The sequence below is a fragment of the Sphingomonas sp. Xoc002 genome, assembly GCF_050408055.1.
Lineage (GTDB): Bacteria > Pseudomonadota > Alphaproteobacteria > Sphingomonadales > Sphingomonadaceae > Sphingomonas > Sphingomonas yabuuchiae.
On sequence record NZ_CP191175.1, the window covers coordinates 150,001 to 265,343 of the forward strand.

Annotated in this window: 94 protein-coding genes, 3 tRNA genes, 2 rRNA genes, 2 riboswitches and 1 other annotated feature (2 of these 102 only partly in view); of the genes, 54 read left to right on the top strand and 45 right to left on the bottom strand. The window is 67.3% G+C overall.

What is annotated here, in order from left to right:
• From ACQR50_RS00750 to ACQR50_RS00760, 3 genes are all read left to right on the top strand, one after another.
• Positions 1–1,377 (top strand): 23S ribosomal RNA (locus ACQR50_RS00750) (it extends 1,446 nt beyond the left edge of the window).
• Between the two features lie 168 nt (positions 1,378–1,545).
• Positions 1,546–1,660, top strand: a 5S ribosomal RNA gene (rrf, locus tag ACQR50_RS00755).
• A 119-nt stretch (positions 1,661–1,779) separates the two neighbouring features.
• A tRNA-Met gene (locus ACQR50_RS00760) sits at positions 1,780–1,856 on the top strand.
• A gap of 191 nt (positions 1,857–2,047) precedes the next feature.
• Here ACQR50_RS00760 and ACQR50_RS00765 read toward each other — a convergent pair.
• Entirely contained in the window at positions 2,048–2,632 is a 585-nt protein-coding gene (locus ACQR50_RS00765) for a DUF4142 domain-containing protein (RefSeq protein WP_428969430.1), read from the bottom strand.
• Positions 2,633–2,784: 152 nt separating this feature from the next.
• Between ACQR50_RS00765 and ACQR50_RS00770 the strand changes: the two genes are divergently transcribed.
• Positions 2,785–3,204, top strand: a complete 420-nt coding sequence (locus tag ACQR50_RS00770) for a DUF3597 family protein (protein WP_428969431.1) — start codon at positions 2,785–2,787, stop codon at positions 3,202–3,204.
• Positions 3,205–3,249: 45 nt separating this feature from the next.
• Here the strand turns inward: ACQR50_RS00770 and ACQR50_RS00775 are convergent, their stop codons facing one another.
• Positions 3,250–4,434 (bottom strand): alpha/beta hydrolase-fold protein, encoded by a 1,185-nt coding sequence (locus tag ACQR50_RS00775; protein WP_428969432.1) that lies wholly within the window; start codon positions 4,432–4,434, stop codon positions 3,250–3,252.
• A 323-nt stretch (positions 4,435–4,757) separates the two neighbouring features.
• Here ACQR50_RS00775 and ACQR50_RS00780 point away from each other — a divergent pair, with 323 nt between their 5' ends.
• The 6 genes from ACQR50_RS00780 (at position 4,758) to ACQR50_RS00805 (ending at position 8,279) form a co-directional block, all read left to right on the top strand.
• Positions 4,758–5,078 carry a hypothetical protein gene (locus ACQR50_RS00780; protein ID WP_042487616.1) on the top strand — a complete coding sequence of 107 codons (321 nt, stop codon included), beginning with the start codon at positions 4,758–4,760 and terminating at the stop codon, positions 5,076–5,078.
• Between the two features lie 31 nt (positions 5,079–5,109).
• Complete coding sequence (locus ACQR50_RS00785) at positions 5,110–5,487, top strand: CsbD family protein (protein WP_428969433.1); 378 nt, start codon at positions 5,110–5,112, stop codon at positions 5,485–5,487.
• Positions 5,488–5,520: 33 nt separating this feature from the next.
• The gene (locus ACQR50_RS00790; RefSeq protein ID WP_428969434.1) at positions 5,521–7,008 is read left to right on the top strand and encodes a PAS domain S-box protein; all 1,488 of its coding nucleotides are present in this window, start codon (positions 5,521–5,523) and stop codon (positions 7,006–7,008) included.
• Positions 7,005–7,187: a hypothetical protein gene (locus ACQR50_RS00795; protein WP_219018332.1), complete on the top strand. Its 183-nt coding sequence runs from the start codon at positions 7,005–7,007 to the stop codon at positions 7,185–7,187. The genes ACQR50_RS00790 and ACQR50_RS00795 overlap by 4 nt, the downstream gene beginning before the upstream one ends.
• Before the next feature lie 2 nt (positions 7,188–7,189).
• Positions 7,190–8,071, top strand: coding sequence for a hypothetical protein (locus ACQR50_RS00800; RefSeq protein WP_428969435.1), 882 nt, complete (start codon positions 7,190–7,192; stop codon positions 8,069–8,071).
• A 61-nt stretch (positions 8,072–8,132) separates the two neighbouring features.
• Positions 8,133–8,279, top strand: a complete 147-nt coding sequence (locus ACQR50_RS00805) for an entericidin A/B family lipoprotein (RefSeq protein WP_076714508.1) — start codon at positions 8,133–8,135, stop codon at positions 8,277–8,279.
• 117 nt (positions 8,280–8,396) lie between these two features.
• Here the strand turns inward: ACQR50_RS00805 and ACQR50_RS00810 are convergent, their stop codons facing one another.
• Positions 8,397–8,714 (bottom strand): hypothetical protein, encoded by a 318-nt coding sequence (locus tag ACQR50_RS00810; RefSeq protein ID WP_428969436.1) that lies wholly within the window; start codon positions 8,712–8,714, stop codon positions 8,397–8,399.
• Between the two features lie 88 nt (positions 8,715–8,802).
• Positions 8,803–9,023: riboswitch (cobalamin riboswitch) on the top strand.
• A gap of 214 nt (positions 9,024–9,237) precedes the next feature.
• Between ACQR50_RS00810 and ACQR50_RS00815 the strand changes: the two genes are divergently transcribed.
• The 5 genes from ACQR50_RS00815 to ACQR50_RS00835 all read left to right on the top strand — a co-directional run bounded on the left by ACQR50_RS00815 (position 9,238) and on the right by ACQR50_RS00835 (position 14,981).
• A complete protein-coding gene (locus ACQR50_RS00815) occupies positions 9,238–11,367 on the top strand; it encodes a TonB-dependent receptor (RefSeq protein WP_428969437.1) in 2,130 nt (709 codons plus the stop codon).
• Entirely contained in the window at positions 11,354–12,781 is a 1,428-nt protein-coding gene (locus ACQR50_RS00820; RefSeq protein WP_428969438.1) for a PepSY domain-containing protein, read from the top strand. Before ACQR50_RS00815 ends, ACQR50_RS00820 begins: the two co-directional genes overlap by 14 nt.
• A gap of 83 nt (positions 12,782–12,864) precedes the next feature.
• Complete coding sequence (locus ACQR50_RS00825) at positions 12,865–13,536, top strand: glutathione S-transferase family protein (RefSeq protein ID WP_007405605.1); 672 nt, start codon at positions 12,865–12,867, stop codon at positions 13,534–13,536.
• On the top strand, positions 13,523–13,882 hold the full coding sequence (locus ACQR50_RS00830; protein ID WP_056432448.1) for a tRNA-binding protein: 360 nt from the start codon (positions 13,523–13,525) through the stop codon (positions 13,880–13,882). The genes ACQR50_RS00825 and ACQR50_RS00830 overlap by 14 nt, the downstream gene beginning before the upstream one ends.
• Positions 13,883–14,048: 166 nt before the next feature.
• A complete protein-coding gene (locus ACQR50_RS00835; protein WP_428969439.1) occupies positions 14,049–14,981 on the top strand; it encodes an alpha/beta hydrolase in 933 nt (310 codons plus the stop codon).
• A gap of 124 nt (positions 14,982–15,105) precedes the next feature.
• On the opposite strand, the gene pepN is transcribed toward ACQR50_RS00835, so the two are convergent.
• Positions 15,106–17,709 (bottom strand): aminopeptidase N, encoded by a 2,604-nt coding sequence (gene pepN, locus ACQR50_RS00840; protein ID WP_428970608.1) that lies wholly within the window; start codon positions 17,707–17,709, stop codon positions 15,106–15,108.
• A 138-nt stretch (positions 17,710–17,847) separates the two neighbouring features.
• Here pepN and ACQR50_RS00845 point away from each other — a divergent pair, with 138 nt between their 5' ends.
• Entirely contained in the window at positions 17,848–19,554 is a 1,707-nt protein-coding gene (locus ACQR50_RS00845) for a M28 family metallopeptidase (RefSeq protein WP_428969440.1), read from the top strand.
• 151 nt (positions 19,555–19,705) lie between these two features.
• A complete protein-coding gene (locus ACQR50_RS00850) occupies positions 19,706–20,521 on the top strand; it encodes an NAD(P)-dependent oxidoreductase (protein WP_428970609.1) in 816 nt (271 codons plus the stop codon).
• Here the strand turns inward: ACQR50_RS00850 and ACQR50_RS00855 are convergent.
• The 6 genes from ACQR50_RS00855 to ACQR50_RS00880 all read right to left on the bottom strand — a co-directional run bounded on the left by ACQR50_RS00855 (position 20,431) and on the right by ACQR50_RS00880 (position 28,059).
• The gene (locus ACQR50_RS00855; RefSeq protein WP_428969441.1) at positions 20,431–21,351 is read right to left on the bottom strand and encodes a DMT family transporter; all 921 of its coding nucleotides are present in this window, start codon (positions 21,349–21,351) and stop codon (positions 20,431–20,433) included. The two genes, ACQR50_RS00850 and ACQR50_RS00855, sit on opposite strands and share 91 nt — an antisense overlap.
• Positions 21,348–22,364: a threonine aldolase family protein gene (locus ACQR50_RS00860; protein ID WP_428969442.1), complete on the bottom strand. Its 1,017-nt coding sequence runs from the start codon at positions 22,362–22,364 to the stop codon at positions 21,348–21,350. Before ACQR50_RS00860 ends, ACQR50_RS00855 begins: the two co-directional genes overlap by 4 nt.
• A 59-nt stretch (positions 22,365–22,423) precedes the next feature.
• Complete coding sequence (locus ACQR50_RS00865; RefSeq protein ID WP_428969443.1) at positions 22,424–23,905, bottom strand: SulP family inorganic anion transporter; 1,482 nt, start codon at positions 23,903–23,905, stop codon at positions 22,424–22,426.
• Positions 23,906–23,974: 69 nt separating this feature from the next.
• Positions 23,975–24,030: a sequence feature (sul1 is cis-regulatory element that is thought to sense ions involved in sulfur or methionine metabolism; They are found in Alphaproteobacteria), on the bottom strand.
• Between the two features lie 383 nt (positions 24,031–24,413).
• Positions 24,414–26,519: a transglycosylase domain-containing protein gene (locus tag ACQR50_RS00870; protein ID WP_428970610.1), complete on the bottom strand. Its 2,106-nt coding sequence runs from the start codon at positions 26,517–26,519 to the stop codon at positions 24,414–24,416.
• 73 nt (positions 26,520–26,592) lie between these two features.
• A complete protein-coding gene (locus tag ACQR50_RS00875; protein ID WP_428969444.1) occupies positions 26,593–27,885 on the bottom strand; it encodes a dicarboxylate/amino acid:cation symporter in 1,293 nt (430 codons plus the stop codon).
• A 99-nt stretch (positions 27,886–27,984) separates the two neighbouring features.
• Positions 27,985–28,059, bottom strand: a tRNA-Thr gene (locus ACQR50_RS00880).
• Between the two features lie 85 nt (positions 28,060–28,144).
• Between ACQR50_RS00880 and ACQR50_RS00885 the strand changes: the two genes are divergently transcribed.
• Complete coding sequence (locus ACQR50_RS00885) at positions 28,145–28,276, top strand: hypothetical protein (protein ID WP_257787193.1); 132 nt, start codon at positions 28,145–28,147, stop codon at positions 28,274–28,276.
• Positions 28,277–28,280: 4 nt separating this feature from the next.
• Here ACQR50_RS00885 and ACQR50_RS00890 read toward each other — a convergent pair whose 3' ends face one another.
• Positions 28,281–28,736, bottom strand: coding sequence for a DUF3429 domain-containing protein (locus tag ACQR50_RS00890; protein WP_428969445.1), 456 nt, complete (start codon positions 28,734–28,736; stop codon positions 28,281–28,283).
• 203 nt (positions 28,737–28,939) lie between these two features.
• Positions 28,940–31,033, bottom strand: a complete 2,094-nt coding sequence (locus ACQR50_RS00895; protein ID WP_428969446.1) for a TonB-dependent receptor — start codon at positions 31,031–31,033, stop codon at positions 28,940–28,942.
• 152 nt (positions 31,034–31,185) lie between these two features.
• On the opposite strand from ACQR50_RS00895, the gene ACQR50_RS00900 reads away from it, so the two are divergent.
• The 7 genes from ACQR50_RS00900 to cobA all read left to right on the top strand — a co-directional run bounded on the left by ACQR50_RS00900 (position 31,186) and on the right by cobA (position 40,928).
• Entirely contained in the window at positions 31,186–31,767 is a 582-nt protein-coding gene (locus tag ACQR50_RS00900) for an ANTAR domain-containing response regulator (RefSeq protein WP_428969447.1), read from the top strand.
• Positions 31,764–32,960, top strand: coding sequence for an ABC transporter substrate-binding protein (locus ACQR50_RS00905; RefSeq protein ID WP_428969448.1), 1,197 nt, complete (start codon positions 31,764–31,766; stop codon positions 32,958–32,960). The genes ACQR50_RS00900 and ACQR50_RS00905 overlap by 4 nt, the downstream gene beginning before the upstream one ends.
• Positions 32,961–33,342: 382 nt before the next feature.
• Positions 33,343–34,590 (top strand): nitrate/nitrite transporter, encoded by a 1,248-nt coding sequence (locus tag ACQR50_RS00910; RefSeq protein ID WP_428969449.1) that lies wholly within the window; start codon positions 33,343–33,345, stop codon positions 34,588–34,590.
• A gap of 28 nt (positions 34,591–34,618) precedes the next feature.
• Positions 34,619–37,099 (top strand): nitrite reductase large subunit NirB, encoded by a 2,481-nt coding sequence (nirB, locus tag ACQR50_RS00915; RefSeq protein WP_428969450.1) that lies wholly within the window; start codon positions 34,619–34,621, stop codon positions 37,097–37,099.
• The gene (gene nirD, locus ACQR50_RS00920; protein WP_172839614.1) at positions 37,096–37,434 is read left to right on the top strand and encodes a nitrite reductase small subunit NirD; all 339 of its coding nucleotides are present in this window, start codon (positions 37,096–37,098) and stop codon (positions 37,432–37,434) included. The genes nirB and nirD overlap by 4 nt, the downstream gene beginning before the upstream one ends.
• Before the next feature lie 121 nt (positions 37,435–37,555).
• Complete coding sequence (locus ACQR50_RS00925) at positions 37,556–40,147, top strand: molybdopterin-dependent oxidoreductase (protein ID WP_428969451.1); 2,592 nt, start codon at positions 37,556–37,558, stop codon at positions 40,145–40,147.
• Entirely contained in the window at positions 40,137–40,928 is a 792-nt protein-coding gene (gene cobA, locus ACQR50_RS00930; RefSeq protein ID WP_428969452.1) for a uroporphyrinogen-III C-methyltransferase, read from the top strand. The genes ACQR50_RS00925 and cobA overlap by 11 nt, the downstream gene beginning before the upstream one ends.
• A gap of 166 nt (positions 40,929–41,094) precedes the next feature.
• Here the strand turns inward: cobA and ACQR50_RS00935 are convergent.
• A tRNA-Leu gene (locus ACQR50_RS00935) sits at positions 41,095–41,181 on the bottom strand.
• Between the two features lie 104 nt (positions 41,182–41,285).
• Between ACQR50_RS00935 and ACQR50_RS00940 the strand changes: the two genes are divergently transcribed.
• From ACQR50_RS00940 to ACQR50_RS00970, 7 genes are all read left to right on the top strand, one after another.
• Complete coding sequence (locus ACQR50_RS00940; RefSeq protein WP_428969453.1) at positions 41,286–42,218, top strand: complex I NDUFA9 subunit family protein; 933 nt, start codon at positions 41,286–41,288, stop codon at positions 42,216–42,218.
• Between the two features lie 51 nt (positions 42,219–42,269).
• A complete protein-coding gene (locus tag ACQR50_RS00945) occupies positions 42,270–43,115 on the top strand; it encodes an undecaprenyl-diphosphate phosphatase (protein WP_428969454.1) in 846 nt (281 codons plus the stop codon).
• A 165-nt stretch (positions 43,116–43,280) separates the two neighbouring features.
• Positions 43,281–44,732, top strand: a complete 1,452-nt coding sequence (locus ACQR50_RS00950; RefSeq protein ID WP_428969455.1) for an NAD(P)-dependent oxidoreductase — start codon at positions 43,281–43,283, stop codon at positions 44,730–44,732.
• 47 nt (positions 44,733–44,779) lie between these two features.
• Entirely contained in the window at positions 44,780–49,294 is a 4,515-nt protein-coding gene (gltB, locus tag ACQR50_RS00955) for a glutamate synthase large subunit (protein WP_428970611.1), read from the top strand.
• Between the two features lie 335 nt (positions 49,295–49,629).
• Positions 49,630–50,709 carry an AI-2E family transporter gene (locus ACQR50_RS00960; protein WP_428969456.1) on the top strand — a complete coding sequence of 360 codons (1,080 nt, stop codon included), beginning with the start codon at positions 49,630–49,632 and terminating at the stop codon, positions 50,707–50,709.
• Between the two features lie 153 nt (positions 50,710–50,862).
• Entirely contained in the window at positions 50,863–51,375 is a 513-nt protein-coding gene (locus tag ACQR50_RS00965; protein WP_428969457.1) for an OmpA family protein, read from the top strand.
• Positions 51,376–51,428: 53 nt separating this feature from the next.
• The gene (locus ACQR50_RS00970; protein ID WP_428969458.1) at positions 51,429–51,773 is read left to right on the top strand and encodes a hypothetical protein; all 345 of its coding nucleotides are present in this window, start codon (positions 51,429–51,431) and stop codon (positions 51,771–51,773) included.
• Between the two features lie 191 nt (positions 51,774–51,964).
• Here ACQR50_RS00970 and ACQR50_RS00975 read toward each other — a convergent pair whose 3' ends face one another.
• Positions 51,965–53,020, bottom strand: a complete 1,056-nt coding sequence (locus tag ACQR50_RS00975) for a threonine aldolase family protein (protein WP_428969459.1) — start codon at positions 53,018–53,020, stop codon at positions 51,965–51,967.
• A gap of 44 nt (positions 53,021–53,064) precedes the next feature.
• Positions 53,065–53,174: riboswitch (SAM-I-IV-variant riboswitch) on the bottom strand.
• Between the two features lie 112 nt (positions 53,175–53,286).
• Here ACQR50_RS00975 and ACQR50_RS00980 point away from each other — a divergent pair.
• The gene (locus ACQR50_RS00980; RefSeq protein WP_056432374.1) at positions 53,287–54,354 is read left to right on the top strand and encodes a LacI family DNA-binding transcriptional regulator; all 1,068 of its coding nucleotides are present in this window, start codon (positions 53,287–53,289) and stop codon (positions 54,352–54,354) included.
• A gap of 161 nt (positions 54,355–54,515) precedes the next feature.
• Complete coding sequence (locus tag ACQR50_RS00985) at positions 54,516–55,937, top strand: sugar porter family MFS transporter (protein WP_056432371.1); 1,422 nt, start codon at positions 54,516–54,518, stop codon at positions 55,935–55,937.
• A gap of 123 nt (positions 55,938–56,060) precedes the next feature.
• On the opposite strand, the gene ACQR50_RS00990 is transcribed toward ACQR50_RS00985, so the two are convergent.
• Both ACQR50_RS00990 and ACQR50_RS00995 read right to left on the bottom strand, forming a co-directional pair.
• Positions 56,061–57,305, bottom strand: a complete 1,245-nt coding sequence (locus tag ACQR50_RS00990) for an ROK family transcriptional regulator (protein WP_428969460.1) — start codon at positions 57,303–57,305, stop codon at positions 56,061–56,063.
• Positions 57,306–57,468: 163 nt separating this feature from the next.
• A complete protein-coding gene (locus ACQR50_RS00995) occupies positions 57,469–58,671 on the bottom strand; it encodes a PQQ-dependent sugar dehydrogenase (RefSeq protein ID WP_428970612.1) in 1,203 nt (400 codons plus the stop codon).
• Between the two features lie 178 nt (positions 58,672–58,849).
• On the opposite strand from ACQR50_RS00995, the gene rimP reads away from it, so the two are divergent.
• The 6 genes from rimP (at position 58,850) to rbfA (ending at position 65,482) form a co-directional block, all read left to right on the top strand.
• The gene (rimP, locus tag ACQR50_RS01000; protein WP_428969461.1) at positions 58,850–59,428 is read left to right on the top strand and encodes a ribosome maturation protein RimP; all 579 of its coding nucleotides are present in this window, start codon (positions 58,850–58,852) and stop codon (positions 59,426–59,428) included.
• Positions 59,428–61,050, top strand: a complete 1,623-nt coding sequence (gene nusA / locus ACQR50_RS01005; RefSeq protein WP_428969462.1) for a transcription termination factor NusA — start codon at positions 59,428–59,430, stop codon at positions 61,048–61,050. The genes rimP and nusA overlap by 1 nt, the downstream gene beginning before the upstream one ends.
• Positions 61,050–61,286 (top strand): tautomerase family protein, encoded by a 237-nt coding sequence (locus ACQR50_RS01010; protein WP_056432362.1) that lies wholly within the window; start codon positions 61,050–61,052, stop codon positions 61,284–61,286. The genes nusA and ACQR50_RS01010 overlap by 1 nt, the downstream gene beginning before the upstream one ends.
• A complete protein-coding gene (locus tag ACQR50_RS01015) occupies positions 61,267–62,070 on the top strand; it encodes a DUF448 domain-containing protein (RefSeq protein WP_428969463.1) in 804 nt (267 codons plus the stop codon). Before ACQR50_RS01010 ends, ACQR50_RS01015 begins: the two co-directional genes overlap by 20 nt.
• Entirely contained in the window at positions 62,067–64,970 is a 2,904-nt protein-coding gene (gene infB, locus ACQR50_RS01020) for a translation initiation factor IF-2 (protein ID WP_428969464.1), read from the top strand. The genes ACQR50_RS01015 and infB overlap by 4 nt, the downstream gene beginning before the upstream one ends.
• 104 nt (positions 64,971–65,074) lie before the next feature.
• A complete protein-coding gene (rbfA, locus tag ACQR50_RS01025; RefSeq protein WP_428969465.1) occupies positions 65,075–65,482 on the top strand; it encodes a 30S ribosome-binding factor RbfA in 408 nt (135 codons plus the stop codon).
• A gap of 396 nt (positions 65,483–65,878) precedes the next feature.
• On the opposite strand, the gene ACQR50_RS01030 is transcribed toward rbfA, so the two are convergent.
• Positions 65,879–66,463 (bottom strand): YceI family protein, encoded by a 585-nt coding sequence (locus ACQR50_RS01030; protein ID WP_428969466.1) that lies wholly within the window; start codon positions 66,461–66,463, stop codon positions 65,879–65,881.
• Positions 66,464–66,514: 51 nt separating this feature from the next.
• Here ACQR50_RS01030 and ACQR50_RS01035 point away from each other — a divergent pair, with 51 nt between their 5' ends.
• The 5 genes from ACQR50_RS01035 (at position 66,515) to ACQR50_RS01055 (ending at position 72,435) form a co-directional block, all read left to right on the top strand.
• On the top strand, positions 66,515–67,123 hold the full coding sequence (locus tag ACQR50_RS01035) for a thymidine kinase (RefSeq protein WP_428969467.1): 609 nt from the start codon (positions 66,515–66,517) through the stop codon (positions 67,121–67,123).
• A 27-nt stretch (positions 67,124–67,150) separates the two neighbouring features.
• Entirely contained in the window at positions 67,151–68,170 is a 1,020-nt protein-coding gene (truB, locus tag ACQR50_RS01040) for a tRNA pseudouridine(55) synthase TruB (protein WP_428969468.1), read from the top strand.
• Positions 68,171–68,182: 12 nt separating this feature from the next.
• Complete coding sequence (gene rpsO / locus ACQR50_RS01045) at positions 68,183–68,452, top strand: 30S ribosomal protein S15 (protein ID WP_007406197.1); 270 nt, start codon at positions 68,183–68,185, stop codon at positions 68,450–68,452.
• A gap of 247 nt (positions 68,453–68,699) precedes the next feature.
• A complete protein-coding gene (pnp, locus tag ACQR50_RS01050; protein WP_076714573.1) occupies positions 68,700–71,039 on the top strand; it encodes a polyribonucleotide nucleotidyltransferase in 2,340 nt (779 codons plus the stop codon).
• A gap of 247 nt (positions 71,040–71,286) precedes the next feature.
• Positions 71,287–72,435, top strand: a complete 1,149-nt coding sequence (locus ACQR50_RS01055) for an AAA family ATPase (RefSeq protein WP_428969469.1) — start codon at positions 71,287–71,289, stop codon at positions 72,433–72,435.
• A gap of 3 nt (positions 72,436–72,438) precedes the next feature.
• On the opposite strand, the gene ACQR50_RS01060 is transcribed toward ACQR50_RS01055, so the two are convergent.
• From ACQR50_RS01060 to ACQR50_RS01075, 4 genes are all read right to left on the bottom strand, one after another.
• Positions 72,439–73,431, bottom strand: coding sequence for a glycosyltransferase family 2 protein (locus ACQR50_RS01060; RefSeq protein WP_428969470.1), 993 nt, complete (start codon positions 73,429–73,431; stop codon positions 72,439–72,441).
• Between the two features lie 316 nt (positions 73,432–73,747).
• Positions 73,748–75,163 carry a M48 family metalloprotease gene (locus tag ACQR50_RS01065; RefSeq protein ID WP_428969471.1) on the bottom strand — a complete coding sequence of 472 codons (1,416 nt, stop codon included), beginning with the start codon at positions 75,161–75,163 and terminating at the stop codon, positions 73,748–73,750.
• A gap of 412 nt (positions 75,164–75,575) precedes the next feature.
• A complete protein-coding gene (locus tag ACQR50_RS01070) occupies positions 75,576–77,675 on the bottom strand; it encodes a RelA/SpoT family protein (protein WP_428969472.1) in 2,100 nt (699 codons plus the stop codon).
• Between the two features lie 216 nt (positions 77,676–77,891).
• Positions 77,892–80,303: a ligase-associated DNA damage response DEXH box helicase gene (locus ACQR50_RS01075; RefSeq protein WP_428969473.1), complete on the bottom strand. Its 2,412-nt coding sequence runs from the start codon at positions 80,301–80,303 to the stop codon at positions 77,892–77,894.
• Between the two features lie 19 nt (positions 80,304–80,322).
• On the opposite strand from ACQR50_RS01075, the gene ACQR50_RS01080 reads away from it, so the two are divergent.
• Positions 80,323–81,321: a ligase-associated DNA damage response exonuclease gene (locus ACQR50_RS01080; protein WP_428969474.1), complete on the top strand. Its 999-nt coding sequence runs from the start codon at positions 80,323–80,325 to the stop codon at positions 81,319–81,321.
• 18 nt (positions 81,322–81,339) lie between these two features.
• Here the strand turns inward: ACQR50_RS01080 and mdoH are convergent, their stop codons facing one another.
• Complete coding sequence (gene mdoH / locus ACQR50_RS01085) at positions 81,340–83,139, bottom strand: glucans biosynthesis glucosyltransferase MdoH (protein WP_428969475.1); 1,800 nt, start codon at positions 83,137–83,139, stop codon at positions 81,340–81,342.
• Complete coding sequence (locus ACQR50_RS01090) at positions 83,136–84,671, bottom strand: glucan biosynthesis protein (protein WP_428969476.1); 1,536 nt, start codon at positions 84,669–84,671, stop codon at positions 83,136–83,138. Before ACQR50_RS01090 ends, mdoH begins: the two co-directional genes overlap by 4 nt.
• A 208-nt stretch (positions 84,672–84,879) precedes the next feature.
• Between ACQR50_RS01090 and ACQR50_RS01095 the strand changes: the two genes are divergently transcribed.
• Positions 84,880–87,867 (top strand): TonB-dependent receptor domain-containing protein, encoded by a 2,988-nt coding sequence (locus ACQR50_RS01095; protein WP_428969477.1) that lies wholly within the window; start codon positions 84,880–84,882, stop codon positions 87,865–87,867.
• Positions 87,868–87,971: 104 nt separating this feature from the next.
• Here the strand turns inward: ACQR50_RS01095 and ACQR50_RS01100 are convergent, their stop codons facing one another.
• The gene (locus ACQR50_RS01100) at positions 87,972–88,577 is read right to left on the bottom strand and encodes a TlpA family protein disulfide reductase (protein ID WP_428969478.1); all 606 of its coding nucleotides are present in this window, start codon (positions 88,575–88,577) and stop codon (positions 87,972–87,974) included.
• Between the two features lie 16 nt (positions 88,578–88,593).
• Between ACQR50_RS01100 and argH the strand changes: the two genes are divergently transcribed.
• The 5 genes from argH (at position 88,594) to ACQR50_RS01125 (ending at position 93,322) form a co-directional block, all read left to right on the top strand.
• The gene (argH, locus tag ACQR50_RS01105) at positions 88,594–89,961 is read left to right on the top strand and encodes an argininosuccinate lyase (RefSeq protein ID WP_428970613.1); all 1,368 of its coding nucleotides are present in this window, start codon (positions 88,594–88,596) and stop codon (positions 89,959–89,961) included.
• Positions 89,958–90,194, top strand: a complete 237-nt coding sequence (locus tag ACQR50_RS01110; protein WP_428969479.1) for a hypothetical protein — start codon at positions 89,958–89,960, stop codon at positions 90,192–90,194. Before argH ends, ACQR50_RS01110 begins: the two co-directional genes overlap by 4 nt.
• A complete protein-coding gene (gene lysA, locus ACQR50_RS01115; RefSeq protein WP_428969480.1) occupies positions 90,194–91,456 on the top strand; it encodes a diaminopimelate decarboxylase in 1,263 nt (420 codons plus the stop codon). Before ACQR50_RS01110 ends, lysA begins: the two co-directional genes overlap by 1 nt.
• A 142-nt stretch (positions 91,457–91,598) precedes the next feature.
• Positions 91,599–92,372: a precorrin-2 dehydrogenase/sirohydrochlorin ferrochelatase family protein gene (locus tag ACQR50_RS01120; RefSeq protein WP_428969481.1), complete on the top strand. Its 774-nt coding sequence runs from the start codon at positions 91,599–91,601 to the stop codon at positions 92,370–92,372.
• On the top strand, positions 92,369–93,322 hold the full coding sequence (locus tag ACQR50_RS01125) for a zinc transporter ZntB (RefSeq protein ID WP_428969482.1): 954 nt from the start codon (positions 92,369–92,371) through the stop codon (positions 93,320–93,322). Before ACQR50_RS01120 ends, ACQR50_RS01125 begins: the two co-directional genes overlap by 4 nt.
• Positions 93,323–93,453: 131 nt before the next feature.
• On the opposite strand, the gene fliS is transcribed toward ACQR50_RS01125, so the two are convergent.
• The 18 genes from fliS to ACQR50_RS01215 form a co-directional block, all read right to left on the bottom strand.
• Positions 93,454–93,873: a flagellar export chaperone FliS gene (gene fliS, locus ACQR50_RS01130; RefSeq protein WP_056432310.1), complete on the bottom strand. Its 420-nt coding sequence runs from the start codon at positions 93,871–93,873 to the stop codon at positions 93,454–93,456.
• A gap of 1 nt (position 93,874) precedes the next feature.
• The gene (gene fliD, locus ACQR50_RS01135; RefSeq protein ID WP_428969483.1) at positions 93,875–95,353 is read right to left on the bottom strand and encodes a flagellar filament capping protein FliD; all 1,479 of its coding nucleotides are present in this window, start codon (positions 95,351–95,353) and stop codon (positions 93,875–93,877) included.
• Between the two features lie 91 nt (positions 95,354–95,444).
• Positions 95,445–96,572 (bottom strand): EscU/YscU/HrcU family type III secretion system export apparatus switch protein, encoded by a 1,128-nt coding sequence (locus ACQR50_RS01140; protein ID WP_056432304.1) that lies wholly within the window; start codon positions 96,570–96,572, stop codon positions 95,445–95,447.
• A complete protein-coding gene (gene fliR, locus ACQR50_RS01145) occupies positions 96,572–97,345 on the bottom strand; it encodes a flagellar biosynthetic protein FliR (RefSeq protein WP_428969484.1) in 774 nt (257 codons plus the stop codon). Before fliR ends, ACQR50_RS01140 begins: the two co-directional genes overlap by 1 nt.
• Before the next feature lie 2 nt (positions 97,346–97,347).
• A complete protein-coding gene (fliQ, locus tag ACQR50_RS01150) occupies positions 97,348–97,617 on the bottom strand; it encodes a flagellar biosynthesis protein FliQ (protein WP_428969485.1) in 270 nt (89 codons plus the stop codon).
• A gap of 344 nt (positions 97,618–97,961) precedes the next feature.
• Positions 97,962–98,867, bottom strand: a complete 906-nt coding sequence (fliP, locus tag ACQR50_RS01155) for a flagellar type III secretion system pore protein FliP (protein ID WP_428969486.1) — start codon at positions 98,865–98,867, stop codon at positions 97,962–97,964.
• Positions 98,864–99,220, bottom strand: coding sequence for a FliO/MopB family protein (locus ACQR50_RS01160; RefSeq protein WP_428969487.1), 357 nt, complete (start codon positions 99,218–99,220; stop codon positions 98,864–98,866). Before ACQR50_RS01160 ends, fliP begins: the two co-directional genes overlap by 4 nt.
• Positions 99,221–99,227: 7 nt before the next feature.
• A complete protein-coding gene (gene fliN, locus ACQR50_RS01165) occupies positions 99,228–99,518 on the bottom strand; it encodes a flagellar motor switch protein FliN (RefSeq protein ID WP_042487397.1) in 291 nt (96 codons plus the stop codon).
• Complete coding sequence (locus ACQR50_RS01170) at positions 99,515–100,492, bottom strand: flagellar motor switch protein FliM (RefSeq protein WP_428969488.1); 978 nt, start codon at positions 100,490–100,492, stop codon at positions 99,515–99,517. The genes fliN and ACQR50_RS01170 overlap by 4 nt, the downstream gene beginning before the upstream one ends.
• A gap of 3 nt (positions 100,493–100,495) precedes the next feature.
• The gene (locus ACQR50_RS01175; protein WP_428969489.1) at positions 100,496–101,194 is read right to left on the bottom strand and encodes a flagellar basal body-associated FliL family protein; all 699 of its coding nucleotides are present in this window, start codon (positions 101,192–101,194) and stop codon (positions 100,496–100,498) included.
• Positions 101,195–101,204: 10 nt separating this feature from the next.
• Positions 101,205–102,914: a flagellar hook-length control protein FliK gene (locus ACQR50_RS01180; protein WP_428969490.1), complete on the bottom strand. Its 1,710-nt coding sequence runs from the start codon at positions 102,912–102,914 to the stop codon at positions 101,205–101,207.
• Between the two features lie 10 nt (positions 102,915–102,924).
• Positions 102,925–103,362, bottom strand: coding sequence for a hypothetical protein (locus ACQR50_RS01185; protein ID WP_236696926.1), 438 nt, complete (start codon positions 103,360–103,362; stop codon positions 102,925–102,927).
• Between the two features lie 23 nt (positions 103,363–103,385).
• On the bottom strand, positions 103,386–104,723 hold the full coding sequence (locus ACQR50_RS01190) for a FliI/YscN family ATPase (RefSeq protein ID WP_428969491.1): 1,338 nt from the start codon (positions 104,721–104,723) through the stop codon (positions 103,386–103,388).
• Complete coding sequence (locus tag ACQR50_RS01195; protein WP_428969492.1) at positions 104,717–105,514, bottom strand: FliH/SctL family protein; 798 nt, start codon at positions 105,512–105,514, stop codon at positions 104,717–104,719. The genes ACQR50_RS01190 and ACQR50_RS01195 overlap by 7 nt, the downstream gene beginning before the upstream one ends.
• On the bottom strand, positions 105,507–106,520 hold the full coding sequence (fliG, locus tag ACQR50_RS01200) for a flagellar motor switch protein FliG (RefSeq protein WP_428969493.1): 1,014 nt from the start codon (positions 106,518–106,520) through the stop codon (positions 105,507–105,509). The genes ACQR50_RS01195 and fliG overlap by 8 nt, the downstream gene beginning before the upstream one ends.
• The gene (fliF, locus tag ACQR50_RS01205; protein WP_428969494.1) at positions 106,520–108,331 is read right to left on the bottom strand and encodes a flagellar basal-body MS-ring/collar protein FliF; all 1,812 of its coding nucleotides are present in this window, start codon (positions 108,329–108,331) and stop codon (positions 106,520–106,522) included. The genes fliG and fliF overlap by 1 nt, the downstream gene beginning before the upstream one ends.
• 1 nt (position 108,332) lies before the next feature.
• On the bottom strand, positions 108,333–108,707 hold the full coding sequence (fliE, locus tag ACQR50_RS01210) for a flagellar hook-basal body complex protein FliE (protein WP_056432271.1): 375 nt from the start codon (positions 108,705–108,707) through the stop codon (positions 108,333–108,335).
• The gene (locus ACQR50_RS01215) at positions 108,704–109,987 is read right to left on the bottom strand and encodes a sigma-54 interaction domain-containing protein (RefSeq protein WP_428969495.1); all 1,284 of its coding nucleotides are present in this window, start codon (positions 109,985–109,987) and stop codon (positions 108,704–108,706) included. Before ACQR50_RS01215 ends, fliE begins: the two co-directional genes overlap by 4 nt.
• Before the next feature lie 286 nt (positions 109,988–110,273).
• On the opposite strand from ACQR50_RS01215, the gene ACQR50_RS01220 reads away from it, so the two are divergent.
• Both ACQR50_RS01220 and ACQR50_RS01225 read left to right on the top strand, forming a co-directional pair.
• Complete coding sequence (locus ACQR50_RS01220) at positions 110,274–111,167, top strand: flagellin (protein WP_428969496.1); 894 nt, start codon at positions 110,274–110,276, stop codon at positions 111,165–111,167.
• A 213-nt stretch (positions 111,168–111,380) separates the two neighbouring features.
• Entirely contained in the window at positions 111,381–112,226 is an 846-nt protein-coding gene (locus tag ACQR50_RS01225; RefSeq protein WP_428969497.1) for a flagellin, read from the top strand.
• Between the two features lie 134 nt (positions 112,227–112,360).
• Here the strand turns inward: ACQR50_RS01225 and ACQR50_RS01230 are convergent, their stop codons facing one another.
• The 3 genes from ACQR50_RS01230 to flhA form a co-directional block, all read right to left on the bottom strand.
• Positions 112,361–113,587, bottom strand: a complete 1,227-nt coding sequence (locus tag ACQR50_RS01230) for an ABC transporter permease (protein ID WP_428969498.1) — start codon at positions 113,585–113,587, stop codon at positions 112,361–112,363.
• A gap of 186 nt (positions 113,588–113,773) precedes the next feature.
• Positions 113,774–114,592: a sigma-70 family RNA polymerase sigma factor gene (locus ACQR50_RS01235; RefSeq protein WP_428969499.1), complete on the bottom strand. Its 819-nt coding sequence runs from the start codon at positions 114,590–114,592 to the stop codon at positions 113,774–113,776.
• Positions 114,589–115,343: the final stretch of a flagellar biosynthesis protein FlhA gene (gene flhA, locus ACQR50_RS01240; RefSeq protein WP_056432254.1), read on the bottom strand. 1,327 nt of this gene lie beyond the right edge of the window; the window shows 755 of its 2,082 coding nt (coding positions 1,328–2,082); its start codon lies off the right edge, out of view; its stop codon occupies positions 114,589–114,591. Before flhA ends, ACQR50_RS01235 begins: the two co-directional genes overlap by 4 nt.

The following is a 115,343-nucleotide window of genomic DNA, read 5'->3' on the forward strand; positions in this document are numbered from 1 at the left end:
ACCACGTTAATATTCGTGGGCCTGGTGGTGTGTGACGGATGGTGTGTGTTGTCTGACCTTATCGGATTGGTCAGGCTTCGAAACTGTCCCGGGAAATAGCCCCACCGTATAGACCGTACCCGAAACCGACACAGGTGGTCAGGTAGAGTATACCAAGGCGCTTGAGAGAAGTGTCCTGAAGGAACTCGGCAAATTGCCTCCGTACCTTCGGAAGAAGGAGGCCCCATGTAAGCGCAAGCTCTCATGGGGGGCACAGGCCAGGGGGTAGCGACTGTTTAGCAAAAACACAGGGCTCTGCTAAGTCGGCTTCAAGACGACGTATAGGGCCTGACGCCTGCCCGGTGCCTGAAGGTTAAGTGGAGGAGTGCAAGCTCTGAAATGAAGCCCAGGTAAACGGCGGCCGTAACTATAACGGTCCTAAGGTAGCGAAATTCCTTGTCGGGTAAGTTCCGACCTGCACGAATGGCGTAACGACTTCCCCACTGTCTCCAGGACATGCTCAGCGAAATTGAATTCTCCGTGAAGATGCGGAGTACCCGCGGTTAGACGGAAAGACCCCGTGCACCTTTACTGCAGCTTCAGAGTGGCATTGGACAAGAACTGTGTAGCATAGGTGGGAGGCTTTGAAGCATTGGCGCCAGCCGATGTGGAGCCATAGGTGAAATACCACCCTGTTGTTGTTTAATGTCTAACCTCGTACCGTGAAACCGGTACAGGGACCCTCTGTGGCGGGTAGTTTGACTGGGGCGGTCGCCTCCTAAAGAGTAACGGAGGCGCGCGAAGGTTGGCTCAGGCCGGTTGGAAACCGGCTGTTAGAGTGCAATGGCATAAGCCAGCCTGACTGCGAGACTGACAAGTCGAGCAGAGACGAAAGTCGGTCATAGTGATCCGGTGGTCCCTCGTGGAAGGGCCATCGCTCAACGGATAAAAGGTACGCCGGGGATAACAGGCTGATAACCCCCAAGAGCTCATATCGACGGGGTTGTTTGGCACCTCGATGTCGGCTCATCACATCCTGGGGCTGGAGCAGGTCCCAAGGGTTTGGCTGTTCGCCAATTAAAGTGGTACGTGAGCTGGGTTCAGAACGTCGCGAGACAGTTTGGTCCCTATCTGCCGTGGGCGTCGAAATTTGAGAGGAGTTGACCCTAGTACGAGAGGACCGGGTTGAACGTACCTCTGGTGTACCTGTCGTCGTGCCAACGGCGCAGCAGGGTAGCTATGTACGGACGGGATAACCGCTGAAAGCATCTAAGCGGGAAGCCTCCCTCAAGATAAGATTTCTCAGGACGGTCGAAGACCACGACCTTGATAGATCGGATGTGGAAGTGCGGTAACGCATGGAGCTAACCGATACTAATTGTCCTATTCGCGCTTGAGAGCTCCACACCCCCACCATCAGCCCTGGGCTACGATGGCAGGGTGCGGTCATTACCAAGCCAGTGCACGCATCGATTTTATACCCACACCCCCCGAAGCGAGGCCTCCTCTCCTCGGGGACCCCATCAAGTACCACTTGATGGGGATTGTTATTCGCGGACTCTATTGCCTGGTGGCCATAGCGTCGGTGTCCCACCCGATCCCATCCCGAACTCGGCCGTGAAACCCGACTGCGCCAATGGTACTACTGCTCAAGCAGTGGAAGAGTAGGGCGTCGCCAGGCATTACAGTCCGCGAATACTAAAAACCCATTCACATGTTTCCTCGGGCATATCGGCCCGGGGCGCTAAGCCCCACGACACCACGCTATGCACGCGTGCCGCCGTGCGGCTCAGCTGACGTCGCGGGGTGGAGCAGCCCGGTAGCTCGTCAGGCTCATAACCTGAAGGCCGCAGGTTCAAATCCTGCCCCCGCAACCATCACCACACACCACTCGCCGCCCCCACGGGCGGCGTTGTCGTTTGAGGCATACGACGCCCTCAACCCCGGCCGAACATGGCACCACGCATCACGCGGCCCACCTTGCCCCATGCGAAAAGGGGCAGACATGGCCTTCGCCATGCCCGCCCCTCCAGCCGATCCGCAGATCGATAAACGTCGCAACCCTGCCTTACGCCTTCAGACCCTTCGCCATGTTCAGATGCGCCGTCACCGTCGGCACCAGATCGCTCGCAAAGCTCTTCAGCGCAGGGGCGTCGCCCGTCGTCGCATATCCCTTCAGCGCATCCAGCGTCTGCTGATGCCCCGACGTCTGCGCGGCGATATACGCCGCGTCAAAGGCCTTGCCGTTCAGCGACTTCAACTGGTCCAGCGTCGCCTGCTGCTGCGCGTTCAGCGTCGCATCGGGGGTCAGCGCCGGGCTCATCCCGGCGGTCAGCGTCTTCAACTTGGCGGTCGAGCCGGTATGGGCGTCGATCATCTTCTGGGCATAGGACTTCACCGAGGCCGAAGCGCCGTTGGTGAGCGCGAGCCTGGACGTCTCGATCTCGAAGGCGTCGCTGGCCGCGGCCGTGTTCACGAAGCTCTGCGCCGCGCTTGTGGCAGGGGTTTGTGCCGGGGCGGGGGCGGACGCATCCGCCTGGTTGTACGTATCGGCACTGTTCGTCGTGTAGGTCGACGAATTGTCCTGCTTCTGGCCACAGGCCGCCAGCGCAAGCAGGGCGGTGGTCGCAATGAAGGTCGAACGGATGGTCATGGCAAACCCCTGAAAAGACGACAGATGCTGTCTAAGCGTCTGTCGCGCCATGACGTTCCCGCAGGGGCCATCTCGTCGAGGGAGCGGACCCGCAGGGCGCTTGCGTCGTTAGAGCGGGCATCGTCTCATCCGATCAGCGAAGGAACCACCCGATGAGCATTTTCGGCAATATCCTGAACAAGATATTCCACCATGGCAGCAAGGCCGAAGCCGCCCCTGCACCGTCACCCGCACCGGCCCAGGCACAACCCGCACCCGCCGTTGCCCCCGCACCGGCTCCGGCCCCCGTCGCGGCCCCGACCCCGGCACCGCAGAATGTGGATGTCGGTGCGGTCCTGTCGGAAATGGCGTCGATGAAGGGCGGCGGGGGCAATTATCAGAGCTCTATCGTCGATCTGCTGAAGCTGCTCGACCTGGATTCGAGTCTGTCGGCACGCAAGGAACTGGCCAATGAACTGGGCGTGCATGCCGCCGAGGACGGCTCGGCCGAGCAGAATATCGCGCTTCACAAGGCGGTGATGGCCAAGCTCGCCGAAAATGGCGGGATCGTGCCCGACAGCCTGCGGAACTGACGATCCGAAAGGGGCGGCGGTCCGCACGACCGCCGTCCCTCCTCCTCAGTCCCGGAACAGCAGCGGTGCCATCGCCTGAAGACTGCGCCGCCACGTCTGGAATTCGTGGCCCGTGCCCTCCGAGACGTAGAAGACATTCCTGATCCCGGCGGCCGTCAGCGCGACGGCATTGGCGCGGGGATCGCTGCGTGGGCCACCGGGCGGACCGCTGCGCCCTCCCTCCAGTTCGCGACTTCCGAAGCTGACAAAGGTGAGTTTCACCTTGTCCCGATAACCCGGCGTCGCCTTTACATCCTCCGGCGACATGGTGCCGCCGCTGAGCAGGCCGATATAGGCAAAACGGTCGAGGTGCCTGGGCGCGATCAACTTCGTCTCGAAGCCGCCCATCGACAGCCCGGCCATGGCGCGGTGGCGCTGGTCGGACAGGGTGCGGTAATGCCCGTCGACATAGGGGATCAACTCGTCCAGCAGCACGGTTTGAAAGGGGCGGATGTCGAAACTCGCCAGACCGCCGGGCGCGCCGGGGCGGATGGTGTTGGTCATGCCATAGGTCATGACGATCAGGAACGGTCGCGTCTTCCCGGCCGCGATCAGATTATCCATGATGAGGTTGGCATGGCCCTGATTGGACCAGGCGGTCTCATCCTCGCCCCAGCCATGCTGGAGATACAGCACCGGATAGCGATCGCGCGTGTTCCGGTCATAGCCGGGCGGGGTGTAGACGAAAGCGCGTCGCGGCGCGCCGGTGCTGGGCGACGGGAACAGGATCTGTTCGACCCGGCCATGCGGCACATCCTTCAGCGCATAGAAATCCGCGTCATGCGCCGGAATCTCGATGCCGCTTTCCCAACGGGTCGAGCCATAGAAGTTCAGCGTCCCCGGATCGTTGAAGGTGCCGCCATCGACCGTCAGATGATAATAATGAAATCCCTCGTCAAGCGGGCCTTCCGACGTTCCCGTCCAACTGCCGTCGGAGCCTTTGGTCAGGACGGTGCCGCCGCGTCCGCCCAGCCCCAGGCTGACCTTCACCGCCTTGGCATCGGGGGCGGTGATGCGGAAACGGGCATATCCCTGCGAATTGACCTGCGGATAGGACTGGCCAGGCTGGTTGAGCGAAGAGGGGCGGAAATCCTCGATCACCGCCGGTGGGGCGGTCTGGGGCGTGGTCTGAGCAGGGGCCATGGATGCGGCCATCGTCACCGTTAAGGCGGCCGCCAACAGGATCTTCATCGATCATCCTCCCTCGTCATCCGTTGGTTCATTTCGACCATGTCGGAGGGGGGGATGGTGCCGTTTATGGCCCGATCACACAAGGCGGTTTGGCAAAAAACAAAGCGGAGACAATGGCTTGCCTGTGAAATCCTTTGCGGCGCCGCCACGTTCGTCGAATGGGTGATCGCGCCGCGCGCCGGCGTATATGCCCGCCGGCGCCTTTAAACTGGTAGAAGACTACCAACCATTCCCGCAAAAATACCAGGAACGGCTTAACTTATCATAAGTTGTACCCGGCCAGATCGGTCGCATTTCGCCGCCGGTCGCATGGGAGCAACCGGGTGGCCAAAATCCTCGCAAGCATCGGCATCGCGCTCGTCGCGGTGGCGTGCACCCCGCCATCGACGCGGATCGCCACCGGGCTGGAGCGCTATGGCCTGGACAGCCAACGTTCGACCTGTGTCGGCCAGCGGCTGGAGCGCAACCTGTCGCTGGGGCAGCTGCAACAGCTGGGCAATGCCGCCGCGGCTTATCGCCGTGACGATCCAAATCCCGGCCAGCTGACCGCAGGCGATCTGATCCGGGTCGCAGGCGAGATCAAGGACCCGAAGATCGCATTGGAAGTCGGCAAGGCCGCCGCCACCTGCGGCGTGGCTCCCTGACATCCTTTCATTTCATTTTCGGAGACGAACGATGAACAAGCATGAACTGCACGGCAATGCGCGCCATTTCGGTGGCAAGGTGGAAAAGACGATCGGCGATGCGGTCGACAGCCGCGACTGGAAGGTGGCGGGCGTCACCGATCAGGTGGCGGGCAGCGCCGAGCATCTGTTCGGTCGTGCCCAGTCGGTTGCGGGCGATGTGGCGGATGCCACCCCCAGCCTGATCGAGGAAGCGCGCGAGCGGATCGGCGAGGCCACCGATCGGTCGGTCGCGGCCGCGCGTCGCGGCTCGGAAAAGGCCGTGGACGCGGTGCGCGCCAATAACAGCAATAACGGCGTGGTCTGGGCCGTCGTCGCGGCGCTGGGCGGCTATGCGCTCGCCGCGCTGATCCACGGACGCCGGGACTAAGGGCCGGACAGCTTGGCGCCCTCGCTTGCCACCATGCGGGATACCGTCGACCTCCGGCACCTGCGACAGATCGTCGCGGGGCTGGACGAGGGGGTGATCCTGGTCGATCCCGACCAGAGCCTGCTCTGGGCGAACGACGCCGCGCTGGCGATGCACGGGGTCGAACGCCTGGAACAGCTGGGCCGGACGGTGGATGAGTATCGCCGCCGCTTCCGCCTGCGCTACCGGAACAATCACCGGCTGGAGGCCGACGACTATCCGGTCGAGCGGGTCGCGGCGGGCGAGTCCTTCTCCGAGGTGGTGGTCGAAGTCGCGGTCGAGGGCGAAAAGGACCCGCGCTGGGTCCATCAGGTGCGCAGCCTGGTGCTGAACGACCGCGATGACGGCGAGCCGACCTGCGTCGTCCTGATCATCCAGGACGTCACCGCCCGTTATGAGGCGGAGGATCGGTTCGAACAGTCGTTCAACGCCAACCCGGCGCCCGCGATCATCTGTCGTCTGGCCGATCTGCGGTTCGTCAAGGTGAACCAGGGCTTTGTCGAGATGACCGGATTTCCGCGCGACCAGGTGCTGTGCCGGACCGTCTACGACATCGACGTGCTGCGCGGGGCCGAGCGGCTGGAGCTGGCGAAGGAGCGGCTGGCCGAGGGGCGGACCATTCCGCAGATGGAGGCGGAACTGGCGCTGCCGGGCGGCGGGACCAAGCTGGTCATCGTTGCGGGCCAGCCGATCGACATGGGGGACCAGCCCTGCATGTTGTTCACCTTCGCCGATCTGGAGCCGCGCCGAAAGGCCGAGTCGGCGCTGCGCCACAGCGAGGAGCGGTTCACCCGCACCTTCCAGATGGCGCCGGTGCCGATGGCGATCGGTGCGCGCGACGGCCATGTGCTGTGCGAGGTCAATGCCAGTTTCGCCGAGCTGACCGGATATGGCACGACCGAGATCATCGGGCGCTCGCTGGCCGATGTCGGGCTGTGGGCGAACGACGCGGCACAGGCCGAGATCGAGGCCGCGATCGACGACGGTCGCGACCTGCGCGGGGTCGAGGCGCGGATCGTCGCTAAGGACGGCGGGTGCAGCGACTGCCTGGTGTCGACCGAGCTGATCACGCTGGGCGGCGACACCTGCGTCCTCTGGGCGTTCCAGGACATCACCCAGCGCAAGGCGACCGAGCTGGAGCTGGTCGAGGCGATCGACGCGGTGATGAAGGACACCAGCTGGTTCAGTCGGTCGATCATGGACAAGCTGGCCCGGCTGCGCGCGCCGCAGGACGAACTGGGCGGCGCGAGCCTGGACGACCTGACCGCGCGCGAGCGTGAGGTGCTCGGCCTGATCTGTCGCGGGCTGGACGACAAGAGCATCGCGCGGGCGCTGGGCGTGTCGGGCAACACGGTGCGCAACCATGTCGCGCGCATCTACGCCAAGATCGGCGTCAACCGCCGCACCGCCGCCACCGCCTGGGCGCATGCGCGCGGCTTCGACGGCGAGGGTGCGCTTGGCCGACGGGAGGTGCCCGCATGAGCGACAAGAATTTCAGGAATCCGACCGATCGCGTGCGTCATGCCAAAGGGGCGGCACGCGAGACGATCGGGAAGCTGATCGGCGACGACGCCGCCATCAGCCAGGGGCGCAAGGAACAAGAGGCGGCGGCCCGCACCAAAAAGGCCGGTCCCGCCCAAGAACCGAAAGAACAGGAGTGAATATGGCTACGCATGTAACGCCCGGCTATGCGCCGGTGGAAGAGGGCGCGATCGTCCGCGCGACCCGTCGCATTTCGTGGGGCGCGATCTTTGCCGGTGTGGTGATCGCGGTTGCGGTCCAGCTGGTGATGGGCATCCTCGGCACCGGCATCGGCCTGTCGATGGTCGACCCGGTTCAGGGTTCGACGCCGGGCGCGGCGGGCTTCGGCATCGGGGCGGGCCTGTACTGGCTGATCACCACCGTCGTGGCGCTGGGCGCCGGTGGCTATGCCGCGGCGCGCGTGTCGGGCGTGACCGAGAAGTTCGATGCGCTGGTCCACGGTCTGGTCGTGTGGGGCGTCACCCTGCTCCTGACCATGTATCTGCTGACCTCGGCGGTCGGCGGGATCATCGGTGGCGCGTTCCGTACCGTCGGCGCGGTGGCGGGTGCCGCCGGTTCGACCGTGGGCGCGGCTGCTCCGAAGGTCGCGCAGGTCGCGGGCGTCGATCAGAATGACGTGCAGGCCGAAGCCGCCAAATATCTGACCGAAACGCCCGCCGATCCGGCGCAGATGACCCCGGAACAGGCGCAGAAGGAAGTCGCCAAGCAGCTGCCCGCCATGGCGCGCGGCGGTGCGGACGGCGCCCGGGCCGAAGCGCGCGTGGTCGACATCGTCGCCGCCCAGCGCAAGATCGGCCGCGACCAGGCCCAGGCCCAGGTGAATCAGGCCAAGGCCGAATTCGTCCAGACCAAGAACGAAGCCGTCGCCAAGGCCAAGCAGGCCGCCGATGCCGCCGCCGGCGCCGGTGCCAAGACCTCGTTCCTCCTGGTGCTCGCGCTGCTGGTCGGCGCCGGTGCCTCCGCCTTTGGCGCAACGGCGGCCAGCCGCCGTCGTCTGCGCTGAGTACCCGCGGCGGGCCAGCGTATCGGGCCCGCCGCACCCCCCTTTTTTCGAGGAGATCGTCATGACCAAGAAGATCGCTCTGGGTGCTACCCTGTTCGCCGTCCTGACCCTGTCGGCCTGCAACACCGTGAACGGCGCAGGCCGCGACCTGCGTTCGGCCGGTGCGGCCGTGTCCGACGCCTCGGGCCAGGACAAGCCGAAGAAGTAACGGGAAGGGCAGGGGCGATGCGTCCCTGCCCTTATTATATTCCTCCCCTGAAAGGGGCGGTGGCGCGCACAGCGCGTCGGAGGGGTGTCCCGCTATCGAGAGGGCGACACCCCTCCGTCAGGGCTTCGCCCTGCCACCTCCCCTGCCAGGGGAGGATTTCTTCATGGTTTCAGGCGGCACATCCGCCTCGACCAGTTCGACGACCTCGAACCGATACCCGACCCAGCCGCGCTGCCGCACCGCTTCCGCCATGGCGGCATCGTTCGCCACCGCCGCCTTGCGCGACTTGGCATGGCCCCAGAACACTTCGGTCCTGCCCCCGCCCAGATCGGCGACGATCCGCCAATAATGGGTGAAGGGCTGCGATGTCGGGCCTATCGTCTTCACATAGCCATCGGGCATCGTCGCGATCAGATAACGGTTCCTGCGTGCCATGCCGCCGCCATAGCGCAACGACGCCGCGACCTCATCCCGCTTGACGCCCTCCGTCGCCGCCGCGTAGCGATACGAGGCCGGAATGATCCGGCGATATGATCGCGCCGGTTCTCCCGACAAGGGAGATTAAAAGGGAACACGGTGAGGGGGCTTGGCTCCCCAAATCCGCGGCTGTCCCTGCAACTGTAAGCGGTGAGCGGCGATGCACGGATCGGCCATGGGCGATCCAGCCACTGGGGCAACCTGGGAAGGCGCATCCGTCCGCGACGACCCGTGAGCCAGGAGACCTGCCGGCGTCAGGTCGCTCATGCCCGGTCCAGGGGATGGTCGAGGCTAGGTCTGTTCCGACGAGCGACGCCATAAGTGGCGGAGGCGCATGGGTGGCCCTGTGGAATGCGGAAAACGGCGTGCCGCACGCAGGTCACCCGGCTGCCCGAAATCGGGCGGCAAGGCCTCGGCTTGTTCGCGACAAGACGCTATGGGCTTTGAAATGATATATCGTAACAGATTCGGACAGGTTCCTATGGTCCTGTGGGGTGGCGCGGCGCTTCTGCTGGGGGCGACGCAGGCAAGCGCGCAAAAGGCGGAGGAACAGGGGGGCGACGCCACCGTGCTGGTGATCGGCACGCGGGAGAAACAGGCGCTCGACACACCCAATGCCACCGGCAGTCGCCTGGGCCTGACGCCGATGGAGACGCCCGCCAGCATCGCATCGCTCGACGGCGGGACGATCCGCGCCCGCGGCGATGTGTCGATCGTCGAGGCGGAGACGCGCGCGCCCGGCCTGTCGAGCGTCGCCAATCCGGGCAATGGCGGCACGGCCTTGGCCGCGCGCGGCTTTTCGGGGCAGGGATCGGTGCTGCAACTGGTCGACGGCGTGCGGCTGTTCCCGGCGGCGGGGACGATCACCTTCCCGACCGATCCCTGGATGGTCGAGCGGATCGATGTGCTGGGCGGCCCTGCCTCGGTCCTCTACGGGCAGGGCGCGCTGGGCGGCGCGGTCAATGTCGTAATGCGCGCGCCCACCGCGCAGACCCATGGCCAGGCCGAGATCGGTTTTGGCGGGCAGGACAGTTTCCGCGCCGCCGCCGGGCTGGGCGGGCCGCTGACACCGACACTGGGTTACCGCGTGGATGCCAGCTATCGCCGGTCCGACGGCTATGTCGATCGGGGGCAGTCGGACAGCGTCGCGCTGTCGGGGACGTTGCGCTGGTCGCCGTCCGCGACACTGGCGGTGACGGTGCGCGGCGATCATGGCGACCAGCGGCCCATGCCCTATTTCGGCACCCCGCTGATCGACGGGCGGCTCGACCTTCGGGGGCGGGATCGCAACTATAATGTCGGCGACGGGCGGATGCGGTACCGCGACGACCGCGCCTCGATCCGGGTCGACTGGAGTCCCAGCAGCGCGGTCAGCCTGTCCAACATCGCCTATGTCCTGACCAGCGACCGTTTCTGGCGCAATCTGGAGAATTATTGCTGGGTCGGTGCGAGCGGCGCGTGCGCGGACGGATCGACGGGTATTCCGGCCACGATCCGGCGGAGCAGCAATTACGGCATCCGTCACGACCTGACCCAATGGGGCGATCAGGCCAGCGTGACGTGGCGCACGGGACTCGCGCCGGGCATCGCCAACGCGCTGGTCGTCGGGGTGGACGCCAATCTGGTCCGCTTCACCCATGAGAACGACTTCGGCTCGGTCGAGCAGATCGATGCGGTCGATCCCTTCGCCTTCGATCCCGGTCATTTCCTCGATACGCAGGGAATCGCCCCACGCTATCGCACCCGCACCACCGCACTGGCGGTGTTTGCCGAGGATCGGGTAACGCTCGGCCCGAAATGGTCGGTGGTCGGCGGCGTCCGTTACGAGGTGGACAATGTCCGTCGCTGGACCGTCGCCACGCCGGATCGCTTCGTGCTGGAAAAGACGTTCCGCAACGCGACGTGGCGCGCGGGGCTGGTCTATCAACCGGTGCCGACCCTGTCGCTCTATGCGCAATATGCCACGGGCGTCGATCCGCTGGGCACGCTGACCACCGTGTCGACCGGGCAGGTGCAGTATAGCAACGCGCGCGGGAACCAGGTCGAGGCGGGGGCCAAATGGCTGTTCGCGAGCGGACATGGCACCGCCACGCTGACGGCCTATCGCATCGTCAAGACCGGGTTGCTCGCCCAGCGCACGCTGGCGAGCCCCGTCGAGCAGGTCGGGCAACGATCGTCGCAGGGCGTCGAGGCGGCGGTGACGCTCGATCTGCCGCAGGGCTTCGGGATCGATGCAAACGGCACGCTGCTCGATGCGCGGTTCGACGATTTCCGCTCCGGCGGCGTGGATTATAGCGGCCGCACCCCGCCGAACGTGCCCGAGGCGCTGGCCAATCTCTGGCTGCGCTGGGATGCCACGGCCAAGCTACAGGCGCGCGCCGGGCTGCGTTATGTCGGGCGTCGCTTTTCGGACAATGGCGAGGCGTTCCGCATCCCCGGCTATGCGACGGTGGACACGACCTTGTCCTATGCGCTGACGCCGCATCTGGCGGTCGATGTCCGCGCCTATAACCTGTTCGACAAACCCTATGCGGTGACGGCCTATGGCGACCAGCAATGGATATTGGGTCGCCCGCGCGCGCTGGACATCGGCGTCCGTGCGGGGTTCTGACCGGCCCTGGGGGAAGGCGGCATTGCGGCTCGCCTTCCTCACCCATCGCTGGGTCGGGATCGTCACCTGCCTGTTCTTCGCCATATGGTTCGCCAGCGGACTGGTGATGCTTTACGTGCCCTATCCGTCGCTGCGCCCGGCGGAGAACTGGAAGCACGCGCAACCGATCGACTGGGCGCGGGTCGGCCGACCGCCCGTGGCACCCGACGCCCGGCGGATCACGCTGGAGATGCGCGACGCCGCACCGGTCTGGCGGATCGAGAGCCGTGATGGCGACACCCGCATCCTGTCGGCGGACGGCGGAGCGGTCGCTCCCGTCGATGCCGCCCTCGCCGCACGCGTCGCCACGCGGTTTGCAGGGCCGGTCCGCCATGCCGAGCGGATCGCAGACGACCAATGGACGGTGGCGAACGGTTTCGACCGGCATCGCCCCTTGTGGAAGATCGCGCTGGCCGATGCGGCGGGGACCGAACTTTATATCTCCAGCCTGACCGGCCAGCCGGTGCAGCGGACGACACGGGGCCAGCGGTTCTGGAACTGGCTGGGCTCGGTGCCGCACTGGATATACCCGACCCTATTGCGCCGCGACCGCGAGACTTGGCGGCAGGCGGTGATGTGGGTGGCGGGCCCGTGCATCGCGGTGGCGCTGACCGGCCTGTGGGTCGGCATATTGCGGCTGCGCGCCGGGCGGCGGCGCTATCGGGGCGGGCGGGTGACGCCCTATCGCGGCTGGATGCTCTGGCACCATGTCAGCGGGCTGGCGGGGGCTGCGATGCTGACCAGCTGGATCGTCAGCGGCTGGCTGTCGGTCGATCCGGGGCACGCCTTTGCCGGGGGCGAGTCGCCTGCCGCGATGATGCGGGCCTATGCCGGGCAGGCGGGGCAACCGCACGACCTGAACCGGTTGGCCCGGATCGCACCGGATGCCCGCACGGTCGAGTGGAGCGGGGACGCGGGGTTCGCGCGGATCGCGATCGATCGTGCCGCGCCGCATCCGCACTGGCTGGAGCAGGCGACGCTAGCCCCCGCCCAGGCCGCCGATCCGTTACGCGCGGCGATGCTGGTGCCGGGCGGACGGCGGGTGGCGCGCGAGTGGCTGGCGCGACCCGACTTCTATTGGACCGACGCGACGCGGTTGCCGCTCTGGCGGTTGCGGTTCGACGATGCGGCGGCGACCTGGCTTTATGTCGATCCCGACAGCGGAGCGCTTGTCGAGCGGCAGGACCAAGTACGGCGCGCCTATCGCTGGGTCTATACGCTGCTCCACACCTGGGACTGGCCGTGGCTGACCGCGCATCATGGGGTCTGGACCGGCTGGATGTGGCTCTGGTCGCTGGCCGGTTTGGTGCTGTCGATCAGCGGTGTCGTGCTTGGGCAGCGGCGCCTGCGTCGCCCCGCGCGCGGAAAAAGATGAAAGCGTCGCCCTGCGCGCGGGAAAGGGTGAAAAGCACGCCATCGGGGTTGGCGTCGCGCGTTCCGCCCGCTTAAGTGGGCGGCATGTGGCAACTCTACCAATTCCCGCTCTGTCCCTTTTCGCGCAAGGTCCGGCTGTTGCTGGGCGAGAAGGGCGTCGGATACGAGTTGGTGCGCGAGTCGCCATGGCAGCGGCGCGACGAGTTTCTCGACATGAACCCTGCCGGGCAAACCCCGGTGATGGTCGATGAGGAGCGTGGCGTGCTGCTGGTCGACTCGATGGCGATCAGCGAGTTTTTCGAGGAAACGGTCGAAAAGTCGGCGATGATCAACGGCACCGCCGTCGGTCGCGCCGAAATCCGGCGGCTGGTGACGTGGTTCGACACGCATTTCTATCAGGACGTGACCGGCCCGCTGCTTCACGAACGCATGGTCAAGCGCGTCGCGCGCACCGGCAGCCCCGATGCCAAGGGCCTACGCGAGGCGATGAAGGCGGCGGTCGGGCATCTCGATTACACCGATTATCTGCTCGACCATCGCAACTGGCTGGGCGGGGCGACGATGAGTCTCGCCGATCTGGCGGCGGCGGCGCAGATTTCGGTCGCCGACTATCTGGGCGGCATCGACTGGAAGGGGCATGAACAGACCGCGCGCTGGTATCGCGGGCTGAAAAGCCGCCCCTCCTTCCGCCCGTTGCTGTCCGAGCGGATGGAGATGGTCACCCCGCCGTCGCATTACGACAATGTCGACTTCTGACGCCCCCGCCACCCGTATCGGGATCGAGGATTTCCTGGCGGTCGACATCCGTGTCGGCACCGTCATCGCCGCCGAACCTTTCCCCGAAGCGCGCAAGCCCGCGATCAAGCTGACGATCGATTTCGGCGATGTGATCGGCGTGAAGCGCTCCTCGGCGCAGATCACGCGGCATTATACGCCGGAGACCCTGGTCGGTCGGCAGGTGGCGGCGGTGGTCAATTTTCCGCCGCGCCAGATCGGGCCGATGATGTCCGAGGTGCTGACCCTGGGCTTTCCCGATGCGGAGGGGCAGGTGGTGCTGATCGCGCCGGATTTGCCTGTACCCAATGGGGGGCGGTTGTTCTGAGGGTTTCCCTTGGCCTTCGACCTCGCTCAGGGTGAGCGCAGTCGAAACCCACGCCCCCCACTAACCCAAATTGTTAGCCTTAACATTACCCCTTGCGCCCTACGCCGCGAAGCGTACCATCCCCGTCCGACCGTAGGGACATAACCCACGGAGGACAGGAGGGGATATGAAGTCCAAACGCTGGGCCGGCCATGCGCTGGCCGCTTTGCTAACGCTCTCGGTGGCGGCACCTGCCATGGCGCAGGCCGACAAGATGGCACCGATCGCCATACCCGCACAGCCGACCGCCATTCCGCTGAACACCGGGCCGTTGCCGGGTGCGAAGAACAAGGAAAGCTGGCACAGCCAGTATAATAGCGTGTTCGCCCGCAACGTGACCGAGGCGACGCTCACCCCCTTCCTGCCCGATCCCGCCAAGGCGACCGGTGCCGCCGTCATCGTCGCGCCCGGCGGCGGTTTCCGTACCCTGTCGATGCAGAACGAAGGCTGGGACGTGGCCAAGGCGCTGGCCGATCGCGGCATTGCCGCCTTCGTCCTGAAATACCGGCTGAACCAGACGCCCGCCGATATGGGCGAGTTCGAAAAATCGATGGCGGCGATGTTCTCCAGCGTGGCGCGCCCCGCCGCGCGGCCAAACCCGGATGAGGCGTTGAAGGGCCTCGCGCCCCAGATCGCTGATTCCCGCGCCGCCTTCGCGCTGGTCCGCCAGCGGGCGGGCGAGTGGAAGGTCGATCCGACCCGCGTCGGCATGGTCGGCTTTTCGGCGGGTGCGATGCTGACCGTCGCGACCGTCCTCGACGGACAGGCCAAGCCCGCCTTTATCGGCGACATCTATGGCCCGCTTCAGCCGATGACGGTGCCCGCCAACGCGCCGCCGATGTTCGCCGCGATCGCCGCCGACGATCCGCTGTTCGCGGGCAAAGGCTTCGGGCTGATCGACCAGTGGATGGCCGCGAAGAAGCCGGTCGAGTTCCATCTCTACGGCCAGGGCGGCCACGGCTTCGGCATGTATCCGAAGAAGACGACCAGCACCGGCTGGTTCGACGCCTTTTATCGCTGGATCGTGATGGAAGGGTTTTTGACCGCCAAGGCCCAGTAACATTCCTCCCCTGTAAGGGGAGGGGACCATCCGAAGGACGGTGGAGGGGTGTCGCCATATCGAGAGCGGGACACCCCTCCGTCAGGCTGTGCCTGCCACCTCCCCTGCAAGGGGAGGAATAAGGTTAGTCCAGGCTCTTCGACGCCTGCTCGAACAGATCCTTCGACAGGCCCGGCGTCTCGACGATCCGCACCAGCTCGGCACGCATCAGGGCCGAGCGCTTGGCGTCGAACCGGCGCCAGCGGCCGAGCGGCGGCAGCAGCTTGGCGGCGGTCTGCGGGTTGAGCCGGTCGAGCGCGATCAACTGCTCGGACAGGAAGCGATAGCCCGAACCGTCGGCGGCGTTGAACGCGCGCTGGTTCACCCCGAACGCCCCCAGCACCGCCCGCGCGCGATTGGGGTTGGCGAGCGTAAAGTCGGGATGCCGGACCAGCCGCTCGACCACCGCGCCGGTGTCGCTGCGCGACGACAGCGCCTGGGTCTGGAACCATTTGTCGAGCACCAGCCCGTTACCGGCATAGCGCGCATGGAAACGCGCCAGCGCCTCTTCCCGCTCGGGCGCGTCGGAATTGACCAGCGTGGTCAGCGCCGCCTGCCGGTCGGTCATGTTGTCGGCCGCCTCGAACTGCGCGAAGGCCAGCGCGGCGGCGTCTTCCGCACCGCTGGCCGCGATATAGCCGAGCGCGACGTTGCGCAGGCGCCGCCGCCCCTTGGCCTCGGGCGAATAGACGTAAGAACCCTGCGCCAGCTCGGCATAAAGCCGCCGCCAGGTCGGCAGCAGCGCCTGGCCCAGTTGCGTGCGCAGCGCCTCGCGCGCGGCATGGATCGCGTCCGGGTCGACCGTGGCGAGCTGGTCGCCGATGAAATTCTCCGACGGCAACAGCACCGCCTCGGCGAGGAAGGCGGTTTCCAGCCCCTCGGCCTCGAGCGTGCGGGTGACGGCGTCGATCACCGCCTCGCCCTTCATCTCGCCATGGATCGTGCCCGCGACCAGCGTGTCGAGCATCAGCTGCTGCATCGCTTCGTACCGGGCGAAGGGGTCGTCGTCATGCGCCGACAGGAAGGCCAGGTCTTCGGCCGTGCGGTCGCTCTCGACCACGATGGGGGCGGAAAAGCCGCGATTGATCGACAGGACGGGACGTTCGGTGATGGTCTCGAACACGATCGTCTCGGCCACCTGGTCGAGCAGGACCAGCGTCTCGTCGGTCAGCGGGCGGCCGGTCTCCGCGCCGAACAAACGGACCTTGAGCGGCAGCAGCATCGGCTGCTTCATGGTCTGCCCCGGCGTGGCGGGGACGTGCTGAGCCAGGCGCAGCTCGGCGCGGCCCCCGCCGGGTTCGTGGGACAGGCCCGCCGAGACACGCGGCGTGCCCGCCTGGGAATACCAGAGGCGGAATTGCGACAGGTCGACACCGCCCGCTTCCTCCATGCAGGCGACGAAATCCTCGCAGGTGGCGGCCGTGCCGTCGAAGCGATGGAAATACAGGTCGGTGGCGGCGCGGAACTTCACCGGCCCCAACATGGTCGCCATCATGCGGATCAGCTCGGCGCCCTTGTTATAGATGGTCGCCGTATAGAAATTGCTGATCTCGATATAGCTTTCGGGGCGTACCGGATGCGCGAGCGGACCGGAATCCTCGGGGAACTGGCTGGCGCGCAGGCCGCGCACATCCTCGATCCGCTTGACCGCCGCCGATCCCTGGTCGGCGGAGAAACACTGGTCGCGATAGACGGTGAAGCCTTCCTTCAGGGAAAGCTGGAACCAGTCGCGGCAGGTGATCCGGTTGCCCGACCAATTGTGGAAATATTCATGCGCGACGACGGCGGCGATCGCGTCGTAATCGTAATCGGTCGCGGTGTCGGGGTCGGCCAGGATGTAGCGGCTGTTGAAGATGTTCAGCCCCTTATTCTCCATCGCGCCGAAATTGAAATCGTCGACCGCGACGATGTTGAACACGTCGAGATCGTACTCGCGGCCATAGACGCGCTCGTCCCACGCCATCGACAGCTTCAGCGCGTGGAGCGCATGGTCGGTCTTGGCGATGTCGGCGGCGCGGACCCAGATGCCCAGTTGCACCTCGCGCCCGCTCATCGTGGTGAAGGTCGAGGCATTGACCGCCAGGTCGCCCGCCACCAGCGCGAACAGATAGGAGGGCTTGGGGAAGGGGTCGTGCCACTCGGCCCAATGCGTGCCGTCGCCATTCTCGCCCTGGGCAATCGGATCGCCATTGGCCAGCAGCACCGGGTAACGCAGCCGGTCCGCCGTCATCCGCACCCGATAGACGCTCAGCACATCGGGCCGATCGGGGAACCAGGTGATGCGGCGAAACCCTTCCGCCTCGCACTGGGTGCAGAGATTGCCGCCCGAAGCATAGAGACCCATCAACTGGGTGTTGCTTTCGGGCGCGATCGACACCTCGGTCTCGACGACATGGGAATCGCCGGTGAGCGGCACGACCAGCTGCTCGCCCTCGATCCGCCAGTCGTTGACGGCCACGCCATCGACCTTGACCGACAGCGGCGTCTGCCCGGCACCGTCGAGCCGCAGGGGTTCGTCATGCGGGCCGCTGCGCGTGACGGTCAGCGCGGCGTGGACGCGGGTGTCAGCGGGGTCCAACGCGAAGTCCAGCGCGATCTGCGGCACCTCCCAGGCGGGAGCGCTGTAATCCTCGCGCCGGATGGCGGCGGGGGTGATGCTGGGCTGGGCGGCGCTGCGCTGAATGTCCATGACGGAAATATAGCCGCGCGCACCCGCTGCGACCACCGGGCTGGCCATGAAAAACCGGAACGGTGCGTCATGGGCGGGGTTGATCGGCCCGGATGGCGTGATACGCCTGTGCCACACCATTTCCCCGAAAGGTCCTGCATGTCGCGATCGACGGCTCTGCTGCCGCTGTTTCTCCTGTCCACCGCCGCGATCGCGCATGATCACGATCACCTGCATTATCAAGCCGCTAGCACCGCGCCGGTCGAGGCGAAGGCGCAGCGCAGCCCGGCCGAACGCAATGCCGTCATCACCGCCGCCCTGCCCGAGGATCAGGCCGCGATGAAGGCGCATGTGATGTTCCTGGCGTCGGACGCGATGGCCGGACGCGAGGCGGGGACCCGCGACTATGACATCGCCGCGCAATATGTCGCCGCGCAATTCTATGCGGCGGGGCTGCGGCCGGGCGGCGACCAGGGCGGCTATCTGCAGAAGGTGCCGCTGGTCGCGTATAATGTCGCCGACAAGGGCAGCGCCATGTGGACCCCGGCGGGCGGCCAGGCGCAGGAACTGGTCTTCGGCGAGGACTTCGTGCCCTCGCCCGTGCCCAATGCGAAGGAAACCAGCCTGTCGGCGCCGGTCGTCTTTGTCGGTTACGGCATTGATGCCGCGCAATATGGCCTGACCGATTACAAGGGCGTCGACGTCCGCGGCAAGATCGTCGCCTTCGTCCCCGGCACGCCCGAGGGGCTGGGCGGCGAGGAGCGCGCCTTTTTCGGATCGGCGGGGAACAAGGCCTCGCTGGCGGCGGCGCGCGGCGCGGTCGGTGCGATCCAGATCGACATGCCGCGCGCCGGGGGGCGGCAGCGGCCCTTCGCCATGCTGGCCCGCTATTACAACGCGCCGCGCGTGACCTGGGCGAACCCGGACGGCACCGCCCATGCGATGACGCCGACGACCCCGGTGCTGGGCACCCTGTCGCAGACGGGCGCCGCCAAGCTGTTCGGCAAGGGTTGGGACGCGGTGGTCAAGGCCGCCGCCGCGCCGAAGCCCGGCTATAAGCCGCTGACCGCCAAGGGCCAGTTGACGGTCGCGTCCAAGACCAGCTTCAAGCCGATGGACAGCAGCAACGTCATCGGTCTGATCCCCGGCAGCGACCCGAAGCTGAAGGACGAGGTCGTCGTCCTGTCCGCGCATCTCGACCATATCGGCACCAATGAGGGCGGCGAGGGTGACCGGATCAACAACGGCGCGCTCGACAACGCCATCGGCATCGCCAGCCTGATCGAGGAGGCCAAGCGCTTCAAGGCTGCCGCCGCGCCCAAGCGGACCGTCATGTTCCTGGCGGTGACGGCGGAGGAAAAGGGGCTGGTCGGCTCCGACTATTTCGCCAACCACCCGACCGTGCCGCTCAAGTCGATCGTCGCCGACGTCAATCTCGACATGCCGATCCTGACCTACAAGTTCGAGGATATGGTGGTGTTCGGCGCGGACCGCTCGACGCTGGGGCCGATCGTGCGCAAGGCGGTGGGGGCGATGGACCTGCCCGTCTCGCCCGATCCGATGCCGGAGGAGGGCATCTTCGTCCGCTCCGACCATTTCCGCTTCGTGCAGAAGGGCATCCCCTCGGTCTTCCTGTGGCCGGGTCAGAAGGGGCCGGGCAAGGCCGCGGTCGAGGATTTCATGAGCCACCGCTATCACCGTGTCGGCGACGAGATCGACCAGGGCATCGACTGGAGCCAGGGGCCGCGCTTCGTCAGCGTCAACTACGCCATCGCCCGCGAGATCGCCGACGCGCCCGAGCGGCCGGTGTGGAACAAGGGCGATTATTTCGGCACGCTCTACAAGGGGCCGATGGCAGCGAAGTGAGCAGCGGTGAGGCGTCTTGCAGCCAAGCCGCCCTCCATCCGTTCCGCCTGAGCGATGTCGAAGGCAATGCGGAACTGCCGGTCCGTGTGCTTCGACTTCGCTCAGCACGAACGGAGGTTTGAGTTTGGTCGGTCGTCTCTTCGTCTTCGGCATGGGCTATGCCGCCGGTCACCTGGCCGCCTTGCTGGAGGGGCGCGGCTGGTCCGTCATGGGGACGACCCGCGACGGGCGCGGCGGTACGATCCGTTTCGACGACCGTGACGGCGTGGAGGCGCAGGTCGCCGCCGCCACGCATATCCTGTCCTCGGTCCCGCCCGAGGGGGAGGTCGATCCGGTGCTGGTCACATATGGCGCGGCCCTTGCGAAATCGGGCGCCTGGATCGGCTATCTCTCCTCGACCGGCGTGTATGGCGATACCGGCGGCGCCTGGGTGGACGAGACCGCCCCCATCGGCTCGGGGCGGCGCGCGGCACGGGCGGCGGCGGATGCGGACTGGCAGGGCTTGGGTGCACGGGTGTTCCGGCTGCCCGGCATCTATGGCCCCGGCCGCTCGCCGATCGACCGGGTCCGTGCCGGTCGCGCGCACCGCGTGGGCCTGCCCGGGCAGGTGTTCAGCCGGGTGCATATCGCCGACATCCTATCGGGCGTGATCGCCGGGTTCGACGGGCCTGCGGGGGCCTATAACCTGTCCGACGATTTCCCGTGCGACCAGGATGCGGTCGTCGCCTATGCCGCCGAACTGGCGGGGGTGGCGCCGCCGCCGCTCGTGCCGCTGGAGAGCCTGTCGGCGGCGGCGCGCGGTTTCTATGCCGAGAACCGGCGGGTGGCGAACGGCAAGGCCAAGCGGGTGCTGAACTGGCGCCCGCTTTATCCCGATTACCGGTTGGGCCTGCGCGCCTTGAGCGCGATAACCAGCCCGACCGCCGTCACCGCCGCGCCCGCGCCCGCCAGCAGCGACCAGCGATAACCCTCGAACACCGTCGACAGACTCATCGCGATGACCGGCACGATCACGCTGGAATAGGCCGCCTTGGCCGGGCCGATCGCACGCAGCACCCGGTAATAGAGCGGAAAGGCCAACGCCGAGGCGAACAGCCCGAGATAGAGGATGCCCAGCACATAACCGGTGCGCATCTCGAATACCGGCGGGCCGTTCAGGCTATAGGCGATGATCGCATCCAGCGCCGATCCGATCAGCATCGCGACGCTCAAGGTCGCGTGCATCGGAAAACGCTTGGCGGTCTTGGTCGCCTGCATGACGTTCGCCGTGGAGGCGGACAGGATGGCGACGATGGTCAGCGCGATACCGGTCAGCGCGCGCGCCGGTCCCGCCGGATCGACCCGCGCCTCGTGCACGAACAGCAGCGCCGCCCCCGCCATCGCGATGGCGGAGCCGAGCAGCAATTGCCGCCCCATGCGCTGTCCCAGGAAAAGGCGCGCGAACCCCGCATTGGGGATCAGCAGCATCGCGAAGATCACCGCGACCAGCCCGGAGGTGATGTAGCCTTCGGCATGATAGACGAAGTTGAAGTTCAGGACGAACTGGAACAGCCCTATCCCGGCGGCGAACAGCAGGCCGGTGGTGCCGAGGCGGAAACTTTCCCGCCGGGCCAGCGCGAAGGCCCCCATGGCGAGCCCGCCGACCAGGAATCGATAGCTGACCGACCAGGTGGCGGGGACGACCGAAATCTGGTCGCGGATGACCAGCCAGGTCGATCCCCAGATCAGCGTGACGATCGCAAAGGGGATCAGGACGGCGGCGCGGGTCGAGCGGGGGGCGGTGTCGAACTCGCTCATGTCGTGCTCGTATCCAGGGCGGCGATCGCGTCGGCAAGACGCGCGACATGCTGGCCGTCCGTGTCCCAGGCGGTGACGAGGCGGATTTCTCCCTCCGCCCAGTCGTAAAAGTCGAAGCCCTGCGCACGCAAGCGGGCGGCTTCCTCGGGCGTGGCGCGCAGGAAGACCTCGTTCGCCTCGACCGGATAGACCAGTCGTTCCCCGGCCGCGCCCGCCAGCCGCTCGGCACAGGCATTGGCGAGCGCGCCGTTGGCGATCCACAGGTCGTTCTCGACCATCGCCAGCACCTGCGCGGCGAGATAGCGGCCCTTGGACATCAGCAGGCCTGCGCGCTTGCGGCGGCGGCGGGTGGTGTCGGCCAAGCCGGGCTTGAAGAAGACCAAGGCCTCGGCACTCATCGCGCCGTTCTTGACGAAGCCGAAGGACAGCGCGTCCACGCCCGACTGCCAGGTCAGCGCGGCGGGCGTGCAGCCCAGCCGCGCCACCGCATTGGCGAAGCGCGCACCGTCCATGTGGAAGCTCAGCCCCCGTTCCTTCGCCAGCGTGCCGATCGCGGCGACCTCGTCGGGGTTGTAGACCCGGCCATATTCGGTGGCGTTGGTGATCGAGACGGCATGCGGCTGGACCCGGTGCACGTCATTGGCGATGGCGTCGATCACCGACCGGATCGTGTCGGGGGTCAGCTTGGCGCCCTCGCCATCGGCGAGCATCAGCTTGGCGCCGTGCGTGTAGAATTCGGGCGCGCCGCCTTCGTCATTCTGGATATGCGAATCGCGGTGGCAGACCACGCCGCCATGGGGCGGGCAGAGCGCGGCCAGCGCCAGGCAGTTGGCGGCGGTGCCGGTGGGCACCCACAACACCTCTACCTCGGTGCCGAACAGCTCCGACAGCCGTCCGTCCAGCGCCTTGGACCAGCGGTCGCCGTCATAGGCACTGTCCATCTGGTCGGCGGCGACGATGGCCTCCATCACCTTGGGATGGATACGGGCGGCATTGTCCGAGAAGAAGCGCATGGCTCCGGCGTTTGGGGGAGGCGGCGGAACAGGTCAACACCGCTCCCCCATATGGTGCCTCAATGCGGCGCGAGGCCCAGCTCGACGCCCGTCTTGTCGTGCAGCGCGAAGCGGTCGACCAGATCGGCGCTCGCCTGGTTATAGCCGATCACCTCGACACCGGCCCCGTCGCGGCGCAGCCGGGCGACGATCTTGTCGAGCGCGCCCACGCCCGAAATATCCCAGAAATGCGCCGCCGACACGTCGATCACGACATCGCGGCCCGGCTCCGCCTGGAAGGCGCGGGTGAAGCGGTCGACCGAGGCGAAGAAGATCTGGCCGGTCACGCGGTAGCGCACCGCCTCACCCGTCTCGATCCGCTCGACCGCGAACAGGCGACGGACCTTTCCGGCAAAGAAGATACCCGACAGCAGCACGCCCGCCGCCACACCCTTGGCCAGGTCATGGGTCAGGACGACCACCACGACCGTGACCAGCATGACCACCGAGGATGTCGGCGGATGGCGGCGTAGATTCGGGATGGAGTTCCAGCTGAACGTGCCGATCGACACCATCACCATGACGGCGACCAGCGCGGGCATCGGGATACGCCCGACAAAGGGACCAAACCCGGCGAGCAGGATCAGCAGGACGACTCCGGCGGTCAGCGTCGACAGCCGCTTGCGCCCGCCCGAGGTCACGTTGATCACCGACTGGCCGATCATCGCGCAACCGCCCATGCCGCCGACCAGCGCGGCGGCGATGTTGGCGCCGCCCTGTCCCATGCACTCGCGACGCTTGTCGCTGTCGGTGTCGGTCATGTCGTCGACGATCTGCGCGGTCAGCAGCGATTCGAGCAGGCCGACCGCAGCCATGGTCAGCGAATAGGGCAGGATGATGCGGAGCGTCTCCCAGGTCAGCGGCACATTGGGCAGCGTCAGGCTGGGCAGTCCCTCGGGCAGGCGGCCCATATCGCCGACCGTGCGCACCGGCAGGCCCATGGCGATGCTGATCCCCGCCAGCACCAGGATCGCGACCAGCGGCGAGGGCACCGCCCTGGTCACGCGCGGCAGCAGGTAGATGATGGCAAGTCCGGCGGCGACCATCGCATAGCTGTGCCACGTCACCCCGGTCAGCTGCGGCAGCTGCGCCATGAAGATCAGGATGGCGAGCGCGTTGACGAAGCCGGTGATGACCGAGCGCGAGACGAACTGCATCACGAGGTCGAGGCGCAGCAGCCCCGCGGCGATCTGGATCAGGCCCATCAGGATGGTCGCGGCAAACAGGTAATCGACGCCGTGCTCGCGGACCAGCGGCGTGACGACGACCGCGACGGCGGCGGTCGCGGCGGAGATCATCGCGGGCCGCCCGCCGGTAAAGGAAATGACGATCGCGATCGCGACCGAGGCATAGAGTCCGACGCGCGGATCGACGCCCGAGATGATCGAAAAGCCGATCGCCTCGGGGATCAGCGCGAGGGCGACGACCAGCCCGGCGAGCACGTCACGGCGTGCGTCTCCCAGGTCGGAGAACCATTGGGTTCGATAGGTTTGAACAGTCATGAAATACCAGAATGTCGCGCATGGCGGCGCGCGTCCTGACGGCAGGAGCGGGGATAGGGCCATGCATTCTGTTGTCCGGCGGATCGGCGGCCGGAATAGCCACCCGGAATTTCACCGGGTCCTTGCGAATGACCGCGCGTTTAACGGCGAAGGGGCGGACAGGGCAAGCCCTTCCGTCTCATGCTTTGGTTCGCGCAGAGGCGCGGAGGACGCAGAGAGCATGATAGTGATCTGTTCTCAATTCCTCCCCTGCAAGGGGAGGGGGACCATCCGTAGGATGGTGGAGGGGTGTCACCAGGCGTGAGCGTGGTCTCACCTAACGAGTGGGTACACCCCTCCGTCAGGCCTGCGGCCTGCCACCTCCCCTTGCAGGGGAGGAATGGAGGAAATGTCGATTGTCTCTCTGCGTCCTCCGCGCCTCTGCGCGAATCAAACTTCTTCGCGCCATCGCGTCTTGCGTGAACATGAAATGGGCCACGCGACGACGTCCCCCGCCCGAAAGCGTGTGTTATTCCTCTTCGTCGCGCTCGTCGGGCGGGCGGCGATCTTCCGGCGGGGGACCGGCGCGGTCGGGGCGGCGGCGGCCGGGGCCGACGGTGATCGAGCCGTCGTCGCCGGTGCGCAGGTCGATGCCCAGGCCCTGGATGATCTCGCCGACCGGATCGCTCTCGGTCGGGATCATCTCCTCGTCCATGCCATTGGAGATGGCGTCGGGATCGACCTCTTCCTGCACGACGGGGGCGGCGACCGGCGGGATGTCGAGCGCCGACTGCATGAAGGCGCGCCAGATGCGGGCAGGCACGCCGCCGCCCGACAGGCCGGGATTGGGCGTGTTGTCGTCATTGCCGACCCACACGCCGACCACCAGATCGCGCGCGAAGCCGACGAACAGTGCATCGCGCGAGTCCTGCGTCGTACCGGTCTTGCCATAGGCATCGACGGTCAGCAGCGCCTGCCGCCCCGTCCCCGTCTTGATCGAGGAGGACAGAAGGTCGAGCATCCCGTCATGCACCGACGAGGCGAAGCCCGTCTTGCGGTCGGTCAGCGACTGATACCAGCCCTTGTCCTTGACGTCGTTCAGGCCGCGTGCGGCGACCGGATAGCTTTCATTGGCGACCGCGGCATAGGCAGCGGTCAACTCCAGCAGGCTGACGGTCGAGGTGCCGAGGCCGATCGTCGCCTCGTTCGGGATCGGGGTGGTGATGCCCAGATCGCGCGCCGCCTTGATGACCGACTTCACACCGACCGCCTGGGTCAGCCGGGCGGCGGCCACGTTGGACGAGCGCGCAAAGGCCTGGCGCAGGGTGATCTTGCCCAGATAGCGCCCGTCGCTGTTGCGCGGCTTCCACCCGGCGATATCGACCGGCTCGTCCTCGATGGTCGAGTCCGGGGTCATGCCGGAGCGCAAGGCCGCCAGATAGACGAACAGCTTGAACGCGGAGCCCGGCTGGCGGCGCGCCTGGGTGGCGCGGTTGAACGGGCTCTTGGAATAATCCTTGCCGCCGACCATCGCGACGACGCGGCCGTCGGGGCGCATCGCGACCAGCGCGACCTGCGCCTGGTTGAGACCGGCGCTGCGCACGGTACGCTCGGCGATCCGCTGGAGCCGGGGATTGAGCGTCGTCTGGACGGTCGCCTCGGTCTTGATCTCGCCTGCCTGGTCGCGTGCCTCGGGTAGTACCCAGTCGGCGAAATAGGTGCCGCTGGGCAAGGTTTCGGGCCGCGAGGCGAGCACGCGCTGCGGCTGGACGGCATCGGCCTCCGCCTTGGTCAGGAAGCCCGCATCCTCCATCGCCGCGACGACGACGGCCTGCCGTGCACGCGCGCCCTTGAGGTTGGTGGTGGGGGCGAGGCGCGACGGCGCCTTGACCAGCCCGGCCAGCATCGCCGCCTGACCGATGTTCAGCTTGTCCGGCGTGCGGCCGAAATAATGCTTCGACGCGGCGGTGATGCCGTACACATTGTCGCCGAAATAGACGTTGGACAGATAGCGCGACAGGATTTCGTCCTTGGTCAGCCACGCCTCCAGCCAGAAGGCGATCATCGCCTCGCGGATCTTACGACCCGCCGTCCGGTCGGAATCGAGGAACGCATTCTTCGCCAGCTGCTGGGTGATGGTCGATCCGCCCTCGCGCACGCCGCCCGATCCGACATTGTGCCAGGCCGCGCGCAGGATGCCGCGCGGATCGACGCCCCAGTGCGAATAGAAACGCCGGTCCTCGATCGCCATGAACGCCTCGCGCACATGGGCGGGCAGCTTGGCGGCATCGACCGGCGCGCCGATGATCGCCCCGCGCCGGGCAATGGGCGTGCCGTCATCGGCGGTCAGCGTGATCGAGGGCGGCGTCGGCGGCTGGAGCGAGCGCGACAGCGGCGCGGTGACGGCCAGCCAGGCGATGGCGATGACCAGCAGGATGATGCCCGCCCCCATGGCGCGCGCGATCCAGCGGCCCCAGCGGATGTTCCGACGCGGCCGCTCGGGCGACGCATCGTCTTCATCGGGGCCGAAGGTCCAGCTCTGCGTCTCCGCATCATAGAGCGGATAATGGGGTCCCACCGGCTCGTAAGGACGGTCCAGGGGGGTACGATCGGGATTGAACGGGTCGGGGCGCATCACAGGGTTCCGGTGGTCGGCCACTCGCGTGTATTACTCCACCAGAACACCGCGCGCAAGCTCATGCACGCGTTTACCCTGTTTGCGGCACCTCCGGCAAGCGCTCCGCCGGGGGTGTGTCGGTGATGAGGCCCGCCCGGTGCGCGACGATGGTCGGGACCAGCGCCTGGCCCGCCACATTGATCGCGGTGCGGCCCATGTCGAGGATCGGGTCGATCGCCAGCAACAGCCCGGCCCCCTCCAGCGGCAGGCCCAGCGTCGACAGGGTCAGCGTCAGCATGACGACCGCCCCGGTCAGCCCCGCCGTCGCTGCCGAACCAAGCACCGACACCAGCACGATCAGCACATAATCGCCGACATGCAGCGGCAGGCCGTAATATTGCGCCACGAACAGCGCCGAAATCGCGGGATAGATGGCGGCGCACCCGTCCATCTTGGTGGTCGCGGCAAAGGGCACCGCAAAGGCCGAATAGGCACGCGGCACACCCAGTCGCCGCTCCACCGCGTCTTCGGTCACCGGCAGGGTGGCGATCGAGGAACGCGAGACGAAGCCCAACTGGATGGCGGGCCAGGCGGCGGCATAGAAGCGCTTGGGCGACATGCCATTGGCGAGCAGCAGGAGCGGATAGACGACGAACAGCACGAGGCCGAGGCCGATATAGACGGCCAGCGCAAAGCTGCCGAGCGCGGACAGCGACTGCCACCCATAGCGCACGATCGCATTGCCAAGCAGCGCGCCCGAGCCGAGCGGGGTCAGCCGGATCACCCAGGACAGGATGCGCCGGAAGATGGCGAGCGCGGAGGCGTTAAACGAAAGGAAACTCTCGCCTTTGTCGCCGACCCGCACCGCCGCGACGCCGATCGCGACCGCCATGACGATGATCTGCAGGATGTTGAACGACAGCCCGGTCTTCAGCGCGCCATTGTCGCCCGCGCTCGTCGAGGCGGACAGGCCCAGGATGTTGGACGGGATCAGCCCGCGCAGGAAGTCGAGCCAGGACCCCGCCGTATCCGGCCGCACCGCGCTGCCCGGCGCGACGCCCGCATGCAGGCCGGGTTGCAGCACGGTGCCCAGCGTCAGGCCGATGGTGACGGCGATCAGCGCGGTGACAGCGAACCAGATGAAGGTGGCGGCGACCAGCCGCGCGGCATTGTTCAAGTCGCGCAGTGCCGCGATCGACGCCACGATGGCGGTGAACACCAGCGGAACGACCAGCACCTTGAGCAACTGGACGAAGCTCTCGCCGATGATGCGCAGGCCCTCGGCCAATCCGGCCAGGCCCTGCGACCGGGCGAGCAGACCGAGCAGCAGGCCCACGGCCATGCCGACGAACACCTGTGCGCCGAAAGAAAAACGGAATCTCATCCGACCATAGCTAGCAAGCCGGCGAAACGATCCCAATCAAGTTTTGCGTGGGGGTAAGAAAGCTCCCCGTTACGGCCTCTTAAGGCGGTGAGGGGAGAATGGTGCTGCCGGTGAGGATTGAACTCACGACCTCAGCCTTACCAAGGATGCGCTCTACCACTGAGCTACGGCAGCACTCGCGTTTCACCGCGGGAAGCGCGCCTAGAGACGATTGGGCGGGCATTGTCAAGCGACCTTTGTGCGGATTATGCGAAAAGCCATGGCAAAAGACGAACGGGCGGAGCGGCTGGCGGCGGCGCTTCGGGAAAATCTGAAGCGGCGAAAGGCCCAGGCGCGGGAACAGGACGAAGGGCGTGCGCCCGATCCCGCCCCGCGCGACGAGTCCGCCTGAACGCTCAGTGGGGGGCGATCAGCCCCAGGACCAGGGTCAGGCCCCCCAGACCTAGCGACAAGGCCCAGCGCAGCCTGGCCCAGCCCGTAATGGCCCGCATCGCATCGCCGACCCGAAGGTCGGCCAGCGGCGTGACCATAATGACCAAACCCAGCAGGATCAGCGCGATCCGGATCGAGCCGCCCGCCAGCAGCGGCGGCAAGAACAATGCCCATCCGATCAGGCTGGGCAGCACCGCGACCAGATAGGGCCAGCCCCGATCGTCGCGGCGGAGCAGCGCGTCCATCCACCACATACCGCCCAGGAAGGACAGGATGAGCGCGGCGTAAAGCCCGCCGCCGATCGTCGCGGGCAGGGTCAGCGCGGGATCGACCAGCGCCAGCCCGACACAGGCCAGAGGCGGCAACACACCCGCCGCGCCCAGGACAAGCGGTGGTCGTGGCAGATGAGTGTGGTTCATCGCGGCATTCCCGAAACATGGCGTTGCGGGGTGGCTACGCAGGGGCCGCGTGTTGGTTCATTCGGAATAGACCCGATCCTCCCCTGCAAGGGGAGGGGGACCGTGCGCAGCACGGTGGAGGGGTGTCCCCGCGCTCGATAGCGTGACACCCCTCCGTCAGGCCTTCGGCCTGCCACCTCCCCTTGCAGGAGAGGAATAAGATGTCAGATTTCCAGCCGCAGCGAGGCCCGCACCGTTCGCGGTGCGCCGGGATAGATCCACAACCGGCTGTACGAACTCGCGGCATAGCGCGCGTCGAACAGGTTGTCGGCCTCCAGCCGGAAGCGCAGCTGGTCGGTGACGGGCATTTCGACCGCCGCCTTGGCCTTCACATAGGACGGCAGGACCAGCGGCTGCGCATCGAGCGAACCGGCGCGGTCGCCGACATAGGCGACGCCGCCGCTCAACTGCCAGTCGCGCCCGGCCAGCGGCAGATGATGGACGACCAGCACCGTCCCCGAATGCGTCGGCACGCCCAGCACCGCCGTGGTGGCGAAGCTCTTGTCGTCGTTGCGGGCATGGACCCAGGCGTAGTTGGCGATCACCTGCCACCGGCGGGCAAGACGCAGCGAGGCGTCGGCCTCGATCCCCCGGCTGTTCATCCGGCCGACCGGCGCGTTGAAGCCGGGATCGACCGGATCGGTGGTCAGGATGTTGCTCTTGGCGATGTCGAACCAGGTCATGCCCAGGTCCAGCCCGGTCCAGCGGCCCGCGACGCCGACTTCGTAACCGCGCGCCTCCTCGGGCTGGAATCCGTCGCCGGTGCGGCCGGTGCCGGAATTGAGCACGAAGGACTCGCCCCAATTGGCATGGACCGAGACATGGTCGTCCACCGCATAGCGGGCCCCTGCACGGAACTTGACCGGCTCGTCGACGATCTGCCCGACGCCGCCGGTGCGGTTGTTGACGATCTTCTGCCGATAGGGATCGACCCGCGCGCCACCGACCAGGGTCAGCCGGTCGGTCACCGCCCACATGTCCTGGACATAGAATGTGCCCGCCCAGCGATTCTCGTCATTGTTGGTGAAGGGCAGAAGCGACGCGGCGGTCCCGCCATAGGTCGAGGCCGGATCGTAGAGATCGACCGCATAGGGCGCCGCCGCCGACGGATTGCGCCGCATCCAGCGCTCGCCATAGGTCATCCGATAACCCTTGATGCCGACGCTCAGCTGGTGCCGCCCGACATGGCCTGCCAGCTCCATCCGCGCGGCCAGATCGTCGATCACGAAATCGCGCGAGCGGCGCTGACGCCAGACCTGGGTGCCGACGATGCGCGACTGGTCCGCCGAAAAACCCTTGAGCGAGCCGGTCCGCCAGACGATGCCGCCGTTCAGCGTCCATCCGTCGCCCAGCTGCGCCAGGCCGGTCAGCTGGTGCCGCTCGTTGCGGAAGCGGGTGAGGCCGTTGGACGGCTCGCCATAATAGTTGGAGCGGGGCAGGGCATTGGCATCGTCGCCGACCGCCGGGATGCCGCGATCGAAGGGCGTGTCGAACTGCATGAACTCGGCCAGATAGGTCAGCCGCAGCGAATCGCTCGGCGCCCAGGTGAGCGAGGGCGACACCACCCGCCGCTTCAGCGACACCGTGTCGCGCCAGCCGTCGCTGTCCTCGGCCGCGACGACGATCCGCGCGGCCAGCGTATCGGAGAGCGGCCCCGTGGCATCCGCCTCGACCCGGCGCGTGTCGAACGAGCCATAGGTCGCGGTCAGCCGGCCATAGGGGGTGAAGCGCGGCATCTTCGAGACGATGTTGACCCGGCCGCCCGGATCGACCTCGCCGAAGATCGCGCCCGCCGGGCCCTTCAGCACCTCGATTCGCTCGACCGTGGCGGGGTCGCGCGGCGGGACCATGCCGCGATTGGCGATGAAGCCGTCGACATAGAATTCCGCGCCGCCGTCCGGCGTCCCCAGAAAGCCGCGAATAGCGAAATTGTCGAGCACGCCGCCGCGGTTGTTCTGCTGGCTGAACCCGCTGACCAGCTCCAGCGCGTCGTTCAGCCGGTACGTGCCCGCCGCCTGCAACACATCCTGTTCCAGCGAGCGGCTGGACTGCGACATGCGCTCGGTCGCCGGGTCGGAGGACAGGGTGCGGTCGACCGAGTGACGGGTGCCCAGGACCACGATGTCCGAACGATCCTCGGCCTTCTCCTGCCCTTCGCTTTCCTGTGCATTGGCGCATAGCGGCATGGCGCAGGTGGTCATGGCAAGGGCCAGCGCGGCCAGGCGGGAACGGCGAAACGAGTGGTCGGTGACGGCCATGGGTGATCCGGTAATGTGGTATGTTGCAACGTCTCATAGGGCGGCGATGCTGCAAGGCAACACTTCGGCCCGGCGATCCTGAAAAAAACGTCATGCCGCCCTTCATCGTCCGGACTGGATGGCACGCGACTTTGCGGCTAGTCCATCCGCCCGTGAGGATCGCGATCATCGACACCAGCACGACGCGCGCGGCGATCATCGCCGAGGGCCTGCGCGAGGCCGGATTGGACGATCAGGTGCTGATCGATCCCGCCGGGCCGATCGTCCGCCAGATCGAGGCGTGCGCGCCCGAGGTGGTGCTGATCAATCTGGAAAATCCCGGCCGCGACCTGCTGGAGGATTTCTTCGCCATGTCGCGCGCGCTCGACCGGCCGATCGCGATGTTCGTCGATCAGTCGGATGCCGAAAGCGCGCTGGCGGCGGTCGATGCGGGGGTATCCGCCTATGTCGTCGACGGGCTGGCGAAGCAGCGGATCAAGCCGGTGCTCGACGTCGCGATCCGCCGCTTCCAGGCCTTTTCGCGGCTCCAGGCCGAACTGGCCGAGGCGAAGACCGCGCTGGCCGACCGCCAGACCATCGACCGGGCCAAGGCGATCCTGATGCGGCGGCGCGGGATCGACGAGCCCGCCGCCTATGCGCTGCTGCGCGGCCATGCGATGCAGTCCAACCGGCGCATCGTCGAGGTGGCCGAGGCGATCGTGACCAGCGAGGCGCTGATGGGAGATATGTCGTGAGTCCCGACCGGTTCCGTATCGGCTTCGTGCCGCTGGTCGACGCCGCGCTGCCCATATTGGCGCATGAACTGGGCTTTGCCGAGGAACAGGGCGTCGCCATCGATATGGTGCGCGATGTCACCTGGGCGGCGGTGCGCGACCGGCTGCTGTACGGACATACCGACGCCGCGCACATGGTCGCCCCGCTCGCCATCGCAACCGCGCTCGGCCGCGATCGTCCGGCGGTGCCGGTGGCGGTCCCCTTCGTCCTGGGGCTGAACGGCAATGCGATCACCTTTTCGACCGCGCTGGGCGAGGCGTGCGGGCTGGGCGAGGGGCTGGGCGATCCGATGGCGGTCGGGGCAGCGCTGCGCGATGTGGCGGCGCGGCAGCGGTTGCGCTTCGGGGTGGTGCATCGTCATTCCAGCCACAATTACATGCTGCGCTACTGGCTGGCGGGGGTCGGCATCCGGCCGGATACGGATGTCGATATCGTCGTGACCAGCCCGCCCTTCGCCGCCGATGCACTGGCGGCCGGAGAGGTGGACGGTATCTGCGTCGGCGAGCCGTGGAACTCGATCGCGGTCGATCGCGGCGTCGGGCGGATTGCGCTGGCCACCGCGCAGATCTGGCGGCGCGGCGTCGAAAAGGTGCTGGCGATGCGCGCCGATCAGGCCGAGGAACGGCGCGACGCGGTGCTGCGGCTGATCCGCGCGCTGCACGCGGCGGCGGCGCATTTCATCGATCCCGAGACGGTCGAGCAAAGCGCCGAAATCCTGTCGCGCTCCCATTATCTCGACGCGCCGATGGGCGCGATCCTGCGCGCGATCACCGACCGCATCCGCGTGGTGCCGGGCGGCGAGCCGGTCCATTATCCCGACTTCATGTTCCAGTATCGCGAGGCGGCCAACTTCCCGTGGCGCAGCCAGGCGGGCTGGCTCTATGCGCAGATGGTGCGGTGGGAGGGGCTGCCCTTCTCGAGTGTCGACGCCGCGACGGCGCAGGGGGTGTTCCGCCCCGACCTCTACCGCGCCGCGCTGGCCGGATCGGGCGCGCCGCTGCCGGGGGCAAGTTCCAAGCTGGAAGGCGCGCTGGTCGAGCCGATCGGGGCGGGATCGACGCAAGGACGGCTGGTGCTGGGAAGCGACCGGTTCTTCGACGGGCGGGCCTTCGATCCCGACGATATTCCGGAGTATCTGAGGGAGTTGCCGTAACGATCCTCCCCAGCATGGGGAGGGGGACCGCCGCGAAGCGGTGGTGGAGGGGGGCTTCCACCAAGGTCATTCCATGGGGTGATCCCCCTCCACCAGCTTCGCTGGTCCCCCTCCCCGTACCGGGGAGGATGATTTTGCTGCATTTGCGAAAGCCTCTTGCGCACGGTCGGCGAATCAGGCAATTTTCGATTCGCCCGGCAATGGCGTCGGGCACGAGATAACGGCGCGGTCTGCTCCAACGACGGGGTGGCGCGCTGGCGGAAGCGGGGTTGTTCCCATATTCCGCTTGGAGGCAACGAAGCCGCCAGGATGCGACCCGCAAGGGCGCCGCGTCCTGGCGGCTTTTTTCGTTTTGGGCTCTGAGCCCTACGGAGGCGGCACGATGGCGACGGCATTCTGGGATGACAGCAAAGCGGCGAAAGCGGGCGATGACGGCGGTTTCTGGTCGAGCGGCCATACGCCGACGCTGATCGCGGCGTTCCTGTATTTCGATCTGGCCTTCATGGTCTGGGTCCTGCTCGGCCCGCTGGCGCCGCAGATTTCCGCTAGCCTGGGCCTGACGCCTGCGCAAAAGGGCGTGATGGTCGCGGTGCCGACGCTGGCGGGTGCGGTACTGCGTGTCGTCAACGGCCTGCTGGTCGACCGGATCGGGCCGAAGCGCGCGGGCGCGATCAGCCAATTGATCGTCATCGGCGGGCTCTTTTCCGCCTGGGTGCTGGGGGTGAACAGCTTCGGCGGGACACTGGCGCTGGGCGTCATCCTGGGCTTTGCGGGGGCGAGCTTCGCCATCGCGCTGCCGCTCGCCAGCCGCTGGTATCCGCCCGAGCATCAGGGCAAGGCCATGGGTCTGGCGGGCATGGGCAATTCGGGCACGGTGCTGGCCGCGCTGTTCGCGCCCGCGCTGGCCAAGCTGTTCGGCTGGAACGCAGTCCTCGGCCTGGCCTGCCTGCCGCTGACCCTCGTCTTCTTCGCCTATATGGTGATGGCCAAGGACGCGCCGGGCGCGCCTAGCCCACGCCGTCTGGTCGAGTATCTCGCGCCGCTGAAACAGGCCGATGCCTGGTGGCTGATGGGCTTCTATGCCGTCACCTTCGGCGGGTTCGTCGGCCTCGCCGCCAGCCTGCCCATCTATTTCACCGACCGTTTCGGGCTGACCCCGGTGCAGGCGGGTTACGCCACGGCGGCTTGCGTCTTTGCGGGCTCGCTGGTGCGGCCGATGGGCGGGGCGCTGGCCGATGCGATCGGCGGGGTGAAGGCGCTGCTCGGCGTATTCGCCGCCGCCGCCGTGACGCTGGTCGGCGTGGCGATGGTCGACGGGTTCGCCGCCTCGCTGGCGCTGTTCGTCCTGTCCATGCTGGCGCTGGGCGTCGGCAACGGCTCGGTCTTCCAGCTGGTGCCGCAGCGCTTCGCCGCCGAGATCGGCGTGATGACCGGCCTCGTCGGCATGGCGGGCGGGATCGGCGGCTTCTACCTCGCCTCGTCGCTGGGGTTCGCCAAGCAGTGGACGGGCAGTTTTTCGGGCGGGTTCCTGATCTTCGCCGCGCTGGCCCTGATCGCGCTGGCGGGCCTGATGCTGGTCAAGAGCCGCTGGCGCCGCAGCTGGGGCGCGGCCGAGGGCGTGCGGATCTGATGCTTTTCCTCTTCGACGGATCGAACCGATGAAACACGAAGTCCTGAGCGCCGCCAAGGTCGATACCCGCGAACACCTGATCGTCGTCGGCAACGGCATGGCCGGTTGCCGCGCGGTCGAGGAATTGCTGGCCCGCGATCCCGCCCGTTACCGCATCACCATCTTCGGTGCCGAACCGCTGGTGAACTACAACCGGATCATGCTGTCGCCGGTGCTGGCGGGCGAGAAGACGTTCGACGAGATCGTCATCAACGGCCTCGACTGGTACGCGGATAACGGCATCACCCTGGTCAGCGGCGATCCGGTCACCGCCATCGACCGCGAGGCACGGACGGTCACCGCCCAGAGCGGCATGGTGCTCGACTATGACCGGCTGCTGATCGCGACTGGGTCCGATCCCTTCATCATCCCGGTGCCCGGCCACGACCTGCCCGGCGTCATCAGCTTTCGCGACATGAAGGATGTCGAACACATGCTCGCCGCCGCCGAGCGGGGTGGCAGCGCGGTGGTGATCGGCGGCGGGCTGCTCGGGCTGGAGGCGGCGCATGGCCTGTCGCTCCGGGGCATGACCGTCACCGTCCTCCACCTGATGCCGACGCTGATGGAGCGGCAGCTGGACGAAGCGGCGGGTTGGCTGCTCAAGCAGGCGCTGGAGGCGCGCGGCCAAACCGTGTTGTGCGGTGCCGACACCGCCGCGATCCTGGGCGACGGCAAGGTCGAGGCGATCCGCCTGAAGGACGGCCGCGAGATCCCCGCCGATCTGGTCGTCATGGCGGTCGGTATCCGTCCCTGCGTCGCGCTGGCCCGTGCCGCCGGGCTGGACGTCGGGCGCGGGATCAAGGTGGACGACCATATGGTCACCTCCGACCCGCGCATCCTGGCGGTCGGCGAGTGCGTCGAGCATGACGGACAGGTATACGGCCTGGTCGCGCCGCTCTGGGACATGTGCCGCAGCCTCGCCGATGCGCTGGCAGGCAGCCCCAGCGGCTATCGCCCCACCGCCACCGCGACCAAGCTGAAGGTCGCCGGGCTCGACGTCTTTTCGGCGGGCGATTTCGGCGGCGGCGACGGCGCGGAGGACATCGTGCTGCGCGATGCCAGCCGTGGCATCTACAAGCGTGTCGTGGTCAAGGACGACAAGATCGTCGGCGCGGTGCTGTACGGCGATACCGCCGACGGCAACTGGTATTTCGACCTGCTGAAGAAGGGCGAGAACGTCGGCGACATTCGCGACGCGCTGATCTTCGGCCAGGCCTTCGCCTCGGGAGGGGGGCAGGCGGACCCTAAGGCGGCCGTTGCGGCGCTCTCCGACACGGCGGAGATTTGCGGCTGCAACGGCGTCACCAAGGGGCAGGTCGTGTCGTGCATCGCCAAGGGCGCGCACAGCCTGGATGCGGTGCGTGCCACCTGCAAGGCATCGGCCAGCTGCGGCTCGTGCACCGGGCTGGTCGAGACGCTGCTCGCGCTGACGCTGGGCGACGAGGTCGAGGCGGGGCCGAAGACGATGTGCAAATGCACCAGCTTCGGTCATGACGATGTCCGCCGCGAGATCGTCGCGCAGGACATGCGCTCGATCCCCGAGGTCATGCAGAAGCTGCACTGGTCGACCCCGGACGGCTGTTCGTCCTGCCGCCCCGCGCTCAATTACTATCTGCTGTGCGCGCTGCCCGGCGAATATGTCGACGACCAGCAGAGCCGCTTCGTCAATGAGCGGATGCACGCCAACATCCAGAAGGACGGCACCTACTCGGTCGTGCCGCGCATGTGGGGCGGCATCACCAGCCCCAGGGAGCTGCGCGCGATCGCCGATGTGGTCGAGAAGTTCAACGCGCCGATGGTCAAGGTGACGGGCGGCCAGCGGCTCGACATCTTCGGCATCAAGAAGGAGGACTTGCCCGCCGTCTGGGCCGATCTGAACGCTGCCGGGATGGTCAGCGGCCATGCCTATGGCAAGTCCTTACGCACCGTGAAGACCTGTGTCGGCTCCGAATGGTGCCGCTTCGGCACGCAGGATTCGACGGGGCTGGGCGTCAAGCTGGAGCGTGCGACCTGGGGGTCGTGGATGCCGCACAAGTTCAAGATCGCGGTGTCGGGCTGCCCGCGCAACTGTGCCGAGGCGACGATCAAGGACTTCGGCGTGGTCTGCGTCGACTCGGGGTACGAACTCCATGTCGGCGGCAATGGCGGGATCAAGGTCCGCGCCACCGACCTCCTCTGCAAGGTCGCGACCGAGGCGGAGGCGATGGAGATGTGCGCCGCCTTCGTCCAGCTCTATCGCGAGGAGGCGCGCTATCTAGAGCGGACTGCGCCGTGGATCGAGCGGGTCGGCCTCGCCTATATCCAGTCGCGGCTGTTGCCCGACGAAGAAGCGCGCGCCGAACTCGCCCGCCGCTTCTTCTATTCGCAGAGCTTCTCGCAGGATGATCCCTGGGCCGCGCGCGTCGCGGGTGAGGAACGCGAAATCCATGCGCCGATGGCGCGCTTCCAACCTGTTGGAGAGATGGCATGATCGGCGAATGGCTCGATATCGGCTGGGTCAACGAGATCCCGGTGCGCGGCAGCCGCACGGTGCAGGTCGAGGGCGGCCACGACATCGCCGTCTTCCGCACCGGCGAGAACAAGGTCTTCGCGCTGCTCGACCGCTGCCCGCACAAGCATGGGCGGCTGAGCCAGGGCATCGTCCATGGTGGCGCGGTGGCGTGTCCGCTGCACAATTGGCGCATCTCGCTCAGCACCGGCGAGGCACTGGGCGAGGACAAGGGCTGCACGCCGACCGTGCCGGTGAAGATCAGCGGCGGCCGCGTCCTGATCTGCCGCGCCAGCACCCTGAAGGCGGCGGCGTGAGCATGATGCTGCTTTCCCCCCTCCCCTTCAGGGGAGGGGTCGGGGGTGGGGCCTCGCCACAAGCGCTGCGCTGGCCGAACTGCCCCACCCCAACCCCTCCCCTGAAGGGGAGGGGCAACGCATGAACGCGATCCGCACCACCTGCGCCTATTGCGGTGTCGGCTGCGGCATCCGCGCGACCGTCACCGGCGACCGTGCCGTCAAGATCGAGGGCGATCCCGACCACCCTGCCAATCGCGGCAGGCTCTGTTCCAAGGGCACGCATCTGGGCGAGACGGTCGGCCTCGAAGGCCGCCTGCTCCACCCGATGATCGGCAAGCGCCGCGCCTCATGGGACAAGGCGCTCGACCTCGTCGCCAAGCGCTTCCGCGACACCATCGCGCAGCATGGTCCCGACAGCGTCGCCTTCTACGTCTCCGGCCAGTTGCTGACCGAGGACTATTATGTCGCCAACAAGCTGATGAAGGGGTTTATCGGCTCGGCCAATATCGACACCAATTCGCGGCTCTGCATGTCGAGCGCGGTGGCGGGCCATACCCGCGCGTTCGGCGAGGACGTGGTGCCCGCGTCTTACGAAGACATCGACGCCGCCGACCTGATCGTGCTGGTCGGCAGCAACACCGCCTGGTGCCATCCCATCGTCTATCAACGTATCCGCGCCCGGTGCGATGCGGGTGCCAAGCTGGTCGTCATCGATCCGCGCCGCACCGAGACGGCGGAGGAAGCCGACCTGCATCTGCCGCTGCGCCCCGGCAGCGACGTGGCGCTGATGAACGGCCTGCTCGCCTGGTGCCGCGAGGCCGGGGCGCTCGACGCGGGGTTCCTTGCCGATCATCTGTCGGTTCCGGCCGATTTCTGGGAGCGGGTGGGCGAGGGGAGCGATCTCTGGTCGGTCGCGAAGACCTGCGACCTGCCCCCGGCCGACCTGCGCCGCTTCTACGAACTGTTCGCCGCCACCCCGCGCACCGTCACCCTGTTCAGCCAGGGGGTGAACCAGTCGCTGAGCGGCACCGATCAGGTCAATGCGATCCTGAACGTCCATCTCGCGACCGGGCGCATCGGCAAGCCCGGCGCGCAGCCCTTTTCGATCACGGGTCAGCCGAACGCCATGGGCGGGCGCGAGGTGGGTGGGCTGGCCTCCACGCTGGCCGCGCATATGGACTTCGCGCCCGACAACCGCGCCCGTGTCCAGCGTTTCTGGGCCGCGCCGACCATCGCCGAACAGCCCGGCCTGAAGGCCGTTGACCTGTTCCGCGCCCTGGGTGAGGGGCGGATCAAGGCGCTGTGGGTGATGGCGACCAATCCCGCCGTGTCGATGCCCGATGCGGGCCGCGTGCGCGAGGCGTTGGCCGCCTGTCCCTTCGTCGTGGTCAGCGACGTGATCGCCGACACCGACACCTCGGCCTATGCCCATGTCCGCCTGCCCGCCGCCGCCTGGGGCGAGAAGGACGGGACCGTGACCAATTCGGACCGCACGATCAGCCGCCAGCGCGCGCTGTTCCCGCTGCCCGGTGAGGCGAAGCCCGACTGGTGGATCGTCAAGGAGGTCGGCCGCCGCATGGGGTGGAAGACCGCCTTCGCCTATGATCGCCCCGCCGAGATCTGGCGCGAGCATTGCCGTCTGTCGGCCTATGAGAATGACGGCGCGCGCCTGTTCGCGCTGCCCGGCCTGTCGAGTGCGGGCAATGCGGAGTATGACGCGATGACGCCGTTCCGCTGGGGCGGCACCCCCTTTGCCGATGGCCGCTTCTCCACCCCCGATGGCCGGGCGCGGCTGGTGACGGTCGTGCAAAAGGCAATTTCCGGACCGCTCGCCGCCTGGCCGCTGACGCTCAACACCGGTCGGTATCGCGACCAGTGGCACAGCATGACCCGCACCGGCCTGGCGCCCAAGCTGGCCCGCCACCGCGAAGAGCCTTTGGTCGAGGTGCATCCCGACGATGCCGCTGGGCTGGGCGTCATCGATGGCGGACTGGCGCGGGTGGCGACGCCGCAGGGCGACAGCCTGTACCGCGTGCGGGTGACGCCTGCGCAGCGACGGGGGGAGATCTTCACGCCCATCCACTGGACCGACCGCACCTCCAGCGGCGGACGCACCGGCCTGCTGCCGCGTCCGCTGGTCGATCCGGTGTCGGGCCAGCCGGGCTTCAAGCAAACCCCGGCGCGGCTGGCGGCGGTGGCAACGCGCTGGCGTGGTTTCCTGATCCTCGCGGGCGAGCCGGTGCGGCGTCCCTCCTGTCTTTGGGCGACGCGCGTCGCGGTTCCGGCGGGCAGCCTGTGGGAATTGGCGGGCGATGGCGATCCGGTGAAGCTGGAGGCGAGCCTGCCCGGCGGCGAGCGGGTCGAGGCGATCGATGCGGCGCGTGGCACCAGGCGAATCGCGATCCTGTCGGGCGGTCGGCTGGTCGCCACGCTGTTCGTGACCGAAAGCGGCGAATTGCCCAGCCGCGACTGGCTGATCGGCCAGTTGGCCGAGGCGGAGGCCGCACCGACCCTGCTCGCCGGACGTGCGCCGGGGGTGCAGGCGGATCGCGGCGCGATCGTCTGCGCCTGTTTCGATATCGGGATGCGCACCATCGTCGCGGCGATCCGCGACCAGCGGCTGGCCGATGTCGCCGCGATCGGGGTCGCTCTGGGCGCGGGCACCAATTGCGGATCCTGCCGCCCCGCGCTCGCCCGCCTGCTCGCCGAGGAGAATATCCATGCCGCATGACGAATTTCCCGCCGGTTCGGTCTGGCTGGTCGGGGCAGGGCCGGGCGATCCCGATCTGCTGACCCGCAAGGCCGAGCGGCTGATCGCGGCGGCCGATATCGTGTTCTACGACGCGCTGGTCGGCCCCGGCATCCTCGACCTGATCGGCCCCCGCGCCGAGCTGATCAGCGTCGGCAAACGCTCGGGCCGTCACTCCAAGGACCAGCGGACGATCGACGCGCTGATCGTCGCGGCGGCGCTGGAGGGCAAGCGCGTCGTCCGGCTGAAGGGCGGCGACCCGGCGATCTTCGGGCGTACGGCGGAGGAAGTGACCGCCTGCCGCGCGGCGGGCGTGACGGTCCGAATCTGCCCCGGCATCACCGCCGCCAGCGCGGCCGTCGCCTCGGCGGGGACCAGCCTGACGCTTCGCGGCGTGGCACGCCGCCTGACATTGGTGACGGCCCATGCCCAGGCGGGCGCGACGCTCGACCTCGACTGGCCAGCGCTGGCCGCGGCCGATTCGACGCTCGCCATCTATATGGGCCGCGCGGCGGCGGCGACCGTGGCCCAGCAACTGGTCGCCGCCGGGCGCAGCCCGGACACACCGGTGCTGGTCGTGGTCAATGCCTCGCTGCCCAACGAACGAATCATCCGGGGGCGGCTATCCTCGCTGGCCTTTCTGGTGGAGGCGATCAGCGCCCATGATCCCGCCATGCTGATCGTCGGCGAAGCGGTCGAAGCCGATCCGTCTTTCGCACATGCACAATCGAGCCCGGTGCACGACGGGATGATCGCAGCCTGACAGAAAAGTTGGGCGCGTCGGCTTTTTAAGGGGAAAAGCGGGCGCGCCTCGGCGCCCCATGGCGGCGGGAGAGGCCAAGACTTCGTCATCGTGCTGTCGCACGGTGACGTTGGTAGAAAGTCTTGGATTTCCGCCAGTCCCGAGGCTTGGAAGCCTGGGGAAGGAATGGTGCCCAGAAGAGGACTCGAACCTCCACGACCTTGCGATCGCCAGCACCTGAAGCTGGTGCGTCTACCAATTCCGCCATCTGGGCACGGGGTAGGCCTGCGCCTTTAGGGTAGGGTTCGAATCCTTGTCAACGGCTTTTTTGCGAGGCAAAGGGGCGGTGCACAAAAAATCTGGCGAATAGGGACGGTCATGACGAACAAGCTGGTGACGCTGATCGGCGGCGGGGGCTTTCTGGGCCGCTATGTCGCACGCGAACTGATGCGGGACGGTACGCGCGTCCGGGTGGCGCAGCGCGATCCGCGCCAGGCCTATTTCCTGCGCACCCAGGGCGGCCTGGGCCAGACGCAGTTCGTGGCCGCCGATATCGCCCGGCCGGAGACGGTCGCCCGCGCGGTCGAGGGCGCCGATGCGGTCGTCAATCTGGTCGGCGTGATGGGCGGCAATATGCAGCGCATCCATGTCGACGGCGCGCGTGCCGTGGCGGAAGCCGCGCGCAACGCCGGTGCCGGGGCGCTGGTCCATGTGTCGGCGATCGGCGCGGACACGAATGGTGCGGCGGCCTATGCCCGGTCCAAGGGGCAGGGCGAAGAGGCGGTGCGCGCGGCTTTCCCGAACGCCACCATCCTGCGCCCCTCGATCGTGTTCGGGCGCGAGGATCAGTTCGTGAATCGCTTCGCGGGCATGATGGGCGCGCCGATCGTCCCGGTCCTGCGTTCGGGTGTGAAGTTCCAGCCGGTCTTTGCGGGCGATGTCGGCGAAGCGGTCGCCAACGCGCTGCGCGATCCCGAAGCGCACGGCGGCCGGACCTATGAGCTGGGCGGCCCGGACGTGCTGTCGATGGGCGAGCTGCTCCGCTGGATCGCGCAGGCGCTGGGCCGCAAGCCCAACTTCGTGGAAATCCCCGATTTCGCAGGCGCGCTGCTCGCCCGCCTCCCGGGCTCGCCGATCAGCTGGGACCAGTGGTTGATGCTGCAGCAGGACAATGTCGCCGCCGCCGGTGCGCCGGGTCTGGCCGCGCTGGGCATCGAGGCCGCCCCGCTGGCGACCGTCGCGCCCGAATATCTGATCCGCTTCCGCAAGGCGGGCCGGTTCGGGCGTCGCGCGGAGACGCTGGCGGCCTGAATCGTCCCAACATAACAGTCTTTATCGTTTCGCTGTCAGCCCCGTCGCCTTATGGCGGCGGGGCTGCCTTTGCTTGTGGGGACTCGCGTGAACGATCTGATTGCCGCCATCATCCTGGGGATTGTCGAGGGTGTCACCGAATTCCTGCCGGTGTCCTCCACCGGCCATCTGATCCTGGCGGGCGCGCTGCTCGGCTATGACGATGCGCGGTGGCAGATGTTCAACATCGTCATCCAGCTGGGCGCGATCCTGGCGGTGGTCGTCCTTTATTGGCGGACCTTCTGGACGGTCATGGTCGGGCTGGCCAAGCGCGATCCCGGTTCGGTCCGCTTCGTGCGCAACCTGCTGATCGCCTTCATCCCCGCCGCCGTCATCGGCGTGCTGGCGAAGAAACATATCGAGGCGCTGCTGCTCCAGCCGAAGGTCGTGGCGGTCGCGCTGATCGTCGGCGGCATCGCGATCCTGGTCATCGAACGGGTGGTGAAGCCCGGCACGACGCGTGGCATCGCGGCGGTCCCGGCGAGGACGGCGCTCGGCGTCGGTTTCCTCCAGTGCCTGGCGATGATCCCCGGCGTCAGCCGTTCGGGTGCGACGATCCTGGGTGCGCTGACCCTGGGCGTCGAGCGGCGCACGGCGGCGGAGTTCAGCTTCTTCCTTGCCATCCCCACCATGCTGGGTGCCAGCGTCGTCGAGACGGCCGGGCATATGGATGCCATGCGCGCCGGAAACAGCGTCGGCCCGATCGAGATCGCGGTCGGCTTCGTCGTCGCCTTCATCGTCGCGCTGCTGGTCGTGCGCTGGTTCGTCGGAATCGTCGGGCGGCATGGTTTCGGCCCCTTTGCATGGTACCGAATCGTGGCGGGCAGCATCGCGCTGGTGCTGCTGACCATGCACTAAACACAGCATTGATACCGAATCGGACCTTGTTTATTGCGGGTCGCTCGCAATAAAAGGGTTTGATGGCGCAAAAGCCATTTTAATTAGTCAGTCATGCTGACTTACTTGCCGATTTCGAGGTGACATAGGGTCATCCGCGCAATATCCGCATCTTCGGAGGCGCATATGGCGAACGATTCTATGCTGAAGTTTGTAGGCCGCGATCAGGCCTATCCGGCCAAGCGGGCCGCGGAGAGCCGTGCGGAGGATTTCCGCGAGATCGCCGAGCGTTATGCGCCCCCGGCGGCAGAGGACCAGGCCGGGCGTTGCTCGCAATGCGGCGTGCCCTATTGTTCGGTGCACTGCCCGCTGCACAATCATATCCCCGACTGGCTGCGGCTGACCGCCGAGGGGCGGTTGCGCGAAGCCTATGAGCTGTCCAACGCCACCTCGACCATGCCCGAGATCTGCGGCCGCATCTGCCCGCAGGACCGGCTGTGCGAGGGCAATTGCGTCATCGAGTTTTCGGGCCACGGCGCGGTCACGATCGGCTCGGTCGAAAAGTTCATCACCGACACCGCCTGGGAAGAGGGTTGGGTCGAGCCGCTGGTCCCCGGACCCGCGCGGGGCCAGTCGGTCGCGGTGATCGGCGCGGGGCCTGCGGGCCTGACGGCGGCCGAATATCTCCGCGTCTCGGGTTACGAGGTCCATGTCTATGACCGGCACGACCGGGCGGGCGGGCTGCTGACCTATGGCATCCCCGGTTTCAAGCTGGAAAAGCCCGTCGTCATGCGCCGGGTCGAGCGGCTGAAGGCCGGTGGCATCGTCTTCCACGAAGGCTTTGCGGTCGGCGAGGACGCGACGCTCGAGGAGCTGCGCCGCCGCCATGACGCGGTGCTGATCGCGACCGGCGTGTACAAGGCGCGCAATGTCGATGTGGACGGCGCGGGCGCGAACGGCGTGATCGCCGCGCTCGACTATCTGACCGCCTCCAACCGCAAGAGCTTCGGCGATACGGTCGAGGCGTTCGAGAACGGCTCGCTCAATGCCGAGGGCAAGAATGTCGTCGTGATCGGCGGCGGCGACACCGCGATGGACTGCGTCCGCACCGCGATCCGCCAGGGCGCCAAGTCGGTGAAGTGCCTCTATCGCCGCGACCGGGCCAACATGCCGGGTTCGCAGCGCGAAGTCGCCAATGCCGAGGAAGAGGGCGCCGAGTTCGTCTGGCTCTCCGCGCCTCTGGGCTTCGAGGGCGGCGAGACGGTGACGGGCGTGCGCGCCGCCAAGATGCGCCTGGGTGCCCCTGACGCATCGGGCCGCCGCGCGCCGGAGGCCGAGCCGGGTGCCGATCATCTGCTCGAGGCGGACATGGTCATCAAGGCGCTGGGCTTCGATGCGGAAGACCTGCCCAGCCTGTTCGGCACCGCCGAGCTGGGCGTCAGCCGCTGGGGCACGGTGCTGGTCGACGGCCGCACGCTGATGACCAGCCTGGACGGCGTGTTCGCGGCGGGCGACATCGTGCGCGGCGCGTCGCTGGTCGTCTGGGCGATCCGCGACGGTCGCGACGTCGCCAAGGCGATGCACCAGTGGCTGAAGGCGCGGGCTAAGGTGGCCACGCGCGAGAAGGTGGCGGCATGAAGCGCGATGCCACCCCGATGCAGGACGTTCCAGCAGGACAAGACATGATGACCGACCAGCACCAATATCTCGCCGAGCATGGCATGTACCGCCCCGAGTTCGAGGGTGATGCGTGCGGCGTCGGCATGGTCGCGGCCACCGATGGCCAGCCCTCGCGCCGCGTCGTCCAGTCGGCGATCGACGCGCTGAAGGCCGTGTGGCATCGCGGCGCGGTGGATGCGGACGGCAAGACCGGCGACGGCGCAGGGCTCCACGTCGACCTGCCGCACCGCTTCTTCGACGACGCCATTGCCGCGTCGGGGCACAAGGTGCTGCCCAATCGCCTCGCGGTCGGCATGGTCTTCATGCCGCGCACCGATCTGGGCGCGCAGGAAACCTGCCGCACCATCGTCGAGAGCGTCATCATCGAGGCGGGCTATACCATCTATGGCTGGCGCCAGGTGCCGGTCGACGTCTCGGTCATCGGCATGAAGGCGCAGGCGACGCGCCCCGAGATCGAGCAGATCATGATCGCCGGGCCGATGCCCGACGAGGTCGATGCCGCCGAGTTCGAGAAGAACCTCTATCTGATCCGCCGTCGCATCGAAAAGCGGGTGATCGCCGCGCAGATCAGCGGCTTCTATATCTGTTCGCTGTCCTGCCGCTCGATCATCTACAAGGGCCTGTTCCTCGCCGAGAGCCTGTCGGTCTTCTATCCCGACCTGCAGGATCACCGGTTCGAGAGCCGCGTGGCGATCTTTCACCAGCGTTATTCGACCAACACCTTCCCGCAATGGTGGCTGGCGCAGCCCTTCCGCTGCCTGGCGCATAACGGCGAGATCAACACGATCCGTGGCAACAAGAACTGGATGCTCAGCCACGAGATCCGGATGGCCTCGATCGCGTTCGGCGACAATTCGGAGGATATCAAGCCGGTGATCCCGGCGGGCGCGTCCGACACCGCCGCGCTCGACGCGGTGTTCGAGGCGATCTGCCGCTCCGGCCGCGACGCGCCGACCGCCAAGCTGATGCTGGTGCCCGAGGCGTGGCAGAAGGACCTCGACGCGCCCAAGGCGCATGCCGACATGTACCAGTATCTCGCCTCCGTGATGGAGCCGTGGGACGGTCCCGCCGCGCTGGCGATGACCGATGGCCGCTGGGCGGTGGCGGGCATGGACCGCAACGCGCTGCGCCCGCTTCGCTACACGCTGACTGCCGATGGCCTGCTGATCGTCGGTTCGGAAAGCGGGATGGTCGTCGTGCCCGAGGCCACCGTCACCGCCAAGGGCCGGTTGGGGCCGGGGCAGATGATCGCCGTCGATCTGGCCGAGGGCAAGCTGTACGACGACCGCGCGATCAAGGACCAGATCTCGGGCGAGCAGGACTATGCCGCGATGATCGGCGAGTTCCTGACCATGGACCAGCTGCCCGCGCCGTCCGAAGAGGAAGCGCTGGTGCGGATGCCGCGCGCCGAAATGCTGCGCCGTCAGGTCGCGGCAGGCCAGACCATGGAGGATATGGAGCTGATCCTGTCGCCCATGGCCGAGGGGGGCAAGGAAGCCATCGGCTCGATGGGCGACGATACGCCGCTGGCGGTCATCTCCGACAAGCCGCGCCTGATCAGCCAGTTCTTCCGCCAGAATTTCAGCCAAGTCACGAACCCGCCGATCGATTCTCTGCGCGAACGCTATGTGATGTCGCTCAAGACGCGGTTCGGCAATCTCGCCAACATCCTCGACACCGAGGATCGGCGCGAGCGCGTGCTCGTCCTGCCGTCCCCGGTGCTGACCGGCGCCGACTGGCACCGGCTGAAGACGCATTTCGGCCGTTCGGCGGCGGAGATCGACTGCACCTTCGAGGCGGATGGCGGTCCCGACCGCCTGCGCGCCGCGATCCAGCGCATCCGCAACCAGGCCGAACAGGCGGTGCGCGAGGGCCGGTCCGAGCTGTTCCTGACCGACGAGCATGTATCCGAGGGCCGTGTCGCGATCGCGGGCGTGCTGGCGGCGGCGGCGGTGCACACGCATCTCGTCCGCCGGGGCCTGCGCAGCTATGCGTCGATCAACGTGCGCTCGGCCGAGTGCCTCGACACCCATTATTATGCGGTGCTGATCGGCGTCGGTGCGACCACGGTGAACGCCTATCTGGCCGAAGCCGCGATCGTCGACCGCCATGGCCGTGGCCTGTTCGGTGACATGAGCATCGAACAGTGCCTGACCAACCATCGCACCGCGATCGAGGATGGCCTGCTCAAGATCATGGCGAAGATGGGGATCGCGGTGATCTCCAGCTATCGCGGCGGCTACAACTTCGAGGCGGTCGGCCTGTCGCGCGCGCTGGTCAACGACCTGTTTCCGGGCATGCCCGCCAAGATTTCGGGCGAGGGTTACAACTCGCTCCATTACTCGGCGATGGTCCGCCACGAAGCGGCCTGGGACCAGCATGTCGCGACGCTGCCGATCGGCGGCTTCTACCGCCAGCGCGACGGCGGCGAGACCCATGCCTATTCGGCGCAGCTGATGCACCTGTTGCAGACGGCGGTGGCGACCGACAGCTATTCGACCTACCTGCAATTCGCGCGCGGCGTCGGCGACCTGCCGCCGGTCTATCTGCGCGACCTGCTTCAGTTCAACTTCCCGAACGAGGGCGTGCCGGTCGATCAGGTCGAGGCGATCACCGAAATCCGCAAGCGCTTCGTGACGCCGGGCATGTCGCTGGGCGCGCTCTCGCCCGAAGCGCACGAGACGCTGGCGATCGCGATGAACCGGATCGGCGCAAAGGCGGTGTCGGGTGAGGGCGGCGAGGACAAGCTGCGCTATCAGCCCTATGACAATGGCGACAACGCCAACTCGACGATCAAGCAGATCGCGTCCGGCCGTTTCGGCGTGACGGCGGAATATCTGAACGCCTGCGACGAGATCGAGATCAAGGTCGCGCAGGGCGCCAAGCCCGGCGAGGGCGGGCAGCTGCCCGGTTTCAAGGTGACCGAGTTCATCGCCAAGCTGCGTCATGCGACGCCGGGCGTGACGCTGATCTCGCCGCCGCCGCACCACGACATCTACTCGATCGAGGATCTCGCGCAGCTCATCTATGACTGCAAGCAGATCAACCCGCGTGCGCGCGTCTGCGTGAAGCTGGTGTCGTCCGCAGGCATCGGCACGGTCGCGGCGGGCGTGGCCAAGGCGCATGCCGACGTCATCCTGGTGTCGGGCCATGTCGGCGGTACGGGCGCGTCGCCCCAGACCTCGATCAAATATGCCGGTACGCCGTGGGAAATGGGCCTGTCGGAGGTCAACCAGACGCTGACCCTCAACGGCCTGCGCGGGCGCATCCGTCTGCGTGCGGACGGCGGCCTGAAGACCGGGCGCGACATCGTGATCGCGGCGATCCTGGGTGCCGAGGAGTTCGGCATCGGCACGCTGAGTCTCGTCGCGATGGGCTGCATCATGGTGCGCCAGTGCCACTCGAACACCTGCCCGGTGGGTGTCTGTGTTCAAGACGAACGCTTGCGCGCGAAATTCACCGGCACGCCGGAAAAGGTCATCAACCTGATGACCTTCATCGCCGAGGAAGTCCGCGACATCCTGGCGCGTCTGGGCGTGCGTTCGCTGGACGAGGTGATCGGACGGACCGAGCTGCTGCGCCAGGTCAGCCGTGGTGCCGAGCATCTCGACGATCTCGACCTCAACCCGGTGCTGGCCAAGGTCGATGCGACCGATGCCGAGCGGCGGTTCAGCCTGTCGACCTTCCGCAACGAAGTGCCCGACAGCCTGGATGCGCAGATCATCAAGGACGCGAGCGCCGTGTTCTCGCGCGGCGAGAAGATGCAGCTGACCTATTCGGTGCGCAACACGCACCGCGCGGTCGGCACCCGCCTGTCGTCGGAGATCACGCGCAAGTTCGGCATGAGCAAGCTGGCCGACGGGCACGTCACCGTGCGCTTGCGCGGATCGGCGGGCCAGTCGCTGGGCGCGTTCCTGTGCAAGGGCATCACGCTGGAGGTGTTCGGCGACGCCAACGACTATGTCGGCAAGGGCCTGTCGGGCGGCACCATCATCGTGCGCCCGGCGGTCAGCTCGCCGCTGGCCAGCCAGAAGAACACGATCATCGGCAACACCGTGCTCTATGGCGCGACCTCGGGCCGTCTGTTCGCGGCGGGCCAGGCGGGCGAGCGTTTCGCGGTCCGCAACTCGGGCGCGGTCGTGGTGGTCGAGGGCTGCGGCGCCAATGGCTGCGAGTACATGACCGGCGGCACCGCCGTCGTGCTGGGTGAGGTCGGCGCGAACTTCGGCGCAGGCATGACCGGCGGCATGGCCTTCATCTACGACCCCGAGGAACGTTTCCCTCGCCGCGCCAACCCCGAGAACATCGTGTGGCAGCGTCTCGCCTCCGCGCATTGGGAAGGCGTGCTGCGTGGCCTGGTCGAGGAACATGCCGCGCGGACCGACAGCAAATGGTCGAAGGGCCTGCTGGAGGACTGGGACCGGGTGGCCGGGCATTTCTGGCAGGTCTGCCCGAAGGAAATGCTGACCCGCCTGGCGCATCCGCTCGACGACAGCGTCGAGGCTGTCGCGGCGGAGTAACCGACTATAGCCTCCTCCCCTGCAAGGGGAGGGTGTGCGGGCTTTGACGTGCCCCCGGCACGTCAAGATGGTGCCGGGGGCACCATCTCGCCCGCACACATGCGCAGTATGGTGGAGGGGTGTCCCGCTCTCGATAGGGTGACACCCCTCCGTCAGGCCTTCGGCCTGCCACCTCCCCTTGCAGGGGAGGAATAGCGATACCCTCCGTTTCGCCTGAGCGGGGGCATGCGGCTCGCACGCTCAAATCCATGACACCCCTGTCGCCCGTTAACCCAGATCACGGAACCGTTGCGTCGCCGTGACGGTTACGCCGCGATGAAAAAGGGGACAGCAGCATGACCATCGATCGCCAGAAGATCGAACGCGGGGGATTCATCCTGTTCCTCGCGCTGATCACCATCGGGATGCTGGCGGTGGTGTCGGGCTTTCTCGCGGCCCTGCTGTGGGCGGGGCTGGCGGCGATCCTGTTCCGGTCGCTGTTCCAGTGGCTGCTGACCAAGACCGGCGGGCGGCGCAACTTGGCCGCCGGGCTGACCATGCTGATCATCACCTTTGCGGTGGTGGTGCCGACCCTGTTGATCGGCAGCATGGTCGTCGATCAGGCGTCGGGCGTCTATCTGAAGGTGCGCAGCGGCCAGATCGATTTTGCGCAATATTTCCAGCAGGTCCGCGATGCGCTGCCCACCCGCCTGCGCCAGGCGATGGACAATTGGGGCATCGACAGCGTCGAGGGGCTGCAATCCCGCATCTCGCGCACGCTGAGCAGCAGCGTCAGCCAGATCGCGTCCCAGGCGCTGTCGATCGGACGCAACGCCTTTGCCTTTGCGCTGGCGTTCGGCGTCGGCCTGTATGTCGCCTTCTTCCTGATCCGCGACGGCGAGCGACTGGGACCGGCATTCGTCCGTGCACTGCCGCTGGACCGGGGTGTCGCGGCGCGGCTGGTCGATACCTTCGTCGCGGTGGTCCGCGCCACCATCAAGGGCTCGGTCATCGTCGGGCTGGTGCAGGGCGCGCTGGGGGCGATCACCTTCTGGATCGTCGGCGTGCCCGCCGCTCTGCTATGGGGTGTGCTGATGGCGATCGCGGCGCTGCTGCCCGCCATCGGTCCGGCGATCATCTGGGGGCCGGTGGCCATCTATCTGCTCGCGACCGGCGCGATCTGGCAGGGGGCGGTGGTCGTCGCCTCGGGCGTGCTGGTCATCGGCCTCGCCGACAATATCCTGCGGCCCATCCTGGTCGGGCGCGATACCGGGCTGCCCGACTGGATCGTGCTGCTGACGACGCTGGGCGGCATCGACCTGCTGGGGCTGAGCGGCATTGTCGTCGGCCCGGTCGTCGCCGCGCTGTTCCTGGCGGGCTGGCGCATCCTCAGCGAGGAGCGCGGCGTCGTACCGCCCGAGGGCGAGGCGGCCTAAGGGCGCTGGTTCATATCGGACCGACCCCGACCAGAAAGGCGATTTGCGCTGCAACATCGCGCTGCCTATGGTCCGCGACAAAGGGCGGACCGGCCGGGGGGATCGGCCGGATGATGGGGTAGCGTGATGCGACTGCGATTGGGGGCCTGGAACATGACGGCCGGGCTCGCCTGTGCCATGGCCGGGTGCAGCGGCGGCGGCGATGTCGCGCGTCAGGCCGGGGCCAGCGGCGCCTCGATCGAACTGCCCGTCCCGGCGCCGTCTCCGGGCAAAACCGTCGCCCAGCCGGATACCGTTGCGGCCGATACCGGTGCCAGCCCGACCACGATCGGCTTCCCACAGGGCGGCGGGGGCCTGAATAACGAGGCCAAGGCGATGCTCGACCGGCTGGCCGCCGATCCGGCGGTGCGCGGCGGCAGCCTGATCCTGCGCGGCCATTCGGACAGCGAGGGCGATGACGAGGCCAATCGCATCATGTCGCGCAAGCGGGCCGAGGCGGTGCGCGACTATCTGGCGCGCAAGGGTCTGGACCGGAACCGGATGCGGGTGATCGCGCTCGGTGAAACCCGCCCCGTCGCGCCCAACGCCAAACCCGATGGCAGCGACGACAGCGACGGCCGCGCACGCAACCGCCGGGTCGAGATCGAACTCGACCGCGGCGGCTGATCGAAGCAGCGCCGGCGATTGCCGACCCGGCGGTCGGATCGTAAGGCCATGCCATGGCCAAGGGTGATCGACTGGCGCGGCTCGACGCGCAGCGCGAAGAGATGGAAACGGATTATCGCGCGGCGCTGATCGCCGCGCTGCGGACCACGGCGGCGGGCAAATGGGGATTGTTCGACCATCGCAAGGACCGGGTGGCGCGCGCGGCGGCGGCGCCGGTGGTGGCGCAGCTGACCGAGATGGGCGAGGAGATCGATGAAGCCCGGGAGCAACTCGGCCTGCCGCCCTTCGCGCTCCATGCCGAATTTCTCGCCTCGCGCGGGCCGGTCGGGCCCGAGGCGGTGGGGGAGCCCAAACAGGCGCAGGCGTGGCTCGATCGTCTGACGGCGGAGGACCGATAACTCATTCCTCCCCTGTAAGGGGAGGTGGCAGGGCGAAGCCCTGACGGAGGGGTGTCCACGCTGGCGGTGACACCCCTCCACCATGCTGCGCATGTGTGCGAGCGAGATGGTGCCCCCGGCACCATCTTGACGTGCCGCGGGCACGTCAAAGCCCGCACACCCTCCCCTTACGGGGAGGAAGAGCGTACGCGCTACGCCGCCTGCAATGCCTCGACGGCGACGGCCGCGATGTCGTCGCCCAGCTGGTCGACCCGCGCGGGATCGGCGTCCCAGGCGAACATGAACCGCGCGCCGCCGCCGATGAAGGTGTAGAAACGCCACCCCCGCGCACGCAGGCCGTCGAGCACGGCAGGCGGGGCGCTGAGGAAGACGGCGTTCGCCTCGACCGGGAACATCGGGGCGATGCCGGGCAGCCCCGCGACCCGCGCCGCCAACGCTTGCGCACAGGCATTGGCATGGGCGGCATTGGTCAGCCATGCGCCGGTGTCGAGCATCCCGATCCACGGCGCGGCAAGGTAGCGCATCTTGGACGCCAGTTGCCCCGCCTGTTTGCAGCGATAGTCGAAATCCTCGGCCAGCACGGGGTCGAAGAACAGGATCGCCTCGCCGACCGCCATGCCGTTCTTGGTGCCGCCGAAGCAGAGGACATCGACGCCTGCGCGCCACGTCATGTCGGCGGGCGAGCAGCCCAGCGCCGCACAGGCATTGGCGAAGCGCGCGCCGTCCATGTGCAGCCGCAGGCCCAGCTCGCGGCACACCGCCGACAGCGCATGGATTTCGGCCAGCGTATAGACCTGCCCCGTCTCGGTCGGCTGGGTGATCGTCACCGCGCGCGGCTTGGGGAAGTGGATGTCCGACCGGCCGGTGGCGAGCGCCCGCACCGCCTCGGGAGTCAGCTTGCCGTCCTCGGTCTGCGCGACCAGCAGCTTCGATCCGTTGGAGAAGAATTCGGGCGCGCCGCACTCGTCGGTCTCGACATGCGCGGAGGCCGAGCAGATGACGCTGTGATAGCTCTGGCAGAGCGCCGCCAGCGCCAGCGAGTTGGCCGCGGTGCCGTTGAAGGCGAAGAAGACCTCGCACTTGGTCTGGAACAGGGTGCGGAACGCGTCGGCGGCGCGGTCGGTATAGGGATCTTCGCCATAGGCCGGGACATAGCCCTGGTTCGCCTCGGCCATCGCGGCCCACGCTTCGGGACAGATGCCCGCATAATTGTCGCTGGCGAACTGTTGAGGAATGACCGCGCTCATCACAAATCCTTCGTGCCTATGACGAGTCGGATGAGGAAAGTGGCGGTTCGTCCCGTTGTTGCCGGTTCGGCCACATCCCTCTCCATCCGGAAAGGCACCACCTTGCCGGGAGGCAGGTTGGTGCCGGGCGAAGGCCCGACTCTTGATGCTAGCGCGGCCTTTAGCGGCGGGCGGCCCCGTCCGCAAGAGCGCCGGTCGCTGCGTCCGCCATCTTTCGACCCTTGAAGCATTGCGTATCGCGTCCGAAAAGTGGAAGCGTAAACGTTATGAGCATCAGGACCTCGCGCCGCGGTAGCAGCGCTCCCACGATCAGCGATGTCGCGCGCGCCGCCGGTGTGTCGCTGATGACCGTCTCGCGCGTCATCAACAACGAGGCCAATGTCCGCCCCGCCACCCGCGAAAAGGTGGAGGCGGCGATCGCGCAGCTCAACTATGCGCCCAATCCGGCGGCGCGCAGCCTGGCGGGCGCGGCGCAGATCCGCATCGGCATGCTCTACAGCAATCCCAGCCAGGGGTTCCTCAGCGAATTCCTGCTCGGCACGCTGGACCAGGCGTCGCGGCTGGACGTGCAGATGGTCGTGGAGAAATGCGAGATCGGCGATCATGAGGTCGAGGTCGCGCGCCATCTGATCGCGGGCGGGATCGACGGCGTGATCCTGCCGCCGCCGCTGTGCGAGGCGGAGGCCGTGCTGGCCCTGCTGCGCGAGGCGCGGGTGCCCGCCGTGGTCGTGGCGACCGGCGTCGCGCCGCAGGAGATGCCCGAATCGGCGATGGCGGTGCAGATCGACGACCGCGCGGCCGCCGAGGAGATGACGCGTCATGTCATGACCCTGGGCCACCGCCGGATCGGCTTCATCTGCGGCAATCCCAACCTGACCGCCAGCGCCCGCCGTTACGAGGGGTTCCGCGCCGCGCTGGAGGCGGTCGGCGTGCCGTTCGACGAGGAACTGGTCGCGCCGGGCCTTTATACCTATCGCTCGGGTCTGGATGCGGCCGAGCGGCTGCTCGACCTGGCCGAACCGCCGACCGCGATCCTGGCGTCTAACGACGACATGGCGGCGGCGACGGTGGCCGTGGCGCATCGCCGGGGCCTGGACGTGCCGAGCGACCTGACCGTCTGCGGCTTCGACGATACCACGCTCTCGACGACGATCTGGCCCGAGTTGACCACCATTCACCAGCCGATCGCCGACATGGCGCGGGCGGCGGTGGAAATGATGGCCACCGTCATCCGCCAGAAAAATGCCGAGCCGCCCGCGCATCGCATGTTGGATTACAGCCTGATCCGTCGTCAGTCGGACGCCGCACCCCGGCGCAGGCCACGCGGATTCTGATGGCGGGTCGCGAAGCGGGACGAACCGTGTACGCACCCGCTTGACGGCGCGATGTTTTAAGATAGCGTTACCATTATGGCTGGCCGTGAATCGCGCCGGTGACAGGACATTGCCGTGCGGATAGGCCAAGACGCCACGCACGGATCAGGAGAGGGCCGGAAGTGACCGACACAAGGGGATTGGACGCCGCACGCGTCAATCATGGTTTCATCGCCGCGATCGTCGTTGTCGCGACCATCGGCGGTTTCATGTTCGGCTATGACTCGGGCGTCATCAACGGCACCCAGAAGGGGCTGGAGGCCGCGTTCGACCTCGGTCGTCTGGGCGTCGGCGTCAATGTCGGCGCGATCCTGGTCGGCTCGGCGATCGGTGCGTTCGGCGCAGGGCGGCTGGCCGATGCGATCGGCCGCCGCAACGTCATGATGCTGGCCGCCGCGCTCTTCCTGGTCAGCGCGATCCTGGCGGGCGCCGCCGGCAGCTCGGCGATCTTCATCCTGGCGCGCATCATCGGCGGCCTGGGCGTCGGCGCGGCCAGCGTCATCTCGCCCGTCTATATCTCCGAAGTGACCCCGGCCTCGATTCGCGGCCGATTGTCGAGCGTGCAGCAGGTGATGATTATCACCGGCCTGACCGGCGCGTTCGTCGCCAACTTTGCGCTGGCCCGCTATGCCGGTGGCTCGACCGCCGAATTCTGGCTGGGCTTCCCCGCCTGGCGCTGGATGTTCTGGCTTCAGGCGATCCCGGCGGCGGTCTATTTCGCCGCCCTCTCGATCATCCCGGAAAGCCCGCGCTTCCTGGTCGCCAAGGGCCGCGATGCCGAGGCGCATACGGTCCTGACCAAGCTGTTCGGCGAGGCCGAGGCGACCCGCAAGGTGGCCGAGATCCGGGGTTCGCTGGCCAGCGACAAGCACAAGCCCAAGCTGTCCGACCTGGTCGACAAGACCACCGGCAAGATCCGCCCGATCCTGTGGGCCGGTATCGGCCTGGCCGTGTTCCAGCAGCTCGTCGGCATCAACGTCGTCTTCTATTATGGCGCGACTTTGTGGGAAGCGGTCGGCTTCTCCGAGGATTACGCGCTCCAGACCAACATCCTGTCGGGCGTGCTGTCGATCGCGGCCTGCCTGTTCACCATCGCGACCGTCGACAAGATCGGCCGCAAGCCGCTGCTGCTGATCGGCTCGGCGGGCATGGCGGTGACGCTGGCGATCGTCGCCTATGCCTTCTCGACCGCCGTCACCGGTGCCGACGGCGCGGTGTCGCTGCCCGGCAACAACGGCGTGATCGCGCTGGTCGCGGCGAACCTGTACGTCATCTTCTTCAACGCCAGCTGGGGCCCGGTCATGTGGGTCATGCTGGGCGAGATGTTCCCGAACCAGATTCGCGGGTCCGGCCTGGCCGTCTCGGGCTTTGCCCAGTGGATCGCCAATGCCGCCATCTCGGTCAGCTTCCCCGCGCTCGCCGTATCGCCGGGCCTGAGCGTGACCTATTTCGGTTACGCCTTCTTCGCGGCGGTATCGTTCTTCTTCGTCCGCGCCATGGTCAACGAGACGCGTGGTCGCGAACTGGAAGACATGGCGGGCTGATCGCCCCGATCCCCCGAAAGCCCGACAGGCCCGCTTCCCCCTGGGAGGCGGGCCTTTTTCTTCAGCATCAACGCCATACACCTCACCTCCGTTCAGGCCGAACGGGCGTAGGAGAGGGGAAGCCTAACGCCCCGCCTGGATCAGGATCGAATCGGACGGTAACAGCCGGTCCATGAAGGGCAGCATCGCCGCACCGACGGCGGGGGCGTCCTGCGCGCGGCGGGCGGGACGGATGGCGGGGCGGGCGGGCAGCTCGATCCCCGCCAGCGCTTCGCTCAGCCCCTGGGTCAGCCGCTGGAGCAGCCAGTCGGGCAGGCGCCCGCCGATCAGGATCGCATGGGGGTCGAACAAAGTCGTCACCGCCACGATGGGTTGGAGCAGCGCGGCGATCGAATCCTCGATCCACTGGTCGATGACCGCGCACAGCATCGGGTCGTCGCCGTCACCCAGAGTCTCGGGCGAATCGAGGCGGTAGCCCGCCGCCTTCAGCCGCACCTCCAGCCCCGCCAGCGACACCGTATCCTGCACGATCGCACCGGGCCGTCCCGCCGTGGGGTCGGGGATCAGCCCGATCTCGCCCGAGCGGCGATGCGCGCCGCGATGATAGGTCCGGTCGATGACCAGCCCGCCGCCAAGCCCGGCGGTGATCAGCAGGTAGAAGAAACTGGGGCAGGCGAAGTCATGGTCGTGCTGCGCCTCGCCCAAAGCGGCGGCGGCGGCATCGTTGTCGCGGTACATCGGCCAGGGCAGCAGCGGCGCGAGCAACGCTGCCGTGTCGACCCCGTTCCAGGCGTCATAGCCGCGTGTCTGGTTGGGCAGCGAGCGGTCGACGCCGTCCGGCATCGCCACGCCGACGCCCAGCACGCGCGAACGGTCGACCTGTCCCTCGGCGAGCGCGGGTTCCAGCGTGTCGCCGATAAAGGCCAGCACGTCGTCCGGCGTGGCAAAGGCGATCTCGCGGGTCGCCCGCGCGCGCACCGTGCCGCACAGATCGAGGATCGCAATCGCCAGATGGTCGCGGTCGATGGTCAGGCCGATGCCGAAAGCACCGTCGGGGCACAGCTCGATCTTGAGCGCGGGCTGCCCGCGCCCGCGATGCAGCCGTCCGGCGGTGCGGATCAGCCCCATCTCGATCAGCCGCCCGGTGATGTTGGCGATGGTCGGCGGGGTCAGCCCGGTCTGATTGGCGATCGCGATCCGCGTCGTCTCGCGGTGCAGGCGGATGACCTGCAAGACGGTGCGCAGATTATAATCGCCCGCCCGCTCCAGATTGGTGCCCGACAGCCCGCGCGACAGACGCGAATCGCGCGAATGCGCTTCGACGGCAGGCCCCCGCTCGGGCGGCATGGGCTGCGTCGATCGCATCATCTCGTTTTCGTCTCCTGTGGTGAAGCGAACCCGGATCGCCCGTCTTTGCCACAGGATCGGCGCGCAGGCCGGGTCAGGTCAAGACCTATTGTCAGACCTGACCATACCGCCCCGACATATTGGTCCTATTTTCCGAGGCTTATGCCGGGGCGGCGAGGGGATGTCAGGCCGGCGTCAGCTTGATGAGCCTGCCTTGCGAATCGCCGCCATCCTCCAGCACATAGATGGCGCCGTCCGGCCCCTGCTCGACCTCGCGGATACGGGCGCCCATATCCCACTGGTCGCCCTTGGTGGCGCCGGTACCGCTCAGGTCGACGCGGATCAGCGCCTTGCTCGACAATCCGCCGATAAAGGCGTCGCCGCGCCATTGCGGGAACAGCGAGCCCGAATAGATCATCAGCCCGCCCGGCGAGATCACCGGGGTCCACCAGACCTTGGGGGCTTCGTACCCGTCGCCCGCGCGGTGATCGGGAATGTTGCGCCCGTCATAATGCGACCCGTTGGAGGCGTTGGGCCAGCCATAGTTGCGGCCCGGCAGGATCAGGTTCAACTCGTCGCCGCCCTTGGGGCCCATTTCCTGCTGCCACAGATTGCCCGCTCCATCGAAGGCGATGCCCAGCAGGTTGCGATGGCCATAGGACCAGACGGCCGGATCGAAGCCCTGCGCCGCCAGCGGATTGCCCGGCGCGGGCTGGCCGTCCGGGGTCAGGCGCAGCACCTTGCCGAGCGTGGCCTTGGGGTCCTGCGCCGGCGTGAACTTCTGGCGGTCGCCCGCGGTGAAGAACAGATATTGGCCGTCGGGCGAAAAGGCGATGCGACCCGAATAATGGCCATCGCCGGTGACGGCGGGGGTGGCGGCCCACAAGGTCTCGATACCCGTCAGCTGCGCGGCGCCGTTCGCTTCCTGCAAACGCCCCCGCGCCAGCACGACTCGCTTGCCGCCGTCCGCTGCGGCCGAATAGCTGAAATAGACACGGCCGCTCTGCGCGAAGTCGGGGGCGAGGACCACGTCCATCAGGCCGCCCTGGCCCGCCGAATCGACCGCGATCCGCGCGACCGTCTGGCGCGCCTGGCCATCCGCGCCGACGAGCAGCATCCGGCCGTCCTTCTCGGTCACCAGCATCCGCCGGTCGGGCAGGAAGGTCATCGCCCAGGGCGCGTCGAAATCGGCGATGACCGTCCGGCCGAAGGGCTGTCCGTTCACCACCGTCGCGGGCGGACTGGCCGTGGCGGACGGGGAGGGGGAGGGCGTGCCGCCGGGCGTCACCGTGACCGGCGACGTATTGCCCGTTTCGCTCGGACCGGGGCCATTGCCCGAGCAGGCGATCAGCGCCACCGGCAAGGCAGCGAACAGCGGCAGTTTCATCATCGTCTCTCCCGTCTCGGGCCGAGCGCGGCCCTCATTGCACCGGCTAATGTTTCGATATCGATGCTTGTTTCGCAAGAGCGTTGCGCGTATAGACTGCCGCATTCTCTTACATCGTCGGGTGAAAGAGGCTGCGGGACGGGTTCCGCGGCACCGATCCGGCACATCTGGAGCTTTCATGGCGGACATCGCCCTTCTGACGCAACTCATCGAACCCGAGGCCAAGGCGCTCGGTTTCGAGCTCGTGCGCGTGAAGATGTATGGCGGCACGTCGGACCCCACGCTGCAGGTGATGGCCGAGCGCCCCGACACGCGCCAGCTGAACATCGACGATTGCGCCGACCTGTCACGCCGCATCTCCGACGTGATGGACGCGCTGGAGGCCGAAGGCCGCGACCCGATCGACCATGCCTATCGGCTGGAGGTGTCCTCGCCCGGTATCGACCGCCCGCTGACCCGGTTGAAGGACTTCGCCGACTGGGCGGGGCATGAGGCGCGGATCACGCTGGCCGAGAAGCTGAACGGTCGCAAGCAGTTCAAGGGCGACCTGGCCGGGGTCGAGGGCGAGACTGTCGTCATCGTCGACGGGGAAGAGGTTCGCCACAAACTGCCCTTCACCGCGATCGAGGACGCCAAGCTCGTCATGACCGATCGGCTGATCGCCGCGACGGTGCCGCTGTCCCTCGATGGCGCGGAAGAGGTTTATTATCAGGATGCGCCCGAACAGGACGGCGCCACCACGGAAGGACGGCACTGATGGCTACCGCCATTTCCGCCAACAAGGCGGAACTGATCGCGATCGCGAATGCGGTCGCCTCGGAGAAGATGATCGACAAGGGTATCGTGATCGAGGCGATGGAGGACGCGATCCAGCGCGCCGCCCGTGCCCGCTACGGTGCCGAGAACGACATCCGTGCGAAGCTCGACCCCAACTCGGGCGACCTGCGTCTGTGGCGCGTCGTCGAGGTGGTCGAGCAGGTCGACGACTATTACAAGCAGATCGACCTGAAGGGCGCCGAGAAGCTGCAAAAGGGTGCCGCGATCGGCGACTTCATCGTCGACCCGCTGCCCCCGATCGAGTTCGGCCGCATCGCGGCGCAGGCCGCCAAGCAGGTCATCTTCCAGAAGGTCCGCGACGCCGAGCGCGACCGTCAGTATGACGAGTTCAAGGACCGCCAGGGTGAGATCATCACCGGCGTCGTCAAGCGCGTCGAGTTCGGTCACATCGTCGTCGATCTGGGCCGCGCCGAGGGCGTGATCCGTCGCGACCAGCAGATTCCACGCGAAGTCGTCCGCGTGAACGACCGCATCCGCTCGCTGATCCTGAACGTCCGCCGCGAGAACCGTGGCCCGCAGATCTTCCTGTCCCGCGCGCACCCGGACTTCATGAAGAAGCTGTTCGCGCAGGAAGTGCCCGAAATCTATGACGGCATCATCGAGATCAAGGCCGCCGCGCGCGATCCGGGCAGCCGCGCCAAGATCGGCGTGATCAGCCACGACTCGTCGATCGACCCGGTCGGCGCCTGCGTCGGCATGAAGGGCAGCCGCGTCCAGGCCGTCGTGCAGGAAATGCAGGGCGAAAAGATCGACATCATCCCCTGGTCGCCCGATACCGCGACCTTCGTGGTGAACGCGCTTCAGCCCGCGAATGTCAGCCGCGTCGTGATCGACGAGGAAGAGGACCGTATCGAGGTCGTCGTCCCCGACGATCAGCTCAGCCTCGCCATCGGCCGTCGCGGCCAGAATGTCCGCCTGGCCAGCCAGCTGACCGCCAAGGCGATCGACATCCTGACCGAGGCCGATGCCTCCGAGAAGCGTCAGAAGGAGTTCGTCGCGAACTCCGAGATGTTCCAGAACGAGCTGGACGTGGACGAGACGCTGGCCCAGCTGCTGGTCGCCGAAGGCTTCGGCGCGCTGGAAGAGGTCGCCTATGTCGAGCTCGACGAGCTGGCCGCGATCGAGGGCTTCGACGAGGACCTGGCGCAGGAGTTGCAGAGCCGCGCGCAGGAAGCGCTGGACCGCCGCGAACAGGCTGCGCGTGACGAGCGTCGTGGTCTGGGCGTCGACGACGCACTGGCCGAGATGCCGTATCTGACCGAGGCGATGCTGGTCACGCTGGGCAAGGCGGGCATCAAGACGCTCGACGATCTCGCCGATCTGGCGACCGACGAATTGGTCGAGAAGAAGCGCGCCGAGCCGCGTCGTCGTGGTGACGATGCCCCGCGTCCCGCCCCCAAGGGCGGCATCCTGGCCGAATACGGTCTGAGCGATGAGCAGGGCAACGAGATCATCATGGCCGCGCGTGCGCACTGGTTTGACGATGAGGAAGAGCCTGCCGCGGACGCTGGTGAAGAGCAGGCGGAGGGCGACGAAGCCTGATGCCGTTCGTCTCGATCCGTCTGGCGGGCACCGCCTCCAAGCAGCAAAAGGCCGAGATCGTCGCCGACGTGACTCGTTCGCTGGTGGAGCGGCTGGGCAAGAACCCGGCCGCCGTCCAGATCGTGATCGAGGAGGTTTCGACCGAAAATTACGGGGCGGGCGGTCAGCTGATCGCCGACCGTGATGCTCCTGCCTCCAACGCCCGGGGAGACGCGCATGCGGAACCGGGACAATGAGCACGCTGGCGTAAACAGCGCTCCGGCCAGGAAGGGCCGGAGTCCCAGGGAGACCGCGAAGGCGGCCCGCGACTCGATCGACGGGCCGGTCCGCCGCTGCATCCTGTCGGGCGAGCATGACGCGCGCCCGCACCTGATCCGTCTGGCGCTCGCGCCCGACGGACGGGTGCTGCCCGATGTCCGCGCCAAGGCGCCGGGCCGGGGCGGCTGGATCGGCGTGACTCGCGGCGAACTGGAAACGGCCATCGCCAAGGGCAAGTTGAAGGGGGCACTGGCGCGCGCGTTCAAGACGGGCGAGTTCAGTATTCCCGACGACCTGCCCCACCTGATCGCATCCGCTTTGGAGCGGAACGCGCTCGACCGGCTGGGACTCGAGTCGCGTTCGGGCATGTTGCTGACCGGATCGGACAAGATCGCGACGGCGGCCCGTTCGGGCCAGCTGCACGCGCTCTATCATGCGTCCGATGCGGGCGACGACGGCTGTCGCAAGCTGGCGCAGGCGTGGCGCGTGGGGTCGGATCGCGAAGGTTCTGATCTCAAGGGGTTGGCACTGCCCGCCACACGCCCCATATTGTCAATGGCGTTGGGCCGCGAAAATGTGGTACACATCGGCCTGACAGATCGTAACGCGGCAAAGCGGGTGAGCGAAGCGCTCGACCGCTGGCTGCATTTTATCGGACCCGACCCTGTGGCAACGCCTTGCGAAACGGCCTCGCAAGGCGCATCGGCGTCCGACATTACCGGTGACCGAACGGCCGTGACCGTACACGAGGATTTTGAGTGAGCGAGACCGACAACGACAAGCCGAAACTCGGAATGCGCCAGCCCCTGGGGCTGAAGCGCACGGTCGAGACCGGCAAGGTGAAGCAGAGCTTCAGCCACGGCCGGTCCAACACCGTGATCGTCGAGACGAAGCGCCGTCGCGTCCTGGGCCCGCAGGGTGGAGCGCCCGAGGCGGCCGCCCCTGCACCGACTCCGGCCCCGGCTCCGGCCGCCCCCGTGGCGGCGGCGCCGGTCGCCCCGCCGCGCCCCGTTCCGTCGAACGAGACGGCGCAGGAGCGTCAGGCCCGTCTGCTGCGTGAGGCAGAGGAACAGCGCCTCGCCATGCAGGAAGAGATTCGTCGCCGCGAGGACGCCGAGCGTCAGCAGCGCGCCGAGGACGAGCGTGTCCGCGCCGAGGAACGTGCGCGTGCCGCCGCCGAGGCTGCCGCTGCGCCGCCGCCCGCGCCGGAACCGGCTGCCGAAGCGGCGCCCGAGCCTCAGCCTACGGCTGAGCCGGTCGCCGAAGCGCCCGTGCAGGCCCCCGTACAGGCCGAGGCGCCTGCCGCACCGACCATCTCGGTCCAGCCGCGCATGTTCCGCCCCGTCGAGCGTCCGGTGATCCCGGCGCCCGAACCCAAGGTGGAAGCGCCGAAGGTCGAGGCACCCGCGCCGACCGCGGCTCCTGCGCCGTCCCCCGCACCCGCTCCGGTCGCGGCCAAGCCTGCGCCTGCGCCCGCTCCGACCCCGGCGCCTGCGCCGGTGGTGCCGACGCCGCCGGTTCTGGGTCGCGATCCCTCGATGCCCGCGCCGCGCCGCTTCTCGCCGGTGCAGCGTCCGGAAATCCCGAAGCCTGCGCCCAAGCCCGCGCCTGCGCCCGCCGCAGCGGCGGCGCCTGCCGCCAGCGCGCCGAGCAACACCACCGCCTCCGCTCCGTCGGGCGGCGCCCCGCGTTCGATGCCTTCGGGCCAGCCGACGCCGCGCAACGCGCCTCCGGGCCGTCCGCAGCAGCGCGACCGCAAGGGTGACGAGCGTCGCGGCGGCAAGCTGACCGTGACGCGCGCCCTGAACGAGGACGGCGCGCGCGCCCGTTCGCTCGCCGCGCTGAAGCGTGCCCGCGAGAAGGAAAAGCGTGGCTTTGGCGGCCCGCGCGAGCCGCAGGTCAAGCAGGTCCGCGACGTGCAGGTGCCCGAGGCGATCACCGTCCAGGAACTGGCCAACCGTATGGCCGAAAAGGGCGCGGATCTGGTCAAGGCGCTGTTCAAGATGGGCATGCCCGTCACGATGACGCAGACCATCGACCAGGACACGGCCGAGCTGTTGGTGACCGAATTCGGCCACAACATCGTCCGCGTCTCCGACAGCGACATCGATCTGGCGCTCGACACCACCGAGGATGCGGCCGAGAGCCTTCAGCCGCGTCCGCCGGTCGTGACGATCATGGGCCATGTCGACCACGGCAAGACCTCGCTGCTCGACGCGCTGCGCGGCACCGATGTGGTGCGCGGTGAAGCCGGTGGCATCACCCAGCATATCGGCGCCTATCAGGTCACGCTGAAGGACAAGTCGAAGGTCACCTTCCTCGACACGCCGGGCCACGAGGCCTTTACCCAGATGCGTGCCCGCGGCGCCGACGTCACGGATATCGTGGTGCTGGTGGTGGCGGCCGATGACGGGCTGATGCCGCAGACGATCGAGGCGATCAACCACACCAAGGCGGCGGGCAAGCCGATGATCGTGGCGATCAACAAGATCGACAAGCACGACGCCAATGCCCAGCGCGTCCGCGAGCGTCTGCTCGAGCATGACGTGCAGGTCGAGGACATGGGCGGTGAAACCCAGGACGTCGAAGTGTCGGCGCTCAAGAAGATCGGTCTGGATACGCTGATCGAGAAGATCCAGCTTCAGGCCGAACTGCTCGAACTGACCGCCAACCCCGATCGCGCCGCCGAAGGCAGCGTGGTCGAGGCCAAGCTGGACAAGGGCCGTGGTCCGGTCGCGACCGTGCTCGTCACGCGCGGCACGCTGAAGGTCGGCGACGTGTTCGTCGTCGGCGCGGAAAGCGGCAAGGTCCGTGCGCTGGTCGACGACAAGGGCCGTCAGGTGAAGCAGGCCGGTCCTGCGATGCCGGTCGAGGTCCTCGGTCTGTCGGGCGTGCCCCAGGCGGGCGACCTGTTGCAGGTCGTCGAGAACGAGGCGCGGGCCCGTGAAGTCGCCGAATATCGCCAGAGCGTGGTGCTGCAGAAGCGCACGACCTCGGCCCCGGCCAGCCTGGAGTCGATGTTCTCGGCGCTGAAGGCGAACCAGGCCAAGGAATATCCGCTGGTCGTGAAGGCGGATACGCAGGGCACCGTCGAGGCGATCGTGGCGTCGATCAACAAGATCCAATCGGACCTGATCAAGGCGCGCATCCTGCACTCGGGCGTCGGTGGCATCACCGAGTCGGACGTGACGCTGGCGGCCGCCTCCGGCGCGCCGATCATCGGCTTCAACGTCCGTGCCAACGCCAAGGCGCGCGAGATCGCCGAGCGGAACAAGGTGGCGTTGAAATATTACGACGTCATCTATGACCTGATCGACGAGATCCGCGCGGGCATGGCCGGTGAGCTGGGCCCCGAGGCGTTCGAAACGGTCGTCGGCCGCGCCGAAATCCGCGAGGTCTTCTCGGCAGGCAAGATCGGCAAGGCCGCCGGTCTGCTGGTCACCGAGGGTGTCATCCGCAAGGCGCTCAAGGCGCGCATCACGCGCAACGACGTCATCATCTACCAGGGCGAGATCAACTCGCTCCGCCGGTTCAAGGACGATGTCGCCGAAGTTCGCGCCGGTCTGGAATGTGGTGTGACGTTCACGCAGAACTTCACCGACATCAAGGCGGGCGACTATCTCGAAACCTTCGAGGTCGAACTGCGCGAGCGTTCGCTCTGATGATCGCGGGGCGGTGGGAGCGATCCTGCCGCCCGTGCATCACGCCGGAATGGATCGCGGTCGCCCGTATGGCGGCCGCGATTTTCGTTTGAGAAGAAACTGACATGGTCCAGTCCAAAAACCCCGCCGAACCTTCGGTCCGCCTGCTGCGCGTCGGCGAGCAGGTCCGCCACATCCTGTCCGAAATCCTCGCGCGCGGCGACGTGCATGACGAGACGCTGGCCAAGCATATGGTCAGCGTGACCGAAGTCCGCATGTCCCCCGACCTGCGCCACGCGACCGTCTTCGTGAAGCCGTTGCTGGGCAAGGACGAGGAGGTGGTGATCAAGGCGCTACGCACCAATACCGCCTATCTGCAGCGCGAGGTCGCGCACCGTGTGAAGATGAAATACGCCGCCAAGCTGAAGTTCCTGGCGGACGAGAGCTTCGACGAAGGCAGCCATATCGATTCGCTGCTGCGCTCGCCCAAGGTGTCGCAAGATCTGGCGGAGGGCGAAGCGTCAGAGGACTGATACCCACTCACCGTTCAGCCTGAGCGAAGTCGAAGGCCACGCTGCGACCGTCAAAAATAGGGCGCACGCGAAGCCGCGAAGTCGCGAAGGCTTTTAGTTCGCGCAGAGGCGCAGAGAACGCGGAGAAGAAGGCCCCGCATTCAATAGCGCGCTCCACCCCGGCGAAGGCCGGGGCCCAGTATCTTGAGCGTCGATGGGGCGTTGTGCCAAGGCGGGGGAGGCAAATGCCTTGCGCTGCCGCGGGTGCCCCAACAGGACCCGGCCTTCGCCGGGGTGGTGCGGTAGGGGGCACTTCATGACCCCCCTCTGCGTCCTCCGCGCCTCTGCGCGAACCTCATTCCCACCCAATCCCGCCTTCGACTTCGCTCGGTCTGAACGGACCGAAGGGAAGGGGCCTTACCCCGCCACCGGCACCAGATCCGCGTCGATCGCGATCGTCACCTGCCGCCCGACGATCAGCGGATAGGCCGTCATCCCGAAATCCCGCCGGTCGATCCGCGTCGTCGCCGCGATATGCACCGGCTCGCGCCCCGTCATCGCGGCGAAGGGCTGCGAGAAGTCGACCGCGAGCATCGCCGGGCGCGTGACGCCCCGTGCCGAGATCGTGCCCGACACCGTCGCGCTATGCGGCCCGGTGCGGCTCATGCCGGTCGCGTGGAAGGTGACGTGCGGATAATGCTCGACATCGAAAAAGTCCGCGCCCCGCAACCGCGAGCGGGTGAGCGCATCGCCCGCCTCCAGTGTCCGGGTATCGATCCGCACGTCCAGCGTTACCGCCTTGGCATCGCGATCGGACAGCGCGACATGGCCCTCCGTGTGGGGGAAATGCGCGGTCTTGCTGCCCAGTCCGAAAAAGCCGACCTTGGCCTCGACGCGGGCATAAGCGGGGGCGATGGTATAGCCAATCGCGCCGGTGCTGCCGGCCGTGGCCATGCTCGCCAGCGTCGCGACCGCGACCGTCGCGAGATTACCGATTCTCACCCCATCCACCTCATGCTCGAAAAGCCGGCCCCCATCCGATAAGGGGCCGCCATGGCCAAGCTCTATTTCTATTATGCCAGCATGAATGCGGGGAAATCGACCATGCTGCTGCAGGCCGATTTCAACTATCGCGAGCGGGGGATGAACACGATGCTGTTCACCGCCGCGATCGACGACCGTTTCGCCTATGGCACCATCGCCTCGCGCATCGGCCTGTCGCAGCCCGCGACGCCGTTTCACATGGGTACCGATCTGGAGGTCTGCGCGCTGGAGCGGCACGGGCAGACGCCGCTGGCGTGCGTTCTGGTCGACGAGGCGCAGTTCCTGACGCCCGAACAGGTCGACCAACTCGCGCGACTCGCCGACCGGCATCGTATTCCGGTGCTCTGCTATGGCCTGCGCACCGACTTCAAGGGACAGCTTTTCCCTGGTTCGGCGCGGCTGCTGGCGCTGGCCGATGCGCTCAGCGAGATCAAATCGGTCTGCGTGTGCGGTGCGAAGGCGACGATGAACCTGCGCGTCGACGGGCAGGGCAAGGCGATCGCCGAGGGCGCGCAGACCGAGATCGGCGGCAATGACCGCTATATCGCGCTCTGCCGCCGCCATTTCGGCGAGGCGCTGGCGGGCGGGGCGGTGCTTGAGGCGCCGTCCTTGAGATAGGGGCCAAGCCCGACTAACGCCTTGGCGATGCATGGATGGATCATTCTCGACAAGCCGCTGGGGCTGGGATCGACGCAAGGGGTGAGCGCGGTCAAGCGGTGCTTGCGCCAAGGCGGCTATGGCAAGGGCATCAAGGTCGGCCATGGCGGCACGCTCGACCCGCTGGCGACGGGCGTGCTGCCGATCGCGGTGGGCGAGGCGACCAAGCTGGCCGGGCGGATGCTCGACAGCGACAAGGTGTATGACTTCACCATCCGTTTCGGCGAGCAGACGTCGACGCTGGACGCCGAGGGCGAGGTGGTGGCAACCAGCGACGTGCGGCCCACCCGCGCCGCGCTGGAGGCGGTGCTGCCGCGCTTCAGCGGTCCGATCGACCAGGTGCCGCCCGCCTATTCCGCGCTGAAGATCGATGGCGAGCGGGCGTACGACCTCGCGCGCGCCGGGGAAGAGGTGGTGCTGGCGAGTCGCGCGGTGACGATTCATTCGCTCCTATCCTCCCCATCTCCGATGGGGAGGGGGACCGCGCTCGAAGAGCGTGGTGGAGGGGCGGGGACGCTCGCCAGCGTTCCCGGCGCTGACGCGCCGCCCCTCCACCATCCTTCGGATGGTCCCCCTCCCCAAGCGGAGCTTGGGGAGGAATTGGAAGAAGTCACCCTTACCGCGCATGTTTCCAAGGGCACGTATATCCGCTCCCTCGCGCGCGACATCGCGCTGGCCCTGGGCACGGTCGGCCATGTCACCATGCTCCGCCGGACCAAGGCAGGGCCGTTCACCCTGGCCCCGGCGATATCGCTGGACAAATTGAACGAAATGGGGCAGGCGCGCACCCTTGAACAGATACTCCTGCCGCTGAGGGCGGGGCTGGACGACATCCCGGCTCTTGCTCTCGACCCCGACCAGGCAGGGGCGCTCCGTCAGGGGCGTGTGCTGGCCGGGATTGCCGTGGACGATGGCCAATATTTCGCGATGCTGGGGGATATCCCGGTGGCGCTGGTGGAGGCGCTGGACGCACAAGTCCGGGTCGTTCGTGGTTTCAACCTCGATTAAGAAAGGATCACGATGTCGATCACTGCTGAACGCCGCCAGGAAATCATCAAGGATCATGCCCGCGCCGAGGGTGACACGGGTTCGCCCGAAGTCCAGGTCGCGATCCTGACCCAGCGTATTCAGAACCTGACCGAGCACTTCAAGACCCACGCGAAGGACAACCACTCGCGTCGCGGCCTGCTGATGCTGGTCAACAAGCGCCGCTCGCTGCTCGACTATCTGCGTCACAAGGATGGCGACCGCTATCTGGCGCTGATCGCCAAGCTCGGCCTGCGCAAGTAAGCGTTGGGCGAAAGCCATGAAAAAGGGCATCCCTCCCGGGGTGCCCTTTTTTTATTGTCTGGTGTATAGAGCACCCGGCCGACCGGATGCGCGCAAGGGTGCGCCTCCCCAAAGCCTTTATGTCATGAAACCCGTCGAACTGCGCGGGTAGGATCGGAGGATCGGCAATTCGGTCGACCTCCAGAGCCAATCTTGGCTCAACCCATAGGCCCCGGCGGGATAGGCCCGTCGGAGTGAAGGATATTCCATGTTCAATACCAAGAAAGTGGCCATCGAGTGGGGCGGCAAGACGCTGACCCTCGAAACCGGCAAGGTGGCCCGTCAGGCCGACGGCGCGGTGATCGCGACGCTGGGCGAGACGGTGGTGCTGTGCGCCGTGACGGCCGCGAAGAATGTGAAGGAAGGGCAGGACTTCTTCCCGCTCACCGTTCACTATCAGGAGAAGTTCTCGTCGGCGGGCCGTATCCCCGGCGGTTTCTTCAAGCGCGAGCGCGGCGCGACCGAGCGTGAGACGCTGATCAGCCGCCTGATCGATCGTCCGATCCGCCCGCTGTTCCCCGAGGGTTTCTACAACGAGATCAACTGCATCTGCCAGGTGCTGTCCTATGACGGCGAGAACGAGCCCGACATCCTGGCGCTGGTCGCCGCGTCGGCCGCGCTCACCATCTCGGGCGTGCCGTTCATGGGCCCGATCGGCGCAGCGCGCGTCGGTTATGTCGATGGCGAGTATCAGCTGAACCCGACCGACGCCGAGGCGCTGGCCGGTGACCTGGACCTGGTCGTCGCCGCCACCCACGACGCGGTGATGATGGTCGAGTCGGAAGCCAAGGAGCTGTCCGAGGAAGTGATGCTGGGCGCCGTCATGTTCGCGCACAAGGCATCGCAGCAGATCATCGACGCGATCATCGACCTGGCCGAGCAGGCCGCGAAGGATCCGTGGGAACTGAAGGTCGGCGACGACCAGAAGGCGGTCAAGGCCGAGCTGAAGAAGCTGGTCGGCAAGGACATCACGGCGGCCTACAAGCTGACCGACAAGCAGCAGCGCCAGACCGCGCTGGGCGAGGCGCGCGCCAAGGCGAAGGCCGCCATGGCCGACCGTAGCCCACAGGAGCAGCTGGTCGCCGCCAAGCTGGTCAAGAAGCTGGAAGCCGAGATCGTCCGCACCGCGATCCTGAAGGACGGCCGCCGCATCGACGGTCGCTCGACCACCCAGATTCGTCCGATCGAGGCCGAGGTTCACTTCCTGCCGCGTTCGCACGGCTCGGCGCTGTTCACGCGCGGCGAGACCCAGACGATCGCGACCACGACGCTGGGCACCCGCGACGCGGAGCAGATGATCGACGGCCTGAACGGCCTGTCCTACCAGCACTTCATGCTGCACTATAACTTCCCGCCCTATTCGGTCGGCGAAGTGGGCCGCTTCGGCGCGCCGGGTCGTCGCGAGATCGGCCATGGCAAGCTGGCCTGGCGTGCGCTGCACCCGGTGCTGCCGTCGAAGGAGGAATTCCCCTACACCATCCGCGTGACCAGCGACATCACCGAGTCGAACGGCTCGTCGTCGATGGCCACCGTCTGCGGCGGCTCGCTGTCGCTGATGGATGCGGGCGTTCCGCTGAAGCGTCCGGTCTCGGGCATCGCCATGGGCCTGATCCTGGAAGGCAAGGACTTCGCCGTCCTGTCGGACATCCTGGGTGACGAAGATCACCTGGGCGACATGGACTTCAAGGTCGCCGGCACCTCCGAGGGTATCACCTCGCTCCAGATGGACATCAAGATCGCCGGTATCACCGAGGAGATCATGAAGGTCGCGCTGGCGCAGGCCAAGGAAGGCCGTGCGCACATCCTGGGCGAGATGAACAAGGCGCTGGGTGAAACCCGCACCGAGCTGTCGGCCCATGCCCCGCGCATCGAGACGATGACGATCGACAAGTCGAAGATCCGCGACGTGATCGGCACCGGCGGCAAGGTGATCCGCGAGATCGTCGCCACCACCGGCGCCAAGGTCGACATCGACGACGAGGGCGTGATCAAGATCAGCTCGTCGGACGGTTCGCAGATCGAAGCCGCGATGAACTGGATCAAGGGCATCGTCGAAGAGGCCGAGGTCGGCAAGATCTACAACGGCAAGGTCGTCAACCTGGTCGATTTCGGTGCGTTCGTGAACTTCATGGGCGGCAAGGACGGTCTGGTCCACGTCTCGGAGATCAAGAACGAGCGCGTCGAGAAGGTCTCGGACGTCCTGACCGAAGGCCAGGAAGTCAAGGTCAAGGTCCTCGAGATCGATCCGCGCGGCAAGGTCCGCCTGTCGATGCGCGTCGTCGACCAGGAAACCGGTGCCGAGCTGGAAGACAATCGTCCGGCCCGCGAACCGCGTGAACCGCGCGGCGATCGTGGTCCCCGTGAAGGCGGTCGCGGTCCGCGCCGCGATGGTGGTGACCGTGGCGGCGAGCGTGGTGGTGATCGTGGCGGCGAAGGCCGCAGCGGCCCGCGTCGCGACCGTGGCGACCGTCCCCGTCGCGAAGGTGGCGAGCAGGGCGGTTCGCCCGAATTCGCCGCTCCGGCCTTCCTGACCGGCGATCGCGACTGATCCTTATCTTCGGATGACGGACAAGGGCTCGGGGGAAACCCCGGGCCCTTTTTCGTTGGGCCTTGCCCCTACGCCACCGGCTGCACCAGGCGGTCGCCCTCCCATCGGAATTGGGGAGGATTTGCGCACCCATTCCTCCCCAAGCCGTGCTGGGGCAGGGGGACCGCCGCGAAGCGGTGGTGGAGGGGCAGGGGATCCCCCTCCAAGCGCCATCGACAGCCGCAAGCTCCCATCATAACCTGACCCCGTGATCGAAACCCTGGCCATCTCCGGATATCGCTCGCTACGCGACGTGGTAATCCCGCTCGCCCCGCTGACCATCGTCACCGGCGCGAACGGAAGCGGGAAGTCGAGCCTCTACCGCGCACTGCGGCTGCTGTCCGACGTCGCGCAAGGCCGGGTGATCGCCTCGCTGGCGGCGGAGGGCGGACTGAACTCGACCTTGTGGGCGGGCCCTGAAAAGTTCAGCCGGGGGATGAAGAGCGGCGATGTACCGGTGCAGGGGACGCGGCGCGACGGGCCGGTCAGCTTGAAATTGGGATTTTCATCCGCCGATTATGGCTATGCCATCGACCTGGGCCTGCCCATCCCGGGCTCGACGCGGTTCATGCATGACCCCGAGATCAAGGTGGAGGCGCTCTGGATGGGTCCCGCCATCGGGCGGGCCAACCTGATCGCGGAGCGACGCGGCGATCATGCGCGGGTGCGCCGGGCCGCGGATGGCACCTGGCGCGCGGACGGGCGGGCGATGGAGTCGTTCGACTCGATGGTCACCCACTGGGCCGATGGCGGCGACGGACTGGAGCTGCTGGCCTTGCGCGAGCGGATGCGCGGCTGGCGCTTCTATGACGATCTGCGCACCGACCGCGACGCGCCCGCGCGACGGCCACAGGTGGGGACCTTCACCCCGGTCCTGGCGGGTGACGGCGGCGATGTCGGCGCGGCGATTCAGACCATCTTCGAGATCGGCGAGGGCGATGCGCTGGCCGACACCATCGCCGATGCCTTTGACGGTGCGACGTTGCAGGTCGGCGAGCGGTTCGAGGTGATGATGCGGCAATATGGCCTGCTGCGCCCGCTTTCGGTGGCCGAGCTGTCCGACGGGACGCTGCGCTACATCCTGCTCGCCGCCGCGCTCCTGTCCTCGCGTCCCCCGGAACTGATGATCCTGAACGAACCCGAGGCGAGCCTGCATCCCGATCTGCTCGCCCCGCTCGCCCGGCTGATCGTGAAGGCCTCGGCGCGGTGCCAGATCATCACCGTGTCGCACGCCGCCCAACTGGTCGACGCGCTCGAGCGCAGCCCTGAGGCACGCGGCATCCGCCTGTACAAGGAACTGGGCGAGACGCTGGTCGAGGATGTCGTGCGTCCGCGCTGGACCTGGCCCGGTCGATAGCGGTCAGGCCGGGTCCTTCGCCCCCTCATGCGCGCTGTAGCCCAGCCGCGCATGGCCCTGCACCGGCCCCGCCACATCGGCGACGAGATAGAGCGGCCGCCGCTTCGACTCGATATAGAGCCGCCCCAGATACTCGCCGATCATGCCCAGCACGAACATCTGCACCGCGCCCAGGATGACGGTGACGAGCATGGTCGAGGTCCAGCCCTGCACCGCCGAGCCGGTCAGCCAGCCGATCGCGATATAGACGATCAGCAACAACGACGCCGCGGTCAGCGCGAGGCCGATATGGCTGGCCCAGCGAAGCGGCGCGGTGGAGAACCCCGTCACCGCGTCGAAGGCGAGCGCGATCATCTTGCCCAGCGGATAATGGGTCTCGCCCGCATGACGCTCGGCGCGGTCATAGGGGAAGGGGACCTGGCGGAAGCCGACCCAGGCGACCATGCCGCGAATGAAGCGCGCCTGTTCGGGCAGCGATTGCAGCGCGTCGAGCGCGCGACGGCTCATCAGGCGGAAATCGCCGGTGTCGAGCGGGATCGGCGTATCGGTCAGCCGGTCGAGCATCCGGTAGAAGAGCGCCGCGGTCGCCTTTTTGAACAGCGTTTCGCCGGCACGCTTGCGGCGGACCGCATAGACCACGTCCGCGCCCTGCGCCGTCATGGTCGCGCGCATGTCGGTCAGGAGTTCGGGCGGGTCCTGGAGATCGGCGTCGATGATCAGGATCTGCTCGCCCGCGCACAGGTCGAGCCCTGCGGTCAGCGCCAGCTGGTGGCCGTGGTTGCGCGACAGGTTGATCGCCACCAGATGCGGATCGGCGGCGGCCAGCCGCTGCATCACCGGCCAGCTGTCGTCCTTCGAGCCGTCGTTGATCAGGACGATCTCATAATCCTCGCCCACCGCCGCGCGCGCCGCACCCGAGATGCGCGCGTGGAGCACGTCCAGGCAAGCGGCTTCGTTATAGCAGGGGACGACGACGGACAGGGCAGGGCGCTTCATGACGCCGCCGGTTTAAGGTCCGGCCCCATAAACGGCAATGGTCGTGACGGAGCCGATTTTGGTTCAGGGCAAGAAGCGAGGAGTGGAGCGATGCTTGCGCATCGTGACCTCAAGCCACTTTGGCTCGCGACGCCGCACTGGGGCAAAATCGGCCCGCCGCACAGCGGTTGCCCTGTCGCGCCCGCCGCCTGCGTCGCACGTCCTGCAGGTAGCGCCGCTACCTGCTGCACCGCGCTTCTTGCCGGACGAACATGACAGGGCAATCACGACCGTTGCCGCTTATGGGGCCGGACCCTCGCGGCGTTGAAGCCGTCCGTCACCCATTCACAACCAGTTTGACCAGACGACCCGGTACCAGCGCCTGTCCGGCATCCAGCCCGTTCAGCGTCACGAACCGCTCGCGCTTGTAATCGGGAAAGGCCATGCGCGCCGCCAGGCTGTCGATCGTGTCGCCCTGACGGACCGTCACGATGCTGATCTTCTTGCCGCGAATGCCGTTCGCCTCGGCAGTGGAGAGCGGCGCGACCGAGGCGAGCAGCGGCTGGAACGGCCCGATGCCCGATCCCGCAGGTGTGACCAACGTGAAGGTATAGGTGGCCGAGGGGAAGCGGTAGGCGACCACCGTGGCATCGACCGCGCGGTTGTTGGCGGCGGCGCGGGTGGTGACATAGGCATAGGGAATGCCGTTCGCCGTGCCGTTCTGAAGCTGGCCCGAGGGAGTGCCGGTGCCAAGCTGGCCGAAGCGTTGGGTGATCGCCTGGCCCAGGTCGCTGCCTTGTGCGAGGCGCATCTCGGCCTGCCCGCCCTGGCCGACCACCGTCACCGCGTCGCTGCCATTGGCGATCGCATAGCCATTGGGAGCGGTGAATTTCAGCTTGAGGCCGGGATGGCGGAAGGTCTGGCCGTCGACAATGCCTTCCTTGGGATCGTCGCCATAAGGCATGCCGTCGAGCATCCGCAGATAGGCGGTGTCCTGCGGCGGGGTGGTTTCGGGGCGGCCGGTCTGCTTGGCGAGCGCGGCGGCGCGGCGCACGCGGTCGGCGCTGTTAGGATGGGTCGAGGCCCAGGTCGGGACGGCATTGGCGTTCCTGCCCGAGGTCCGAGCGGCCAGGTTGCTCGACGCCGCCAGCGAGGCGAGCATGTCGGCCGAGGCGTAAGGGTCGTATCCGGCCGCCGTCATGTAACGGATGCCGAGGCCATCGGCCTGATATTCCTGATCGCGGCCGTATTTCAGCGTGTAGAGCTGCGCGCCGGTGCCGACGACCTGACTGGCGATGTTGCTGCCGGTCAGCAGGCCCGCGCCCGCCGCCAGGATAGAGCCGATGGTCGAGCGGGTGTTGCGGCTCTGCGAATGGCGCGCGGCGACATGGCCAACCTCATGGCCCAAGACCGAGGCCAGCTCGGCCTCCGAGTTCATCAGCGCGAGCAACTGGCGGGTGACATAGATATAGCCGCCGGGGATGGCGAAGGCGTTCTCGACCGGTGAGTTGAGCGTGGTGACGGTGAAGTCCCCTTGCGCATTCGACAGGCCCGACTGGACCGCGACGCGCTTGCCGACCCGCTCGACGAAAGCGGCCTGCGGGCCGGTATAGCGGCCGCCATATTGCGCCACGAGCTGCGGATTGGCCTGCGCCCCCTGCGCCTTGTCGGACGCGGAGATGGAGCGCGTGGTCTGGGCCGCGACGGGGGCGGCGACGAGCGCGAGTATGGCGGCGGCGGTGGCGAAACGCATCGGTGACGGACTCCCTGTTCGCGCTTTTCAAAGCGCGTGACGGGCGTCAGTTCCAGCCTTTTGTTACGGAGGCGTCATTTTGCTGTCAGGATTCCGTCGGCGCCGTGCCGTGCCCCGGGGAAGGCCGGGGTCCAGTTTCTTCGTTGCCGATCGCGCGCGAAGCGGTGCGGGAGAGGCACTTGCTCTGCTTCTTCGATCATTCACCGCAACTGGGCCCCGGCCTTCGCCGGGGAACAGAAGAAATTGGTTCGCGCGGAGGCGCGGAGACGCGGAGGTGTCTGGCCCTGCCGCAGATGCCGGCCTGCTCTACACGGCGTTCCGGGCCTATCTTCCTCCCCTGGAAGGGGAGGAATTGGAGTAGGCGGGTCAGGTGCAGTCGGTGCCGCTTACATTCCCCCGGATTTCCGCGAACTCAGACCCGCTCCACCAGACTCACCACATCCGCCGCGCGCAACGCCGCGATCAGGCGCATCAGATGTTGCAGGTCGTGTACCTCGACATCGATCAGGTTGGTGTGGAAACGCGTGTCGCGCGTATCCAGCCGGACGTTGATGATGTTGGCCTTATGCTGGCCGATGATCGTCGCGAGGATGCCCAGCGCGCCCGGCTCGTTCTTGACCATGACCGAGATACGCGCCGTCGCGCCCTCGCTCTCATCGCCCCAGGACACGTCGACCCAGTCGGTTTCCTCGTCGGTGCGGTCGGCCAGTTCGGCGAGCACCGGGCATTGGATCGCATGGACCTCGATCCCCGCATCGGGGCGGCGCAGGCCGACGATGCGGTCGCCCGGCACCGGGTGACAGCATTGCGCCAGGTCATAGGCGACGCCCGGCGTCAGCCCCTTGATCGAGATGGCGCTCGACTGCGGCGCGAGGGCGGCGACGTCCGCCCCGGCCGAGCCCGGCATCAGCGCCTCCATGACCGCCGCATCCGACACCGTACGGCGCGCGATCGCAATCATCAGATGCGCCTCGTCGGGCATCTTCAACCGTTGCAGCGCATGGGTCAGCGCGTCCGGCCCGATCTGGGCGGGCAGGCGGCGGACGATATCCTCGTACAGCTTGCTGCCCAGGCTGACCTGCTCGGTGCGTTCGGCATGGCGCAGGTGGCGGCGGATCGCGGCCAGCGCCTTGCCGGTGATCGCCAGGTTCAGCCAGTTGGCCTGTGGCGTCTGTCCGGCCGAGCGCAATATCTGCACCTGGTCGCCGTTCGAGATGACGGTCGACAGCGGCACCACCCGCCCGTTCAGCTTGGCGCCCACCGCCTGGTCGCCCAGATCGGTGTGCACGGCATAGGCGAAGTCGATCGGCGTCGCGCCCTTGGGAAGCTGGATCAGTTCGCCCTTGGGGGTGAAGGCGAAGATGCGATCCTGATACATCGCCATCTTCGTATGCTCGATCAGCTCTTCGGGGCTGTCCGAGGTATCGAGGATTTCGACCAGGTCGCGAATCCAGCTGACTTGCGCGTCGTGGCGCGTCGCCTGCTTGTAGGTCCAGTGCGCGGCCAGGCCGAAATCGGCCTCGGCATGCATTTCGGGGGTCCGAATCTGAATCTCGATGCGCGCATTGTCGGCGTGGATGACGCTGGTGTGGAGCGAGCGATAGCCGTTGCGCTTGGGCGTCGAGATATAGTCCTTGAACCGCCCCGGCACCATCGGCCAGCGGCGATGGATCAGCCCCAGCGCGCGGTAGCAATCCTCCTCGGTCGGCACGATCGCGCGGAAGGCCATGACGTCCGACAGCTGCTCGAAGCTGATATGCCGCTCGTTCATCTTGCGGAAGATCGAGAAGGCGGACTTTTCGCGCCCCGTCACGTCGGCATCCACGCCGCCGCGCGACATCAGCAGCTTCAGGCCCGAGGCGATCTTGGAAATCCGGTCGCCGCCGCCTTCCTTCATCTGCGCGAGACGCAGCGTGATCGATTCATAGGCTTCGGGTTCGAGCTGCTGGAAGGAGAGCATCTGCATCTCCTTCATGAACTCATACATGCCGATCCGCTCGGCGAGCGGGGCATAGATGTCCATCGTCTCCTTCGCGATGCGGCGGCGCTTTTCCGGCTTCGCGATGTGATGGAGCGTGCGCATATTGTGGAGGCGGTCGGCCAGCTTCACCAGCAGCACGCGGATATCGTCCGACATGGCGAGCAGGAACTTGCGCAGGTTTTCGGCCGCGCGCTCGCTTTCGGTCTGTGCCTCGATCTTGGACAGCTTGGTGACGCCGTCGACCAACCGCGCGACATTGGGACCGAACAGCCGCTCGATCTCGTCGTAGGTGGCGACGGTATCCTCGATCGTGTCGTGCAGGATGGCGGTGGCGATCGTCTCGTCATCCAGATGCAGGTCGGTCAGGATGCCGGCCACCTCGATCGGATGGCTGAAATAGGGATCGCCCGAGGCACGCTTCTGGCTGCCATGCGCCTTCATCGAGAAGACATAGGCGCGGTTCAACAGCGCCTCATCGGCCTGGGGGTCATAGTCGAGCACGCGGTCGACGAGTTCATACTGGCGGAGCACGATATCAGATTTGCGTGGTAGGGATGGGCAATGCAACATTTTTGATGCGATCAGGGTGATCGAATTGCGGCCTTTCCGTCTTAAGCCCCTCCCGCAGGCGGGAGGGGTTTGGGGAGGGCAGGGTGTCTCGCAGAGCCTGTCGCCTGCGGCTTTCCCTCCCCCATCCCCTCCCGCCTGCGGGAGGGGAGCGGCAAGAGGTGAGGGCAAGGCTTCACCTCACTCCCCCATCGCCTCCGCCGCCAGCGCCTCCGCCTCGATCAACAGATCGTCGTCCGCGCTCCCGGTCGACACCTTTTCGCGGCCGATCAGCACCAGCACCGGCACCGCCAGCGGACTCACCCGCTCCAGATCGACATGCAGCATCGTGCCCCCCGCCCGGTCGAGCAGGTTCGCCAGCCGCCCGACATCGGTCATCCGCGCCCGCGCATCGTCCCACGCCGCCTGGAGCAGCAGATGGCCGGGCTCGTATTTGCGCAGCACGTCGTAGATCAGGTCGGTCGAAAAGGTCACCTGCCGCCCGGTCTTGCGCTTGCCGGGATGCTGGCGGTCGACCAGCCCGCCGATCACCGCGACTTCGCGGAATGCCCGTTTCAGAAGGTGCGATTGCTGCACCCAGTCGACGAACTCGTTTTCGAGGATGTCGGGCGAGAACAGGCTAGCCGGGTCGGTCACCTTCTCCAGCCCGTAACAGGCCAGAGCATAGTCGCTGGCGACGAAGCCCAGCGGTTTCAGCCCCTGCGCCTCCATCCGCCGGGTGATGAGCATCCCCAGCGACTGGTGCGCATTCCACCCCTCGAAGCTATAGGCGACCATGTAATGCCGCCCCTCGCGAGGGAAGGTCTCGACCAGTAACTGGCCGGGGCGGGGCAGGACCGAGCGACGGTCCTGCATCTCCAGCCAGTCATGCACGTCCGGGGGAAAGCGGTCCCAGGCACGCCGGTCGGCCAGAAACTCCCGTACCCGGTCGGCGAGGCTGGTCGACAGCGGCATCCGGCTGCCGCCATAGGTCGGGATGCGGGCGGGGCGCGAAGTGGCGCGGACGATCAAATCCTCGCCGTCGATCGATTCCACCTCCAGGCTCAAACCAGCAAAGAAGAAGGTGTCGCCCGGCGCCAGCGTCGCGGCGAAACCCTCCTCCACCCGGCCCAATTGGCGACCGTTGCGGAAGCGCACCTTCAGCATCGTCGCCTCGACGATGATCCCGGCGTTCAGGCGATGCTGCGCGACGAATTGCGGATGGGTGACGCGCCACGTCCCGTCCGGCTGCTGGACCAGCCGCTTGAACTTGTCATAGGCGCGCAAGGCATAGCCGCCGTCCGCGATGAAGCGCAGCACCCGGTCGAACGTCTCGTCGTCCAGCGCCGAATAGGGCATGGCCGAGCGGATTTCGTCCAGCAGCGCGTCTTGCTCGAACGGCGCGGCACAGGCGCAGGCCATGACATGCTGCGCCAGCACGTCGAGCGCGCCCTGGCGGAAGATGTCGGGGTCCAGCTCGCCGGCCTCCACCGCATCGAGCGCGGCGCGCGCCTCCAGATATTCGAAGCGGTTGCCGGGGACCAGGATCGCACGGCTCGATTCGTCCAGCCGGTGGTTGGCGCGACCGATCCGCTGGAGCAGCCGCGACGAGCCCTTGGGCGCGCCCATCTGGATCACGCAGTCGACATCGCCCCAGTCGACGCCGAGGTCGAGGCTGGCGGTCGCGACCAGCGCGCGGAGTTTGCCGTCCGCCATCGCGGCTTCCACCTTCTGGCGGGCTTCCAGCGAGAGCGAGCCGTGATGGACGCCGATCGGCAGGCTCTTGTCATTGGCCTTCCACAAATCCTGGAAGATCAGCTCGGCCAGACTGCGCGTGTTGCAGAAGAGGATGGTGGTCCGGTTCGCCTCGATCACCCGCATGACCTGGGCTGCGGCATAGCGGCCCGAATGGCCCGCCCAGGGCACGCGATCCTCAGGCAGCAGGATCGAGATATCCGGCGGCGCGCCCGGCTCGCCGGTGACGAGGCCGACCGCATCGATATCGCCATCGGGCGCCAGCCAGGCACGATAGCCGTCGGGGTCCGTCACCGTCGCCGACAGCGCGACGCGGCGCAGATCGGGGGAAAGCCGCTGCAACCGCGCCATGCACAGGGACAGCAGGTCGCCGCGCTTGCCGGTGGCGAAGGCGTGGACCTCGTCGACGACGATGGTCTTCAGCCCGGCGAACATCGTCACGGCATCCGGGTAGCTGAGCAGCAGCGACAGCGATTCGGGTGTGGTCAGCAGAATCTGCGGCGGCTTCACCCGCTGCCGCGCCTTCTTGTCCGACGAGGTGTCGCCAGTGCGTGTCTCGACGCGGATGTCGAGGCCCATCTCCTCGATCGGCGTGACGAGGTTGCGGCGGATGTCGACCGCCAGCGCCTTCAAAGGCGAGACATACAAGGTGTGCAGCCCCTCGCTCGGCTGCTCGATCAGTTCGGTCAGCGTCGGCAGGAATCCCGCCAGCGTCTTGCCCGCGCCCGTCGTCGCGACCAGCAGCGCGTGGCGGCCTGCGCGGGCTTCCTCCAGCATCGCCAGCTGATGGGTGCGTGGCGACCAGCCCTTGGCGGCGAACCAGTCGGTCAGGGCGGAGGGAAGGGAACCGGGGGGCATCCCGAAGGATATAGGTATCATGGTCAAGCTCGGCGACTGGATACAGCCCCATAAACATGGGATTTACGTGGCCCCCGCCGATGTGTGGGTCGATCCCTCCGAACCCGAGGCCAAGGCGCTGGTGACCCATGGCCATGCCGACCATGCGCGCGGCGGGCACGGCACGGTCTGGGCGACACCCGATACGCTGGCGATCATGGCAGCGCGCTACGGCCCGCAGAACGGCGTCGGCGTGGGCTATGGCGAGACGATCCGGCTGGGCGAGGTGGACGTCAGCTTCGTGCCCGCGGGCCATGTGCTGGGATCGGCGCAGATCGTGCTCGACTATCGTGGCGAGCGGGTGGTGGTGTCGGGCGACTATAAGCGCCGCGCCGACCCGACCTGCACGCCGTTCGAGCCGGTAAAGTGCGACGTCTTCGTTACCGAGGCGACCTTCGCACTGCCCGTCTTCCGCCATCCCGAGACCGGTGACGAGATCGACAAGCTGATCGCCCGCCTCCACGCCAATCCGACACGCTGCGTGCTGGTCGGTGCCTATGCCCTGGGGAAGGCGCAGCGGGTGATCGCCGAACTTCGCGTGCGCGGGCATGACGCGCCCATCTATCTGCACGGCGCTTTGGCGCGGCTATGCGCGCTCTATCAGGAACTGGGCGTCGATCTGGGCGAGTTGCGCATGGTGGCGGACACGCCCAAGGCGGAGATGGCCGGGCATGTCGTGATGTGTCCGCCCGGCGCGCTCAACGATCGCTGGTCGCGGCGGCTGCCCGATCCGATCACGGCGATGGCCAGCGGCTGGATGCGGGTGCGTCAGCGCGCGCGGCAGAAGAATGTCGAGCTGCCGCTGATCCTGTCCGACCATGCCGATTGGGACGAGCTGACCCAGACGCTGACCGAGATCGCCCCGCGCGAGGTCTGGGTGACGCATGGCCGGGAGGAGGCTTTGGTGCATTGGTGCGAGACGCGGCAGATGAAGGCGCGGGCCCTGGCGCTGGTGGGGTTCGAGGATGAGGATGATTGAGCGGCTTTAGCGCTGGGCCTACGCCAGAGCCAAAGGCCGAACCGGCTCGGCCACCTCCGACCCCGGCACCGCGAACACGCCCTTCTTCGCCAGTCGCTCGCCCGGCCGGACCTTCGCCGTCTCCATCGCCAGCCAGGGCGACAGCAACAGCCCCAGAGTCACCGGCGACAGCCATGCCCCCAGCATCGGGTTCAGGAACGACACGATCACCAACACCGCGCCGACCCCCAGATGCCAGCGATAGCGCGGCATCGCGTCCGCCGCCGCCAGCCCGTCGCGCACCCGGCTCTGCGGGTTCCAGCCCGAAGGCTTGCCGCGCACGATGTTGATCAGGTCGATCGTCTGGGTCAGCGCGATCACAGGCGCGGTCAGGATCGACAGCGGCACGTCGAGCGCGACCGAGGACAGGATGCCGCGCACCCCGCCATAGCTCGCCCGGCGGTCGCGGTCCGCCATCGCCCAGATCATGCTGAGGATCTTGGGCCCGAACAGCAGGACCAGCGTCACCGCCAGCACCCGCGCCGAGGTGACGGCATGGACCGTTGCGGCATCGTCGGACAGGCTCTGCGCGATCGAGGTGGCGATCAGGATCAGCCAGGCGGGCGACATCAGATAGGCGGTGGCGCCGATCAGCAGCTGCAACCGGCTGATCCAGTGGAAACCGCTCGCACCCAGCAGTTTCAGATGCTGGATATTGCCCTGCGCCCAGCGCCGGTCGCGCACCGCCTGGTCGATCAGGGTTGGCGGAAACTCCTCGAAACTGTCCTCGACCATCAGCATGTGCAGCCGCCAGCCGCGCCGCCGGAGCAGCGCCGCCTCGACCATGTCGTGGCTCATGATCGTGCCGCCGAAGGGCGGGCGTCCGGGCAGGTCGGGCAGGCCGCAACTCTCGGCAAAGGCCTTGATCCGGATCAGCGCGTTATGGCCCCAGAAGGTCGATTCCGACCCCGACCACCAGACCAGCCCGGCGGTCGAGATCGGCCCGTAGAAGCGGCTGGCGAACTGCATCCAGCGCTGGAAGAAGGTCGTCGCGCCGATGATCATCGGCACCGTCTGCAACAGCGCGATCGAGGGGCGCTGCTCCATGATCTGCGCCATGCCGACGATCGTGTCGCCGCCCATCAGGCTGTCGGCGTCGAGCATCAGCATGAAGTCGTATCCGCCGCCGTAATTGCGGACCCACTCGGCGACATTGCCCGGCTTGCGGCCCTTATTCTCGGTCCGGCGGCGATAATGGAGCGGCACGCCTAGCCGGGGGGCGAGGCGTTCCCACGCGGCGCGTTCCTCCGCCTCCGCCGCTTCGCCCGAATCGGACAGCACGAAAAAGGCGAAGCGGTCGGCGGCGCCAGCGCGGTCGATCATCACGGCCATGCGGGCGATCCGGTCGAACACGGCGTCGACATCCTCATTATGCACCGGGACCAGCACCGCCGTCCGCGCGGTCGGTGGCGCGGCCCCCTTGGGCGCAGGCGTGATGCCGGGATGCGCACGCGAGATCAGCAGCACGAAGCCGATCGCCGCCGTCACGAACCCGAACGAGATCCAGGCGAACAGCGGAAAGAACAGCAGCAGCAACAGTCCGTCGAGCAGTTCGAACCCGTCGCTCAGCAACGCCTCCTTGACCGAGGCGGAGGCGGCCGTCGCCAGCAATCCGGTGAGGAGTACCAAGAGCAGGCGACGCGTCAGGATATCGTCGGGTGACAGGTTGACGCCCTCGCGCGGCTCGGGCGCCGTGTGCGGCGGCGGCAGGCCGTCGAATCGCTGGACCGCCATGATCAGCGGCGCGGGCGGCGGCATCATCGCGGGGCTGTCGGTCATGGCAGGAAGACGGGCATCAATACCGTCTCGCTCAGCGCCCTGGCCTGCTGCTTCAGATAGAGGCGGACATCGGCGGGTCCCCCTCCATTGGGCGGTCCTTCGGGCGCGATATCGGCGGTCACGCGCCAGCGGTTCGACTGGCCGACGACCGGATAGGCGGCCTGGGCCAGCAATCTGCCGCGTGTGACGGAAATGTCGGCGGTGACGCCGCTCTGCCGGTCGAGCCCGGCCAGGGCGGGGCCGGTGAAATCGACGACCAGCTTGCGCGCGCCCGGTGTCGGCTCGGCACCCGGTCGACCGGCATCGCCCGTCCAACTGTCGACCGCATGGGCGATGCCGGGCACCACCGTCGGGTCGGTGGAGCCCCAGCTCAGGCGATAGTCGAACTGCCGCTTCTGCCCCGCTCTGGGCGCGTCGGCGGGGTTCCAGAAGGCGACGATATTGTCGACCGTCTCGCTCGCGGTGGGGAAGGCATAGAGCATCACCTGCCCACGCCCCCAATCGCCCTGCGGCTGCACCCACAGGTTCGCGCGACGGTCGTAAAAGGCGCCGTCATCCTGATAATGGTCGAAGTTCCGGTCGCGCTGGAGCAGGCCGAAGCCGCGCGGATTGGTGTCGGCGAAGCTGTCGAGGGTCGGGCGGGGTGGATTGACCAGAGGCCGCCACAGCCGCTCGCCAGCACCGGTCAGCAGCGCCAGTCCGTCCGAATCATGGATCTCGGGCCGCCAGTCGCGCGCGGCGGCGCGATTGCCCTCGCCATACCAGAACATGCTGGTCGCGGGCGCGATGCCCAGCCGTTCCACGTCTTTGCGGAAGAACAGGACGGCGGATACGCGCTGCTCGACGCCGCTTGTACCCTTGGTCGATTCGATCCGGTACGCGCCGCTGACGCTCGGTCCGTCGAGCAGCGCATAAACGGTATAGCCCTGCGCCCCCGTCCGCTCGATCCAGAAATCGGTGAAGGCGGGAAATTCCTCGCGCCCGTCGATGCCGGTGTCGATCGCGATGCCTCGCGCCGACAGGCCATATTGGTCCTGCACGCCCGCGGTGCGGAAATAAGACGCACCCTGAAAGGCGAGCCAGTCGCTCTTCCCGTCCGCCGTCATCGCGCGGAACCCGGCAATGCCCAGCGGCGGCGCATGGCCCGCCTCGGCAGTGAACAGCGAGGGGGAGAAGGGCACGGCGCGGGCCTGGCCATTCTCGACGATGTGGATGCCGATCGGGATGGGCGCATAACGCCCCAGCGGGAACAGCCGGATGCCCCCGGCCAGCGTCCGGTCGTCACGGTAGCGGATGGTGCCGACCGCGTCATAGCCGATGGCTTCGGCCGCCGCGACCTTGGCCGGGGCCCGGTAGGGCTGCCGCGCCAGCGCCTCGGCCTGGGCTTGCAGCGCGGCCCAGGAAAAGGGCTTGGGCGCGCCCGGCGACGCGCCTCCGCCGCTTCCCTGCGCGGCGACACGGGCGGCGGCGGTCGGGGTCAGACCCAGAACGGCAAGCGCCGCGACCAGTTCTCGACGGTTGGCCTGCATCATCGGCTTCAGCATCTCCCGTAACGCTCGGAGCGGAGCGCGCATCACGGCTGCGCGAAATCCGGCTGATTGTGCAACGCAGCATGCGGCGATCGGTTGCCGGGGCACGATCACAAGCGGTTCCACCGCTAATCTGAAGAAAGTATATTATATTTGACGAAAGGTAGTTTTTTGGTCATGTAGCAAGAATAAGATCAAGAGGGGTCCATCAATGAATGGAAATTACACGCGACTGGCCTGTTCGGCTGGCGCGATTGCGATCGCATTGCTTTCGGTTTCGCCGGTCCAGGCGCAGGTGAAGAAGGCTGCTGGCCAGAGCGAGGACACACGCTGCCTGCCGGACCAGCCCTGCCCGCCCGATGCGGCACAGGTTTCGGATGGCAATCCTGCCGTCGAGGGCGAGGGTATCGTCGTCACCGGCACTCGCCTCCAGCGTCCCAATTTCACCAGCAACAGCCCGCTGACGGTCGTCGATGCGACCGAAATCCGCCTTCAGGGTGCGATCCAGGTCGAAAACGTGCTGAACCGCCTGCCGCAGGTGACGCCGGACGCGAACGAGAATGGCTCCAACGGGTCGGACGGTACCGCGCGCGTCAACCTGCGCAACCTGGGCAGCAACCGGAACCTCGTGCTCGTCAACGGCCAGCGCATGCTGCCGGTGCAGGCCAACGACCTGAACTTCATCCCCGCCGCGCTCATCAAGCGGGTCGACGTCGTCACCGGCGGCGCGTCGGCGGTCTATGGCTCGGACGCGATTTCGGGTGTCGTCAACTTCATCCTGCGCGACGACCTGGACGGCGTGCGCACGGATATCCAGTACGGCTTTGCCCAGCACCAGAACGACAACGCGTTCGCGCGGGGTGTGCAGAGCCAGGCCAATTATCGCCTGGCCCAGCCGATGATCCTGGACGGGCAGAAGCTGGACGTGAACGTCGCGTTCGGCACCAACTTCCCCGACGGTCGCGGTAACGTGACCGCCTATTTCGGCTATCGCGACACCAAGCCGGTGCTGCAGGGCGACCGCGACGTGTCGTCCTGCGCCTTCGATCCGGCGGGGACGGGCAATTCGACGCTGACCTGCGGCGGATCCAGCAACAACCAGTACGGCCTGTTCGACCCGATCACCGGGCCGAACGCCGATGCGGGCCGGTTCAACAACACCCGCGACGGCAACCGGACCTGGGTGCCCTATGACTCCAGCTTCCGCTACAATTATGCGCCGCTGAACTATTTCCAGCGCAACGACACACGCTACACGGCGGGCGCCTTTGCCAAATATGAAATTTCGCCTGCCATCGAAGCCTATGGCAGCTTCATGTTCATGGACGACCATACCAATTCACAGGTCGCCCCGTCCGCGCTGTTCCAGGGCTATACCTACTCGATCAACTGCGACAATCCGTTCCTGAGCGCGCAGCAGGGCCAGATCCTGTGCGGCAACGCCTATGGCACCAATGCGACCCAACAGGCCTATATCGGCTATCGCCCGGTGGCCGGGAACGCCCGTCCGCGTCGCGACGACCTGCGCCATACCGATTTCCGCGTCACCGGCGGCGTGCGCGGTGAGATCGCGCCGGGTATCCGCTATGACGCCAACGCGCTGTTCTCGACGGTTCTCTACAACGAGACCTATGAGAACGACATCGACCCGTCGCGCGCCAATCGCGGCATCCAGGTCGTCAACGTCAACGGTACCCCGACCTGCAAGTCGGTGATCGACGGCAGCGACCCGCAGTGCGTGCCGCTCGACATCTTCCGCTATAACGGCATTTCGGACGCGGCGTTCGGCTATATCTATGCGCCGACCTCGACCCGCGGCGTCGACCGCGAAACGGTGCTCAGCGGCAACATCAGCGCGGACCTGGGCACGTACGGCGTCAAGTCGCCTTGGTCGGACGACGGCATCGGCGTGGTGCTGGGCGTCGAGCATCGGTACGAGAGCCTGGAGTTCAAGGCCGACGCGCTGGCGCTGCAAAAGGGCACCAAGGAAACCCAGGGCCGTTTCGACGTGAACGAGGTGTTCGCGGAAATCGAAGTGCCGTTGATCCAGAACAAGCCCTTCGTCAAGGAGCTGGCGCTGAACGCGGGCTATCGCGGATCGGACTATTCCAACCTGTCCAAGATCGTCTCGACCTACAAGGCCGAGCTGTCCTGGGCGCCGAGCAGCGATATCCGCCTGCGCGGCAGCTATAACCGCGCGATCCGCGCCGCCAATGTGTCCGAGCTGTTCGGGCCGCAGTTCAACGGCAACGTCAGCGCACAGGACCCCTGCGCCACCGCGACGCCGACCGCGACCTTCGCCCAGTGCGCCCGCACCGGCGTGACCCAGGCGCAATATGGCCGCATCACCGACTGTCCGGCGGAAACCTGCACCGCGCAGTTCGGCGGCAATCCCGCGCTTCGCCCCGAAACCGCCGACACCTATACGGCGGGCATCGTGTTCACCCCGACCTTCCTGCGCCGCCTGTCGCTGACGGTCGATTATTTCGACATCCGGGTGCGGGACTATATCAGCTCGATTTCGGTGCCGCAGACGATCAGCCAGTGCATCGCGACCGGCAATCCGTTCTTCTGCAACCTGTTCAAGCGTGATCCGCGCGGCGGCATCATCTTCGGCGACCAGGGCTATATCGTCTCGACGACGCAAAATACCGGCTCGCTGCGCACCTCGGGCGTCGATTTCGGCCTCAGCTATTCCCAGCCGCTGGGCGGCGCGGGTTCGCTCGCCGTCGATTTCCAGGGCACCTGGAACCGCAAGATGGTGAACGAGCCGGTGCCCGGCCTCGGCTCCTTCGACTGCGTCGGCTATTTCGGCCCGACCTGTGGCCAGCCCATGCCGGAATGGCGGCACCAGTCGCGCTTCACCTGGACCGATGCGGCGAAGGTCGGATCGATCTCGCTCAACTGGCGCTATATCGGCCCGACCAAGCTGACCAACAATTCGACCGACCCGAACCTGGCGGGCACGCCGTCGATCTTCAACAGCCGGATCAAGACGTACAATTACTTCGATCTGGCGGGCACGGCCAAGGTGCAGGACGGCATCATCTTCCGCGCCGGCGTGAACAACCTGTTCGACCGGGATCCGCCGATCATCGCGCAGGGCCTGCTGGCCGCGTTCGGCAACGGCAACACCTATCCTGGCATGTACGACGCGGTGGGGCGCACCGTGTTCATCGGCCTGACGGCGGAGTTCTGATGCGAAAAGGGGGCGGTCGAGTGCCGCCCCCGGTTCAAACCATTTTACCCCAGCCTGTCCCGTCCGGTTCACCCCGGGCGGGACTTTTTTATGGGGGGGCCTGCTTACTTCGCTTCGTCGAGCAGCTTGGTCGCTTCCGCCCCGGCCCAGTCGAAGCCGCCGGTCACGCGCCAGACCTCCTTACCGTCCGCGCCATAGAGGATCGTGGTCGGCAGATTGGCCTTGTAATGGACGCTCAGGGTCAGCTTCGGGTCGAGATAGATGGGCAGCGCGTCCAGCTTCCTGCCCGCCAGGAACGGCTTGACCTTGGCCATGTCGTCCTGGGCAACCGCGATCACCGCGATCTTGCCCTTCAGCCGCTGGGCGGTGGCGGCGAGGGTCGGCATTTCCGCGACGCACGGCCCGCACCAGGTCGCCCAGAGGTTGACCAGCACCGGCCGCCCCCGGAAATCGGCGAGGCTGGTCGATTTGCCGTCCATGGCGGTGAAGGGCAGCAGCGGCGCGGCCTCGCCCTTGTGGCTGCGGTCGACCGCGCCCGTGGGCTTGGGCGCCTCCATGGCGGACGTGCCGGACGCCTCGCCGCTGGTGACTTCGCCGCTCGAAACTTCTCCGCTGGAGGTGTTGGCGGCTTGCTCCGGGGCGGGGCTTTGCTTATCGCACCCGGCGACCATCAGCCCTAGGAGACAGGCGATCACGGTACGCGACGACATGGGCGGCTCCAACGCAATGTGGGGCGGGCGCTTCGCAGAAGGTCCCGCCGCGGTGATGCGCGAGATAAACGCGTCCATCCCCTTCGACAAGCGATTGTGGAAACAGGACATCGCCGGGTCGAAAGCGCATGTCGCGATGCTGGGCAAACAGGGCATCGTCTCGGCCGAGGACGCCGCGACGATTTCCGCCGGGCTGGACCAGGTGGCCGAGGATTATGCCGCCAACGGCGTGTCGGAGGACCTGACCCTCGAAGACATCCATATGCAGACCGAGGCGAAGCTGGCCCAGCTGATCGGCCCGGTCGCGGGGCGTCTGCACACCGCGCGGTCGCGCAACGACCAGGTGGCGACCGATTTCCGCCTGTGGGTGCGCGATGCGATCGACGAGACGCTGGCGGCGCTCGGCGCGTTGCGGAACGCGTTGCTGACGCGGGCCGAGGACCATGCCGACAGCGTGATGCCGGGCTTCACGCACCTCCAGTCGGCGCAGCCGGTGACGTTGGGTCATCACCTGATGGCCTATCACGAGATGATCGTGCGCGATGCCAGCCGCTTCGTCGCGGCGCGGGCCCGAATGAACCAGTGTCCGCTGGGCTCGGCAGCGCTGGCGGGGACGGGCTTTCCGGTCGACCGCCACATGACGGCGCAAGCGCTGGGCTTCGACGAGCCGACGCGCAATTCGCTCGATGCGGTCAGCGACCGCGACTTCGCGATCGACTATCTCCAGGCGGCGACCAACTGCTCGCTGCACCTGTCGCGGCTGGCCGAGGAGTTCGTGCTCTGGGCGTCGCAGCCCTTCGGCTTCGTTGCGCTGTCCGACCAATGGTCGACCGGCAGCTCGATCATGCCGCAGAAGCGCAACCCCGACGCGGCCGAGCTGGTGCGCGGCCATGCGGGGCGGATCATGGGCTGCATGACCAGCCTGATGGTCACGATGAAGGGCCTGCCGCTCGCCTATTCCAAGGACATGCAGGACGACAAGCCGCCGGTGTTCGAGGCACACGACCTGCTGGCGCTGTCGATCGCGGCGATGACCGGCATGGTCCAGAGCGCGACGTTCCGGACGGAGCGGATGCGCGCGGTGGCGGAGGCGGGCTTCTCGACCGCGACCGACCTGGCCGACTGGCTGGTCCGTGTCGGCGGGATCCCCTTCCGCGAGGCGCATCACATCACCGGCCGCGCGGTGAAGCTCGCCGAGGAGAAGGGCGTGATGCTGCACCAGCTGTCGATCGACGACCTGACCGGCATCGATGCGCGGATCAACGAGAGCATCTATGACGTGCTGTCGGTCGATGCCTCGGTCGCCAGCCGGGTCAGCTTCGGCGGCACCGCGCCCGCCAATGTCCGTGCCGCGATCGCGACCGCGCGGGGATTGCGGGCATGAAGCCCGCCATCCCCCTGCTGGTCGCGCTGGCGCTGACCGGCTGTGGTGCGGCCAACCGGCTGCAACCGGCCAAGGGCGAGAGCCTGCCGGTCGCGCCGCGCGGCGCCACCGCGACCCCGACGCCGCAGCAATTGCTGACGGCCACCCCCCAACAACGCCCGCAACGCTCCGACGAACTGATGACCCAGTCGCAGGATCGGCGTTCGGACGAATTTGATTTGCCCCCCCGCTGATGGACCATTTTCACTTTTCGAACGGCGAACTCCATGTGGAGGACGTGCCCGTATCCCGGATCGCCGCCGAAGTCGGCACGCCGGTCTATATCTACTCCGCCTCGACCTTCCGCCGTCATGCGCAGGTGTTCCGCGAGGGGCTGAGCGCCCTGCCGCGCGTGCATCTGGCCTATGCGATCAAGGCGAACCCGAACATCGCCGTGCTGCGCGTGCTGGCCGATGAAGGCTATGGCGCAGACGTCGTCTCGGTCGGCGAGATGCGCCGGGCGCTGGCGGCGGGGATGAAGGCCGAGGACATCGTGTTCTCGGGTGTCGGCAAGACCCGCGCCGAGCTGGTTGCGGCGCTGGAGGCCGGGATCGGCCAGTTCAATTTGGAGCTGGAAGAAGAGGGCGCGGTCCTCGCCGAGCTGGCCCACGCACGCGGCCTCGTCGCGCCCGCCACGCTGCGGGTGAACCCGGACGTGGATGCGGGCACCCATGCCAAGATCTCCACGGGGCGCAAGGAGAACAAGTTCGGCGTGCCGATCGACCAGGCGCTCGGCATGTTCGACCGTCTGGCGAGTCTGCCCGGCATCGACCTGAAGGGCGTTGCCTGCCACATCGGCAGCCAGCTGGGCGATCTCGCGCCGCTGGAGGCCGCCTATAAGCGCGTCGGCGAGCTGGTCGCCGAGCTTCGCGGGGCGGGGCACCGGATCAGCCGCGTCGACCTGGGCGGTGGCCTGGGCGTGCCGTACAAGCCGGGCGACGTGATGCCTGCACCCGCCGCTTATGGCGAGATGGTGGCGCGCGTGACGAAGGACTGGGATGTCGAGCTGATGTTCGAGCCGGGCCGGGTGATCGCGGGCAATGCCGGGGTGCTGGCGACCGAAGTCGTCTGGGTGAAGCCCGGCGTCGCCAATCCGTATGTCATCGTCGATGCGGCGATGAACGACCTGATGCGCCCTGCGCTCTACGACGCGCATCATGACTTCGTCGCGGTAAAGCCGACCGGCGAGACGATGATGGCGAATATCGCGGGGCCGGTGTGCGAGACGGGCGATACCTTCGGCATGAACCGCGAGATCGACGCGGTGAAGTCGGGCGACCTCGCCGTGTTCCGCACGGCGGGTGCGTATGGCGCGACCATGGCGTCGACCTATAACAGCCGTCCGCTGGTGCCCGAAGTCATGGTCGAGGGCGACCGCTTCGCCGTCGTCGCCGACCGTATCGCTGCCGAGACGATCATCGCCGCCGAGCGCGTGCCGGAGTGGTTGAAGAAGTGATGCCTGCCGCCCCATTCCTCCCCGTCTTCGATGGGGAGGGGGACCGCGCCCGCAGGGCGTGGTGGAGGGGCCGGGGACATCTACCCCTCCACCACCGCTTCGCGGCGGTCCCCCTCCCCAGGCATAGCTTGGGGAGGAATGGGTGAGCCTTGCCAGCCTGCCTTTGTTCGTCCGGCTGGGCGGGCGCCCGGTCATCCTGCTCGGCGAGGGCGAACCGGCCGAGGCCAAGCGCCGCCTGCTCGACCGCGCCGGGGCGCTGGTCGTCGGCGAGGAGGCGCAGGCCGCGCTCGCCATCGTCGCCATCGAGGATGAGGACGAGGCGCAAGCCGCCATCGCGCGGCTGAAGGCGCGCGGCGTGTTGGTCAACGCGGTCGATCGGCCTGCGGCGTGCGACTTTACGCTGCCCGCCATCGTCGAACGCGGGCCGGTCATCGTTGCGATCGGCACCGGCGGCGTGTCGGCGGGACTCGCGGCGGCGCTGCGCCAGCGGCTGGAGACGATCCTGCCCGCCGGACTGGGGACGCTTGCCGAAGGTCTGTATGCGGCGCGTGCGGGCCTGCGTGCGCGCTTTCCCGATGGCGCGCAGCGGCGGCGGGCCATCGGTGCGGCGCTGTCGCCCGGTGGTGCGCTCGACCCGCTGGCGGGCCATACGGATGTCGCGGGCTGGCTGGCCGGTGCGGCCCGCCCCGCCGCCGGGGTCGAGGCGTTCGTCCTGACCTCGACCGACCCCGACGACCTGACCCTGCGGCAAGCGCGCGCGCTGGCGGCGGCCGACCGGGTCTATCACCGCGCCGATGTGCCGCCCGCGATCCTCGACCGGGCCCGCGCCGATGCAGTCCGGATCGAGAGCGACGCGCTCCCTGTCGAGCCGGGCGAGGGACAGATCGTCGACCTGGCCATGGGCGGCGGCGCATGACCGGCTTCGCCTATGGCATCGATGGCGGCCAGGCCGAGGCGATCCCGATCCGCGCGGCGGTGGAGGCCAAGGCACGGCTGGTCTGGGTGCATCTGGAGACCAATGACGCGGTGGCGCAGCGCTGGCTGCGCGATTCGGCGCATCTGGCCGATTACGTCATCGACGCGCTGACCGCCGCCGAGACCCGCCCGCGCTGCGAGGCGGTGGGCGAGGGGGCGTTCCTGAACCTGCGCGGGCGCAGCAGCGCGCCGCTCGACGGATCGGACATGCTCGCCTCGGTGCGGATCTGGGCGATGAAGGGCCGCGTCTACTCGGTCACCCGCCGCCCGTTGCTGGCGGTCGATACGGTCCGCAAGGAGGTGGAGGGCGGCACCATCGCCGATCCGGGCGACCTGATCACCGCCTTCGCCACCGCCATCACCAACGATCTCGATCCCGATGTGGCGGGTCTGGGCGACGAGCTGGACAGTTGTGAGGAGCAGCTGGACGAACACCGCGTCTTCCAGCTGCGCCGCACGGTCAGCCGGGTGCGCGTCGCCGCGATCGGTTACCGCCGTTTCCTCAATCCGCAGCGCGCGGCGCTGGAGAAGCTGGCGGCGCTGCCCGGCGACTGGCTGGCCGATGACGACCGGCTGCACCTGTCCGCCGCCGCCGACCGCGCGGCGCGCATGGCCGAGGAGCTGGAGTCGATCCGCGAACGCGCCGCGCTGGTCCACGAAACGCTGACCGACATGCGGGCCGAGCAGATCGACAATCGCGGGCTCGTCATCTCGATCGTGGCGATGGTGTTCCTGCCGCTGACCTTCATCACCGGGCTTTACGGGATGAACGTCAAGAACCTGCCCTATGCCGAGGAACCCTGGGCCTTCGATGCGATCCTGGGAGCCTGCGCGCTGATCGCGGCGGGGATCGTGATCTACTTCGTCCGGAAACACTGGTTCCGGCGGTAGATTCCACCTTGCCCTACGGCCGTTCGCGCTGAGCGAGGTCGATGCGTACGCCCGGCGCTTCGCCAATCACCCCCGTCATCGCGTGGCTTTCGACTTCGCTCAGGCCGAACGGACGGAGGGAATGGCCGGACTCAGTTGCCCTTTTTCGGCGCGTTCATCTTGCGCACGGTTTCCCATGCCTCCGCGATGTCGGCGATGCTGGCCGCGACGTTGCGGAAGATCTGCGCGTCCTGGCCCAGCGAGGCGTCCACGATCTGCTTGCGCGCGCCGCCATAGAGGCGGGCGAAGGTGATCGACATCTCGCCGCCATTCTCGAAATCCAAGCCCGCCTCCAGCGCGAACAGGATGGCGGTGGCGCGCGTCACCCGCTCGCTCTTGCGCGCGAGCTGGCCGTGCTCGGTCGCCCAGGCGGCGGAGCGGAGCGCGGAGATCAGTTCCTCATAGAGGAGCTGCACCAGCGCGGGGCCGTCGGCCATGGCGGTGCGACCGACCACGTCGATCTGGCGATAGACGGCGGCGGGATCGGTCAGAAGGGCGGAGGCATAGGTCATATCAGTTGCTCTTCGTCCACATCTTGACCTGCTGATCCATGAGACCCTGTGCCGATTTATAGGCCGACACGCGGCTGTTCATCGCCGCGAAACGCGCGGTCAGCGCGTCGCTGGCCCGTTCGCGATTGTCGGACAGGCGGCTCTGCTGATCCGCCAGATCCTTCTGCGCCTGTGTCAGGTTGCTGTACGACGCGGTCAGGCCATAGACGCTGCTGGTCGCCGACAGCTGGATGCTGTTCATCCGCGCCGACAGGCCGATCAGATTGTCGCCGCTGGCCTGGAACATCTTCTCGACGGAACCGGGATAGGTCGACAGCGCCTTGGACAGCTGCGTCTGGTCGATGGTCAGCGTGCCGTCCTTCTCGGTCCTGACGCCCAGATCGGCCAGCGTCTTGGGGCCGAGATCGGTATCGTTGCCAGGCACCAGCTTGGTGGTGGTCAGCGTGCGCATCGTCTGGGCCAGCGAACGCGCGGCGGGATCGGCGCGCAGATCGCCCGTGATCGGGTCGATCGCCTTGTTCAGCGCGCTCATATTGTCATTATAGGTCGAGACGAAGTTGGACACGACGGTGCTGAGCGCCGCGCTGGGGCTGGTGCCGGTCAGCGTCAGCGGCTTGGTCGACGCCGCAGACAGGGTCATGTTCACGCCGGGCACCAGGTCGTTGACGGTATTGCTGGCCCGCTCGACGGTGACGCCGTCCATCGTGATGCTGGCATTGGCGGCGGTCGACGATGTGGCGGTGCCGGTCGCGCCGTTGCCGACGTTCAGCCGGGCGAGCCCCGCCGTATCGCCTTCCGTCGCGGTGATGGTGAAGCTGTTGTCCTTGCCGGTGGCCCCGGTGAAGGACAGGAAGGCATTGCCGCTGGCATCGGTGACGACCGATGCGGTGATGCCGGTATTGGCGGCATTGATCTTGGCCGCCAGCAGGTCGGGCGTCGAGTCGTCGGTGCCGAACGATACCGACACGGCGTCCTTCGATCCGACCTTGATCGACAGGCTGCCGGTGCCCAGCGAGGCCGTCTTGGAAAAGGACGCCTTGGTCGAGGACACCTGCGCGCTGGCCAGCGCATTGACGGTGATCGACTTGGACATGCCCGCCAGCTTGGCGCCCGCCGCCGTCGTCACGCTCATGGTCGAGGGGTCGGAGCTGGTCGCCTGAGTCGCCAGCGTTCCCCCGCTCGCCAGCGAGGCCAGCGCGGAGGCGAAATCGGTGATCGCGCTCTTGATCGACGACACACTCGAAACCTGCGCGGTCAGCGTGTCCGACTGCGCCTTGAGCGCCGCGGTCTTGGCGGCGAACTGCGCCTCGATCAGCGAGGGGACGACCGTCGACAGGTCGATGCCCGAACCCGCCTGCAACGAGTTGAATAGCTGCTGGGCGGCGGTCTTCGTCGCATTCTGCGCCGTATTGCTCGAGCTCGTCGAGCTGGAGGAGTTCGTCGTGGTATTGGACGATGTACTCGAGGAAACGGTGGTCATCGACGATACTCCGGCGCGCGCTTGCCATGCTTAACGACCGCGGGCCGCCGGGCTTTAGGGGGATGCGACGAATGGCGGGGAGCGAGACGCATCATGGCTGCTCGACGCCGTTCTCGTCGAAGCGGGCGCCCACCGGGACTTCCACCGGCGGCTGCGACGTGCCGCCCGCGCCCGCATTGAGGCCGAAGACGAAGGCGAGCACGACGGCGATCGCCTGATACAGGTCGGCGCGCACCTCCTGGCCTTCGCGGCTGGTGTAATAGACGGCGCGGGCGAGCTGCGGATATTCCAGCACCGGCGTATCCAGCTCGGCCGCCAGTTCGCGGATGGCCAGCGCGGTCGCGCCGCGTCCCTTGGCGACCACCACCGGCACCTCGTCCTGCCCCCGGTCGTAACGCAGGGCGACGGCGAAATGGGTCGGGTTGGTCAGGATGACATGCGCCTCCTGCACCGCCGCGCGCACCGCCCGGCGCGACATCTCGCGCTGCTTGCCGCGAATATGCGCCTTGGCCTCCGGGTTGCCTTCGCTTTCCTTATGCTCGTCCTTGACCTCCTGCTTGGTCATCTTGAGCTTGGAGAAGAGCTGGATGATCTGGATAGGCACGTCGAACCCGGCGATCAGGATCAGGCCGAAGCCCATGACCAGCAGGATGGTGATGAAGGTGCCGCCCAGCGATCCGATCGCGCCGTTCAGGTCCGACTGTGCCAGCCCCAAGGTCGTACGCGACGATTTCCAGAGCATATACGCGCCCAGCGCGCCGAGCAGCACGACCTTGAGCAGCGACTTGCCGAGTTCGATCCAGCCATGCGCGCCGAAGATGCGTTTCAGGCCCGAGGCGGGGTTCAGCTTGGACGGCTTGGGCGCCATCGCCTTGGGATTGAACTGGAGCGAGCCGAGGCCCGCCTGCGACGCGATGGTCGCAACGATCGTGACCGCGAACAGCGAGGCGAGCGACGGCCACAGCTTGCCCCCCGCCTCCAGCAGGGGGCGGAACGGCTCGAAATCCTCGACATCGGCATGGGTGAACTGGAAGCTGGTCGCCATCACCGCCTTGCACGCGCCCAGCAAGGTGGGGCCCGCGAACATCAGCCAGGCGATACCCGCCATCATAACCAGGGCCGCCGCCAGGTCGCGGCTGCGCAGGATCTGCCCGTCCTCGCGCGCTTTGTCGCGGCGCTTTTGGGTTGGGGCTTCTGTCTTTTCGCCGCCCTCCGACATCAGCCGATCACCAATGTCTCGGTGGCGGCCAGCGCCTCGCGGATGATGACGAGCATATAGTCGCCCATCGCCGGGAAGGCGACGGCGATGGTGATGACGCCGATGGTCAGCGCGGCGGGCATGCCCACCGAGAAGAGATTGAGCGAGGGCGCGGCGCGGCTCATCATGCCCATGACGAGGTTCAGGCAGAGCAGCAGGAAACCGACCGGCAGCGCCAGGAGCAGCCCGGCCAGAAAGGCATAGCCGCCGAACAGCGCGATCGCCTTGAACTGCGCCGGGGCCATCCAGGCCTGTCCGGGCGGCAGCGCCTCATAGCTTTTCACGATCGTCTCGACGAGGACGAGGTGGCCGTCGACCGACAGGAACAACAGCGTCAGCATGACGGTGAAGAACTGGCCCAGCGCCTGGCTCGACCGGCCGTTGAGCGGATCGACCGTCGTGGCGAAATTGAGCCCCATCGACCCGCCGATCAGCTCGCTGGCGACCAGGGGGGCGGTAAAGGCGATCTGAAGGATCAGGCCCAGCGCCAGGCCGACGATCGCCTCGGCCGCGACCGACATGATCGTGGGGACCGAGAAGATGATAGGCGGCGGCACGACCGGATGGACCGAGTTCACCAGAAAGGCGATCGCACCGGCCAGGCTGACCCGCACGGGCAGGGGGATCGACACCGCGCCGAACACGGGCGCGGTGATGAAGGCGGCCCCGATGCGGATCATCAGGAACAGGATCGCCCAAGCCTGCGGCTCGATCGAGAGGCCGAAGCCGAGCATGGTTACTTCACGAGATCGGGAATGCGCTCGAACATGCTGACCATGAAGTCGCTGAGCAGTCCGACGATCAGGCTGCCGAAGATCAGGATCGAGACGGCGACGACGATCAGCTTGGGGACGAACGACAGGGTCTGTTCGTTGATCGAGGTCGCGGCCTGGATCATGCCGATCACCAGACCCGAGACGAGCACCGGCACCAGGATCGGCGCGGCGGCGAGCGCCAGCACCCACATGCTCTGGTTGGCCAGCGTCAGGAAATATTGGGTGTCCATGATGCGGTCTTGGTCCCGAATGGGGTGTTTTCCGTCGCCTTCGGTGTCGCTCAGGCTGATGCGAATTATCGGCGAAAATGGTTAACGAAGGCCTGCCTGGTCGGCTGTTTCGCAGGGTGAAGTCCTACTCCTATTCCTCCCTCGCCCCTCATAGAGGGGAGAGGGTTGCGCAGACTTGGCCTTTGCAAAAGCAAAGGCTTAGTCGGAGCTGGGTGAGGGGTGGGCGCGCGTAACGCGCGCGCGAGCCGGAGGCTCGCTCAACCCCTCACCCAAGCTGCGCTAGCCAGCACGCTGGCAAGCTCCGCTAACCCTCTCCCCTGTCCAGGGGAGAGGGGAAAAAGTACCTACGTCGCGAAACTGTTCGCCAGGCTGCCCATGGTCAGCGCCCATCCATCGACCAGCACGAACAGCAGCAGCTTGAAGGGCAGCGATATGATCGACGGCGACAGCATCATCATGCCCAGCGCCATCAGCACGGTGGCGACGACCAGGTCGATGACGATGAAGGGCAGGAAGATCAGGAAGCCGATCTGGAACGCGGTCTTCAGCTCGGAGGTGACGAAGGCGGGCAGCAGCACGGCATAGGGAATGTCGTTGGGGCTGGCATAGGGGCCGGACTTCGCCATTTCGGCGAACATCGTCACGTCCTTCACCCGCGTCTGCTTGGCCATGAAGGCGTGGAGCGGCGCGCCAGCGGCCTTGATCATCTCGGTGCCGGGCAGGCGCCCTTGCGCATAGGGTTCGATCGCGTTGGTGTTCATCTGGCTGATCGTCGGGGCCATGATGAACAGCGACAGGAAGACCGACAGGCCGATCAGCACCTGGTTCGGCGGCGTCTGTTGCAGGCCCAGCGCCTGGCGCAGGATGGCAAGCACGATGACGATCCGGGTAAAGCTGGTCATCATCAGGATGATGCCCGGCAGGATCGTCAGCAGGCCCATGATGATCAGGACCTGGAGCGACAGGCTCAGCGAGCCCGAGCCGCCATTGGCGCCGCCGCCCAACTGGCCCAGCGCGCGGTCGACCGCATCGCCGACGCCTGGTGCGGGAGCCGCCGCCGGAGCCGCGGCCGGCGCGGCCTGGGCAAAGGCGGGCATCGCGATGACCAGCGCCAGCAGCAGGGCGAGCAGGATCCATAACGGCTTCAGGCTGCGCTTCGGCACGTCACGGCCCAAGGCGCGGTCCCGCGCGCGGTCCTGCGCGCGGATCAGCGCGGGGCCGGTGCCCAGGCGAGTCACGGAAATGCTCATTGGTCGAACTTCTTGGGTGCGAAGCGCGAGACGAAATCGGTGCGGCGCGGGGTGGTCGGCGTCAGCGGCGCGGGGTTCGGCGCAGCAGGCGTGGTCCCATTGCCCTCGACCTTGTCGACCAGCTGGACGCCGCCGCGCCCGACCGAGACGAGCAGGTTGCGCCCCTCGAACTCGATGACCGCCAGGCGCAGGCCGGGCGAGATCATCATCGTCTCGCGGACATGGATCAGCCGCGTGGCGGGGCGACCCGGCATCCGGCTTTCCAGACGGCGCCAGAGATAGAGGCAACCGATCATCAGGCCGCAGATCAGCGGCAGCAGGATGACCAGCTTCAGGATATAGGACCAGAGCATGGAGGGATCAGCCGCGCTTGTCGGGGTTGACCAGCTCGGTCAGGCGCACGCCGAACCGGTCGCCGACCGTCACCACTTCGCCGCGCCCGATCAGCGTGCCGTTGACCAGCACGTCGAGCAGCTCGTTGGCCTGACGGTCCAGTTCGATCACGCTCGATTCGGACAGCGCCAGCAGCTCGCGCAGCGACAGCTGGGTCGAGCCGATCTCCACGGTCAGCTTGACGTCGACATCCTGCAGCAGCCGGAAATTGGCCGCGACCGACGTATCGACGGGGAAGCCCCCGGCCATATCGTTCATTCTTCGAATCCTTCGTGAGCGCGGGCCAGTCCTTCGATGGACCGGTTGAGCGAGGTAAGCTGGACGGCGGCGCGGCCATTGGCGGTGCCGACCGTGCCCATGCCGAGCAGGTCGCCGCCGACCATCACCGGCACTTCCGGGCCGAAACTGATCGGGATCACGTCGCCGATCTTCAGCTCCATCAGGCGGCTGAGCGACACGACGGGTTCGGCGAGCACCGAGCGGACCGGGAAGCGCACCGTCATCACCGCGCGGGTCAGGTCGCCGCGCCAGGTGGGATCGACATCGGCCTGCTTGTCGACGACCTTGCCGGTCAAAGCGGAGCCATGCGGCTTCAACGCGCTGACGGGGTAGAGGATGTCGATCATGGTCGGACGGCGGTTGCGGCCGTCGATGCCGAAGCGGGTGACGATCATCGCGTCGTCGCCCTCGATGCCCGACAGCATGGCGGGCGATGCTTCGGGATGACCGGCGCGAAAGTCGATCCGGGCCAGCGATTCCCAGGCACCGCGAAGCGGCGCGGCCATCATGTCGCCCAGCTGGCTCACCATCGCCTCGGCGGCGGGCGAGAATTCGGGCGGCAGGACGTCGGGCACGGCCCCCGTGCCGCCGAACAGCAGGTCGATCATCGCCAGGCTGAATGCGCCATCGATGACGATCAGCGCCTCGGCGTCGGAGGTGATGCCGCTGGGCGAGGTCATCGCCATGGGCAGCCACGCGCTCAGGCCGTCGCCACGCTCGGCCCGGTAATCGGCGAAGCGCTGGACGACCAGCGGCTCCGCCCAGCAGCGCAGTTCCTCACGCAAAAGGGATTCGAACAGCCCCCGCAGCGACCGCGCGAGACGCGCGGACAGATGCTGCATCGTATGAAGGTCGCCGAACGGATTGAGCTTGGCCGTGCCCAGCACGCCGTGATCGGCGGTCTGTTCACGACCGCGTTCGCGGCGTTCAACCTGAGGGGCGGCGTTAACCATGCCTCACTGAACAACAAAATTGGTAAAGTAGACGTTAGCGACGCCTCCGAATCCCTCCTTCTGCCGCAGAATCTCGTTGATCGAGTCGACCAGCTTGCGTTGCAGCTGGCGCTTGCCCTCGCTGGAAAACACCATTTCCTCATTGGCGTCGCCCAGCGTCATCAGGATGGCCGAACGGACCGCCAGGTCGTTGGTCTTCAGGTTGTTGATGACCGTGTCGTCATAGGGCGTCGAAATGGCCAGCCCCACCTGGATGATATGCACCGAGTCGCGCATGTTCGAGGTGAAGTCCTTGGGCAGCTCGTAATAGTTGGACGCATAGCGTTCGCCGCCATCGCCCACCGGGGTCGGCATGCCCTTGTTTTCATGGGCCTCGCCGCCGCCTTCGCCATGGCCGCCCTCGCCACCGCCTTCACCGCCGCCATGACCGCCTTCGCCGCCTTCCGCACCCTCGGCGCCGGCGCGCTTCTGCTCGGACTTGGGCACCAGCTTGGGGCCGGGATGCTTGGCCTCGGCCTCGGCCTCGCCATTGTCTTCCTTGGCATGGCCGCCGCCGCCGATCAGGCCGGAATTGGCGGCATACAGGCCAGCGCCCACGCCCCCGCCCAGCAGGATGAGCACGCCGACCACCATCACGATGATCTTGCCCAGCTTGCCCTTCTTCTTGGGCGCCTTTTCGTCGGTTTCCTTCGCGTCACTCATGGTTCATTCCTCAGGCGATTCGGGTGGAGGCGGCGGCCGGGTCCCCGGCGTCGCTGGAAGCGGTGGTGCCCGCAAAGGCGGGGCGGGTCGGCATCACGGGATCGGGGCGACGCGGCGGCGCCTGTCGCTCGCCGCCCATGCCCGATTGGTCCATGTCGACCGCCGTCTGGCCCAGGCGCATCCCCTTCTCCTCGGCGAGTCGCGCCAGTGTCGGCTGGGCGTCGGCGAGCAGGGACGCGGTCTGCGCCTGATCGGCGGTGAAGTGGATATGCGTCGCGCCGTCCTCATGGCGCAGGTTCACCGCGATGCCGCCCAGCGCGTCGGGCGACAGCTGGATACGGGTATCGGCGGTGGCGGCGTCCTCGCGCATCCGGTCGATGCGGTCGATCATCCCCTGCGGCCAGTGATGCTGCGTCATGTCGAGCGGGGCCTGATCGGCCCCCGTCGTCGCGACGACCGGCGCGGCGGTCAGCGAATCGGCGCGGGTCAGCGTCGCGGGGTCGACCGACAGCGTGGCGTCGTCCTTGCGGCGATCGGCGCGCGGGTCGAAGCTCTGCTCGCCGCGCATCGCGGTCCCGAAAAGCTGGATGGCGGATGCACTCTGGCCCGCCTGGATGATCGGGGCAGGGGCCTGGATCGGCAGGGGCGCGACCACGGGCGTGGACCCGTTCGCCACCGCAAAGCGGAGGGGCGTGTCCGGCCGGGCGAATACGGGACGCGGGGTATCGCTCGCGGGGGCGATGGGCGTGTTCTCGATCGGAAGCGGGGTCGGTAAAGCGTCGCTGCGAATCGCCAGCGGGATCCCAGGCGCGGCGGTACGGACGACCTGCTCGGTCAAGGGTGCGGTCGCTTCAGGCGCTCGCGACGTCGGGACCGGCGGTGCCGTGTCACGCGCAACCGGGGGTGCGAAGGCCTGCGCCTGGGTTGCCACCAGGGGCGTCGATACCGGAATATTGGGTACAGCGTCGCGGGGAATCGCAGGGACAGGCGTGGTTTGCACGGTCATGGCCTCCGTGCCTGGCGCCGTGTCGTCAGGCATCATGGCGACGGGATCGAGCCGCGTCGTGGACGGAGCGACCGAGCTGGCATTGGCGGGCGTCGCATAGGATGGCGTCGCCATCGGAACATCCGGCATGGTCATGGTCGGCGATGCAGCGGGTTTGGTTGTGACCAACTGTTTGGGCACCCCGTCATCCTTGACGGGCGTCGTCATAGCGGAGGGTACCGGCATGGCAGCCTTCAGCGGATCGAAAGTGATCGGCTGGCCTGCCGCAACCGGCGTCTTGATCGCATCGGTCGCAGTAGCGGTCGCCACCGCTGCGGTCGTCGGGGCGGGCCCGGCGTCCGGCAGGGTCGGCATGGCGGCCAGAAGCGTGGTGATCGGCGCGGGCGAAGCGCCCGACGCGGTGACCGGCGACGCGATGGGTTCGGGCGGGGCCAGCGTGACGGTCGGGATCGCGAACGGCATCACCGGCAAGGCGGCGGCATCGCTCGGCACGTCCTTGCCGCCCTTTTCGGTCGCGCTGCCGTCCTTGGCCGTATCGCCGTCCGACTTGGTCGAGCCCTCGGCGCTGTCCGAGCCCGGCGCATCGCCCATGCCGGGCATCAGCGCGAAGAGCATCGCGAAGGCGGAGGCCATCGGATCGCCGGTAACACCCCCTGCTGCCGAGCGGGCGGACGCGGTGCCGGAGGGCGTGAGCGAGGAGATGGAGGACATCATGACAAGTCTGTCAGCAAGGATCGTGCCGATTGCGACGCGCACCGCCGCTGGCGGGCATATCCTCCAGCGCGCGCATCTCGGCACGGATCGCGGCCAGGCGCGCGCGGTCCATCAGCTTTTCGACGGCGGTCTGGTCGCGCTTGGCGGCCTTGGTCTGTTCGCCCGCCTGCGCGGCGCGATGTTCGGCCACCTGGATGCGCGCCGTCGCAGCATCGGCGGATTCAAGCAGGCGGTTACGGAAATGCGCATTCGCCATCAGCGAGGCGGCGGAGGCGGTCACCGCCGGGGTCGGCGTCACCGCATCGATCAGCTGGCCGATACGCTGCGACAGCTGATGCTCGGAGGCGACCCGCTCCTGCGCGCGCGCCTCATCGGCCATGGTCAGATTGAGTTGCAGCGTGCGGACCCGGTGAAGCCGGGCCAGCATCGTCTGTTGCCGGGATGCCATTCATGTCCCCCCTTGAATGCGGATCAGCCGAGCGGCTGGCCGAAAATGCCCACCAGTTCCTCGACCGCATGGTCGAGCGGCACGACCTCGTCGGCGTCCTGCCGGATATATTCCATCACCGCCGGGTGGCAGGCGATGGCGGCATCGATCGCCGGGTCCGCACCCGCGCGGTACGCGCCCATCAGGACGAGATCGCGATTTTCCTCATAGGTCGCCAGATGACGGCGCAGCGTCCGCGCCGCCTGCGCATGCGGGCGGCCGACGATATCGGTCATCACGCGGCTGACCGAGGGGCCGATATCGATGGCGGGATAGACGCCGCGCTCGGCCAGATGGCGGTTGAGCACGATATGCCCGTCCAGGATCGACCGCGCCGAATCGACGACCGGATCGTTGCCGTCGTCGCCGTCCGCCAGCACGGTGTAGATGGCGGTGATCGATCCGGTGCCATGCGCATCGGCACCCGCCCGCTCGATCAGGTTGGGCAGCATCGCGATGGCCGAGGGCGGATAGCCACGCGCAGAGGCGGGTTCGCCCAGGGCCAGCCCGATCTCACGCCCGGCATGGGCGACGCGGGTCAGCGAGTCCATGATCAGCAGGACCTTCTTGCCCTCGGCCCGGAACGCCTCGGCAATGGCGGTGGCGCGCAGGGCGCCCCGGATACGCAGCACCGGCGAATGATTGGCGGGCACCGCGACAACGACCGAGCGGGCGCGGGCCGCCCCTGCGACCTTGGTTTCCAGGAAGTCGGCGACTTCGCGGCTGCGCTCGCCGATCAGGCCGATGACGATGACGTCGGCGCGTGCCGCGCGGACCATCATGCCCAGCAGCACCGATTTGCCGACGCCCGACCCCGCCATGATGCCGACACGCTGGCCCTGACCGATGGTCAGCAGCCCGTTGATCGCACGCACGCCCACGTCCATCGGCTCCAGCACCCGGCCCCGGTCGAGTGGCGACTGCATCTTGCCCGCCAGCGGCCAGTGGCTCGCACCGCGAATGGGCCCCAGGCCGTCGATCGGCTTGCCCGACCCATCGACCACGCGGCCCAGCATCGCGGCACCGACTTCCGCCTCGCCCGGAGGGCCGAGCGGGCGCACCGGCGCGCGCGGGAGCAGGGGGGCGGGGCCGCCCAGATTCATCATCAGCGTGCGGCCGTTGCGGAAGCCGATCACCTCGGCCTCGACGCGGTGCCCGTCCTTCTCGCCGATGGCACAGACCGTGCCGACCGGCAGCGACAGCCCGACCGCTTCCATCAGCAGCCCGTCATAGGAGGCCAGCCGACCCGCCACGACTGGGCGCGGCGCGAAATCCGCTTGGGACAGCGTTTCCAGATAATCGGTCGTGAAACGGTTCAACATTGGGGAACGGGCACCTTGTCGATCGCGGCGGCAAGCTGGTCGAGCCACAGCGAGGGGCCGTCCTCGACGATGGTCGAGGCGCTTTCGAGAACGAAGCCGCCGCGTTCCACATTCGGATCGCCGACGGGGAACACGGTCTGCGGCAGACGCTCCGCCAGCAGCGCCACGTCGTCGGGATGGACGCGCAGCATCGCGGCTTCCTTGGCATCGGACAGCAGGTCCATCGCCGCCTCGATCCGGCCGGTCAGCCGGTCGGCATCGACGCCGATCTCGCCGACCAGCTTGCCGACCAGCATCAGCACGGTCTGGCGCAGCTGTTCGGCCATCGCCTGGCGATCGACGCGCGCCGACAGCGCCTCGGCGATGGAAGCGACCATATGGCCGTCGCGCGCCTCGGCCTCGGCCTGCGTCTGGAACTGGCGCTGGGCGGCGGCGAGCCCCTCGGCATAACCCTCGGCATAGCCCGACGCGTGGGCGGCGGCGAGCGGATCGATCGCCGGTTCGGCGACATCCTCGCACGCGGCAAAGGGGTCCCAGCCCTGGGTCGGATCGTGATCGCGGCTGGCGGGGTGGAAATGGCGCGGCTGGCCGGGCGCGACATTGTCGGCCGACGTCGCGCCCAGGCCGCCGGTCGGCGCCTGCGGCCGGAACGAGATCGGGCCCGAGCCCAGATCGATATTGATGCCCGGCATGCCCGAGGGCGCAAAGCCGCCGGGCGGTGCGAACGCCTGTTGCAGCGCGGCCGCCGCCGCATTCTGGCGCGCGGAGAAACCAGCGACGAAATCAGACATAATCGTCCTCGCCTCCGCCCATCATGATCGTGCCTTCCTTGGCCAGGTTGCGGGCGGTGGTGATCATCGACTTCTGCGCTTCGAGCACTTCGGACAGCTTCATCGGCCCGCGCGATTCGATCTCGTCGCGGATACCGGCCGCCGCACGTGCCGACATGCAGCCCAGGAAGCGTTCGCGTGCCGCCTCGTCCGCGCCCTTGAGCGCACGGGTGAGGACTTCGCCATCGACGTTGCGGATGAGCGTGCCGAGATTCTTGTCGTCCATGTCGAGCAGGTTGTCGAAGATGAACAGCGCTTCCTCGATCTGCTTGGCGACGTCGCGGTCGATCTTGAACAGCTTGGGCATGACCCGCTGTTCGGTCGCCTTGCGTGCGCTCGACAGGATCTTGGCCGCTTCGCGGGATCCGCCCATGGCCAGACCCTGGCCGCCGCTGCCGCCCTCGCTCCAGCGCTTGAGCACGCCGTTCAGCGTGTCGATCGCTTGCGGCGTCACCGGACCCAGCCGGGCGACGCGGTGCAGGATGTCGGGCTGCATCACCTCGGGCAGCAGCTCCAGCACCTTGCCCGCCACGGTGGGGTCGCAATTGGCGATCAGCACCGCGCCGATCTGCGGATGTTCCTTCTCGACGATCTTGGCGATGTCGACCGGATCGAGCCAGCCGAGCATCTCGATCTCGCACTGCGCCTCGGCGGGCACGATGCGCGACAGCACGCTGCTGGCGCGCTCGGGGCCGAGCGCCCGGTTCATCACCTTCTCGACGATCGGCTTGGGCTGAAAGGCGATCGAGGCGCGGGCGCGGGCACAGCCGACGAAATCGTCGAGCACGAAGCCGACATCCTGCTCGCTGACATCGGCGATCGAATACATCGCCTTGCCCAGTTCGCGTACTTCATCGGGTTCCAGCTTCTGGAGGATGGCGGCGGCTTCTTCCTCGCCGACCAGCATCATCAGGACCGCAGCGCGCTCGACCCCCGAATAGACGCGCCCCTCTTCGACCGGCGCCATTACTGCTGCGCCTCCGAACGGATCATGTCACGGACGGCGAGCGCGGCGCGGGCCGGGTTGTCGCGGGTGAAGCCACGCACCTTGGTGATCCGCTCGTTGAAATTGTTGGTCTCTTCGATCTCGTCCAGCGTCACGGCGGGCGGCTGCTGACCGATCATGCCCGCCATGGGCTGGCCGTCCGCGCCGACCCACATGGGCTGGCCATCGGCACCGATCCGCACGGGCTGGCCGTCGGGGCCCATCACCGGCTGACCATCGGCACCGAGCAGGACATTGCCGCCGCCCGCGCCATCGGCCGCACCCATGGGCAGCGCCTTGGCCGCGTCGGCCGCGTCCTTCTTCTTCGACATGGCCTTCACCATCGGCCGCACGCCGAGCAGCAGGACCAGGAGTGCGATCAACAGCGCGGTCGCATTGCGCGCCACGATGGGCAGCCAGCTGTTGTCGTACCAGGCGCGCTTGTCGTCGACAGTGGCGTCGGCGAACTTGCGGCTGATGACCGTCACATTGTCGTTGCGCTGCTGGTCGAAGCCGACCGCCGACTTCACCAGGTCGGAAATCTGGTTGATCTCCATCTGGCTGCGCTTGCCGGTGGCGGGGTCGCGCAGCAGGACGGCAACGGTCAGCCGCTTGATCGAACCCGGCGCGGCGCGGGTCACCGAGACCTCCTTGTTCAGGTCATAGGCACGCTGGAAGGCGTCCGACTGTTTTTCCGGGTTCACGCCCGGGCCACCGGCGACCGGCTTGCCATCGGCGGGCGGGTTGCCGCTCGCGCCGTTCGCGGGCTGCGGCTGTTGCAGGGTGCTGGCGGGCGGCGGCGTGTTGGACAGCGCGCCGGGAATGCCGCCGGGGGTGGTCGGGTCCTTCTGATTGCCGGTCCAGTTGCCGGTTTCGGCACGCAGCGCGCCGTCCTTGTCATAGCGTTCGCGGGTCGCGCTGGTCTCGTCCAGATTGACCTCGGTCTGCACCTCGGCGGTGAAGTTGCCCGCACCGACCAGCGGGGTCAGCAGCTGGATCAGCTGGGTGCGGTACTTTTCCTCCAGGCGGCGCTGGAAATCGATGCGGCGATCGTCGCCGGTCGCGCCGTCCGCGCCCTTCTTGGACAGCAGGCCACCCATCTGGTCGACCACGGTCACGTCCTCGGGCTTCATCCCCGGCACCGACGAGGCGACGAGATTGACGATCGACTGGACCTGCGATTCCGACAGCGAGCGCCCGGCGTTGAGCTTGAGCACCACCGAGGCCGATGGCGAGGACTTGTCGCGGATGAAGGGCGAGGCATCGGGCGTGGCGAGGTGCACGCGCGCCTCGGCCACCGCGTCGATCTCCTCGATCGACCGCGCCAATTCGCTCTCGCGCGCCTGGCGAAGGCGTTCGCCCTCGACCGCGCGGCTGACGCCCATCGGCAACTGGTCGAGGATCGCATAGCCGCCGGGTGCCTGCTTGGGCAGGCCCTGGCCCGCCAGCAGCATCCGTGCCTTGGAGTAATCCTCCTCGTTCACGGTCAGCGCGCCGGTGCCGTCGTTGATCTTGCTCTTGATGTTCGCGGCCGACAGCGCGGTCGTCACCGCCTGCTTATCCGCGTCCGACAGATTGTCGAACAGCGTCTTCTGCGGCGGGCTGGACAGCGCCATCCAGGCGAGCGCGGCGGCGGCGATCAGTCCGATCAGCATCGCCATCGGCGCGGAACGGCGCACGGCGGGCTGCGCCATCACCGACTTGATCTGGCGAAGCGGGTTGGCGAACTTTTCCGGCAAGGGCGGCAGGGCCGGTGCGGGATTGGCGGATGCGGGGGTGAGGGCAGTGCTCATCTTACACCGGCATGCTCATGATGTCCTTATAGGCGGACAGGAGTTTGTTGCGGACTTGCAGGGTCGCCTCGAAGCCGACCGACGCCTGCTGGCGGGCCATCATCACCTTGGCGATGTCGACCGTTTCGCCGCGTTCGTAGGATTCGGACAGGCGGGCGGCCTGCTGCTGCCCTTCGTTCACGCCCTTCAGCGCGGACTCGAGCGTATCGGCAAAGCTGGTCGGGGAAGCGACCGGCTGGGTCTGGGCGGCCTGTGCCGCCTGGTTGGCACCGGCCTGGCTTGCCGCCTTAAGTGCCTGATTGCGTTCCAGGATCTGCGCACGAAGCGCCATCACCCGGTCGACGCTCATCGCACCGCCGACACCACCGACGCTCATGCCATCACGGCCCGGCTAGAGGGTCGGATGATCTCCTCGCCCTGTTCGCGTGCCTTGGCGAGACGGTAGCGCAGGGTGCGCTCCGAAATGCCCAGGCGCTTGGCGGTCTCGACCCGGTTGCCGCCGCACGCGGCCAGCATTTCGCGGATCGCGGCGAATTCGCTCATCTGCACGACCTTGCCGAGCGTCGCTTCCGCGGTCGTCACGGTCAGCGGCTCGTCGTCCAGGTCGTTGGCGACCATCGGACGGTCGAACACGATATGCTCGGGCTCGATCGTCGCGCCACCGGCGAACAGCAGCGCGCGCTGGATGACGTTTTCCAGCTCGCGGACATTGCCGGGCCAGTTGTGCATGGCCAGCTTGTCGATCGCCGCCGCGCTCGGCCACGGAATGGCGGTGCGGCCCGCAGCGTGGCGCAGGATCATCGTCGCGGCGAGCGCGGGGATGTCCATGCGACGCTCGGCCAGCGCCTTGGTGGTCAGCGGGAAGACCGACAGGCGGTAGTACAAGTCGGCGCGGAACCGGCCGGCGGCCACTTCGGCCTGCAGGTCGCGGTTGGCGCAGGCGATGACGCGGACGTCGACCGACTGCGGCATCGACGCGCCGAGCGGGATCACCTCGCGCTCCTGGAGCACGCGGAGCAGCTTGGCCTGAAGCTGGAGCGGCATCTCGGCAATCTCGTCGAGCAGCAGCGTGCCGCCGTCCGCCGCGCGGAAGAAGCCTTCGCCCGCCTGCGCCGCGCCGGTGAACGCGCCCTTCTGGTGGCCGAAGAGCAGCGCCTCGAGCATCGACTCAGGCAGCGCGGCGCAGTTGATCGCGACGAACGGCTTGTTGGCGCGGGCCGACTGCGCATGGATGGCACGGGCCACGACTTCCTTGCCGGTGCCGGTCGGGCCGTTGATCAGGACGGTGATGTCCGCCTGGGCGACGCGTTCGGCCAGGGTGAAGAGCGCCAGGCTCTCCGGATCGGCGGCGGTCGGCATGGTGGACCCGGCCAGCAGAGCGCGGACGAAGCTGTTGCCGACACCCGACTCGGCGGCGGAATAGGTCACGCTGGCCGGTTGGCCGCCCATTGCCGGGATGATGGCGGGGACCAGGCCGTCGGACACCACGATGGTGCGCGCCGGATGCTCGACCACATCGCCCTCGGTGACGAGGAACAGGTCCCCGGCCTGGGCGGCCGCGCCCTGCTCGGCAATGGCCATGCCCTGGGCCCGCAGCCCGGAAATCAGGGCATATTTCTGCTTAACGAGCGCAGCGGAGGGGTGAATCGACGACATCTGGCGTGGAGTCCTTTCGTGACTCCGCAATGGCCCCTGTTTGGTAAAACCGTGGTTAATGCGGCAACGCGAACGGCAAGTTTTTTCCGGGCGCGACGCGCGCCCGTACATGTGCGGGCGACGCCCGGCCGCGCGCGCGACCGTTCCGGCAAAACCGGCAAGCGCCCCGGCAAAAATTTGCATGGAACCGGCTAAAGCGTGCCGGAAAGCGGCCGTTACTCCACTCGGCGGCTCGGTGGTCCAGAGGGGACACAGACGGATCGCCGAGCAGATTTGGAGACATCACATGACCGTTATTGCCAGCAATATCAGTGCTATGCGGGCAACCGCTGCTTCGACTTCGGCCTCGCTCGCGCTGAGCACTTCGATGCAGCGCCTGTCGACCGGCAACCGCATCAACTCGGCAAAGGACGACGCCGCCGGTCTGGCGATCAGCGACTCGATGACCGCCCAGATCAAGGGCATGGCGCAGGGCATCCGCAACGCGAATGACGGCATTTCGCTGGCGCAGACGGCGGAAGGCGCGCTGAACGAAGTCGGCAACATGCTCCAGCGTATGCGCGAGCTGAAGGTGCAGTCGTCGAACGGCACCTATTCGACTGCTGACAAGGTCAACATCACCAACGAACAGGCGACGCTCGCCGCTCAGATCACGTCGGTTGTGAAGAACACCAAGTTCAACAATAAGACCCTATTTGACTCCGCCGCCGGAGCGAGCGCAGTCTCGATTCAGACGGGTGCGAGTTCGGCCGATACGGTCAAAATCAACCTGACTGACATGACGGCCGCCTACACTGCCGCCAGCGGCAGCACACCGGCTTCGGGTTCGGCCCTGTCGAACGTTGTGGACTTCTCCGCTACAGGCACGCAAAGTTCACTGAAGGGCCAGAACGCGACTACTCCGGTGGAGCCTGCCCTGGAGGACTATGACGCCGCCATTGCGCAGGTATCGCAGGTCCGTGCAGGCCTGGGTGCGACGCAGAACCGGCTCCAGTCCGCTGTCAACAGCGCGACCTCGAACATGACGAACTTGGCCGAAGCGAAGAGCCGCATCTCGGACACGGACTTCTCGGAAGAAACCACGGCGCTCGCCAAGGCGCAGATCCTGAGCCAGGCGTCGACCGCGATGCTGAGCCAGGCCAACCAGTCGCAGCAGGGCGTGCTGAAGCTCCTCGGCTAATCGCCCTGGGCGAATGCCGACCGCGGTTATCCCCTCGGTCGCGGAAGGTGGACCCCCCGATGCCTTATAATAAGGTGTCGGGGGGCTCCGCCCGAAAAAATGCGCCCATTCGACTCTTTTCTCTAAAGCCCTGCCTCACGCGGTCGTTACCCGTCTTGGCAGCTCGACCTTCGCCTTGGGGGCGGCGGAGAGCTCCGGCTTTGGAGAACGACCATGACGGTTATCGCCAGTAATATTTCGGCGTTACGCGCCTCGAGCGCCAACGGCGCCGCCACCGAAGCGCTGAACGTGTCGATGCAGCGCCTGTCGACCGGCAAGCGAATCAATTCCGCGAAGGACGACGCCGCCGGCCTCGCCATCGCCGCCTCGATGACCTCGCAGGTGCGCGGCATGAACCAGGCGATCCGCAACTCGAACGACGGCATCTCGATGGCGCAGACCGCCGAAGGCGCGCTGGACGAGGTGAGCAACATGCTCCAGCGGATGCGCGAACTGGCGGTGCAGAAGGCCAACGGCATCTATTCCACCAACGACAAGGCGAACATCACCTCCGAGCAGAACGCGCTGGCGTCGCAGGTGTCGAACATCCTGTTCAACACCCAGTTCAACGGCCAGAAGCTGCTCGACGGTTCGGCGGGTACGGCCGGGGCGGTGAAGATTCAGGCGGGCGCGAACACCAGCGACGCCATCACCATGACCTTCAGCAATCTGACCACCGACACCGATATCAACAGCGCCATCGCCGTGGTCGATCCAGCCACCGGTCCCAGCACCATTGCTACGGCCGCGACGTTGGAGAGCTTTGACAAGGCCATCGGCAAGGTCGCCAATATCCGCGCAGGTCTCGGCGCCACGCAGAACCGGCTCCAGTCGGCGGTCAACAACCTGACCTCGAACGTCACCAACCTGACGGACGCACGCAGCCGCATCGAGGACACCGATTTCTCGGCCGAAACCACCGCGCTCGCCAAGGCTCAGATCCTGAGCCAGGCCTCGACCGCGATGCTGAGCCAGGCCAACCAGTCGCAGCAGGGCGTGCTCAAGCTGCTCGGACAGTAATTCCCGGATCCTGAGCGCCCCGGCACCGCGCCCCCACTCGGGTGGCGGGGCCGACCGGCCGAGAGATCCTCACGGACCGGTTTGCAGGACAAACCCCGGCGGCAGCGATGCCGCCGGGGTTTACTCGTATCGATTCAATCCGCGCGCAGCACCAGGGCGGGGGAGGTCCGCCCCGCGCGCCAGGCGGGATAGAGGCTGGCCAGCACCGCACCCGCCAGCACGCTCGACGCGATCACCGCCAGCTCGCGCGCCGAAATTCCGATCGGCAGCGACAGGAACACGTCCCATTCGGCCTGCCGCACGGGCGACAGATGGCGGACGGCCGCGACGATCGCGCCGCGCTGGGTCAACAGGGCGGCGGCCAGCGACAGGCCGATGCCCGCCCCGATCAAGGCGATGATGCTGCCCACGGTGGCGAAGATCCGCATGATGCTGCGCGCCGTCACGCCCATGGTGCGCAGGATTGCGATCTCGCGCCGCTTGGCCCGTGCCAGCAGGGTCATCGACGACAAGATGTTGAACAGCGCGACCAGGGTGACCAGCCCGACCGCGATCGTCATGCCGATCTTTTCAGTGACGAGGGCGGCAAGCAGCGCGCGATTCGCCTGTTGCCAGCTGGTGATCGGATAGGCCGGACCCAGCCGCCGCCGAATCGCCTCCGTCACGACCGCTTCCTGCGCGGCGTCGGCCAGCACCACCGCGACGCGGCGGGTGACGGCCGGGTCGTCCTGAAGGACGGGCAGCGAATCGAGCGGGGCATAGACCGTCACCCGATCGCCGCCCTTGTCGTCGTCGGGATAGAAGGCCGCGACCCGCGCCGGGGCCAGGTCGAGCGACAGGGTGCTGTCGGGGCCGAGCACGACCCGGCCGATCGCGATCCGGTCGCCGGGGAACAGGCCCAGTTGCAGCGCGGCAGTCTGGCCGATCGCCACCGCATTCGCAGGATCGGGACTATGCGCCAGCGCCGAGCGCATCGTCGGCACGAGTCTATAGAGCGTGCGTGGATCGCGGCCCTGCAATGTGATGGGCGTGATCCGGCCGTCGATCGACAGACCGGCGGTGATCTCGCGGATCGGCTCGGTGCGGATGACGCTCGGGATGCGGGCGATGGTGGCGGCGACCTGCGCCTCGGTCAGCCGGGCGCCGGCGGGCACGATGACGCTGAGATGTCCGTCGACCGGCGCGACGCTGTCGGCCAGCCTGGTCTGCGCGCCGTTCATGACCGCGATGACCAGCACCAGCGCGGCGACACCGATCATGACGCCGGTGCAGCCGATGCCTGCGACCAGCAGGACCAGCCGCCCACCCGCACCCGGCCACAGATAGCGGGCGATCAGATGGCGTTCATGGCGTGCGAGCATCGGCGTCCCCGGTCATCGGGGACGCGCTTAGAGCAAGATGGGGCGATCGGGAATGGCGACCCATTCCTCCCCTGCAAGGGGAGGTGGCGCGCGTAGCGCGTCGGAGGGGTGTCCCGCTATCGAGAGGGTGACACCCCTCCGTCAGGCCTGCGGCCTGCCACCTCCCCTTGCAGGGGAGGAATGAATTTAACGCTGGCTGGCGAGGGCCTTTTTCAGGCGGGCATGCGCCGCGCTCTTGATCTGGCAGACGCGGGCGGCGCCGACGCCCAGCACCTGGCCGATTTCCTCCAGGTTGAGTTCCTCGACATAATAAAGCTGGATCACCATCGCCTCGCGCTCGGGGAGCGCGGAGATGGCGGCGATCAGCGCGTCGCGCAGATCGCTTTCGGCCAGCTGCTCGAAGGCGTCGGGCGTGTCGTCGGCGAACCAGGGCAGGTCGTCGGCATAGACATCGTCGATCGCCTCCATGCGAACGGCCTCGGCGGTCTTGTAGTCGGCGCGCAGCCGTTCGACCGTGATACCCAGCTTTTCGGCGACTGCCTCGTCGGACGGGGCCTGGCCCTCGGTCTGCGACAGCGTGTTGACCGCCTCGTGATACTGGCGGCGGCGACGCATCGCGCCGCGCGTCGTAGTCGCCTGACGCCGAAGCTCGTCGATCATCGCGCCGCGCAGCCGCGACTTCAGATAATGGCCGAACTCGACGCCGCGCTCCTCGAACGAGGCGGCGGCCTCGACCAGCGCGACCAGGCCGACCTGCACCAGATCCTCGACCTCGATCATGCTCGACATGGACCCATGCACATGCCACGCGATGCGCCGGACCAGCGGCAAATGCTGGCGGATGACCGCATTCGCATCGCCGCCGGGCATCCCGGCGCGACGCGGCGCGGGACGATAGGTCAGCGGCTGATCGGCGACCGTGGGATTGGCCAGCGCGGGATCGAAATTCGCCGGGTTGAAGCTCTGCGCGTCCATGAACGCGCCGCTCAGGGGATGTGCGCTCATGCGGCCAACGCCTGTTGCTGGTGATGATGGGGAGAGCCGATGACGGCGACGACTTCGACCGCCTTGTCCTCGGGCACTTCGAAGAAGGAGAGGACGGGCGTGTCGGGCAGGCAGGTGCGGACCAGCTTGCGCATCGCGATGCGCACGCCCGGCTGCACGACCAGCGCAAAGGGCTTGGCCTCGGCGATCAGCGGCTGGGCGGCCTGGGTCAGCGCCTCGGTGATGCGGCGGCCCAGATCGGGTTCGATCACATGGCGGCGCCCGGTATCGGCGCGCATGGCCTGACCCAGCAGCCCTTCGAGCTGGCCGTCCAGCGTCATGACGCGCAGCGGCTCGCGCATCCCGCACAGCTTCTGGATGATGAGCGCGCCCAGCTGCGGCCGGATCAGCTCGACGATCTCTTCGGCGTCGAGCGTCTTCTGGGCCGCCACGGCGATCGCGCTGGCGATGCGGCGGAACTCCTTCAAGGTGATGTTCTCCGAAAGAAGGCCCTTGAGAACCTGGGTCAGGGTGGTGAGCGGCAGCGGATTCGGGCTGAGCGAGGCGGCGAGTTGCGCGGCGCGCTCCTTCAGGCCGTCGAGCAGTGACTGGACCTCGTCGGGGCCGAGCAGCTCGGCGGCGTTCGAGGACAGGATGTGGTTCAGGTGCGTCGCCATGACGGTGCCCGGATCGACCACCAGATAGCCCATGCCGGTGGCGGCATCGGCGTCGCCCTTCAGGATCCAGGTGGCGGGCAGGCCGAAGGTCGGGT

Excerpts from the sequence above, each read along its gene's own strand:
- ACQR50_RS00765 (WP_428969430.1), bottom strand. The coding sequence starts at position 2,632 with ATGACCATCCGTTCGACCTTCATTGCGACCACCGCCCTGCTTGCGCTG.
- ACQR50_RS00770 (WP_428969431.1), top strand. The coding sequence starts at position 2,785 with ATGAGCATTTTCGGCAATATCCTGAACAAGATATTCCACCATGGCAGC.
- ACQR50_RS00775 (WP_428969432.1), bottom strand. The coding sequence starts at position 4,434 with ATGAAGATCCTGTTGGCGGCCGCCTTAACGGTGACGATGGCCGCATCC.
- ACQR50_RS00785 (WP_428969433.1), top strand. The coding sequence starts at position 5,110 with ATGAACAAGCATGAACTGCACGGCAATGCGCGCCATTTCGGTGGCAAG.
- ACQR50_RS00790 (WP_428969434.1), top strand. The coding sequence starts at position 5,521 with ATGCGGGATACCGTCGACCTCCGGCACCTGCGACAGATCGTCGCGGGG.
- ACQR50_RS00795 (WP_219018332.1), top strand. The coding sequence starts at position 7,005 with ATGAGCGACAAGAATTTCAGGAATCCGACCGATCGCGTGCGTCATGCC.
- ACQR50_RS00800 (WP_428969435.1), top strand. The coding sequence starts at position 7,190 with ATGGCTACGCATGTAACGCCCGGCTATGCGCCGGTGGAAGAGGGCGCG.
- ACQR50_RS00805 (WP_076714508.1), top strand. The coding sequence starts at position 8,133 with ATGACCAAGAAGATCGCTCTGGGTGCTACCCTGTTCGCCGTCCTGACC.
- ACQR50_RS00810 (WP_428969436.1), bottom strand. The coding sequence starts at position 8,714 with ATGGCACGCAGGAACCGTTATCTGATCGCGACGATGCCCGATGGCTAT.
- ACQR50_RS00815 (WP_428969437.1), top strand. The coding sequence starts at position 9,238 with ATGGTCCTGTGGGGTGGCGCGGCGCTTCTGCTGGGGGCGACGCAGGCA.
- ACQR50_RS00825 (WP_007405605.1), top strand. The coding sequence starts at position 12,865 with ATGTGGCAACTCTACCAATTCCCGCTCTGTCCCTTTTCGCGCAAGGTC.
- ACQR50_RS00830 (WP_056432448.1), top strand. The coding sequence starts at position 13,523 with ATGTCGACTTCTGACGCCCCCGCCACCCGTATCGGGATCGAGGATTTC.
- ACQR50_RS00835 (WP_428969439.1), top strand. The coding sequence starts at position 14,049 with ATGAAGTCCAAACGCTGGGCCGGCCATGCGCTGGCCGCTTTGCTAACG.
- pepN (WP_428970608.1), bottom strand. The coding sequence starts at position 17,709 with ATGGACATTCAGCGCAGCGCCGCCCAGCCCAGCATCACCCCCGCCGCC.
- ACQR50_RS00845 (WP_428969440.1), top strand. The coding sequence starts at position 17,848 with ATGTCGCGATCGACGGCTCTGCTGCCGCTGTTTCTCCTGTCCACCGCC.
- ACQR50_RS00850 (WP_428970609.1), top strand. The coding sequence starts at position 19,706 with ATGGGCTATGCCGCCGGTCACCTGGCCGCCTTGCTGGAGGGGCGCGGC.
- ACQR50_RS00855 (WP_428969441.1), bottom strand. The coding sequence starts at position 21,351 with ATGAGCGAGTTCGACACCGCCCCCCGCTCGACCCGCGCCGCCGTCCTG.
- ACQR50_RS00860 (WP_428969442.1), bottom strand. The coding sequence starts at position 22,364 with ATGCGCTTCTTCTCGGACAATGCCGCCCGTATCCATCCCAAGGTGATG.
- ACQR50_RS00865 (WP_428969443.1), bottom strand. The coding sequence starts at position 23,905 with ATGACTGTTCAAACCTATCGAACCCAATGGTTCTCCGACCTGGGAGAC.
- ACQR50_RS00870 (WP_428970610.1), bottom strand. The coding sequence starts at position 26,519 with ATGCGCCCCGACCCGTTCAATCCCGATCGTACCCCCCTGGACCGTCCT.
- ACQR50_RS00875 (WP_428969444.1), bottom strand. The coding sequence starts at position 27,885 with ATGAGATTCCGTTTTTCTTTCGGCGCACAGGTGTTCGTCGGCATGGCC.
- ACQR50_RS00885 (WP_257787193.1), top strand. The coding sequence starts at position 28,145 with ATGGCAAAAGACGAACGGGCGGAGCGGCTGGCGGCGGCGCTTCGGGAA.
- ACQR50_RS00890 (WP_428969445.1), bottom strand. The coding sequence starts at position 28,736 with ATGAACCACACTCATCTGCCACGACCACCGCTTGTCCTGGGCGCGGCG.
- ACQR50_RS00895 (WP_428969446.1), bottom strand. The coding sequence starts at position 31,033 with ATGGCCGTCACCGACCACTCGTTTCGCCGTTCCCGCCTGGCCGCGCTG.
- ACQR50_RS00910 (WP_428969449.1), top strand. The coding sequence starts at position 33,343 with ATGGCGACGGCATTCTGGGATGACAGCAAAGCGGCGAAAGCGGGCGAT.
- nirB (WP_428969450.1), top strand. The coding sequence starts at position 34,619 with ATGAAACACGAAGTCCTGAGCGCCGCCAAGGTCGATACCCGCGAACAC.
- nirD (WP_172839614.1), top strand. The coding sequence starts at position 37,096 with ATGATCGGCGAATGGCTCGATATCGGCTGGGTCAACGAGATCCCGGTG.
- ACQR50_RS00925 (WP_428969451.1), top strand. The coding sequence starts at position 37,556 with ATGAACGCGATCCGCACCACCTGCGCCTATTGCGGTGTCGGCTGCGGC.
- cobA (WP_428969452.1), top strand. The coding sequence starts at position 40,137 with ATGCCGCATGACGAATTTCCCGCCGGTTCGGTCTGGCTGGTCGGGGCA.
- ACQR50_RS00940 (WP_428969453.1), top strand. The coding sequence starts at position 41,286 with ATGACGAACAAGCTGGTGACGCTGATCGGCGGCGGGGGCTTTCTGGGC.
- ACQR50_RS00945 (WP_428969454.1), top strand. The coding sequence starts at position 42,270 with ATGGCGGCGGGGCTGCCTTTGCTTGTGGGGACTCGCGTGAACGATCTG.
- ACQR50_RS00950 (WP_428969455.1), top strand. The coding sequence starts at position 43,281 with ATGGCGAACGATTCTATGCTGAAGTTTGTAGGCCGCGATCAGGCCTAT.
- gltB (WP_428970611.1), top strand. The coding sequence starts at position 44,780 with ATGACCGACCAGCACCAATATCTCGCCGAGCATGGCATGTACCGCCCC.
- ACQR50_RS00960 (WP_428969456.1), top strand. The coding sequence starts at position 49,630 with ATGACCATCGATCGCCAGAAGATCGAACGCGGGGGATTCATCCTGTTC.
- ACQR50_RS00965 (WP_428969457.1), top strand. The coding sequence starts at position 50,863 with ATGACGGCCGGGCTCGCCTGTGCCATGGCCGGGTGCAGCGGCGGCGGC.
- ACQR50_RS00970 (WP_428969458.1), top strand. The coding sequence starts at position 51,429 with ATGGCCAAGGGTGATCGACTGGCGCGGCTCGACGCGCAGCGCGAAGAG.
- ACQR50_RS00975 (WP_428969459.1), bottom strand. The coding sequence starts at position 53,020 with ATGAGCGCGGTCATTCCTCAACAGTTCGCCAGCGACAATTATGCGGGC.
- ACQR50_RS00980 (WP_056432374.1), top strand. The coding sequence starts at position 53,287 with ATGAGCATCAGGACCTCGCGCCGCGGTAGCAGCGCTCCCACGATCAGC.
- ACQR50_RS00990 (WP_428969460.1), bottom strand. The coding sequence starts at position 57,305 with ATGATGCGATCGACGCAGCCCATGCCGCCCGAGCGGGGGCCTGCCGTC.
- ACQR50_RS00995 (WP_428970612.1), bottom strand. The coding sequence starts at position 58,671 with ATGAAACTGCCGCTGTTCGCTGCCTTGCCGGTGGCGCTGATCGCCTGC.
- rimP (WP_428969461.1), top strand. The coding sequence starts at position 58,850 with ATGGCGGACATCGCCCTTCTGACGCAACTCATCGAACCCGAGGCCAAG.
- nusA (WP_428969462.1), top strand. The coding sequence starts at position 59,428 with ATGGCTACCGCCATTTCCGCCAACAAGGCGGAACTGATCGCGATCGCG.
- ACQR50_RS01010 (WP_056432362.1), top strand. The coding sequence starts at position 61,050 with ATGCCGTTCGTCTCGATCCGTCTGGCGGGCACCGCCTCCAAGCAGCAA.
- ACQR50_RS01015 (WP_428969463.1), top strand. The coding sequence starts at position 61,267 with ATGCGGAACCGGGACAATGAGCACGCTGGCGTAAACAGCGCTCCGGCC.
- rbfA (WP_428969465.1), top strand. The coding sequence starts at position 65,075 with ATGGTCCAGTCCAAAAACCCCGCCGAACCTTCGGTCCGCCTGCTGCGC.
- ACQR50_RS01035 (WP_428969467.1), top strand. The coding sequence starts at position 66,515 with ATGGCCAAGCTCTATTTCTATTATGCCAGCATGAATGCGGGGAAATCG.
- truB (WP_428969468.1), top strand. The coding sequence starts at position 67,151 with ATGCATGGATGGATCATTCTCGACAAGCCGCTGGGGCTGGGATCGACG.
- rpsO (WP_007406197.1), top strand. The coding sequence starts at position 68,183 with ATGTCGATCACTGCTGAACGCCGCCAGGAAATCATCAAGGATCATGCC.
- pnp (WP_076714573.1), top strand. The coding sequence starts at position 68,700 with ATGTTCAATACCAAGAAAGTGGCCATCGAGTGGGGCGGCAAGACGCTG.
- ACQR50_RS01060 (WP_428969470.1), bottom strand. The coding sequence starts at position 73,431 with ATGAAGCGCCCTGCCCTGTCCGTCGTCGTCCCCTGCTATAACGAAGCC.
- ACQR50_RS01065 (WP_428969471.1), bottom strand. The coding sequence starts at position 75,163 with ATGCGTTTCGCCACCGCCGCCGCCATACTCGCGCTCGTCGCCGCCCCC.
- ACQR50_RS01075 (WP_428969473.1), bottom strand. The coding sequence starts at position 80,303 with ATGCCCCCCGGTTCCCTTCCCTCCGCCCTGACCGACTGGTTCGCCGCC.
- ACQR50_RS01080 (WP_428969474.1), top strand. The coding sequence starts at position 80,323 with ATGGTCAAGCTCGGCGACTGGATACAGCCCCATAAACATGGGATTTAC.
- mdoH (WP_428969475.1), bottom strand. The coding sequence starts at position 83,139 with ATGACCGACAGCCCCGCGATGATGCCGCCGCCCGCGCCGCTGATCATG.
- ACQR50_RS01090 (WP_428969476.1), bottom strand. The coding sequence starts at position 84,671 with ATGATGCAGGCCAACCGTCGAGAACTGGTCGCGGCGCTTGCCGTTCTG.
- ACQR50_RS01095 (WP_428969477.1), top strand. The coding sequence starts at position 84,880 with ATGAATGGAAATTACACGCGACTGGCCTGTTCGGCTGGCGCGATTGCG.
- ACQR50_RS01100 (WP_428969478.1), bottom strand. The coding sequence starts at position 88,577 with ATGTCGTCGCGTACCGTGATCGCCTGTCTCCTAGGGCTGATGGTCGCC.
- argH (WP_428970613.1), top strand. The coding sequence starts at position 88,594 with ATGTGGGGCGGGCGCTTCGCAGAAGGTCCCGCCGCGGTGATGCGCGAG.
- ACQR50_RS01110 (WP_428969479.1), top strand. The coding sequence starts at position 89,958 with ATGAAGCCCGCCATCCCCCTGCTGGTCGCGCTGGCGCTGACCGGCTGT.
- lysA (WP_428969480.1), top strand. The coding sequence starts at position 90,194 with ATGGACCATTTTCACTTTTCGAACGGCGAACTCCATGTGGAGGACGTG.
- ACQR50_RS01125 (WP_428969482.1), top strand. The coding sequence starts at position 92,369 with ATGACCGGCTTCGCCTATGGCATCGATGGCGGCCAGGCCGAGGCGATC.
- fliS (WP_056432310.1), bottom strand. The coding sequence starts at position 93,873 with ATGACCTATGCCTCCGCCCTTCTGACCGATCCCGCCGCCGTCTATCGC.
- fliD (WP_428969483.1), bottom strand. The coding sequence starts at position 95,353 with ATGACCACCGTTTCCTCGAGTACATCGTCCAATACCACGACGAACTCC.
- ACQR50_RS01140 (WP_056432304.1), bottom strand. The coding sequence starts at position 96,572 with ATGTCGGAGGGCGGCGAAAAGACAGAAGCCCCAACCCAAAAGCGCCGC.
- fliR (WP_428969484.1), bottom strand. The coding sequence starts at position 97,345 with ATGCTCGGCTTCGGCCTCTCGATCGAGCCGCAGGCTTGGGCGATCCTG.
- fliQ (WP_428969485.1), bottom strand. The coding sequence starts at position 97,617 with ATGGACACCCAATATTTCCTGACGCTGGCCAACCAGAGCATGTGGGTG.
- fliP (WP_428969486.1), bottom strand. The coding sequence starts at position 98,867 with ATGAGCATTTCCGTGACTCGCCTGGGCACCGGCCCCGCGCTGATCCGC.
- ACQR50_RS01160 (WP_428969487.1), bottom strand. The coding sequence starts at position 99,220 with ATGCTCTGGTCCTATATCCTGAAGCTGGTCATCCTGCTGCCGCTGATC.
- fliN (WP_042487397.1), bottom strand. The coding sequence starts at position 99,518 with ATGAACGATATGGCCGGGGGCTTCCCCGTCGATACGTCGGTCGCGGCC.
- ACQR50_RS01170 (WP_428969488.1), bottom strand. The coding sequence starts at position 100,492 with ATGGTTAACGCCGCCCCTCAGGTTGAACGCCGCGAACGCGGTCGTGAA.
- ACQR50_RS01175 (WP_428969489.1), bottom strand. The coding sequence starts at position 101,194 with ATGAGTGACGCGAAGGAAACCGACGAAAAGGCGCCCAAGAAGAAGGGC.
- ACQR50_RS01180 (WP_428969490.1), bottom strand. The coding sequence starts at position 102,914 with ATGATGTCCTCCATCTCCTCGCTCACGCCCTCCGGCACCGCGTCCGCC.
- ACQR50_RS01185 (WP_236696926.1), bottom strand. The coding sequence starts at position 103,362 with ATGGCATCCCGGCAACAGACGATGCTGGCCCGGCTTCACCGGGTCCGC.
- ACQR50_RS01190 (WP_428969491.1), bottom strand. The coding sequence starts at position 104,723 with ATGTTGAACCGTTTCACGACCGATTATCTGGAAACGCTGTCCCAAGCG.
- ACQR50_RS01195 (WP_428969492.1), bottom strand. The coding sequence starts at position 105,514 with ATGTCTGATTTCGTCGCTGGTTTCTCCGCGCGCCAGAATGCGGCGGCG.
- fliG (WP_428969493.1), bottom strand. The coding sequence starts at position 106,520 with ATGGCGCCGGTCGAAGAGGGGCGCGTCTATTCGGGGGTCGAGCGCGCT.
- fliF (WP_428969494.1), bottom strand. The coding sequence starts at position 108,331 with ATGAGCACTGCCCTCACCCCCGCATCCGCCAATCCCGCACCGGCCCTG.
- fliE (WP_056432271.1), bottom strand. The coding sequence starts at position 108,707 with ATGAGCGTCGGTGGTGTCGGCGGTGCGATGAGCGTCGACCGGGTGATG.
- ACQR50_RS01215 (WP_428969495.1), bottom strand. The coding sequence starts at position 109,987 with ATGTCGTCGATTCACCCCTCCGCTGCGCTCGTTAAGCAGAAATATGCC.
- ACQR50_RS01220 (WP_428969496.1), top strand. The coding sequence starts at position 110,274 with ATGACCGTTATTGCCAGCAATATCAGTGCTATGCGGGCAACCGCTGCT.
- ACQR50_RS01225 (WP_428969497.1), top strand. The coding sequence starts at position 111,381 with ATGACGGTTATCGCCAGTAATATTTCGGCGTTACGCGCCTCGAGCGCC.
- ACQR50_RS01230 (WP_428969498.1), bottom strand. The coding sequence starts at position 113,587 with ATGCTCGCACGCCATGAACGCCATCTGATCGCCCGCTATCTGTGGCCG.
- ACQR50_RS01235 (WP_428969499.1), bottom strand. The coding sequence starts at position 114,592 with ATGAGCGCACATCCCCTGAGCGGCGCGTTCATGGACGCGCAGAGCTTC.